This is a genomic window from Bacillus sp. X1(2014), assembly GCF_007678255.1.
Map to the genome: position 1 here is coordinate 1 of NZ_VEED01000011.1, position 115,343 is coordinate 115,343.

The 115,343-nt window shown below is 40.6% G+C and carries 112 protein-coding genes, 1 tRNA gene and 1 other RNA gene; 17 read left to right on the top strand and 97 right to left on the bottom strand.

Annotated elements, in window-relative coordinates:
* Positions 1 to 136 precede the first annotated feature (136 nt).
* The 7 genes from FS608_RS18930 to nadE form a co-directional block, all read right to left on the bottom strand.
* Positions 137 to 1,654, bottom strand: a complete 1,518-nt coding sequence (locus tag FS608_RS18930; protein ID WP_144553930.1) for a flotillin lipid rafts scaffold protein FloT — start codon at positions 1,652 to 1,654, stop codon at positions 137 to 139.
* A gap of 14 nt (positions 1,655 to 1,668) precedes the next feature.
* Complete coding sequence (locus FS608_RS18935) at positions 1,669 to 2,211, bottom strand: NfeD family protein (RefSeq protein ID WP_144554212.1); 543 nt, start codon at positions 2,209 to 2,211, stop codon at positions 1,669 to 1,671.
* Between the two features lie 242 nt (positions 2,212 to 2,453).
* Entirely contained in the window at positions 2,454 to 3,188 is a 735-nt protein-coding gene (locus FS608_RS18940) for an amino acid ABC transporter ATP-binding protein (RefSeq protein WP_144553932.1), read from the bottom strand.
* Positions 3,189 to 3,203: 15 nt separating this feature from the next.
* Entirely contained in the window at positions 3,204 to 3,902 is a 699-nt protein-coding gene (locus tag FS608_RS18945; RefSeq protein ID WP_144554214.1) for an amino acid ABC transporter permease, read from the bottom strand.
* Complete coding sequence (locus FS608_RS18950) at positions 3,889 to 4,719, bottom strand: amino acid ABC transporter substrate-binding protein (RefSeq protein ID WP_260871742.1); 831 nt, start codon at positions 4,717 to 4,719, stop codon at positions 3,889 to 3,891. The genes FS608_RS18945 and FS608_RS18950 overlap by 14 nt, the downstream gene beginning before the upstream one ends.
* Positions 4,720 to 4,811: 92 nt before the next feature.
* The gene (locus FS608_RS18955; protein ID WP_144553934.1) at positions 4,812 to 6,242 is read right to left on the bottom strand and encodes an amino acid permease; all 1,431 of its coding nucleotides are present in this window, start codon (positions 6,240 to 6,242) and stop codon (positions 4,812 to 4,814) included.
* A gap of 226 nt (positions 6,243 to 6,468) precedes the next feature.
* Positions 6,469 to 7,290 carry an ammonia-dependent NAD(+) synthetase gene (gene nadE / locus FS608_RS18960; protein ID WP_144553936.1) on the bottom strand — a complete coding sequence of 274 codons (822 nt, stop codon included), beginning with the start codon at positions 7,288 to 7,290 and terminating at the stop codon, positions 6,469 to 6,471.
* Positions 7,291 to 7,414: 124 nt separating this feature from the next.
* Here nadE and FS608_RS18965 point away from each other — a divergent pair, with 124 nt between their 5' ends.
* Positions 7,415 to 7,927, top strand: a complete 513-nt coding sequence (locus FS608_RS18965) for an acyl-CoA thioesterase (RefSeq protein WP_144553938.1) — start codon at positions 7,415 to 7,417, stop codon at positions 7,925 to 7,927.
* A gap of 89 nt (positions 7,928 to 8,016) precedes the next feature.
* On the opposite strand, the gene FS608_RS18970 is transcribed toward FS608_RS18965, so the two are convergent.
* From FS608_RS18970 to FS608_RS18980, 3 genes are all read right to left on the bottom strand, one after another.
* Positions 8,017 to 9,522, bottom strand: coding sequence for an RNA-guided endonuclease InsQ/TnpB family protein (locus tag FS608_RS18970; RefSeq protein ID WP_144553941.1), 1,506 nt, complete (start codon positions 9,520 to 9,522; stop codon positions 8,017 to 8,019).
* Between the two features lie 203 nt (positions 9,523 to 9,725).
* On the bottom strand, positions 9,726 to 10,721 hold the full coding sequence (locus FS608_RS18975; protein ID WP_144553943.1) for a DUF3231 family protein: 996 nt from the start codon (positions 10,719 to 10,721) through the stop codon (positions 9,726 to 9,728).
* Positions 10,722 to 10,831: 110 nt separating this feature from the next.
* Complete coding sequence (locus FS608_RS18980; protein ID WP_144553945.1) at positions 10,832 to 11,806, bottom strand: cation diffusion facilitator family transporter; 975 nt, start codon at positions 11,804 to 11,806, stop codon at positions 10,832 to 10,834.
* A gap of 150 nt (positions 11,807 to 11,956) precedes the next feature.
* Between FS608_RS18980 and FS608_RS18985 the strand changes: the two genes are divergently transcribed.
* Together FS608_RS18985 and FS608_RS30865 are read left to right on the top strand one after the other, a co-directional pair.
* Positions 11,957 to 12,667, top strand: a complete 711-nt coding sequence (locus FS608_RS18985) for a DNA alkylation repair protein (protein WP_144553948.1) — start codon at positions 11,957 to 11,959, stop codon at positions 12,665 to 12,667.
* Positions 12,668 to 12,708: 41 nt separating this feature from the next.
* Positions 12,709 to 12,915, top strand: a complete 207-nt coding sequence (locus FS608_RS30865) for a hypothetical protein (protein WP_222127380.1) — start codon at positions 12,709 to 12,711, stop codon at positions 12,913 to 12,915.
* Here the strand turns inward: FS608_RS30865 and FS608_RS18995 are convergent, their stop codons facing one another.
* The 3 genes from FS608_RS18995 to FS608_RS19005 all read right to left on the bottom strand — a co-directional run bounded on the left by FS608_RS18995 (position 12,916) and on the right by FS608_RS19005 (position 15,330).
* Entirely contained in the window at positions 12,916 to 13,149 is a 234-nt protein-coding gene (locus FS608_RS18995; protein WP_144553950.1) for a group-specific protein, read from the bottom strand.
* Between the two features lie 63 nt (positions 13,150 to 13,212).
* The gene (locus FS608_RS19000; RefSeq protein WP_144553952.1) at positions 13,213 to 14,217 is read right to left on the bottom strand and encodes an AI-2E family transporter; all 1,005 of its coding nucleotides are present in this window, start codon (positions 14,215 to 14,217) and stop codon (positions 13,213 to 13,215) included.
* 96 nt (positions 14,218 to 14,313) lie between these two features.
* Positions 14,314 to 15,330: a polysaccharide deacetylase family protein gene (locus FS608_RS19005; protein ID WP_144553954.1), complete on the bottom strand. Its 1,017-nt coding sequence runs from the start codon at positions 15,328 to 15,330 to the stop codon at positions 14,314 to 14,316.
* Between the two features lie 245 nt (positions 15,331 to 15,575).
* Here FS608_RS19005 and FS608_RS19010 point away from each other — a divergent pair, with 245 nt between their 5' ends.
* Positions 15,576 to 16,043, top strand: coding sequence for a hypothetical protein (locus FS608_RS19010; RefSeq protein ID WP_144553956.1), 468 nt, complete (start codon positions 15,576 to 15,578; stop codon positions 16,041 to 16,043).
* 42 nt (positions 16,044 to 16,085) lie between these two features.
* On the opposite strand, the gene FS608_RS19015 is transcribed toward FS608_RS19010, so the two are convergent.
* From FS608_RS19015 to FS608_RS19025, 3 genes are all read right to left on the bottom strand, one after another.
* Positions 16,086 to 16,481, bottom strand: a complete 396-nt coding sequence (locus FS608_RS19015; protein ID WP_186328814.1) for a 2Fe-2S iron-sulfur cluster-binding protein — start codon at positions 16,479 to 16,481, stop codon at positions 16,086 to 16,088.
* 3 nt (positions 16,482 to 16,484) lie between these two features.
* Positions 16,485 to 17,333 carry a family 1 encapsulin nanocompartment shell protein gene (locus FS608_RS19020; protein ID WP_144553960.1) on the bottom strand — a complete coding sequence of 283 codons (849 nt, stop codon included), beginning with the start codon at positions 17,331 to 17,333 and terminating at the stop codon, positions 16,485 to 16,487.
* A 319-nt stretch (positions 17,334 to 17,652) separates the two neighbouring features.
* Positions 17,653 to 18,225 (bottom strand): IMEF encapsulin system ferritin-like cargo protein, encoded by a 573-nt coding sequence (locus tag FS608_RS19025; RefSeq protein WP_144553962.1) that lies wholly within the window; start codon positions 18,223 to 18,225, stop codon positions 17,653 to 17,655.
* A gap of 197 nt (positions 18,226 to 18,422) precedes the next feature.
* On the opposite strand from FS608_RS19025, the gene FS608_RS19030 reads away from it, so the two are divergent.
* Complete coding sequence (locus FS608_RS19030) at positions 18,423 to 19,091, top strand: spore coat protein (protein WP_144554219.1); 669 nt, start codon at positions 18,423 to 18,425, stop codon at positions 19,089 to 19,091.
* A 153-nt stretch (positions 19,092 to 19,244) separates the two neighbouring features.
* Entirely contained in the window at positions 19,245 to 19,652 is a 408-nt protein-coding gene (locus tag FS608_RS19035; protein WP_144553964.1) for an LAGLIDADG family homing endonuclease, read from the top strand.
* A gap of 334 nt (positions 19,653 to 19,986) precedes the next feature.
* Here FS608_RS19035 and ssrA read toward each other — a convergent pair.
* The 5 genes from ssrA to FS608_RS19060 form a co-directional block, all read right to left on the bottom strand.
* Positions 19,987 to 20,322, bottom strand: a transfer-messenger RNA (tmRNA) gene (gene ssrA, locus FS608_RS19040).
* Positions 20,323 to 20,504: 182 nt separating this feature from the next.
* A complete protein-coding gene (smpB, locus tag FS608_RS19045; RefSeq protein ID WP_026567812.1) occupies positions 20,505 to 20,972 on the bottom strand; it encodes an SsrA-binding protein SmpB in 468 nt (155 codons plus the stop codon).
* 133 nt (positions 20,973 to 21,105) lie between these two features.
* Positions 21,106 to 21,336, bottom strand: a complete 231-nt coding sequence (locus FS608_RS19050) for a hypothetical protein (protein ID WP_313958724.1) — start codon at positions 21,334 to 21,336, stop codon at positions 21,106 to 21,108.
* 42 nt (positions 21,337 to 21,378) lie between these two features.
* On the bottom strand, positions 21,379 to 22,971 hold the full coding sequence (locus FS608_RS19055) for a spore germination protein (protein WP_144553966.1): 1,593 nt from the start codon (positions 22,969 to 22,971) through the stop codon (positions 21,379 to 21,381).
* A 36-nt stretch (positions 22,972 to 23,007) separates the two neighbouring features.
* Positions 23,008 to 24,207: a Ger(x)C family spore germination protein gene (locus FS608_RS19060; RefSeq protein WP_144553968.1), complete on the bottom strand. Its 1,200-nt coding sequence runs from the start codon at positions 24,205 to 24,207 to the stop codon at positions 23,008 to 23,010.
* Between the two features lie 199 nt (positions 24,208 to 24,406).
* On the opposite strand from FS608_RS19060, the gene FS608_RS19065 reads away from it, so the two are divergent.
* Positions 24,407 to 25,522, top strand: a complete 1,116-nt coding sequence (locus tag FS608_RS19065; protein ID WP_144553971.1) for a GerAB/ArcD/ProY family transporter — start codon at positions 24,407 to 24,409, stop codon at positions 25,520 to 25,522.
* Between the two features lie 180 nt (positions 25,523 to 25,702).
* Here FS608_RS19065 and rnr read toward each other — a convergent pair whose 3' ends face one another.
* From rnr to FS608_RS19125, 12 genes are all read right to left on the bottom strand, one after another.
* Complete coding sequence (rnr, locus tag FS608_RS19070) at positions 25,703 to 28,054, bottom strand: ribonuclease R (RefSeq protein WP_144553974.1); 2,352 nt, start codon at positions 28,052 to 28,054, stop codon at positions 25,703 to 25,705.
* Between the two features lie 26 nt (positions 28,055 to 28,080).
* Positions 28,081 to 28,827 carry an alpha/beta hydrolase gene (locus tag FS608_RS19075; protein ID WP_144553976.1) on the bottom strand — a complete coding sequence of 249 codons (747 nt, stop codon included), beginning with the start codon at positions 28,825 to 28,827 and terminating at the stop codon, positions 28,081 to 28,083.
* Positions 28,828 to 28,974: 147 nt separating this feature from the next.
* Positions 28,975 to 29,208 carry a preprotein translocase subunit SecG gene (gene secG / locus FS608_RS19080; protein ID WP_026567803.1) on the bottom strand — a complete coding sequence of 78 codons (234 nt, stop codon included), beginning with the start codon at positions 29,206 to 29,208 and terminating at the stop codon, positions 28,975 to 28,977.
* Positions 29,209 to 29,357: 149 nt separating this feature from the next.
* Positions 29,358 to 30,656, bottom strand: a complete 1,299-nt coding sequence (gene eno, locus FS608_RS19085) for a phosphopyruvate hydratase (protein ID WP_144553979.1) — start codon at positions 30,654 to 30,656, stop codon at positions 29,358 to 29,360.
* Between the two features lie 25 nt (positions 30,657 to 30,681).
* Entirely contained in the window at positions 30,682 to 32,214 is a 1,533-nt protein-coding gene (gene gpmI / locus FS608_RS19090) for a 2,3-bisphosphoglycerate-independent phosphoglycerate mutase (RefSeq protein ID WP_144553981.1), read from the bottom strand.
* Positions 32,207 to 32,968, bottom strand: a complete 762-nt coding sequence (tpiA, locus tag FS608_RS19095; RefSeq protein ID WP_144553983.1) for a triose-phosphate isomerase — start codon at positions 32,966 to 32,968, stop codon at positions 32,207 to 32,209. Before tpiA ends, gpmI begins: the two co-directional genes overlap by 8 nt.
* 105 nt (positions 32,969 to 33,073) lie before the next feature.
* On the bottom strand, positions 33,074 to 34,258 hold the full coding sequence (locus FS608_RS19100; RefSeq protein WP_144553985.1) for a phosphoglycerate kinase: 1,185 nt from the start codon (positions 34,256 to 34,258) through the stop codon (positions 33,074 to 33,076).
* Between the two features lie 142 nt (positions 34,259 to 34,400).
* A complete protein-coding gene (gap, locus tag FS608_RS19105) occupies positions 34,401 to 35,408 on the bottom strand; it encodes a type I glyceraldehyde-3-phosphate dehydrogenase (protein ID WP_098572327.1) in 1,008 nt (335 codons plus the stop codon).
* A gap of 52 nt (positions 35,409 to 35,460) precedes the next feature.
* On the bottom strand, positions 35,461 to 36,483 hold the full coding sequence (locus FS608_RS19110) for a sugar-binding transcriptional regulator (protein ID WP_144554221.1): 1,023 nt from the start codon (positions 36,481 to 36,483) through the stop codon (positions 35,461 to 35,463).
* Between the two features lie 128 nt (positions 36,484 to 36,611).
* On the bottom strand, positions 36,612 to 36,875 hold the full coding sequence (locus FS608_RS19115) for a glutaredoxin family protein (RefSeq protein ID WP_144553987.1): 264 nt from the start codon (positions 36,873 to 36,875) through the stop codon (positions 36,612 to 36,614).
* Positions 36,876 to 36,889: 14 nt separating this feature from the next.
* Positions 36,890 to 38,212, bottom strand: coding sequence for an RNA polymerase factor sigma-54 (rpoN, locus tag FS608_RS19120; protein ID WP_144553989.1), 1,323 nt, complete (start codon positions 38,210 to 38,212; stop codon positions 36,890 to 36,892).
* A gap of 135 nt (positions 38,213 to 38,347) precedes the next feature.
* Positions 38,348 to 38,419: transfer RNA gene (locus FS608_RS19125), tRNA-Arg, on the bottom strand.
* A gap of 204 nt (positions 38,420 to 38,623) precedes the next feature.
* Between FS608_RS19125 and clpP the strand changes: the two genes are divergently transcribed.
* Complete coding sequence (gene clpP, locus FS608_RS19130; protein ID WP_144553991.1) at positions 38,624 to 39,232, top strand: ATP-dependent Clp endopeptidase proteolytic subunit ClpP; 609 nt, start codon at positions 38,624 to 38,626, stop codon at positions 39,230 to 39,232.
* Positions 39,233 to 39,323: 91 nt separating this feature from the next.
* Here the strand turns inward: clpP and FS608_RS19135 are convergent, their stop codons facing one another.
* The 26 genes from FS608_RS19135 to FS608_RS19260 form a co-directional block, all read right to left on the bottom strand.
* Positions 39,324 to 39,581, bottom strand: a complete 258-nt coding sequence (locus FS608_RS19135; protein WP_144553993.1) for an HPr family phosphocarrier protein — start codon at positions 39,579 to 39,581, stop codon at positions 39,324 to 39,326.
* A gap of 112 nt (positions 39,582 to 39,693) precedes the next feature.
* Complete coding sequence (gene whiA / locus FS608_RS19140; protein WP_144553996.1) at positions 39,694 to 40,644, bottom strand: DNA-binding protein WhiA; 951 nt, start codon at positions 40,642 to 40,644, stop codon at positions 39,694 to 39,696.
* A 60-nt stretch (positions 40,645 to 40,704) separates the two neighbouring features.
* Positions 40,705 to 41,688 (bottom strand): gluconeogenesis factor YvcK family protein, encoded by a 984-nt coding sequence (locus tag FS608_RS19145; protein WP_026567791.1) that lies wholly within the window; start codon positions 41,686 to 41,688, stop codon positions 40,705 to 40,707.
* Positions 41,685 to 42,578, bottom strand: coding sequence for an RNase adapter RapZ (gene rapZ / locus FS608_RS19150; RefSeq protein ID WP_144553998.1), 894 nt, complete (start codon positions 42,576 to 42,578; stop codon positions 41,685 to 41,687). The genes FS608_RS19145 and rapZ overlap by 4 nt, the downstream gene beginning before the upstream one ends.
* Positions 42,579 to 42,597: 19 nt before the next feature.
* On the bottom strand, positions 42,598 to 43,056 hold the full coding sequence (locus FS608_RS19155) for an 8-oxo-dGTP diphosphatase (RefSeq protein WP_144554225.1): 459 nt from the start codon (positions 43,054 to 43,056) through the stop codon (positions 42,598 to 42,600).
* A 387-nt stretch (positions 43,057 to 43,443) separates the two neighbouring features.
* Positions 43,444 to 44,394: a thioredoxin-disulfide reductase gene (gene trxB / locus FS608_RS19160; RefSeq protein ID WP_144554000.1), complete on the bottom strand. Its 951-nt coding sequence runs from the start codon at positions 44,392 to 44,394 to the stop codon at positions 43,444 to 43,446.
* A gap of 95 nt (positions 44,395 to 44,489) precedes the next feature.
* Positions 44,490 to 45,983 (bottom strand): tetratricopeptide repeat protein, encoded by a 1,494-nt coding sequence (locus FS608_RS19165; RefSeq protein ID WP_144554002.1) that lies wholly within the window; start codon positions 45,981 to 45,983, stop codon positions 44,490 to 44,492.
* A 285-nt stretch (positions 45,984 to 46,268) separates the two neighbouring features.
* A complete protein-coding gene (gene hisIE / locus FS608_RS19170) occupies positions 46,269 to 46,886 on the bottom strand; it encodes a bifunctional phosphoribosyl-AMP cyclohydrolase/phosphoribosyl-ATP diphosphatase HisIE (protein ID WP_144554004.1) in 618 nt (205 codons plus the stop codon).
* Positions 46,883 to 47,644: an imidazole glycerol phosphate synthase subunit HisF gene (gene hisF / locus FS608_RS19175; RefSeq protein WP_144554006.1), complete on the bottom strand. Its 762-nt coding sequence runs from the start codon at positions 47,642 to 47,644 to the stop codon at positions 46,883 to 46,885. Before hisF ends, hisIE begins: the two co-directional genes overlap by 4 nt.
* Positions 47,641 to 48,366 carry a 1-(5-phosphoribosyl)-5-[(5-phosphoribosylamino)methylideneamino]imidazole-4-carboxamide isomerase gene (gene hisA, locus FS608_RS19180; RefSeq protein ID WP_144554008.1) on the bottom strand — a complete coding sequence of 242 codons (726 nt, stop codon included), beginning with the start codon at positions 48,364 to 48,366 and terminating at the stop codon, positions 47,641 to 47,643. Before hisA ends, hisF begins: the two co-directional genes overlap by 4 nt.
* Positions 48,363 to 48,989: an imidazole glycerol phosphate synthase subunit HisH gene (hisH, locus tag FS608_RS19185; protein WP_144554010.1), complete on the bottom strand. Its 627-nt coding sequence runs from the start codon at positions 48,987 to 48,989 to the stop codon at positions 48,363 to 48,365. The genes hisA and hisH overlap by 4 nt, the downstream gene beginning before the upstream one ends.
* Positions 48,990 to 49,089: 100 nt before the next feature.
* Positions 49,090 to 49,677, bottom strand: a complete 588-nt coding sequence (gene hisB, locus FS608_RS19190; RefSeq protein WP_144554012.1) for an imidazoleglycerol-phosphate dehydratase HisB — start codon at positions 49,675 to 49,677, stop codon at positions 49,090 to 49,092.
* A gap of 38 nt (positions 49,678 to 49,715) precedes the next feature.
* Positions 49,716 to 50,996, bottom strand: a complete 1,281-nt coding sequence (hisD, locus tag FS608_RS19195) for a histidinol dehydrogenase (RefSeq protein ID WP_144554014.1) — start codon at positions 50,994 to 50,996, stop codon at positions 49,716 to 49,718.
* Between the two features lies 1 nt (position 50,997).
* The gene (gene hisG / locus FS608_RS19200) at positions 50,998 to 51,636 is read right to left on the bottom strand and encodes an ATP phosphoribosyltransferase (protein WP_144554016.1); all 639 of its coding nucleotides are present in this window, start codon (positions 51,634 to 51,636) and stop codon (positions 50,998 to 51,000) included.
* Positions 51,629 to 52,801, bottom strand: a complete 1,173-nt coding sequence (locus FS608_RS19205) for an ATP phosphoribosyltransferase regulatory subunit (protein WP_144554018.1) — start codon at positions 52,799 to 52,801, stop codon at positions 51,629 to 51,631. The genes hisG and FS608_RS19205 overlap by 8 nt, the downstream gene beginning before the upstream one ends.
* A gap of 334 nt (positions 52,802 to 53,135) precedes the next feature.
* Positions 53,136 to 53,669, bottom strand: a complete 534-nt coding sequence (locus tag FS608_RS19210; RefSeq protein WP_144554021.1) for an acyltransferase — start codon at positions 53,667 to 53,669, stop codon at positions 53,136 to 53,138.
* A gap of 5 nt (positions 53,670 to 53,674) precedes the next feature.
* Entirely contained in the window at positions 53,675 to 54,319 is a 645-nt protein-coding gene (gene ppaX / locus FS608_RS19215; protein WP_144554023.1) for a pyrophosphatase PpaX, read from the bottom strand.
* 25 nt (positions 54,320 to 54,344) lie between these two features.
* Positions 54,345 to 55,163, bottom strand: coding sequence for a prolipoprotein diacylglyceryl transferase (gene lgt / locus FS608_RS19220; protein ID WP_144554025.1), 819 nt, complete (start codon positions 55,161 to 55,163; stop codon positions 54,345 to 54,347).
* A 20-nt stretch (positions 55,164 to 55,183) separates the two neighbouring features.
* Positions 55,184 to 56,119, bottom strand: a complete 936-nt coding sequence (hprK, locus tag FS608_RS19225) for an HPr(Ser) kinase/phosphatase (RefSeq protein ID WP_144554027.1) — start codon at positions 56,117 to 56,119, stop codon at positions 55,184 to 55,186.
* A 309-nt stretch (positions 56,120 to 56,428) separates the two neighbouring features.
* Positions 56,429 to 56,794 carry a phage holin family protein gene (locus FS608_RS19230; RefSeq protein ID WP_144554029.1) on the bottom strand — a complete coding sequence of 122 codons (366 nt, stop codon included), beginning with the start codon at positions 56,792 to 56,794 and terminating at the stop codon, positions 56,429 to 56,431.
* Between the two features lie 17 nt (positions 56,795 to 56,811).
* The gene (locus FS608_RS19235; protein ID WP_144554031.1) at positions 56,812 to 57,921 is read right to left on the bottom strand and encodes a DUF4097 family beta strand repeat-containing protein; all 1,110 of its coding nucleotides are present in this window, start codon (positions 57,919 to 57,921) and stop codon (positions 56,812 to 56,814) included.
* Between the two features lie 539 nt (positions 57,922 to 58,460).
* On the bottom strand, positions 58,461 to 61,334 hold the full coding sequence (gene uvrA, locus FS608_RS19240; RefSeq protein ID WP_144554033.1) for an excinuclease ABC subunit UvrA: 2,874 nt from the start codon (positions 61,332 to 61,334) through the stop codon (positions 58,461 to 58,463).
* A gap of 7 nt (positions 61,335 to 61,341) precedes the next feature.
* Positions 61,342 to 63,321 carry an excinuclease ABC subunit UvrB gene (gene uvrB, locus FS608_RS19245; protein ID WP_144554035.1) on the bottom strand — a complete coding sequence of 660 codons (1,980 nt, stop codon included), beginning with the start codon at positions 63,319 to 63,321 and terminating at the stop codon, positions 61,342 to 61,344.
* A gap of 207 nt (positions 63,322 to 63,528) precedes the next feature.
* The gene (locus FS608_RS19250; RefSeq protein ID WP_144554037.1) at positions 63,529 to 63,768 is read right to left on the bottom strand and encodes a DUF2198 family protein; all 240 of its coding nucleotides are present in this window, start codon (positions 63,766 to 63,768) and stop codon (positions 63,529 to 63,531) included.
* 96 nt (positions 63,769 to 63,864) lie between these two features.
* Positions 63,865 to 65,316, bottom strand: coding sequence for a sodium/pantothenate symporter (gene panF / locus FS608_RS19255; RefSeq protein WP_144554039.1), 1,452 nt, complete (start codon positions 65,314 to 65,316; stop codon positions 63,865 to 63,867).
* The gene (locus tag FS608_RS19260) at positions 65,313 to 65,597 is read right to left on the bottom strand and encodes a YhdT family protein (protein ID WP_144554041.1); all 285 of its coding nucleotides are present in this window, start codon (positions 65,595 to 65,597) and stop codon (positions 65,313 to 65,315) included. Before FS608_RS19260 ends, panF begins: the two co-directional genes overlap by 4 nt.
* Before the next feature lie 265 nt (positions 65,598 to 65,862).
* Between FS608_RS19260 and FS608_RS19265 the strand changes: the two genes are divergently transcribed.
* Together FS608_RS19265 and FS608_RS19270 are read left to right on the top strand one after the other, a co-directional pair.
* On the top strand, positions 65,863 to 66,048 hold the full coding sequence (locus tag FS608_RS19265) for a hypothetical protein (protein ID WP_144554043.1): 186 nt from the start codon (positions 65,863 to 65,865) through the stop codon (positions 66,046 to 66,048).
* 209 nt (positions 66,049 to 66,257) lie between these two features.
* On the top strand, positions 66,258 to 66,449 hold the full coding sequence (locus FS608_RS19270; protein ID WP_144554045.1) for a hypothetical protein: 192 nt from the start codon (positions 66,258 to 66,260) through the stop codon (positions 66,447 to 66,449).
* Between the two features lie 33 nt (positions 66,450 to 66,482).
* Here the strand turns inward: FS608_RS19270 and FS608_RS19275 are convergent, their stop codons facing one another.
* Positions 66,483 to 67,409, bottom strand: a complete 927-nt coding sequence (locus tag FS608_RS19275; RefSeq protein ID WP_144554047.1) for a cation diffusion facilitator family transporter — start codon at positions 67,407 to 67,409, stop codon at positions 66,483 to 66,485.
* A gap of 387 nt (positions 67,410 to 67,796) precedes the next feature.
* Here FS608_RS19275 and FS608_RS19280 point away from each other — a divergent pair, with 387 nt between their 5' ends.
* The 3 genes from FS608_RS19280 (at position 67,797) to FS608_RS19290 (ending at position 70,059) form a co-directional block, all read left to right on the top strand.
* Positions 67,797 to 68,573 (top strand): amino acid ABC transporter substrate-binding protein, encoded by a 777-nt coding sequence (locus FS608_RS19280; protein ID WP_144554050.1) that lies wholly within the window; start codon positions 67,797 to 67,799, stop codon positions 68,571 to 68,573.
* Between the two features lie 64 nt (positions 68,574 to 68,637).
* A complete protein-coding gene (locus FS608_RS19285; protein WP_144554052.1) occupies positions 68,638 to 69,297 on the top strand; it encodes an amino acid ABC transporter permease in 660 nt (219 codons plus the stop codon).
* A gap of 15 nt (positions 69,298 to 69,312) precedes the next feature.
* Positions 69,313 to 70,059 (top strand): amino acid ABC transporter ATP-binding protein, encoded by a 747-nt coding sequence (locus FS608_RS19290; RefSeq protein ID WP_144554054.1) that lies wholly within the window; start codon positions 69,313 to 69,315, stop codon positions 70,057 to 70,059.
* A gap of 38 nt (positions 70,060 to 70,097) precedes the next feature.
* On the opposite strand, the gene cydS is transcribed toward FS608_RS19290, so the two are convergent.
* The 13 genes from cydS to FS608_RS19345 form a co-directional block, all read right to left on the bottom strand.
* A complete protein-coding gene (gene cydS / locus FS608_RS31795; protein ID WP_395947793.1) occupies positions 70,098 to 70,199 on the bottom strand; it encodes a cytochrome bd oxidase small subunit CydS family protein in 102 nt (33 codons plus the stop codon).
* 12 nt (positions 70,200 to 70,211) lie between these two features.
* The gene (locus tag FS608_RS19295) at positions 70,212 to 71,240 is read right to left on the bottom strand and encodes a cytochrome d ubiquinol oxidase subunit II (RefSeq protein WP_144554057.1); all 1,029 of its coding nucleotides are present in this window, start codon (positions 71,238 to 71,240) and stop codon (positions 70,212 to 70,214) included.
* Positions 71,240 to 72,583, bottom strand: a complete 1,344-nt coding sequence (locus FS608_RS19300) for a cytochrome ubiquinol oxidase subunit I (RefSeq protein WP_144554059.1) — start codon at positions 72,581 to 72,583, stop codon at positions 71,240 to 71,242. Before FS608_RS19300 ends, FS608_RS19295 begins: the two co-directional genes overlap by 1 nt.
* Before the next feature lie 234 nt (positions 72,584 to 72,817).
* On the bottom strand, positions 72,818 to 73,657 hold the full coding sequence (locus FS608_RS19305) for a cytochrome c oxidase assembly protein (RefSeq protein ID WP_144554062.1): 840 nt from the start codon (positions 73,655 to 73,657) through the stop codon (positions 72,818 to 72,820).
* A gap of 102 nt (positions 73,658 to 73,759) precedes the next feature.
* The gene (locus FS608_RS30420; protein WP_222127381.1) at positions 73,760 to 73,948 is read right to left on the bottom strand and encodes a hypothetical protein; all 189 of its coding nucleotides are present in this window, start codon (positions 73,946 to 73,948) and stop codon (positions 73,760 to 73,762) included.
* Positions 73,924 to 74,361, bottom strand: coding sequence for an undecaprenyl-diphosphatase (locus FS608_RS19310; RefSeq protein ID WP_144554064.1), 438 nt, complete (start codon positions 74,359 to 74,361; stop codon positions 73,924 to 73,926). Before FS608_RS19310 ends, FS608_RS30420 begins: the two co-directional genes overlap by 25 nt.
* Before the next feature lie 37 nt (positions 74,362 to 74,398).
* Complete coding sequence (locus tag FS608_RS19315; protein ID WP_144554066.1) at positions 74,399 to 75,568, bottom strand: MGDG synthase family glycosyltransferase; 1,170 nt, start codon at positions 75,566 to 75,568, stop codon at positions 74,399 to 74,401.
* 368 nt (positions 75,569 to 75,936) lie between these two features.
* On the bottom strand, positions 75,937 to 76,554 hold the full coding sequence (locus tag FS608_RS19320) for a DedA family protein (protein ID WP_144554068.1): 618 nt from the start codon (positions 76,552 to 76,554) through the stop codon (positions 75,937 to 75,939).
* Positions 76,555 to 76,562: 8 nt separating this feature from the next.
* Positions 76,563 to 77,255, bottom strand: a complete 693-nt coding sequence (locus FS608_RS19325; protein WP_144554070.1) for a polysaccharide deacetylase family protein — start codon at positions 77,253 to 77,255, stop codon at positions 76,563 to 76,565.
* Between the two features lie 8 nt (positions 77,256 to 77,263).
* Positions 77,264 to 78,649, bottom strand: coding sequence for a sensor histidine kinase (locus FS608_RS19330; protein WP_144554072.1), 1,386 nt, complete (start codon positions 78,647 to 78,649; stop codon positions 77,264 to 77,266).
* A gap of 4 nt (positions 78,650 to 78,653) precedes the next feature.
* Positions 78,654 to 79,352, bottom strand: coding sequence for a response regulator transcription factor (locus FS608_RS19335; RefSeq protein ID WP_144554075.1), 699 nt, complete (start codon positions 79,350 to 79,352; stop codon positions 78,654 to 78,656).
* Positions 79,353 to 79,589: 237 nt separating this feature from the next.
* On the bottom strand, positions 79,590 to 80,183 hold the full coding sequence (locus FS608_RS19340) for a putative ABC transporter permease (RefSeq protein ID WP_144554077.1): 594 nt from the start codon (positions 80,181 to 80,183) through the stop codon (positions 79,590 to 79,592).
* A gap of 113 nt (positions 80,184 to 80,296) precedes the next feature.
* Complete coding sequence (locus FS608_RS19345) at positions 80,297 to 81,481, bottom strand: YhgE/Pip domain-containing protein (RefSeq protein ID WP_144554079.1); 1,185 nt, start codon at positions 81,479 to 81,481, stop codon at positions 80,297 to 80,299.
* Positions 81,482 to 81,659: 178 nt separating this feature from the next.
* Here FS608_RS19345 and FS608_RS19350 point away from each other — a divergent pair, with 178 nt between their 5' ends.
* The 3 genes from FS608_RS19350 (at position 81,660) to FS608_RS19360 (ending at position 84,199) form a co-directional block, all read left to right on the top strand.
* Positions 81,660 to 82,268 (top strand): TetR/AcrR family transcriptional regulator, encoded by a 609-nt coding sequence (locus tag FS608_RS19350; protein WP_144554081.1) that lies wholly within the window; start codon positions 81,660 to 81,662, stop codon positions 82,266 to 82,268.
* A gap of 153 nt (positions 82,269 to 82,421) precedes the next feature.
* Positions 82,422 to 83,147 (top strand): ABC transporter ATP-binding protein, encoded by a 726-nt coding sequence (locus FS608_RS19355; protein WP_144554083.1) that lies wholly within the window; start codon positions 82,422 to 82,424, stop codon positions 83,145 to 83,147.
* Positions 83,144 to 84,199, top strand: coding sequence for an ABC transporter permease (locus FS608_RS19360; RefSeq protein WP_144554085.1), 1,056 nt, complete (start codon positions 83,144 to 83,146; stop codon positions 84,197 to 84,199). The genes FS608_RS19355 and FS608_RS19360 overlap by 4 nt, the downstream gene beginning before the upstream one ends.
* Positions 84,200 to 84,252: 53 nt before the next feature.
* On the opposite strand, the gene FS608_RS19365 is transcribed toward FS608_RS19360, so the two are convergent.
* The 16 genes from FS608_RS19365 to FS608_RS19440 form a co-directional block, all read right to left on the bottom strand.
* Complete coding sequence (locus tag FS608_RS19365) at positions 84,253 to 84,846, bottom strand: NADPH-dependent FMN reductase (protein ID WP_144554087.1); 594 nt, start codon at positions 84,844 to 84,846, stop codon at positions 84,253 to 84,255.
* A 290-nt stretch (positions 84,847 to 85,136) separates the two neighbouring features.
* Positions 85,137 to 86,327 carry a PDZ domain-containing protein gene (locus tag FS608_RS19370; RefSeq protein WP_144554089.1) on the bottom strand — a complete coding sequence of 397 codons (1,191 nt, stop codon included), beginning with the start codon at positions 86,325 to 86,327 and terminating at the stop codon, positions 85,137 to 85,139.
* A 329-nt stretch (positions 86,328 to 86,656) separates the two neighbouring features.
* Positions 86,657 to 88,114, bottom strand: a complete 1,458-nt coding sequence (locus FS608_RS19375; RefSeq protein ID WP_144554091.1) for a S41 family peptidase — start codon at positions 88,112 to 88,114, stop codon at positions 86,657 to 86,659.
* Positions 88,115 to 88,592: 478 nt separating this feature from the next.
* Positions 88,593 to 89,873 carry a murein hydrolase activator EnvC family protein gene (locus tag FS608_RS19380; protein ID WP_144554093.1) on the bottom strand — a complete coding sequence of 427 codons (1,281 nt, stop codon included), beginning with the start codon at positions 89,871 to 89,873 and terminating at the stop codon, positions 88,593 to 88,595.
* A 166-nt stretch (positions 89,874 to 90,039) separates the two neighbouring features.
* Positions 90,040 to 90,933 carry a permease-like cell division protein FtsX gene (gene ftsX / locus FS608_RS19385; RefSeq protein ID WP_144554095.1) on the bottom strand — a complete coding sequence of 298 codons (894 nt, stop codon included), beginning with the start codon at positions 90,931 to 90,933 and terminating at the stop codon, positions 90,040 to 90,042.
* Positions 90,923 to 91,609: a cell division ATP-binding protein FtsE gene (gene ftsE, locus FS608_RS19390; RefSeq protein WP_026567745.1), complete on the bottom strand. Its 687-nt coding sequence runs from the start codon at positions 91,607 to 91,609 to the stop codon at positions 90,923 to 90,925. The genes ftsX and ftsE overlap by 11 nt, the downstream gene beginning before the upstream one ends.
* A 460-nt stretch (positions 91,610 to 92,069) precedes the next feature.
* Entirely contained in the window at positions 92,070 to 92,414 is a 345-nt protein-coding gene (cccB, locus tag FS608_RS19395; RefSeq protein ID WP_395947794.1) for a cytochrome c551, read from the bottom strand.
* Between the two features lie 51 nt (positions 92,415 to 92,465).
* Entirely contained in the window at positions 92,466 to 93,332 is an 867-nt protein-coding gene (locus tag FS608_RS19400) for a YitT family protein (protein ID WP_144554097.1), read from the bottom strand.
* A gap of 247 nt (positions 93,333 to 93,579) precedes the next feature.
* A protein-coding gene (gene prfB / locus FS608_RS19405; RefSeq protein WP_144554100.1) for a peptide chain release factor 2 occupies positions 93,580 to 94,681 on the bottom strand; the annotation gives its coding sequence in 2 pieces (ribosomal slippage) (positions 93,580 to 94,608 and positions 94,610 to 94,681; 1,101 coding nt in all).
* A 200-nt stretch (positions 94,682 to 94,881) separates the two neighbouring features.
* Complete coding sequence (locus FS608_RS19410) at positions 94,882 to 96,780, bottom strand: cytochrome c3 family protein (RefSeq protein ID WP_186328816.1); 1,899 nt, start codon at positions 96,778 to 96,780, stop codon at positions 94,882 to 94,884.
* A 184-nt stretch (positions 96,781 to 96,964) separates the two neighbouring features.
* Positions 96,965 to 98,167, bottom strand: coding sequence for a cytochrome c3 family protein (locus FS608_RS19415; protein ID WP_144554104.1), 1,203 nt, complete (start codon positions 98,165 to 98,167; stop codon positions 96,965 to 96,967).
* Between the two features lie 285 nt (positions 98,168 to 98,452).
* Positions 98,453 to 99,619: a cytochrome c3 family protein gene (locus tag FS608_RS19420; protein ID WP_144554106.1), complete on the bottom strand. Its 1,167-nt coding sequence runs from the start codon at positions 99,617 to 99,619 to the stop codon at positions 98,453 to 98,455.
* A gap of 102 nt (positions 99,620 to 99,721) precedes the next feature.
* Positions 99,722 to 100,684, bottom strand: coding sequence for a 6-bladed beta-propeller (locus tag FS608_RS19425; protein WP_144554108.1), 963 nt, complete (start codon positions 100,682 to 100,684; stop codon positions 99,722 to 99,724).
* Between the two features lie 15 nt (positions 100,685 to 100,699).
* Positions 100,700 to 101,410: a tetratricopeptide repeat protein gene (locus FS608_RS19430; protein ID WP_144554110.1), complete on the bottom strand. Its 711-nt coding sequence runs from the start codon at positions 101,408 to 101,410 to the stop codon at positions 100,700 to 100,702.
* Positions 101,411 to 101,524: 114 nt separating this feature from the next.
* The gene (locus FS608_RS19435; protein ID WP_144554112.1) at positions 101,525 to 102,679 is read right to left on the bottom strand and encodes a cytochrome c3 family protein; all 1,155 of its coding nucleotides are present in this window, start codon (positions 102,677 to 102,679) and stop codon (positions 101,525 to 101,527) included.
* Between the two features lie 28 nt (positions 102,680 to 102,707).
* Positions 102,708 to 104,087, bottom strand: coding sequence for a cytochrome c3 family protein (locus tag FS608_RS19440; RefSeq protein WP_144554114.1), 1,380 nt, complete (start codon positions 104,085 to 104,087; stop codon positions 102,708 to 102,710).
* A 538-nt stretch (positions 104,088 to 104,625) separates the two neighbouring features.
* Between FS608_RS19440 and secA the strand changes: the two genes are divergently transcribed.
* Positions 104,626 to 107,136, top strand: a complete 2,511-nt coding sequence (gene secA, locus FS608_RS19445; protein ID WP_144554115.1) for a preprotein translocase subunit SecA — start codon at positions 104,626 to 104,628, stop codon at positions 107,134 to 107,136.
* Between the two features lie 280 nt (positions 107,137 to 107,416).
* Here secA and hpf read toward each other — a convergent pair whose 3' ends face one another.
* The 8 genes from hpf to FS608_RS19485 all read right to left on the bottom strand — a co-directional run bounded on the left by hpf (position 107,417) and on the right by FS608_RS19485 (position 115,062).
* Complete coding sequence (gene hpf, locus FS608_RS19450) at positions 107,417 to 107,965, bottom strand: ribosome hibernation-promoting factor, HPF/YfiA family (RefSeq protein WP_144554116.1); 549 nt, start codon at positions 107,963 to 107,965, stop codon at positions 107,417 to 107,419.
* Between the two features lie 270 nt (positions 107,966 to 108,235).
* Complete coding sequence (locus FS608_RS19455; RefSeq protein WP_144554117.1) at positions 108,236 to 108,952, bottom strand: ComFC family protein; 717 nt, start codon at positions 108,950 to 108,952, stop codon at positions 108,236 to 108,238.
* Between the two features lie 15 nt (positions 108,953 to 108,967).
* Positions 108,968 to 110,455, bottom strand: coding sequence for an ATP-dependent helicase ComFA (locus tag FS608_RS19460; RefSeq protein WP_144554118.1), 1,488 nt, complete (start codon positions 110,453 to 110,455; stop codon positions 108,968 to 108,970).
* Positions 110,440 to 111,432, bottom strand: coding sequence for an NERD domain-containing protein (locus tag FS608_RS19465; protein WP_144554119.1), 993 nt, complete (start codon positions 111,430 to 111,432; stop codon positions 110,440 to 110,442). Before FS608_RS19465 ends, FS608_RS19460 begins: the two co-directional genes overlap by 16 nt.
* Before the next feature lie 464 nt (positions 111,433 to 111,896).
* Positions 111,897 to 112,103 (bottom strand): hypothetical protein, encoded by a 207-nt coding sequence (locus FS608_RS30870; RefSeq protein ID WP_144554120.1) that lies wholly within the window; start codon positions 112,101 to 112,103, stop codon positions 111,897 to 111,899.
* A gap of 87 nt (positions 112,104 to 112,190) precedes the next feature.
* Positions 112,191 to 113,039, bottom strand: coding sequence for a DegV family protein (locus FS608_RS19475; protein ID WP_144554122.1), 849 nt, complete (start codon positions 113,037 to 113,039; stop codon positions 112,191 to 112,193).
* A gap of 129 nt (positions 113,040 to 113,168) precedes the next feature.
* On the bottom strand, positions 113,169 to 113,855 hold the full coding sequence (locus FS608_RS19480; protein WP_144554124.1) for a response regulator: 687 nt from the start codon (positions 113,853 to 113,855) through the stop codon (positions 113,169 to 113,171).
* A 64-nt stretch (positions 113,856 to 113,919) separates the two neighbouring features.
* Positions 113,920 to 115,062, bottom strand: coding sequence for a sensor histidine kinase (locus tag FS608_RS19485; RefSeq protein WP_144554126.1), 1,143 nt, complete (start codon positions 115,060 to 115,062; stop codon positions 113,920 to 113,922).
* Between the last annotated feature and the right edge of the window lie 281 nt (positions 115,063 to 115,343).

Here is a 115,343-nt window from a genome sequence, read left to right on the forward strand (position 1 = left end):
CGAAAGCATTGTCATCACCTCAAGATTTTATTACTACTATTTTACAACAAAAAAACTGTAGGCAAGCTCGTTTTTTTTCGAGTTTGTCTACAGTCTGAAACCTTATCATCATTTTGATAAGGTTTTTTTGAAATAATTATTCAGCTTTTTTCTTAAATTCATCAGTCAATTCTTCAATGCTTTTTCTAACATTTCCTTTTCCTGAGTAGTTCTCAATCAGTTCTTTTACATCAATTCCGCTTGAGGCTTTTAGTGATTCTTGTAGACTCGCCATCAAGTTCGTTGCATAGCCTGTAATTTTATTCGCACCGCCATTTTCACCAGATCCACCGGTATCGACAACGGTAATTTTATCAATATTGGACAGAGGGCTTGCTACTTGCTTTGCATATTCTGGCATCATTTTGATAATCATGTCCAGAATTGCGGCCTGGCCGAATTGCTCGAATGCCTCGGCGATTTTTTCCTTCGCTTCGGCTTCAGCTAAACCTTTGAGGCGAATTATTTCTGCTTCGGTCGCCCCTTGTGCCTTTTCCGCTTCTGCTTTGGCTAAACCATCCAAGCGAATTCGTTCAGCTTCTGCTTTTGCCATGGCCTCGATCCGATACTTATTTGCCTCAGCAGCGGCAATTTCTTTAGCTTTATTTGCAGCGGCCGATTGTTCGACCGAGTAACGGTCCGCGTCCGCCTTTTTCTTCACTTCCGAGTCATATTGGCGTTCGCGGCGTTGAATTTCTTTTTCTTCTAATTCAATTTGTTTTTGTCTTTCAATAATCTTAATTTGCATCTCTTGTTCCATTACATCTTGTTTAGATCTTGCCGTTTCCAGATCGTAGGCCTGGTCAGCGCGTGCTCTGGCAATATCTTGTTCACGTCTAAACTCAGCCACTTTCAACTGATTGACTTTTTCCGCTTCGGCAATTTCTGTCGCCCGCTCTAATTCATTACGTTTCGCTTCTTTGGCTGCCTCTGCTTTCTTAATACGAGTTTCTTTTTCTGCTTCCGCTGTTGCGATATCGGCATCTCTTTTTACTTGGGCAATCCGCGGTTTACCGAGTGAATCCAGGTATCCATTTTTATCACGGACGTCTTTAATCGTAAATGACACAATCACCAAGCCCATTTTGGCAAGATCCTGTGAGGCAACCCTTTGGACCTCTTGGGAGAATTTATCACGATTTTTATAGATCTCTTCTACGGTCATCGAGCCAAGGATCGACCGCAGATGTCCTTCCAGAACTTCTCTTGCCTCATTCTCACGGTCTTCCTTTGGTTTGCCGAGGAACTGTTCTGCGGCCGTCGCAATTTCACTAATCGACCCGCCGATTTTAATAATCGCTACCCCATCGGCCATAACGGGCACACCCTGCTCGGTATAAACCTCGGGAGTAGTTACTTCCAGTTTACTAGATAATAAGCTTAGCGGTTTTGCCTGCTGGAAAACTGGCAAAATAAACGTACCGCCGCCACGGATAATTTTCACTTTATTCCCAGACTCATCAACGTGGACATTTCCATTGCCAAGGAAGCTGCCTGTCACGATCAAGGCTTCATCCGGTCCTGCCGTTCTGTATTTTGTAATAAAAACGCCAATTAAAGCTATAATAATAAGTGCAACAATTCCAATGATGACCCAAATAATATTGAATTCCATCTCTTAAAACCCCCCTATAAAAAACTTTCTAGTTGATGATGAACCGTCACTTGCAGGACGCCATTTTCTACCTGCACAATCAACACTTTTGTGCCAATCTCGATCAGGTCACCATCAAAACTTGATGCCGGCTTCGCTATTCTGCCACTGGTACTGTCAATCATCACTTCGCCAAAGCCATCAATAGGAATAGTCGTGATGACCTTCCCAACTCGGCCCCGCAAGTCTGATTCTTTATAGACAAGCGATTCCTCGGCAGACGAGAGCGGGATGAGCACAAAGACATTTAGTAATGTCACAACAATGAAGGCTATCACGGTGGATATGCCTAAAATCAGTAAATAGTGAATAGATGAGAGCCGTTCAAACAGATAACCGCTTGCTGACAGAATGGTCATGAAAGCAAAAATTAAGACAGGATTTAGAAAATCGAGTCCGTCTCCAGCCCCATGAAAATGAAAAACATCGGCAAACAAAACATATAAAACTGTGACTACTCCCGAGATAATTAATCCATATAAATAAATCGTTTCTAAAGGAATACTGAATGGTTCCATGCGCATCCATCCTTCTTTTTCATTTAAAGTTCTCTTTTTACGTAACACCACTCCTCATCCATATGCATCCATCCCTTCCTATGTATCTACCTTTCATACGGTTGAATAATGAAAAAGTTTCATTTTTTGTAAAATTTTCCTAATTACTATTATTTAGATATTGCTTGTCGAAAATTCTGCAAAGCAAAACAAACAATTGTTCTACAAAATAAAAAAGTGCCATAGCATTTAGCTACAACACCTTATTGAATCATATTCAAGAACTTCCTCGTTCGTTCTTCTTTTGGATTAGTGAAGATTTCTTCTGGCTTGTTCCTCTCGACAATTACCCCTTGATCCATAAAAATAACTTCATCCGCCGCTTCACGGGCAAAGCGCATTTCATGGGTCACCACAATCATCGTCATTCCTTCCCTAGCCAGGTCTTTCATGACTTTTAACACCTCACCGACAAGTTCGGGGTCAAGTGCAGAAGTAGGCTCATCAAAGAGCATCACTTCCGGTTCCATAGCCAGTGCCCGGGCAATACCCACACGTTGCTGCTGACCGCCTGAAAGTTGAGAGGGAAAGTAATCCTGCTTATCACCTAGTCCTACTTTTTCAAGGAGTGCCTGGGCTTTTTTCCGAGCATCCTCTTTACTTTCCCCTTTAACAATGATCGGCCCTTCCATAACGTTCTGAAGAGCAGTTTTGTGTGGGAACAGATTATAGCTTTGAAAAACCATTCCAGTTAAGCGCCTAAACGAAGCGATTTGTTTTTTCGGTACATTTTTCGAAAAGTCCAAGCTTTGTCCCTCTATGGAAATGACTCCTTGATTCGGGGTTTCGAGTACATTCAAACAACGCAGCATCGTGGTCTTACCTGAGCCGGATGGACCGATGACAACAACCACTTTTCCTTTTTCAACGAGAAGGTCTATTCCCTTTAAGACCTCTAATTGACCAAATTGCTTATATAATCCTTTAATTGAAATCATCATAAAACTCCCTCATTAAGACGTGTACCGGTCCATTCTCTTTTCCAAGGATCCTTGCAAGATTGAAAGGAAAAAACAAATAACCCAATAAATTAGTGCTGCTTCTACATATACCAATAAAAATTCATAGGTGGTTGAAGCAATTTCTTGGGCCCGGCGAAACATCTCTGTTACAAGGACAACTGATGCAAGAGAAGTATCTTTTACAAGACTAATAAAAGAATTCGATAATGGCGGTATAGATACCCTTGTTGCCTGTGGCAAGATGATTCTTTTCAATGCCTGGGTGTAGGTCATTCCAATCGAATAAGCTGCCTCCCATTGTCCCTTCGGAATGGAGATAATTGCAGCCCGAATAATTTCTGAAGCATAGGCCCCAACGCTTAGGGAGAAACCAATGACTGCGGAAATAAAGGGATCCAAGGTAACTCCTATATTAGGAAGTCCATAAAAAATAATGAATAACTGAACAAGTAATGGTGTGCCGCGAATGGCTGAAACATATACCCTGGCAATTCCTTGAAATAGTTTTGCTTGAGAAATTCTGGCAAGCGCGGTTAACACAGCCAAAATTATCCCAATAATAAATGAAATGATGGTTAATGGAATGGTATTCATAACAGCACCCTCCAGCAGCGGCTGGAGGGAAGTCTTTGCAATCTCAATTAACCTGTCCATTCTTTCTGGGTCAGCAAAAATACTATTTAAGTACATCTTCACCAAACCATTTCTCAGAGATTTTTTTGTAGGTGCCGTCGTCAACTATTTCTTTTAGCGCCTTGTTGACTTCGTCTACTAGTGTGTCGCTTTTCTTTCTAAACATGAACCCGCTGGAAGAAGCATCATTAGCAGTTGCCACAACCTTGATTGGTGCATCCGGCTTTTGTTTTTTATAATCTAAAAATGAAAGTTTATCGTTAATCGTCACATCCACACGTTTTTGGGCAAGGAGCTCAACTGCTTGCTGGAAACCATCCACTCCAACTATTTTAGCCCCATATTTCTTGGCCATATCCGCGTAGTTACTTGTCATAGATTGAGCAGCATTTAATCCTTTAATATCTTCAAATGATTTCACTTTATCGTTATCCTTATGAGCAATCAAGACACCTGCAGACGTAATATATGGATCAGAGAAATCATATTTTTCCTGACGGTCTGGACGAATTCCAACTTCGTTTGCAATCATATCAAAACGCTTTGCATCTAATCCTGCAAACATCGCATCCCACTGTGTTTCTTTAAATTCAGGCTTTACCCCAATGCGTTTAGCTACCTCTGTCGCAAGTTCTACATCAAATCCAGTTAGTTTACCACTTGGATCATGGTAAGTGAATGGCGGGTATGTACCTTCTGTACCAATTAACAATGTTCCATCATCTTTTATCTTTTTCAATAAATCATTATCTGCCTTTTCAGCATTCTTGTTGTCAGTCTTGTTCGTGTCCTTATCGGCATTATCCTTGCCGCAAGCTGACAGTACTAACATAAAGCTTAATAATAGTGTAAAAATGATGGTAAGTTTTTTCACTAATGTAACCCCCTAGAATGAAATTATCATTATTTTACCCTTAATTTACAAAATAAAACCTATCAGAGGCGTTCTGATAGGTTAAATAAATATTATGCCGATAAAGCTTTTTTGCGTTCGGAAATTACTTCCTTTTTTCCTCTAAACATTGGACCATAAAAGAGGAGGCCGCTCGCCAGTAAAATCATTCCGTAGGTGAAGGTTTTAATATCTGCCGTTCCAGCTATGATCACCCAAACAGAATAAATGGTGGATAAGCACGCAATCATTCCGTCTATAATTCTTGAACGATCCCCTTTATATGTCTCCCCCGTTACAACTAATTTCACCTGATAGACAGAGGAGATAAAGTAAGGTACCAAGTAAGATAATGTTGCAATAATAATGATAAATCCAAAGGCATCCGAAATCGATTTTGAAACCGTTGAAAAGATAAACAGTTGGCCTAAACCATTAGAGACAATCATCGAAAACAATGGCAGGCCCTTTTTGTTTTCTTTTTTAAATGCAGGGATAAATAATCCCTGCTTTGCGGCTTGATAAGGGACTTCCGCACTTAGCATTAACCAGCCAATCGTTGAACCAAATAAGCTGATCAACCCAATCCCAGCTAAAACTTTCCCGGCTATAGGTCCTAAGAAAGAAGAAATAGCATCAATTAGGGGCTTATCTGATTGGATAAGAGTATTTTGATCTAACATTCCCATCGTCAAGGTGCTAATACCGATGTAGATAGCAAGGGCAATAAATAATCCAAGGATGGTAGCACGTTTCACATCGGTTTGCTTTCGAGCACGAGAAGCAAATACGACCGCAGATTCTACCCCAATAAATGCCCATAATGTATTTACAGCAGCACCGTTCACTTGACTCAGCATTCCCACCACATGGCTGGCCTCGTCCATTCTAACAGCCATTAATGGAAGAATATTGCTTTTTTCAAAAGCGAATAACCCCACAAGAATAAACAGAAAAAATCCGGCAACTTTAGCCGCTGTTGCCACAAAATTCATTTTCCCGGCACTTTCCATACCCCGCAGGATGATGAAGTGAGTTCCCCAAAGCAACAGGGAACAGACAAGAAAAGTTAATCCATTACCGACCTTAAGTGTAAAGCCGCCAATCGTAAACCAGTCTGCTTGACTTGTTAGGATTGGGAAAAAGGTGGACAGGTATCCCGCAAAGGTGGTTATCATCGCAACATTCCCCGCGAGATTACCAATCCAATAACCCCAAGATGACATAAAACCTGATAAGGTGGAAGCGTGTGATCCTGGTTTAAACAGTTCCTTGGCATAAATTTGGGGACCGCCAGTTATTTCTGGTTTTCTTATCGCAAGGTTTCCAAATACAAGGGCTGTCATTAAAACACCAAGGCCTGTTACAAGCCATGCTGAGATGACACCAGCAGGACTAGCTGCTTCAGAAAGTGAGCTTGGCAGCATAAATATCCCTGAACCAACCATGTTTCCGACAACAAGAGCGGTTAATACCCAAAATCCTAATTTATTAGCGTTCCCCATGGTGTAATCCCTCTCTCTACTCTTTATTGTTTATTTTAAAAAAATGATTTTTTATTGTTTTGTTGATTACATATTAATTTGCATTATTAAATATAGAATCCATAACGGATTGTGTCAATGGGAAATTTTATTCTAATAAAGTATTAGAGTGGTGAATTAGTCAGATATCTAATAAATTTTTCGAATATAAAAAGAGACTGCTCATTTAGCAGTCCCTGTCTTTAAATTATTTCCACCACTCATCAAACATCGTTGTTGGCAGTTGCCGTTTATGTTCTGTCATTAGGTAGCGCTTTTCTATTTTATCAGCGACCTCTTTTGAAACGGATTTCCCTTCTAAATAGTCGTCGAGTTCATCATAGGTAATCCCTAATTCTGTTTCGTCGGCCTGACCAGGCTTTTGGTCGAGAAGGTCTGCCGTAGGTGTTTTTAAATATAAGCGTTCGTCGGCACCAAGTTCTTTTAATAGGACTTTCCCCTGCCGCTTTGATAAGCCGCTTAGCGGAAGAATATCTGCCCCGCCATCACCGTACTTCGTATAGAAACCTGTTACTGCCTCCGCTGCATGGTCTGTGCCAATCACAAGCAGACCCTCCATGCCGCCAATTGCATATTGAGCAATCATTCTCAGCCTTGCCTTGACATTTCCTTTTTGATAATCACTTAACGGTGCCCCATGATAGCTAGCATCATATTCTTTTTGAACTTCATCTACTGCAGATTTAATGTTAAAGACTGTCTCACGGTCAGCGCGAATAAAGGCTAACGAGCGTTTAGCATCCTCCTCATCCTGCTGGACACCGTATGGGAGACGAACAGCGATAAACAAAGAATCGGTCCCTTCTTTACGCAGCTCTTCTACTGCTAGTTGGGCGAGTCGCCCAGCCAAAGTCGAATCCTGACCCCCGCTTATTCCCAGCACATAGCCCTTGGCCTTCGTCTTTAACAGATAATTTTTTAAGAAATCGATCCGTTTCCTTATTTCCTCTTGCGGTTGAATCGTCGGACTCACATTTAAATCCTTCATAATCTGTGCTTGTAAACTCATTACTGTACCTCCTGACAAACAATCGATATATTAACTAATGTACCACAAATGTTTAGATTTCACTAAAACGGTGAGAAAATAGTAAAATGGGTAAATTAACATAGACAATTCAGGAGGGATTAGGATGGAAGCAAAAACATGTAATGAATCTCGGGTGGTAAGAACAAGCAGGATTTTTCCTAATGATGTAAATAACCATAATACTTTGTTTGGCGGGAAGTTAATCAGCGATATCGATATGATCGCCTCCATTTCTGCGGTCAGACATTCACGAGCGGAGTGTGTCACGGCTTCAATTGATTCGGTCGACTTTCTTAGTCCAATTACACCGAAGGATTCTGTTTGCATTGAAACGTATGTTTCTTCGACAGGAACCTCATCGATGGAGATCTTCGTCAAAGTAATTGCGGAGAATCTCATGTCAGGTGATAGAAAAATTGCCGCCACCGCCTTTTTAACCTTTGTCGCACTGGATGACAACGGCAAACCGACAAAGGTTCCAAGTATCATTCCGGAAACTGAAGAAGAGAAAAAGCTTTTTGAAACAGGCAAAGAACGAGCAGAAAAACGGAAAGAACACCGAAAAAGCAGCAAAGAGCTCGCTAATGTACTGACAATACATAAACCTTGGGAATGAGTATCCCATAGCTAAAGCTAGGGGTTTCGAAAGAATAGGCTATAAAGCCCATTGTCTTTACGAGGGCTACCACAAGTCCCGCTACTACATCAGGCCGAGGCCTTCAGCTTTGCTTTTCTTATCTTCATGATGATTATTTTTTTGGGGGATTGGAGGAACTGTTTTCTCTCCAGTCCTTCAAAGACATCCTTGATATGTTTACGGACAATATTAAAAGCTCCATTCACATCCGCATGAATCAAAATCTTAGAACCTTTGATTTTGTAAAATGCCCGACTGCTTCTATAACCGCTAAAATTAGTTTGGTTCTCTTCCCCGAAAGTTGGAATAGGGTCATGATTCAAGAAACTCGACTTGGAGGTATAGCTTTCTTCTCGGATAATGACTTGAATTCCATCTCGCTCCGCTTTGTATCGAATCATTCCTATGAAAGTGGCATATGGTATTTGGATGAAGGTTTGTTTGCTAGTCTTTTGCATATCAACATCTATCTTCCAACCCTCATTTTTTCCAATGATGATTGTATCAATGGTTCTTTCTTTCGCGATCTCCACCACTTTTGCACTGGCCTTATGTAAAAAATCCATGACTCGATTGTTTCTTTTTCGGTCTAAGGATATTAATCTTGTTGTGTTAAACGACCCTTCCTTTGGTCCTTTTCCATTTCGAAGGATACTCATGTATTTGGCTCTTAATTTGTTATAGTATTGATTGATCGATTTTAACCATTTGCCCTTGATAAGCAGAGGCTTTAGCCCCGTGTTATCGATGATAGTTGCTAGGTTATCAACTCCCAAATCAATCCCCATTACTCGCTTCGGCTTAAATAGCCATTCATTTAATTGTTTTTCTGAACGTTTGATCTCCTTTTCCTGTTCACTTTTAAAAACAACTTCAATAACATACCGACCATAAGACGGGACAATCCGCACTTGTTGTAGTTTGCCATCTATATGTGCAATTTTTCCCAGTTTTATTGTAAGAGGTGTTTTTGGTAATGAAAGCACAGTTCCATTTTTAATTTTGGTAATTTGATTGGTTAAATAAACTGTTGTACGTCCATTCTTCGGTTTATACTTAGGTATCTTTGGTTTTCCTGAAAAACAAGTAGGCTTGGTTTTATATTTCTTTGAGGCTTCGAAGTAACTTTTCCAATCATTATAGACTCTTTTTATGGTTTGTTGATTGGACTGAGAGGGCATAGAAAGGTAATCGGGTTGTTTCATCACTTTAAACAGTGCTTCTACAAAGTTATAGGGAAGAAAGGCATTCTCTGGATGAGGCATTTCAAATAGCTTCAGTTCCGGCTCCAAAACAAGACCATTATTATCAACTTTTTTAGTCTTAGATTTTGCTATCTCGAAACTTTTTAAACGAATTTGATTCATTTGAGGTAAATGATCTTTAATATCTGTTAGAACTTGAAGTTGATTTTCATTTTTTGTTTCTTTTTTTAAAGCGGTGTATACCTGCCTAATATAGTAGTTGGTGATATTGTACAAGTTTTTCGCTTTAAAACAAAGTGAGTCACAGTAGTCGAACAATTCATGTTTCGGCTGAATTTGTATTTTATAGGATCGATACGTTTTATTCACCCTCCCTACACAGAAACATATGTTCTATAATTTAATTATACCAAAGAACTGTATAGAATGTATAGTAATATTACTTGTATTATTCTAAAAAAATGAACAATATACAGCTTATACCCCCAAATAAATCTAGGGGTTTTACGCTACTTTTAATAAGAAAAGCGAAGTACAAAAAAGGTTCGCGAGGTTCGCGAAGTTCGCGAACCTTATAATTTCTGTAGATCCCTTCGACTTGGTGCATGCGGTGGCAGCTGGGCCCAGCCTCGATCGACCATAAGATTGAAACCTTTAGCCGAATAAACCATTATATCTATAATGTATTTTTGATAATAGGAAGCTAGATCCGTTCTCATTGCCAATGACAATGCATGCCCAATAAGGGTAATGTCTATAGCGTTCAAAGAATGGAAAAGTGTGACCACAAGCCTATCTGAAAAAGGAGAAACCGTAGAATCCGTCACTTCCATACTTGTTGACACGTTCCCCAGTAGTTCCTCTCTCATAAGGATATCATTGAAGGTTTTTATTTGCTTTTCAGATATTTTCTTGCCATCCTCAATATAATTATGAATTTCCTTGTCTGATACCACTTGAAGTAACCCCATACATAGGAGGATTGAAAAATAATTCCGCTCCGTATTAAAATGAATTTCTGTAATTTCAGAAACGTTTAACGGTCTTTTTTTCCCGAATCCACTTAAATAAGACAGATTTTCAATGTATTCCACATCATTCGGATAGGGTATCATCGGCGGGCGGTCATAGATTCCCTTCGAAAGCATAAGATTTGTGGATTCCTGGTATAACAATGATGTTTGCTGGACCATCGTAACAAAGAAATCCATCACATCTTTTCTCGCTATGTTTGCTGTTATAAACCCGGTATTTATCATACTCATGCGGCTCATCATATAAATAAAACTGAGACCAAACATATCATAAAATAATGGCGGGGCAGATAAATTTAGATCTTTTTCAGAAAATCCATCAGGAATAGGAATGCCTTCCTGATTTAAAATGGTCGTGATTTTCTGAATATGCCCCTCAGATATTTCATATGCCTGTTGGAGAATTTTTTTAATCTCTTCATCTTGATTGTGATGAAGAAAATAGATAATCAAACAAACAGACATATTCTCCTGAATATACGTAGCCCATAATCCCCCGATTTCCGCACTAGTTAACCTTATTTTTTGTTCCACCCTTTGTGCCCCCTAAATTAGCCTTACAGAATAGAATTCCACTTAAAAACTGCTTTATTCGTTCTGTTAAGATGCAAGAAGGTTCCATATAATTTAACTATAAGGCATCTCTAATTTGCGGCTGAACCACTGCGTTCCTTCCAAGTCATGACTTCATCTTCCTCATCAATTTCAATCGTCACATCGACGACACCTTTTTCTGCCATGATTTTTTCTTCTAATCGATCTTTAATATCATCAGCTGCAGCTACTGTTAATTTGGGATCCACTTCAATTTCTAATTCCACATGCAGGTCCTCACCTTCTTTAATGACGGTGATACCTTGAATATCCTTAACATCAGGATCCTCCATCACAAGCGTGCCAATTTTGTTTTCCATTTCTTCATCTGCTTGCCCAAGGACCCCTGCAGCATTATCCAAAAAGACCTTTCCGACTACAAAGAACATCATCGCTCCAATTAGCATGGAGGCAAGTCCTTCAATTTGGTGGAATGCTGTATAATGAGAAATGACGACAGCTATTATCGCTAATAAACCACCCAAGGTTGCAACTAGGTCTTCCATAAAAACAAGTTTTGTTGCAGGTTTAGCTTTTCCCAAATTGGCAAAGCTTTTTGTAAACACTTGAAGTCCACTTGCTTCAACCTCAATTTCATGTAAAATCTCTTTCATTGCTTTAAATAAAACAAAGGTCTCGAGAAGGGTTGCAACGGCTAAAACGACCAGGTTAATGATAAAACCGCCAGACTCAGTCGGATGGACGACATGATGGTACCCTTCTTTTATGGTTTCAAATGCCATAATTCCGACGATTAATACGGCACCCAAAAGAACAAGGTTGACTAAGCGGCCAAATCCATTGGGATATTTTTCGGTCGGAGCCTTCTTACTTAAGGCGGAGCCGATAAATACGAAAAACTGATTTGCAGCATCACCCAGGCTGTGCATCGTTTCTGCAAACATTGCAACATTTCCTGTAAACATGAAGGCGATTCCTTTGATTATGGAGATAATCGTATTAATGATTGCTGCCAATAAGGCAGATTTATTGCCGCGTTTTAATAATTGTAGAAGTTCGCTCATTATATCCTCTTTTCCTAAATAAACTTTGATTTTCTTAATATTTTCAAAAATAACCTATTTCATTATAACTAACTTTTTACAACAAGGAAGGGAAATTGTTCCAAACAGATGATAAAATGATACCATAAACACCCCATTGGAGGATGAGAAATGACATTAGATGAAATCATGTGGAAACTAGGTGAACTGGGGACTGAACAAACAAAAAAAACGTTTATCAATCACGGCGCAAAGGAAGGCACCCTGTTTGGGGTGAAGATAGGTGATTTAAAAAAGCTCGTTAAGTTTGTAAAAAAAGATCACCAGTTAGCTTTGGACTTATACAACACAGGTAACTCTGATGCCATGTATTTAGCAGGTCTTTCTGTGAATCCAAAGTTGATGGAAAAAGAAACACTCCAAGATTGGGTTAAACAAGCAAACTGGTATATGCTTGCTGAATATACAGTGGCAGGAGTTGCCGCTGAAAGTCCCTATGCCCTAGAGCTAGCAAGAGAATGGATGAAATCCGATGAAGAATTGATTGCTGTCTGCGGTTGGAATACGTATGCCAACTATATATCAATTACACCAGATGAAAATCTCGACATGGAGGAAATTCGCAGCCTTCTCCAGCAAATTGAAAGCTCAATTCATGAAGAAAAGAACCGTGTCCGCTATGTCATGAATGGATTTGTCATTAGTACAGGTGCCTATGTGACGGCATTGTATAACGAAGCAGTCAATGTCGCAGAAAAGATCGGTAAGGTTCATGTGAATGTCGGTCAAACAGCTTGTAAAGTCCCAGCCGCCACTGACTACATAAAAAAAATCGAACTCCGCAATAAAATTGGAGTCAAAAGAAAAACATGTATTTGTTAAATGATTAGGTGGTTGAATGACGACTTAATATTTCCGCTCTGTTGATTGGAGCGGAAGGCGCGAAGACTCCTGCGGGAGGACGGGGCAGGGGAGACCCCGCAGGAGCGCAGCGACGAGGAGGCTCCCCGGACCGCCCGCGGAAAGCGAAGCGCCTGGAGCGGAAAGCAACAGACTTGTTAATAGAACCAAGCACAAAAAAGAGGGTGCCCCTAAAAGTTATACTTTTGGGACACTCCTTCAATAATTAATTACAGATTCTTCAGCACCAAAAATAAGCGGTTATTTCTATTATCTTGTTCTTCCTTTGTAGCCAAATCGTACTTTTTAAGCAAATGAAATACCTCATTTAAGAGATCCTGGGTATGTTCTTTTTCAAAGAACTGATTAAATAATGGCTTCATCTCTTCCGGAAGAAAGGACGCTTGTGATTCATACTTACTTTTTACATCTTCCTGGCTATGGTTAAGTTTACATTCGCTCATTTGATTTCCCCCTTATCCTTTACACCTCTAGTATAGACAAAAAAGCCCTTAACATGGGCTTTTTTATTTATTCTTCTTACTCTCAGTTACTTCTAAAACATCCAATAGGAAAACAAAGACGGGAATCCCAACGATCAAACCCCATACACCAAAAAAGTGCTCAGAGAAGATCAATACAAGGAATGTATAGAAAACTGGGAGATTTGTTTTTGAGCTCATTAAATTTGGATTTAAAATATAGGCTTCGATGCCATGAATAATCATAATCGCAATACCGACGTAAAGAACAGTGGCCATGCCGCCAATACTATAGGCAATGATGGTAAGTGGAATCAATGAAATAATGACACCTGCAACTGGGATCAGTCCCAAAACAAAAATCATAATGGATAGTCCGCCAAGCTGTGGAAAGTCCAGTATCCATAAGGATATGGTGGTTAAAATACAGTTCACTACAGCAATGATCAGTTGGGCCTCAATTACTTTACCAAATGTCCCCACAAACTTCCGAGCAAAAAATTCAACTTCAGTGTAAATAGGTGCAACTTTACTAGTTCTAAATTTCTTGGTAAATTCAATCAAGCGCGGTTTTTCTAATAAGAAGAACAAACTCATTAACAGGGCTAATAAAATTTGCAAACCAATTTTACTAATATCCGTAAAGTACTTTAAAACAAAGGTAAAGCCTTGCTCTAAGTAACTTGAGATTTTAATTTCTTCCATTCGACTGACAATATAATTCAGCACCAAGTTATCGTGCTTCGCTGTATAAAAAGCGGTTAATTGCTTAATTAATGCAGTGATTTCACCTGCAATCATTGGCAGGTACATGACCAAGCCATAAGAAAGCAAACCAACAATACTTGCGTACGAAATAACAACAATCAATTTTCGGTTAACCGGTATTTTTCCTTCAATAAAATGCACTAACCGATCCATTAAAAAAGTAAAAATAAAAGTTAACAAAATTAAATTGATCATTGACTTCATGGCATAAATTAAGATAGCAATTAAAACAAAAATAGATATTCTCTTGAAACCTGTACTCTGCAATAGTTTATTGATCATAGGCTATTATCGATCCCCATTATATTCGCTATATTTACCTGAAAATTTTTATAACAATATATCGATTATACCAAATCTACAGATATATTGTCTGTTTTAAAATTGAATTGGCGTCGTTGTTTTTTCAATTGATTTTCCTTCATACCCATGTTTCTTTAAATAGTCTAGAAGCTTAGGCAAATGGGCAAGTGTTTCCTTTCGCTCATGTAAAAGGATGACAAGCGGTCCATTATGGTTTTTTTTCTGGTTTATCTGTTCAATAACACTATTAACATAGCGCTTATCCTTATAATACCAATCCTTACTATCAATATTCCAATCCCACATAATATACCCTTTTTCCTTCACAGCCTTTTTATACTCGTTCGTCATGTTTGGAGCACTGCCATATGGGGTCCTCATGATAAAAGAATTGACACCTGATATCTTCATTAAGGTGTTCCGGTTTTGATTTAGTTCATTGAGTACTGTTTTTTTAGATTTATAAAATTTCTTTTGACTGTGAGAGACACTATGTAATCCAACCGTTTCGCCTGATTTGACCATTAATTTGACCTCTTCAGGATATCTCTTAATATTCCCATCAATCATAAAGAAAGTAGCTTTAAATTGATACTTTTCCAGTTGTTTGATGATCTGATTGGAAAAGGGTGCAGGACCATCATCAAATGTTAAATACACTATTTTCTTTCCACTTTCGCTTAGTTGTGTAATGTTTGGTTTAGTCGGAGCTGCATTAGATTTCTTTGACGGTGGTTGAGAAGAAGTATTATCTTTTGTGGTGGGTTGTGCCGCCGTAACAGAAGTCCGTTTATCGGGCACCTTACTAATCTCACGTTCTTGTTCGTTTCTCTGGTGCAAAGCATCCTCTTGCTGTTTTTGCATTCTTTCTTTTTCCAACTTTAAGTCGTTTGTATTTCGCACAATTGTTTCCGGGCTTACATTTTTTTTCACAGACAGATTAGTAACTTTATTTTTTTGGTGATTATTAGATTCACCGCTTGCCGCTTTTGCTTTAAAATAATTACTAACGAAGATCCCTGCAAACAAAAAAGTAACAACAATGACGGCAATTAATGTCCCCTTCGACCAACTGCTTTTCAGATTACCCATTGATCAATCCCTCTTTGATGTTTTTTATTTACTACCTCCATTATAGACGAAGATTTGACCAAAGTGTTACCAAACTATGAAAATATTGCAAATCAATTTACAGGATAGTATTCTTATATTTGAAAACTCAGAGTTCAGTTGTTTTGTTCAAAAAAACTCCACAAATTGGTGCCTGACACCCATTGACAATGATTCTCATTATCGTTATTATTAGCAATATAGATGTTAATGGAGGGGGATTCAACATGTTCAACATGTTATATGGGTTGAAGGATATTCACACGGTTATTTCTAATCAACGGAAAATCGGCGGTGCGGCTGAAGCTGATTCGATTCGGTTATCATCGGGTGAAACCTATCTAAACCCCGTGTTTACGAATGTTGATATCTCAAAAGGTCATTATGTATCTGTTGGTTTTATTGACCAAGATGGTGCGAATGTGATTGCACATGTTGATCAGATCGCTGTTATCAAAGGTTTGCAGCACAAATTAATTTGCCAGCTGAATAATACTTATATTAAGCAATACTTAGTGCATGATACATTAAAATATTTACAAAAGCTGTGTGAAGTGAATAACGGTTTTGTCACCAACTCTTTCAAAAAAGAAGCGTTGAAACTTGTCCGTGATATTAGTGTAAAAGAATTAAAAAACCACAATATCTCACTTCCTTTTCCAGTTGAAGATAAATTAGTGCAATTATATGCCTAATAAAAACGAGGTCACACTTTCGAGTGGACCTCGTTTTTTTGTCTATAAGATGACTGCTTGGCAGGCTAGTCGATAGCCGTTGTTTACTTCATTGCCAAGTTTTTTATGTTCTTGTTCATTTGGTTTCGATAAACCTGAACCTTGCAAGACTTGTACCGTACATTGTCCGCACGTCCCTTTTTGGCATTTATATTTGATGGGCTTGCCTTGGTTGAGTGCTACATCAAGCAGTTTTCCTTTAGCAGGTGAAACTTCAAATTTATTCCCACTCTGCAAGACAATTATTTTTTCAGGAGCAGGAACTTCCTTAATTGCAGTGTGTTCCTTTTTTGGCCCTTCTTTTTCAAATAATGGTCTTTCGACTATATCGAGAGATGTCGGTACAGGCGCTATTTTTCCTGGAATAAGAGAGCCAACCGTAAAAGTTCGATTGTTCACCAGTTAATCCCCTATTGCTTCTAGTGTGCAAATAGCCCCAGGTCGCTTAATCCTTAATACCGCTGTTTCATATACACGGAACGGGTGATTCATCCCTTCCACGCCTAGGTAGGCTGTATCAAAATCCTCGGAAACAGCAAGGTCTAAGTTGTTTCTTCCAGTGTTAAGTATGACACCTGTTTTCCCTTTTAATACGGGTGATTGGAACACACCATCAGTCACTAGCTCGCGGATATGTTCAATCTCTAACACATTGGTGTCTTTATGAACTCGATGGATTAGGGAATAGAGTTCTGGTGATAGGACAAGCGCAAACGGACCATGATGATTCATTTCGAGCAATTTATTTCTAGCTTCGACTATATCCTGAAAAGCTGCTCCGGATTCATACCATTCCCCAATCAAGTGGGTCAGCCGGCCTTGCACGTTCATTAATCCCGGGATATCAAACTCTCTTGCACCATGAAAAATCATTTGATCCTCCAGGTTAGCTACGTCCCTAGCAGCATTAGCAGCCGGTGAAAAATCAATCGGAATATCAAGCGTCTTGGTCTGTTCGATATCACGCCAATAGAGGACAAAATCCTTATAAAGTAAGGGAATCGTGTGATTTACACGTTTGCTGGATTCAACAATCGTCTCAAAGGAGCCCTGGAAATCCATCTTTGCTTCCATATTTTCTAAAAAAATATCATTCGGGATGCTCTGCATACCTCGTCCAAGCGGACCGTATAGTTCGATAAAGCGCCGGCCAACTAACTGTCTGCGTGCTGACTCAATGACGGTTTGATCTAATTGGCTGAATTCTAGTTCATTTAACGGTGAATCTGGATATAAGTGCAATTTATTCATTAGTCTTTCCTCTCTTGTTCAAGTGGTTATTTTTTCGAATCGGGTATTGTGTTTGGATTTGATGGGATTCCGCCGATTGTGAGGTGGATCCCGCCAAGTTTGAGATTTATTCCGCCAAACTATGGAAAGATTCCGCCGTTTGCGGCTTCGACGGCGTGAGCTTGGCGGGATATCGCCAAGTTCAGCATGAATTTCGCCGATTTCAGCGTGGATTTCGCGAAGTCTGGGAATTATTTCGCCAAACTGTAAAGGGATTTCGCCAAATTCACCATTTATTTCGCCAAACACCAAATTAGAAAAATTCTTATGTAAAAAAATCCTAAATTAAGCTCCCCACAGTAAACCCCTTTTTATATTTAGCCGAAGACGAAACTGGGACAGCATTAGAAGATGTAACTGAACGGTCTAAGTGATCATGATCGTGATCATGATGCGCATGCGGGTCGACGTAGTCATTATCGAACCTTTTATTGATGTCGATCAACATCGCTTTAACTTGCTGATAATCCTTATAGGATACCTCACGCAATTGGTTCAGCAATGTGCTTCGTTCCTCGTCAGTAAATCGAAATAGAGCCAAATCTAGATGTTCAACAAAATTATGTAACCCGAATTTTTCAAGATTCAACTCCTGAAGAAGCCGATTAAACTCATTATTGGTCGGTGCAAAATCCTTTTCTTCCTTTTCGTTTTCAAACTTACTAATAAGCGGAATTAGCTCGACTAAACGTGAAAGCCGCTGCTCCTCTTCCTCAAAAATATGATGGTAGTAAAGTCGCTCGTGGTCATCGGTGGCGTTCTGAATGACCGGGTCGAGCATATTCATAAATTTTTCAATGGCATCTTTGGTTGTTGTAAAAATTTGATAAAAAACCTTTAATTCTTCTTTCATCGTAAGCACCCCTAATTCCTTGACTACTTGTCATTATTGACGCGAACGAGGGCTTTTAATACGTAATTATTCGTAATAAGTTTATGAATTGTAACAATCCACTCACCGTTTATTGACAGTATTTACGAGCATAACTCATCTTTCTTGAAACATAATAAATATGGTTATGCCAATACTTTTAGGAGGAGATACAAATGATGCAAAATCAACAGGGACAAATGCACCAGAATATGCATACAGGAAATATACCTCAACAATTAAATCACGGTGGCCATGAAGTATTCGATGTTCATGAGGTGCTTTCGGGGACAATAGGGACATTAGATCAATACATGATGTTACGCCAACATGTAAAAGACCCAGAATTGCTTGATATTCTGGATCGCCAATATCAATTTATACAGGATGAATATAACATTACGGTGGAATGTTTCACTACGGGACAAAATCCTTCTAAACCAACACAGAGCTATAAGATGAATCAAGGAAATGATTTTGTTTATGGGTTAAAACCATCCCAGCCTAAAAAGCCGGCGCAATCCGTTTCTGAGCTTACGGATGCGTGTGTTTCCAGCATGATGCTTGGCTGTGTAAAATCAGGTGCCTCAATGAAAACAATGGCAGCATTAGAAGTAACCAACCCAGTGGTTCGTCGTGTACTAGCAGACTCGGTCCCGAATTGCATTGAAATGGCCTATGAACTCTCGATTTATCAAAATAAACATCACTATTATCAGGTACCGCAGCTAGCCCAGCAGGATATGAATCAACTGCTTAACGCCTTCGCCCCTGCACAAGGAATGCCACAAGCAAACAATATGAACATGAATACAACTATGAATATGAACTCTAATATGAATCATTAAATACTTTGGAATATGTGAAAGAAGTATTAGCGAGCTATCCTTAAATGGGATAGCTTTTTTTATTTAAATTTGAAAAGAGCAAATGTAATTAGTAAAATAAAAATAGAACATACGTTTCTCATATAATGTAGAACGAACTTAAGGAGGAGATTAATGGAATCCTGGGAAGCTGCCTATATTGCAGGTATTATTGATGGAGAAGGGACAATCACATTAACTAGAATGCATGAAAAGGAACATCGGCGCCCATGTATAACTATTGCTTCAACCGATAAGGAATTATTAGTTTATCTTCAGAAATTAACAGAAGGAACCATCAATAATAAGAAGAACTATAATCCTGAACGGCATAAGGATTCATATACACTAAGTATAAAAAAGAAAGAAACTGTACTAGCTTTATTAAATCATGTTACACCTTATTTAAGAGTTGATAAAAAAAGAAATAGAGCATTATGGATACTTAAAAACTATGAACTGGTTACACCAAGAAATGGGAAATACACCAAAGTACTATTAGAAAAGAAAATTGCCTTTGAAAATTCTTTTTTTGAGATATAAAAAAAGACCAGCATCTCTGCTGATCTTTTTCTTTCCACTATGTAGTGGAGACGGTGGGACGTGCTCTTCCATGCTTTCGTCATGGCACTGACTATATCTTGAACCTGTCATCAAACAGGTCCTCTGGCGTCTTATGCGAATCATAAATTTGCCTCTTCAAGGCGGGATTTCGCATCCTAGTACTACCATTTCTATGGCAGCCTATAAGTCGATACACGGCTGTTGGATTACTCCACATACCGCTCGGCATTGCCCTATCACATTGAAGTGACTTAGGTTTCACCGATAAAGCCAGATTTTCACTCGTGTGTTACCACACAAGGCGACTAATAACTAATCGAACCCACGTCCAAAGATATCGCCACTTAAGCTTCTACGAGTGTAGTCGATATATTGGTGTTTCGCTGAAGCCATATGCCTATCGACCGGCGTCCGGTCAGCTAGCCTGGTTGTTCTCTTCCTTCATCCTCAGGCGGTGGAATCCGGCGTAGCCCACTTAGAGTGAGTCCCTTACCCTACCACATGGGCAATGGAGGGAGGAACCGCTATGCAGTATTAAGCTGCGAAAGCGAGGTTGTTGTTAGTTTTGCCAGTTATGGCTTTGACGTTTTAACGAGGCCGATCCCCTCGACTCGCGACCTAAGCTCAAACTACCCCTGTCGAATCCGTAGCGTCCCCATAATAAAAGGAGCTGCAATCTAATGAAAGATTAAAGCTGTAGACGTTAGGATGCTCAGACAATTGTCCTTGAGCAAAGTATCTCATCGCTAACTGAGCGACAAACTTATTATAACATACTGTCCACATATTTCAATTGTTAGTATCTGTAAAATAATTTCCAATTCACTTCGATTACATCTTCTGACGATCGCGGAAGGCTCGTTCAATTTCACGCTTTGCTTCTTTTTGCTTCAAGGATTCACGCTTATCGTAATTCTTCTTACCTTTCGCCAGCCCGATTAACACTTTACAAAAACCATTTTTCAAGTAAAGCTTTAGGGGAACAAGCGCATAACCTGCTTCTTTTGTTTCACCGATTAGTTTATTAATTTCACGCTTATGGAGTAATAGCTTTCGTGTTCGTAATGGGTCATGATTAAAAATGTTGCCTTGTTCATACGGACTGACATGCATCCCGAAAAGTATGGCTTCGCCATTTTGAATCCGTGCATATGCATCCTTAAGATTCACTTTCCCCCCACGAATTGACTTAATTTCGGTCCCCTGCAGTACAATTCCTGCTTCGTAGGTTTCCTCGATAAAATAGTCATGGTAAGCCTTTTTGTTTTGCGCAACAACTTTCCCTTCACCTTTTGGCATAAGATTCACCTCTTCTTATGGAATTAATTGTAGCAGAAATCATTTTCCATAACAATTATACTATGTGAAAATTTCTCAAAGATTAAAACCAAAAGAAAAGTGTAATACCTAAAAAAAATCACGCGCAAATCGGTCACTTTAATAAATTCTTCATCATGTCGGAAAATGGTTTATAAAGGACTGTTAACCAATCTAGTGGATTAGGAATACTAATATCCAGGGCTTGCGCAATACTTAACATGGTTCCAAATAGCAGGAGAATGGAAAATATCCATAGCTCTTTTACTAATTTTTTTCTCAACAAAGGAGGTACATCTATCACAATAATTACAGCGGAAATGACTAAGATTCCTGCAACAGCCACTATGTCGGCAACTCCTTACTCCATTATAGATTTTTAAAGACGCTATATTTTATTTTGAGAGGGTTTTGGCGCCGAATTCTGTTCGCGGCTTATGTTTTTTTGACTGATAAGACGCGGGCGGGAAAACATCCCCCACCATGGTACCCGTACAACCGTATCCTTTAAATCTTGAGGAATTAAAGGTCCAAAAGGACTCATATATGGAACCCCAAAAGAACGCAAACTGCTCATATGAAGGATAAGTGAAATTAAACCGACTATTATACCGAATAAACCAAATGAAGCAGCAAGCCCCATCATTGGAAAACGAAGCATACGGAGCGACATGGACATGGCTACGGAAGGAAGGATAAAGCTGGATATTGCCGTGATTGCCACAACGATTACCATGGCAGCTGAAACGATTCCAGCCTGAACTGCTGCAGTACCAATTACTAAAGTCCCAACGATTGATATTGCAGAGCCTATAGCCCTAGGCATTCGTAAGCCCGCTTCCCGCAAAATTTCAAATGCTACCTCCATCATTAGAGCTTCAATAAAGGCTGGAAAGGGAACACCTTCCCGTTGGGCAGCAAGATTGATTAACAGTTCAGTGGGTATCATTTCCTGATGATAGGTAGTAATAGCAATATAAAGTGAGGGTGCCAAAAGTGCAATGATAATGCTAAAAAAACGAAGCATACGAATGAGTGTACTAATATCTGCACGCTGATAATAGTCTTCTGCAACATGTAAAAACGAAACGAATAGTGCTGGAACAATCAAAACATTTGGTGAACCATCTACTAATATGGCAACCTTTCCTTCAAGGAGCTCTGCAGAAATCACATCTGGCCGCTCCGAGTTATAGATAGTTGGAAACGGGCTGTAGGTTGTATCCTGAATTAATTCTTCAATATAACCACTTTCCAATATTCCATCAATTTCAATCCGGTCAAGTCGATCATGAACTTCTTGGACAACTTTTCTATTTGCTATTCCATTGATATACATGATTGCTACATCTGTTTTAGTCACTCTACCAATGTTTTTGGTTTCTATCCATAAATTCGGGGATTTTATTTTTCTGCGAATTAAAGCCGTATTAGTACCTATGGATTCAGTGAAACCTTCCTTAGGTCCCCGAACGACTGTTTCAGATGTGGATTCATTTACACCGCGGTCTTTCCAGCCACGCATACTGATGATGAACCCTTGACTATAGCCATCCAACAAGAGAATGACATCGCCAGATAATAATGAATCGAAAAGAGAGCTGAATTCCGTAACATCCTTTATCGATCCGACCGTAAGAATTTGATCTTTTAATACTTTTAATACATTACGCGTTGAAGAAATGGTCTGATCGTCATGGAAATAGATATCTAACATGAGTGGTTCTAGGATAAAGTTTTGAATCGAATTCGTATCCACTAATCCATCCGCATAGAAAATGCCTGCTTTAACTGATTTGCCGATTTGTATTTCTCTAAACACGATATCCCGACTATTTCCAAGCATTCGAAGTACATAATGTTTGTTTTCTTCAAGGCTAAGTTTTAATAAGTCACTGGCTTCGTTAATACCTTGGTCATCTATCTCTAATTTCAACAGTTTAATTCTGTTTTTACTTCTCTGTTTCTTAAAAAAACCCATCGATTTGATCCCCCTCAGTATCGAAACAATGATGATTTAATTTATTTTATCGAGAAATGAATTACCGACAGTTCCGATACCATGGATTTCCCCATCTATTGTAATATTTACCTTCAAGTCCTGAAATTTTTCATCCCAATCTATTTTTAATTTTTCCCACGCTTTAGGATCCGCCCTATGAATCGCCTCGCCAAAGCCAAAAATGTCAACTTTATTATTTTCCTGCACTTGTTTTATTGCCTGTTGGATCATTTTTTTCGTTTCTTTTTCATAGATTTTCTCCAACTTAACGATTGATTTTGCACTTTTCAAATTGATATCGCATTCTACATCTGCTACCTTACCCTCTACCTGGACAACAACATCAATTTCAGGATTTCCATGGCGTATCTTCCCCTTTACCTTTGTTTCTGAATTCGTTATTTGATAAACGAATTTTCCGTGCTTTGGACATGAAACATTCCCAACAGAACCAAATTCATTATTTGTCACAATCGTATAAGTTTTACTTTGAAGTTCATTTAACCAGCCAATTAATTTATCTCCATCAAAAACCGCTAATTCTTGAAAATACAACCTAGCGGGTGGATTGCTCATTTCTACATTTTGTTTGCTGAAGGAAGTTTCTTTATCGCCTTCTAACTTTACATGGATACCAGTTAACACAGGCTCTTTCCCTTCACTTACCATATTGGCAATCAGTTCATCTAACGTCACATATCTAGTTGCTGACCATGCTTTTGCAGAGACTTCAAGTGTGTTAAACAATTCATTGGCAGGTATTTTTTCTAAAGAGGTTTGCACCTTTAGTATGTCTTCTGCCTTCCTTCCCTTAGCTACAGCAATATAAAAATCCGATCTCAATTCCCAATCTCTTGACAGTACATCTAATGGTTTCCCGATCCCCTCTTTCGCCAATGCCTCTCCAATCACTAGGATTCTGAGATGTGAAGGATAAATTTTCCTAGGTGCCTCTTTGGTCATTTTTCGTATTGCCTCAAGGACGGTATCCCCCTTTGCCTGAAAGATGATTACTGGTGAACTCCCTCTTGCTTTTTCGGTTATTTCGCCTGGAATTACCACTTGGGCCGTTACAAGATATTTACCATCTATGGTACGATCGATTCCCATGGCTAGAGTTATGGCAAGTTCATTTAATTCACGACGATTCCAGCAGCCTGTTGTGAGTAATAGAATTGCAATCAATAAAATAAAAATTGAAATTCTCTGTGTCATGGAATACGGCCCTTTCCAATTAATTAAATACATAGCTATACGTGAATGGAACATTATAAAGGACGATTTTCTCAACAGCTTCCTATTTTTCCTATCAAAGAATAATATCTCCATAACCCGAAGAAAATATATATTGACTTATTTTAATCAGAATAATTCTCACTGGCATTTAGATTAAATAAATGAAAAGGAAAAAACTATGCTGAAAGACGAGAAAATATCAGTAGCTCAATTTACAAAATTAGTAATATTATTTACAGTCGGGAGTACGATCCTAAGTGCACCTTTGGGTCTAATTTCTTATGCAAGACAAGATGCGTGGATTTCCGTCATTCTTGGAATTTTGATTGGATTATTGGTGATGTGGTTGTATAACATTCTTGGAATTCGTTTCCCCAATATGACGCTGGTCGAAATAAATGAAAAGCTATTAGGTAAATGGTTAGGCAAAGTCATTTCTCTATTTTTTTGTTGTAGTTTGTTCCTTGCTGCAGCAACCTTACTATTTTTTTTAGGAGAGTTTTTGACCGCACACTTTATACCCGAGACACCTATTGAAGTGATTCATATTCTCTTCGTATTAATTATTATTCAAGGTGTACGTCTTGGAATAGAAACAATCGCACGAGCTGGAGAAATACTATTTCCTTGGTTTATTATGTTTTTTATTATTTTTTTCCTTTTTCTTTCTCCTAAAGTAGAGGTTCAAAATATGCTGCCTGTATTAGAGACGGGTATAAAACCAATAAGTTTAGCTACCCTATTGTATCTAGAATTTTCTTCCCTGTCGCTAATCTGTCTGCTTATGGTTTTTCCAGCCTATATTAATCAACCTAAACGGGCTTTAAAAAGCTTTCTTGTTGGGAATTTAATTGGAGGGATTTTACTATTATCTATTACACTTTTAAGCATTTTAGTTCTTGGAGTTGACAATTCTGAAAGGCAACTGTATCCAAGTTATGCTTTAGCCAGAAAAATTAATGTAGGGGGATTTGTACAACGTTTAGAAGCAATGCTCGCCATAATATGGTTCATTTCACTTTATTTCAAAATAACCGTTTATTTTTTTGGATCCGCAGTTGGAATAGCACAAATTTTAAATTTAAAAGATTACAGACCACTGACATTACCCTTGGGCATGATTTTGGTTGTTCTTTCTTTAATCACATACCCAAATGTTACTTATTCACGGTCAGAAAGCATTGAGATATGGATACCTCTCTTACTAACAATTGGGTTTATTTTACCGCTTTCCTTATTAAGCGTAGATATAATTCGAAAAAGAATCCTCAGTAAAATAACAGCAAAAAATTAAAAAAACATAAAAACCTGTTCGAGAAGAGGAATTTGTTTAGGACCTCATTGAACAGGTTTTTTATAAAAATAAATGATTTGTCAAATAATAGGAATCGAATTAAAAGAAAAACACACGAGATTTTTCTATCTATCGTGTGTTTTTCTTTTTCGTATCAACATCAAATCAAAACGTAAAAGCTTATCTGTTTTTTCGTTTAGTACTCTTATTTTTAGGGACATTATCGTAGAATTTTCTTTTCTTTTTCGCCTTGTTACCCTGACCGCCACCCGTTTCTGACTTCTGATTGCGGTCTTGAGTACGGTCGCCTTGCTGTTTATTGCGCCGTGGTTTTTTTGTATCACTGCCCGTACTGAAAACCCTTGGCGTCTCAACACGTTCCCGGCGTGTTCCTTTCATGCCGACAATTTCAAAATCGATGGAACGTTCATCTTTATTTACCTTAACCACCCGAACGGTAATCTCATCACCAATTCGGAATACGTTCCCTGTCCGCTCGCCAATCATCGCAAAATGACGCTCGTCAAAGCGATAATAATCATCCGTCATATAGCTGACATGAACAAGGCCTTCAATTGTATTTGGCAGCTCGACAAACATTCCGAAATTCGTTACAGAGCTGATAATACCGTCATATTCAACGCCGATTTTGTCCTCCATATACTCCGCTTTCTTCAATTCATCGGTTTCCCGCTCGGCATCAACAGCACGGCGCTCCATTTTTGAAGAATGATCGGCAATCTCTGGCAAGCGCGCATTCCATTTTTCCTGTGTTGTCGAATCCAGCTTTCCTTCGATTAAATAGGTACGGATTAAGCGATGAACGATCGTATCCGGATAGCGACGGATTGGAGAAGTGAAATGAGTGTAGAACTCGGTTGATAATCCGAAATGACCAAGGCTTTCCGGATCATACTTTGCCTGTTGCATTGACCGCAGCATGACAGTGGAAATCACCATTTCCTCCGGCTTCCCTTGCACTTCTTCAATAATTTCTTGAAGGGCCCTTGGATGCACATCATTTGCAGTACCTTTTACAATATAGCCAAAGTTTGTAATGAACTCAAAAAATCTCCGCAGCTTATCTTCTTTTGGATCTTCGTGAATACGGTAGATAAAAGGAACTTCCATCCAGTGAAAATGCTCAGCTACAGTTTCGTTAGCTGCAAGCATAAACTCTTCGATTAATCTTTCGGCTACAGACCGCTCGCGAAGAACGACATCGATCGGCTTACTTTCCTCATCAACGAGCACCTTTGATTCTTTAAAATCAAAGTCGATTGCACCACGCTTCATCCGTTTGTTTCTTAGGATGGCAGCCAATTCTTCCATCATTTCAAACATTGGCACAAGCGGTTCGTACCGGGCACGGGTTTCTTCATCATGTTCAGCTAAAATGAGATTCACATCATGATAGGTCATCCGCTCTGTTGTCTTTATGACTGATTGAAAAATTTCATGCGAAACAACGGCGCCCTCTGAAGTTATTTCCATTTCGCAGGATAAAACGAGCCTGTCAACTTTTGGATTTAATGAGCAAATTCCATTTGATAAACGATGCGGAATCATCGGGATCACACGGTCAACTAAATAGACACTGGTAGCCCTTTCCTCCGCTTCAAGGTCAATCGGCGTTCCTTCTTTTACATAATAGCTGACATCCGCAATATGGACACCGAGCTTATAATTGCCATTTTCAAGCTTTGTAACAGTTACCGCATCATCAAGGTCCTTGGCATCGGCGCCGTCAATCGTAACAATCGTTTCATTCCTTAGATCGCGGCGATTGGCCAATTCACTTTCATCAATGGTGTCAGGCACCTCGTTTGCCTGTTTTAACACTTCATCCGGAAAGGACATTGGTAACCCGTGCTTATGTATGACTGAAAGAATGTCCACGCCCGGATCGTTTTTGTGGCCAAGGATGGTGATCACTTCGCCCTCAGCACTTTTCCGTCCTTCTGGATAGGTGATTAGCTTAACAACCACTTTATGGCCTTCGACTGCTCCTTTTGAGGCCGCTTTTGGTATAAAAATATCACTAGCAAACTTTTTATCATCTGGAATTACAAAGCCAAAGCTTTTGCTTTCCACATAGGTTCCGACAATTTGCTGTACTCCGCGTTCAATGATGCGGATAATACTTCCTTCCCGGCGTTGCCCCGTGCTTTCAGAGGAGACACGAGCTAAGACTATATCCCCGTGCATCGCGGTGTTTGTTTCATTTGGCGGAATGAAAATATCATCCATTCCAGGTTCATCTGGCGCGACAAAGGCAAACCCTTTGGCATGACCGATCAGCTTTCCGCGAATTAAATTCATTTTCTCCGGAAGTCCGTAACGGTTACTGCGCGTTCTGACCACTAGGCCCTTTTCTTCCATTTGGACCAGTGCTTTTACAAATTCCTTAAAGTCACTTGAGTCCTGGATACCAAAGGCTGTTTCTAGTTCTTGAACGGTTAATGGCTTGTACGCCTCATCCTTCATGTATTGTAATACCTTGTCTATATGCTTTTGTATATTATCTTCCAAACTAATCCTCCTTTGTAGTTTCCGAGTTAATCGCGCCAGTCTAGCTTTTCTAAAAAGCTATAAACATCCTCATGTAATTGCTCCCGCTCCTTGTCGAGTGTGATGACGTGACCAGATTCTTCGTACCATTTTATTTCTTTCATGACTGATTCAATTTCATTATAAATAATGTTTGCACTCTCAGTGTTAATCATTTTGTCATGACGTGCCTGAACGACAAATGTGGGTGCATAAATCATATCCACATTTTCACGCACATCGGCGATCATTTCCTGTAAGGCCTTTAATGTTTTCATTGGTGTTTTCTTAAACTCATTCATTTCCATTTCGATTTGCTCGTTTGATTTTCCTTCACGATTTTTAAATTCACGAGCATATTCAAGAATTCCTTCGTACATGACCTCTTCACTTTTTATATACATCGGCGCACACATCGGTATAATCGCTTTTATAGGTACAGTGTATCCCAATTTCAAGGAAAATACGCCACCAAGTGATAATCCAGCCACGGCAATTTCGGAGTGACCTTTATTTTTCAAAAATTCATAGCCATTGAGGACATCCTGCCACCAATCTTCTGGCCCCGTATGAACGAGCTCTTCGGGCGGTACTCCGTGGCCTTTGTAGTGCGGGGCATGACAGGTATAGCCTTTTTTCTCTAAAAAACGCCCCAGCATCCGGACATCCGCTGAGTTTCCGGTAAATCCATGTAAAAGAAGTACAGCCCTTTTTCCTCCTTCGAATGTAAATGGCTTCGGTATAGTTACTTTCATGATAAAAAACTCCCTTAATTTCAATTCACTTAGTTTAGTTTTAGCAAAGCAATGGTGAACATTCCAGAAATATGGCTCACGCTTCTGATAATAATTTTTCAACAAACAAAAAACCCGGTCACTCGGACCAGGTTTGTGTGTAAATGATTAAATTTTAAAGTAAGTCACTGCAATAGCAAGCAAGATAAACAAGATTGCTAGGACAACCGTAATACGATGTAAAATCAAATCAAGTCCGCGTGCTTTTTGTTTACCAAATAAAGATTCTGCACCACCAGAAATGGCACCAGATAATCCAGCACTTTTACCAGATTGAAGTAAAACAACACCAATAAGTCCAATGCTGACGATTACTAATAAGATTACTAAAAATGTATGCATAAAGGCCACCTCCTGTTAGTCGCACAATTCACAGTATATTAAATTTATCATATTTTACCGCTTAAGACAATAGTCCCATTGTAACATTCGAAGCCTATGAAATAAAAAAGACACACATCAGAAAATGTGCGCCTTCTTTGATAATAAAATTATTTGCTTAAGTTGTAGAAAGTTTTCTTACCTAAGTATTGAGCTGTTTCACCTAATTGGTCTTCGATGCGAAGCAATTGGTTGTACTTTGCTACACGGTCTGTACGAGATGGTGCACCAGTTTTGATTTGACCAGCGTTAGTTGCAACTGCAATATCAGCAATGGTGTTGTCTTCTGTTTCACCAGAGCGGTGAGAGATGACTGCAGTGTAACCAGCGCGTTTTGCCATTTCAATGGCATCAAATGTTTCAGTAAGCGTACCGATTTGGTTCACTTTGATAAGGATTGAGTTACCAATTCCTTTTTCAATACCTTCAGCAAGTTTACGAGTATTGGTAACGAACAAATCATCACCCACTAATTGAACTTTTTTGCCCAGGCGTTCTGTTAAAAGCTTGTGGCCTTCCCAGTCATTTTCATCTAAACCGTCTTCGATTGACACGATTGGGTATTTAGAAGAAAGTTCTTCGTACCAGTCAACCATTTCTGCAGAAGTCTTCACAACGCCTTCACCAGCAAGATGGTATTTTCCGTCTTCTTTGTTGTAGAACTCAGAAGATGCAGCATCCATTGCAAGCATAACTTCTTCACCTGGCTTGTAACCAGCTTTTTCGATTGCTTCAACAATCGTTTGTAGTGCTTCTTCGTTTGATCCAAGGTTTGGAGCAAAACCACCTTCATCACCAACTGCAGTGTTAAGGCCTTTGCCTTTAAGAACTGATTTTAAAGTATGGAAAATTTCCGCACCCATACGAAGCGCTTCTTTGAAGCTTGGAGCGCCAACAGGCATAATCATGAATTCTTGAATATCAACGTTGTTATCCGCATGTTCCCCGCCGTTAACGATGTTCATCATTGGAACTGGAAGTTGCTTAGAGTTGAAACCGCCAAGGTATTGGTATAAAGGAATATCTAAGTAGTTTGCTGCTGCATGAGCAACCGCCATTGATACGCCTAGGATTGCGTTAGCACCTAGTTTTCCTTTGTTATCTGTTCCATCAAGTTCGATTAAAGCTTGGTCAACAGACACTTGATCTAAAACGCTGAATTCTTCACCAACAAGATGTGGTGCGATAATTTCGTTTACGTTGTCGACAGCTTTTTGAACACCTTTTCCAAGGTAACGTTCTTTGTCACCGTCACGTAGTTCAACTGCTTCATATTCACCAGTAGAAGCACCACTTGGAACCATAGCGCGGCCAAAGGCACCTGATTCTGTAAAAACTTCAACTTCAACAGTAGGGTTACCGCGTGAATCTAATACTTCGCGAGCATATACGTCTGCAATAAATGGCATGTAAAATCTCTCCTTAATAATTAGGTTATTTTAATAATGATGTACCAGTCATTTCAGCTGGCTTTTCAACACCCAATAAGTCTAACATAGTTGGCGCTAAATCCCCAAGGATTCCTCCTTCACGGAGTTGAATTCCTTGTTTTGTCACAATTACCGGCACTGGGTTCGTTGTATGTGCCGTCATTGGTTCGCCTTCTAGTGTAATTACTTCATCGGCATTTCCATGGTCAGCGGTAATAATGGCAGAACCGCCTTTTTCTAAAATTAAATCAACGATTTTTCCTAAGCATTCATCGACTGTCTCAATCGCTTTAATGGTAGGCTCAAGCATACCTGAATGCCCGACCATATCAGGGTTCGCGAAATTCAGTAAAATCGCATCAAATTTATCTGCTTGAATTTCTTTTAAAAGTGCATCCGTTACTTCGTAAGCACTCATTTCAGGCTGAAGATCATACGTTGCCACTTTGGGAGAGTTGATTAAGATTCGCTCTTCGCCAGGGAACTTTTCTTCACGGCCGCCGCTCATAAAGAATGTGACATGTGGATATTTTTCTGTTTCTGCAATTCTTAATTGCTTCAAATTGTTTTGGGATAAGACTTCACCAATAGTGTTATCTAAGTTCGTTGGTTTAAAAGCAACATATCCATCAACCGATTCGCTGAAATGAGTTAAGCAGACGAAGAACAAATCCTTCGGATGCTTTGGCCCGCGGTCAAAGGAACGGAAATCATCGTTCGTAAATGTATTCGAAATCTGAATGGCACGGTCAGGACGGAAGTTATAGAAAATGACTGCATCATTGTCCTGAATTGTGGCAACAGGCTGCCCATCTTCTTTTGTAATAACAGATGGGATTACGAATTCATCGAAGATTCCATGAGAATAAGAATCTTCCACAACATCTAAAGGATTGGTGTAGGTTGGGCCGTCTCCATAGACCATCGAACGGTACGATTTTTCAACGCGCTCCCACCGCTTATCACGGTCCATCGAGTAGTATCTCCCTGAAATCGTTGCAAATTCACCTACACCGTATTCCTTCATTTTGTCCAATGTTTCTTGGATGTATTTCGTCGCTGTTTTCGGACCAACATCACGGCCGTCAAGGAAGGCATGTACATAGACCTTTTCCACGCCTTCTTCTTTTGCCAGCTTTAGTAAGGCAAACATATGTTGAATATGGCTGTGAACACCGCCATCTGACAATAAACCGAATAAATGAAGGGCTGTGCCATTTTTCTTGACGTGCTCCATTGCACCTGTAAAGGTTTCATTTTTTTCAAATTCACCTTCACGAATCGCAATGTTTACGCGAGTTAAACTTTGGTACACGATACGTCCTGCACCAATGTTTAAGTGACCTACTTCAGAGTTACCCATTTGTCCTTCAGGAAGACCCACTGCCTCCCCAGACGCTGTTAAATGGGAATGTGGATACTCGCTCCAAAAACGGTCAAAATTAGGTTTTTTTGACTGGGCAACCGCATTCCCTTTTGTTTCGCCCCTGCATCCAAAACCATCAAGGATGATTAGAGCAACGGGAGATTTACTCATAGCTGCCTGCCTCCAGTAGTTGTAAAAAGGATTGTGCTTCAAGGCTTGCTCCGCCTACTAATGCACCATCAATATCTGGTTGTGCCATGTATTCTTTAATATTTTCTGGTTTCACACTGCCCCCATACTGAATTCTTACCGCATCGGCAACGTCTTGCGAGAATTGCCCGGCAACAACTTGACGGATATGTGCACATACTTCGTTCGCATCAGCAGAAGTAGAAGATTTACCTGTACCAATCGCCCAAATTGGCTCATAAGCGATGACGGTTTGTTTTACTTGTTCAGCTGATAGACCTTGAAGGGCTTTTGCCACTTGATCGCCAACTAATTGATTGGTTTCTCCATTTTCACGCTGTTCTAATGTTTCACCGCAGCATACGATTGGAGTTAAGTTGTATTTAAAGGCTGCTAGAGCTTTTTTGTTCACTGTTTCATCTGTTTCATTGAACATTTCACGGCGTTCTGAGTGTCCGATGATTACATATTGAACGGCAAGGTCAGCAAGTGCTTTTGGGCTGATTTCGCCCGTAAAGGCTCCGCTTTCTTCAAAGTGCATGTTTTGAGCACCGATTTTGACATTCGTTCCTTCAGTTCCTTCGACAAGGCTTTGTAAAAATAATGCTGGTGCACAGATTACAGAGTCCATTTTTTCTGGGGCAGGTACTAGTCCTTTTACTTCTTCTGCAAAGCTTTTTGCTTCAGAAAGTGTTTTGTTCATTTTCCAGTTTCCTGCAATAATTGGTTTACGCATACTGGCACATCCTTTCAAAATTAAAGCGCAAGCGTCCGTGGACGCTGGAGCTAGATAGCTTTCTAAGTTCAAAAAAACTTTACTTTCTATTCTTTCAAAAGTAAATTATTTATCGTTCAATGCAACTACTCCTGGGAGTGCTTTGCCTTCCATGAATTCAAGGGAGGCGCCGCCTCCTGTGGAAATGTGGCTCATTTTATCTGCTAAATTGAATTTTTCAACGGCTGCTGCAGAGTCTCCGCCGCCAATGACTGAATATGTACCTTCTGCTTCAGCAAGTGCTTCTGCAACTGCTTTTGTTCCGCCGGCAAATTTATCAATTTCAAATACGCCCATTGGTCCATTCCAAATCACTAGTTTTGATTTTTGAATAACGTCACGGTAGATTTCAGCTGTTTTCGGTCCAATATCAAGTGCTTCCCAATCGGACGGAATTTCTTCAATTGCAACTACTTTGGTATTAGCATCAGCAGAGAAATCATCAGCAACCACAGCGTCTACAGGCATATAGAAATTAACACCCTTTGCCTTGGCTTTTTCAATAAATGATTTTGCTAAATCAATTTTGTCAGCTTCAAGCAATGATTTTCCAACTTCGTGGCCTTGTGCTTTCACGAAAGTATAAGCAAGTCCGCCGCCAATAATTAAGTTATCAACTAATTCTAGTAGATTTTCAATAACACCAATCTTGTCCTTAACCTTCGCTCCACCGATAATCGCTGTAAACGGGCGTTCTGGATTAGAAAGTGCCTTACCAAGTACATCTAATTCTTTTTCCATTAATAGTCCGGAAACCGCTGGTAAAAGATGCGCAATTCCTTCAGTTGATGCATGAGCACGGTGCGCAGCACCAAAGGCATCATTTACATAAACATCTGCTAATTCAGCAAAAGATTTGGCCAACTCTGGATCGTTCTTTTCTTCGCCAGGATAGAAACGGACATTTTCAAGAAGCAGAACATCGCCTTCGGTCATCGTTTCAATCAATTCTTTCACAGAATCACCATACGCTTCATCTGCCTTCTTCACTTCTTTACCAAGCAGTTCAGATAGTCTGACACCAACTGGAGTTAAGCGCATTTCTTCGACTACTTTTCCTTTTGGACGGCCGAAGTGGCTCGCTAGAATAACTTTAGCGCCTTGATCAACTAAGTATTGAATCGTTGGAAGTGCTGCACGAATCCGCGTTTCATCGGTAATTTTTCCATCCTGCATTGGAACATTAAAATCCACCCGGCAAAATACGCGTTTCCCTTTTACATCGACATCTTTAAGCGTTTTCTTATTCATAAGGACCTCCTAGAGTATTGAAAATTCAGCATATAAGCAGTAAAAAGGGGAGGGGGGCATATACTCCCCGCTCCCCTTTGGAAAACCTTTGTATGATTAACTTCTTATGATTGAAAAACAATCAAAAGTCCGTTCCGATATATTAAAGTCCTTTTTGAGCAAGGTAGTCACAAAGGTCAACAACGCGGTTAGAGTAACCAACTTCGTTATCGTACCAAGATAATACCTTAACCATGTTGCCTTCAAGAATCATTGTTGATAATGCATCGATTGTTGAAGATACAGGAGCTCCGTTGTAATCAGTAGAAACTAATGGAAGATCGCTGTATGCTAGAATTCCTTTTAATGGACCTTCAGCTGCTGCTTTTAATGCAGAGTTCACTTCATCAGCGGTTACATCTCTTTCTAATTCTGCAACTAGGTCAACTACAGAAACGTTCGGAGTTGGAACGCGGATAGCCATACCGTTTAATTTACCTTTAAGTTCAGGTAAAACAAGGGAAACAGCTTTTGCTGCACCAGTTGAAGTAGGAATCATGTTCTCAGCTGCTGCACGTGCACGACGGTAGTCCTTATGTGGCAAATCAAGGATTTGTTGGTCATTTGTGTAAGAGTGAATAGTTGTCATCATACCGCGTTTGATTCCAAAAGTATCATTTAATACTTTTGCAAACGGAGCAAGACAGTTTGTAGTACAAGAAGCATTAGAAATAACATGGTGGTTGTTAGCATCATATTGGTCTTCGTTAACACCCATTACGATAGTGATATCTTCGTTAGATGCTGGTGCAGAGATGATAACTTTTTTCGCACCTGCTTCAAGATGTTTCGCTGCATCTTCACGCTTTGTGAAACGGCCAGTTGATTCAACTACTACGTCTACACCAAGACCGCCCCAGCCTAATTGTGCAGGATCGCGTTCTGCAAGAACTTTCACTTTGTGTCCGCCAACTACTAAGTATTCACCATCAACAGTTACGTCTTCTGCAAGAGTTCCGTGAACAGTGTCATATTTTAAAAGATGTGCAAGCATGTTTGCATCAGTTAAATCATTAATCGCAACGATCTCAACATTGCTATTGTTTAATGCCGCACGAAATACGTTACGACCGATACGTCCAAATCCGTTAATACCAACTTTTACTGACATAATAAATTTCCTCCTTTAATTGGGTAAGGATGTTTTTTATTTTAAAAAGGATTTACCCTTTTAATAACTTTCTTGCTGCACCCTCATCTGTGATTAAGATGGTTGATTCCGGTGCTTGTTTTAAGTATGCTTTTATGGCCTTTGCCTTCGAGCCCCCGCCGGCCACAGCGATGACATTCGGAATATGGACTAAATCTTCTAACTGCAGACCAATCGTTAATACCTTATGAACGATTTCACCTTGTTCGTTAAAATAATAGCCAAATGCTTCACCCACAGCTTGTTGATTTTCTAGCTTTTGCAAAACTCCCGGATTCGTTTTGCGCCGCTCAGCCATTGTGATAGCATCTCCAATCCCATGAAGAACCATGCTTGCTGATTTAATTAGTTTTAAAACGTCATGAATGTCAGGTTCTTTGATGAGTGATTCATAAATTTCGGTACTAACCTGGTCCGGCACATAAAACACTCGATGTTTCGTATGGGTGTTTTTTGACATAATCGAGCAAATTGTGTTTGCTTGATTTTGAACATCCTCACCTACTCCGCCTCTTGCTGGGACAAATAGTAGTTCTTTCTGGGTATGCTCGGGTGCAAGTCTTTCTGCGACAGCTGCCATCGTTGAACCGCCAGTTACAGCAATGATATTTTTTCCGCTGAGCAACTTTTTCATGCACACTGCACATGCCTTGCCAAGTTCACCTTTTACCATTGGCGATTCATCACTATCGCCTGGCACAATGATCACTTTCTTAATACCGAGTCGGTGCTTTAATTCCAACTCCATCACATCAATACCTTTTAATTCACGCATAAATCCTTCTAAGTCTTCTAGCAAATTTTTCCCTTCAGGCGTTAAACTCATTCCCACATTATTAGTGTAAATTAAATTTTGCTCCCTTAGGAATTCTACTTCGCCTCGAAGGACTCTTTCCGTATATCCAAGGCTAACCGCTAAACTCCTTCTCCCTACCGGCTGCATAAAACCTATATCCCTTAGGATAGAATATCTCTTCTGAAGGACTTGAAGGAGATCGGGTAATAGTCTTTTCTGGATATCGATTAATGACTGCATGAATCTCATGCTCCTTTATTATATGTAGTTGGTCTTAAAATGTCCACCATAGACATATTATGTCCCGCTACATCCAAAAAAAATAACCCCTGCTACGTTTTTTATTGTAACAGGAGTGAAAACCTATTTCAACTGTTAAGATTGGCTTTTTTTTCATGCAAACGGTTACTTATGTCAAATTTGTTAATGACACCAAAACCTGCTTCTACTCCATCAATATGAACGACAGGAATCATTAAACCGTATTGTTCGGTCAATTCATCACTGGATTCAATATTAATTTCTTCTAAAGTGAAATCCCATTCTTTGCTGAGTTCGTGCAGTGTTGACTTAGCTTTGTCACAAAGCGGGCAGCTTTTCCTTGTGTAAAACGTGATTATTGTTTGCTCCATCATTTGGTTTCCTTTCAATCAAACCTTTTTCTTTTTGCAGAAGAAGGTATGCCCATTTGATCCCGGTACTTAGCGACGGTTCTTCGTGAAACTACCATACCTTCCTCTGTTTTTAATTGTTCCACAATATCTTGATCCGAAAGAGGCTTTTGTTTATTCTCATTTTCTATTAACGTGGAGATTTTCTTCTTTACTTGTGTGGATGAGGTATTTTCATCGTCCGACACGGTTTGAATCGTACTTGTGAAAAATGATTTTAGCGGAAAGGTCCCGTATGGTGTTTGCACATATTTTTCTCGAACCGCTCGACTAACGGTAGATTCATGGATATCCAATTCTCCAGCAATTTCCTTCATCGTCATCGGTACTAAATTGTTTGAACCTTTTTGAAAAAATGTTTCCTGCTTTTCAATTATTTTTGCAATTACCTTAGTTAGTGTCTCTTTCCGCTGCTCAATACTTTTTTGAATCCAATTATAATCTTGCAGTTTATCCTGCAGGAAGCGGCTTACCTGTTGGTCCTGGTCCTTGAATTTATGATAATACTGCTCATTTAGGCTAATCCTTGGCAGCGATTCATCCGACATCCTGACAGTTAGACCCTCGCCCGATTGCTCAACGATGGCATCTGGAATAATATATGTGGTGGTTTCTTTTCCTAGACTGGTTCCCGGCTTTGGGTTCAAGGATTGAATTTGGTCGAAAATATCTTGGATCTCTTTAAGGGTCACCTTTAGTTCTTTTGCGATAGGCTTCCACTTTTTTTCGGCGAACGGAATAAAATACTCAGAGACAATCTTTTGAGCTAATTCATTATTTGGGTCTAGATAATAGATTTGCATCAATAGGCACTCTTGCAGGTTTCTTGCACCAATCCCCGCAGGCTCGAGTGTTTGAATGATGGCCAAGCATTCCTCGACGACATCTTCCATTACTCTTAGCTTTTGGGCGATTTCGTTAAGGTTGCCTGTAAAGTAACCGTTTTCATCAAGATTCTGAATCAGATGTCGAATTACAGTTAATTGTTCCGCTGATAAGTTCGTTATTTTCAATTGTGATAATAGATACTCTTCAAGTGAGAAGGGTTTATCGGCAATTTGCTCAATCCAATCCTTTTCCACCTTTTGGTTTTTCCGGCGATTTCGGTCAATGAGTGGATTCATTGGTTTAATATTGCTATGTTCAACCTGCAACAGGGGATTTTCAAGTGCCTTATCGTCTAAGAAAGCAGTTAACTCTTGGGCAGAGTACTGCAACAATGCAATGGCCTGAGATAGCTCCTGTGTCATTGCCAATTTTAATGTCTGCTGTTGCCATAAACCAGCCTTTAAGTTCATTCGTATCCCCCCTGTTTTCTATTTTACACGATAGAGGGAGTTTCGGGAATGAAAAATGATAAACTAGGAAATTTGGTAAACTGAATTTATCCAATAAAAAGCCCCCTGTTTACAATAAACAGGGGGCTTTGGTTATGCGCTCGGCAGGAATCGAACCTGCATTTCAAGCTTCGGAGGCTTGCGTGCTATCCGTTGCACCACGAGCGCTAAATTGTAACGACTTACATATTATATGCCAGTTTCCCGTACTTTGCAAGTAAAGATTCAGTTTAAAATTCTTAAAAATGGATAAGATGGATTAGGGAAAGTTGTCGAACAATTTTATAGTCATATTGTTTGACCTTTATTGACCATCAGTGTATGATAACAATACATATTACTATTACCTTTACAATCAAAGGAGGAAGAAAAATGAATTTGATCCCTACTGTTATTGAACAAACAAACCGGGGCGAGCGTGCCTATGACATTTACTCCCGTTTGTTAAAAGACCGGATTATTATGCTGGGAAGCGCCATCGATGACCATGTAGCTAACAGCATTGTAGCACAATTATTATTCCTAGAAGCGGATAATCCTGAAAAAGATATTTCTTTATATATCAACAGCCCAGGCGGCAGCATCACAGCTGGTATGGCGATTTATGATACGATGCAATTCATCAAACCAAAAGTTCAAACAATTTGTATTGGGATGGCAGCATCCATGGGTGCATTCTTACTTGCAGCTGGTGAAAAAGGAAAGCGTTATGCCCTTCCAAATGCGGAGGTTATGATTCACCAACCACTAGGCGGTGCTCAAGGACAAGCAACTGAAATCGAGATTGCTGCGAAACGAATCCTATTCCTTCGTGAAAAATTGAATGGAATTTTATCCGAACGGACTGGCCAGCCTCTTGAAGTAATCGCCAAAGATACAGACCGCGACAACTTCATGACCGCTGAACGCGCAAAAGAATATGGTTTAATCGACCATATCATTACACGTAACCTAATTGATGATGAGAAGAACAATAAATAAGTAACATGTAAGCAATCGGTATCGACCGGTTGCTTTTTATTCTCCCAAAAAATAAATAGGCCGGTTCCATATGGAGCCGGCAGCAAATATATTACTGTTCTTTTTGAATAAAATCAGCCAATGCTTCAATCGCAGATGCTTCATCCTCTCCATCTGCCACAATATCAATCATGACACCAGAGCCAACTGCAAGGCTCATTAAGCCCATAATGCTTTTCGCATTGACTTTCTTTCCATCTTTCTCAAGAAAAATATCCGCAGAAAACCGATTTGCTTCTTGGACAAAAAGAGCTGCTGGGCGTGCTTGAAGACCTGTTTTTAATTTTACTTCTACTTGTTTGACTAACATTACAATTCCTCCTCATGTTTATTGTTTATCGTCTATATTTCTTGGAGCTTGTTCACAAAATTTACTACGAGCACATGTTATGGCTTTCACATGATTACCTATTCAAGAATTTCTATTCTTTTACCATCATATCCCCTGAACGAAGCCTTTCAGCAATTGCATCAATTTTTCTCAAACGATGATTTATTCCAGATTTACTGATTGCACCACCAGAAACCATTTCACCCAATTCCTTAAGGGTCACATCGGTATAGTTTAAGCGGAGCTCTGCAATTTCTCTTAATTTCTCAGGTAAAATTTGCAGACCGACCGTTTGATTGATGTAGCGGATATTCTCGACCTGCCGAATCGACGCACCAATTGTTTTATTAAGATTGGCTGTCTCACAGTTTACAAGTCGATTGACTGAATTGCGCATATCACGAACAATCCGAACATCCTCGAAGCGAAGAAGGGCGTTATGGGCACCAACAATATTTAAAAACTCGGTTATTTTCTCTGCTTCTTTTAAGTAGGTAATGTAACCTTTCTTGCGTTCAAGTGTTTTGCTATTTAGCCCAAATGTATTCATTAATTCGCATAAAGAATCATTGTGTTCTTTATAGAGCGAAGCAATTTCTAAATGATAAGAAGATGTTTCTGGATTATTGACGGATCCGCCAGCTAAAAATGCACCACGAAGATAAGAACGCTTACAACATTTCTTCTTTACAAGTTCTGGTGAAATATCATGAATGATCGTAAAACCTTCACCGATAATTTTGGTATCCTCGAGAATTTCCTTTGCTTGCTGGGATAAACGGACAATATAGACATTGTTTTTTTTCAAACGCATCTTTTTCCGAACAAGCAGCTCAACTTGGACATCATAACTCTTTTTTATTAATGTATATATTCTTCTGGCAATCGCAGCATTTTCGGTTTGAATATCCACAACTAACTTACGATTTGAGAATGAAAGGGAACCATTCATCCGAATGAGAGCAGATAGCTCTGCTTGAATGCAGCACGTTTTCACTTCTAAGTTAGTTAATTCTTTTTTCGTTTCCGAAGCGAAAGACATCCCTTTCCCCTCCATACTAAAAACACACTATTCTCATGCGTTTTTTAATAAGTACTATTATTACGTTTCATAACGCTTTTTGGTTTCAACTAAAAGCAAATTATATAATATTTTTGCCACTTTTTTCGGGTCATGACGTAATGCGCCATTTTCTTGATAGGCAATATCGGCATGAACCACTTCAAGCCCTAATTCAAACAGGCGCGGCAAATCGTAAACAACAGGATCGGCCAACTCTTCATTATAACGGAGCTGGATGTCCTGTGGAATTTCTTCATTGTTCACAAGGATGGTATTGATAAACGCACAGCTCATATGATCATACAAGGCCTTTACATGGTCGCTTGCTGAAAAACCATGTGTTTCCCCCGCCTGGGTCATTAAATTACAGATATAAACCTTTTTGGCGTGAGAACGGCACAGCTCATCCCCGATTTTTGGAACCAGCAAATTAGGCAGTATGCTCGTATATAAACTCCCTGGCCCAATGATAATTAAATCGGCTTGACGAATCGCTTGAATGGTCTCTGGTAAAGGACGAATATTCTCCGGCGTCATAAATACCTTTTTAATTCTTTTACCTGAATAGGGAATTTTCGATTCCCCTGAGACAATCGTTCCGTCTTCCATCTCAGCATGGAGGACAACACTTTGATTGGCTGCAGGCAGGACTTTGCCGTGAACATTTAAAATTTTACTCATTTCCTGAATGGCATGAACAAAATTACCCGTAATTGATGTCATCGCCGCTAGGATTAAATTACCAAGCGAATGTCCGGAAAGTTCATTCGATGTTTTAAATCGATGTTGAAACATTTCCTCTACGAGCGGTTCCACATCCGATAATGATGCTAACACATTGCGGATGTCGCCAGGAGGAGGAATATGCAAGTCCTCACGCAAACGTCCTGAGCTGCCGCCGTCATCTGCGACAGTCACAATGGCGGTAATATCGACAGGATACTGTTTTAATCCACGCAATAAAACTGGCAATCCTGTTCCTCCGCCAATGACGACAATTCGTGGCTGTCCGTAAATGCTCATGTAGTTTTTTCCTTTCTCCTCTCAATGTCACGATGAGAAATACATGTCTTGTAGTCCTTTTTGAAAAATTCACCAAGATACTCAGCTAGTGTTACCGAACGATGCTGACCACCTGTACAGCCAATTGCAATGACTAGCTGCGCTTTCCCTTCCCGCTTATAATGCGGAAGCATGAAGGAGAGCAGGTCGGTTACTTTTTCTAAGAACTTATGCGTCTCATTCCATTTTAATACATAGCCGGAGACATCTTCATCTAACCCCGTTTTAGGTCTCATATGCTCGATATAATGGGGATTAGGCAAGAAGCGCACATCAAACACTAGATCCGCATCAATGGGAATTCCATACTTAAAGCCGAATGACATGACATTGACAGTGAAGATTGATTGTTTATTCGCGGTAAATTCCGTTAATATTTTCTCACGAAGTTCCCTCGGTTTCATCTGGGAAGTATTGTAAATCACCTGAGCCCTGCCTTTTAGTTCTTCAAGAAGCTCGCGCTCAAGCGTGATTCCTTCTAACGGCAGACCTGTCTGTGCGAGTGGATGTGACCGCCTTGTTTCCTTATATCTGCGCACTAATGTGGAATCATCTGCATCTAAAAATAAGATCCTCGGAGCTACCCAGGATGTTTCTGCCAGCTCATCTAATGCTTTAAAGAGATGATCAAAGAATTCTCTGCCCCGCAGGTCCATCACGAGAGCAACTTTATTCATCTTATTCCCGGATTCCTTCATAAGTTCGAGGAATTTTGGAAGCAGCGTTGGAGGCAAATTATCAACACAGAAGAAGCCTAGGTCTTCAAAACTTTGAATAGCTACAGTTTTTCCTGCACCAGACATCCCTGTAATAATGACCATTTGTATGTCATTTACTGCACCGGTACTCATGATTTATTCCCCCTATAAATTAGCTTGGATCTAATCGGTAACTGATTAGTTGAAAGTCTTTTGTATAAGTAAAAGTACCGTAAATAATACCTTTTCCATGAATCATATAATCAAGAATATGATAATCACCAGCAGCCATTGGCAAATTTTTCAATTGGTCAATCATTTGCCATTCCAACTTCCCTTCCTCAGATTCGTCTAAGTCGACTCCATCCGAATCAGTTGCTACAAATGTAAACATCATCCATTCTGAAAGCAGCTGGTCATTTTCTTTCATAATCATTGTAAAAATCCCTTTTAATTGCGGATTTTTTAAATAGATTCCCGTTTCCTCACGGTATTCCCTAATACAGGAATCCCGCACAGATTCGCCTGGCTCCATTTTCCCGCCAGGAGCCACCCACCAGCCGCGGCGTGGTTTTTGCAGCAGCAATATTTTTTCGTCTCTAATCAATACACAATTGGTGACTCGTTGCACAGCATTCACCCTCTTTTACACAGCATCTGCCATTTAACAACTCTCCCTTGAAGCTTGGTCTTTTTTTATACAAGCTCTCTAGAGACATGGCTATATTTCCTACTATAACTTTGAATTCATTCTTATCATTATACTATTTTTAGGATACAGTCACAATGAATTCAAAGTTGATATTTCTGTTAATTATTTGTGCTTTGGAAAAATATAGAGGGATGAGCAGGTCTAGCTCAAAAAAATAGCACAGGCTACGGGCCTGTGCATGAAAGAAATATATTTTTAAAGGGGGTCAATTACTGTTTCTATCATACCGTAACTTTATTGCACTATTGTTACAGAAGAATTAAAACAGAGTTACGTTTTTGTAAATCCCCACTGCAATATTTCTTTTTAACTTTTTTGTTTCATTCCCTCTTTAAGTTCCTCAATATAATGCTGGGCGCTTTGGGCCGCAATACTGCCATCTCCAGTCGCTGTTACAATCTGGCGCAGTGTTTTTTCACGAATATCACCTGCAGCATAAATTCCCGGTACCCTTGTCTCCATCCGGTCATTCGTTTCAATGTATCCATTTTCATTTGTAATTCCAAGGCTTGCAAATGGTTTCGATAACGGTACCATTCCGATGTAAATGAAGACACCATCAGCCGGTAATACTTGCTCTTCGCCATTTTCGGTTGATACGAGTGTGACACTGCCTACTTTGCCCTCTTTATCATTAATGGACTTGATTGTGTGATTCCAAATAAAATCCACTTTCTCATTTGCAAAGGCACGATCTTGAAGAATTTTCTGAGCGCGTAATTCATTACGGCGATGGACGATGGTTACCTTGGAAGCAAAGCGGGTTAAGTACACACCCTCTTCAACAGCTGAATCCCCTCCGCCAATGACAAATAATTCTCTTCCTTTAAAGAAGGCTCCATCACAAACCGCACAATAGGATACACCGCGGCCGCCCAGTTCTTTTTCCCCTGGAACGCCAATTTTCTTATATTCTGCACCTGTTGTAATGATAACAGCGTAAGCTTTATATTGCTTTGAGCCTGCGACAACGATTTTATAGTCGCCATGGTCTTGGATTTCTTTGATATCACCATACGCGTATTCAGCACCAAATTTTTTCGCATGTTCGAACATTTTTGTTGATAAATCCGGCCCTAAAATACTTTCAAAACCTGGATAGTTTTCAACGTCCTCCGTATTGGCCATCTGTCCGCCCGGCATCCCGCGCTCAATCATTAATGTAGATAGGTTTGCTCTCGATGTATAAACAGCCGCAGTCATCCCCGCAGGGCCAGCACCGGCAATAATAACGTCATAAATTTTTTCTTCTGACATTTTGTGGTCACTCCTTAAAAAAAATACGATTAAGTAAGATTATTGTTCCCTTACTTAATCGTATATAACAAATGTTTTATCGTCCACCAATATGCTTAATTCAAATAGTTATTTACAATTTTCACATATTTACCAATGGTTGCGGAGGATATTCCATACCGATCGGCTACCTCTTGCTGGGAAACCTTTTCACTACGCAGTTTGTGCCAAATATACTCGACGGCGCCCGCCCAGGCACGTTTATTTTTCAATTGGAGCCTGTCTTTGGAAACCTCGACAAACACAGAAAACCACATCAAATATAAACCGGACTCTATGGTGCCAATTGGTTGAAAGGTTTCATAAAAGAGTTCGGCAACTTCCTGTGCATCGGACGTCTCAGAAGGTCTTCCCGAACGAATCAATGAAATATATTCCTTTTCCAAGGGCGTGAATTTTTGATTTTGAATCAGCCGTTTGGAGGTGATGATTTCCTCTTTTTTACTCGAAACAGTCGTGAGAAAAAGGGCAAATAAGCGCTCCTCTACATAGTCGCTGTCCAGTTTTTGAAAAATTGAACCGGAAAGGTCTTCAAAACCGTTAGCAGGTGCATTTTCCTTGTTCCATGGTTCGGAGCCTTCTTTATCAGGATTAAGATCCAGAACTTTTTTCCAAATATTTCTCGCAAACGTTTCATTGCCTGTGAAATAGGCAGAATAGGAAAGCCAATAGTAAAACGGACTATCACCATCAAAGCCGTGCTTATATAGTTTTTTCAGCCATAAATAGGCTAGGTCATATTCTCCTACTAAAGCAAATGATGCCCCAAGTTTGAATTGCTGTTCACTTAGCAGCGGTTGAATTTTCTTTAAGATGTCAATCATCCCGGCAACATCTCTCTCCTGGCCCTGATAATAGGCAAATACAAGCCTGTTACATAGGGCATGAAGATTACCCGGATTTCGCTCTAATACCTCATCTAAAATGGATTCCGCCTTTTTTGCCTTTCCTAAATAAAAATAGGCGAGCGCTAAGTTGTTATACGCAGACCAGTACTCTGGATAATCCTTGACTACATCTTTTAACAGTTCAATTGCTTTTGGAAAGTATCCTGACTCAAGCAGGTCACGAGCCTGTTCTTGTTTAACGATAAGGTCATCCTGCTGATACAGATCATCCTCAAGATCTTCTGCTTCCAATGTAAGTACATCTAGTAAATCCTCAGTGTCCTCGCTAAAGTCACCATCTGGGTCTAGCTGTAAATACAGTTTGGCGTGGTGATACGCATCTTTAAAAAATCCCATATGGGCATAATTATTGGCCAAAAAGTAATGGCATTCCACCATTTCTTGATCTAGTTCTTCAAGGATGAGGTGCAAGAGCCGGTTGGAATGTTCAAACTCGCCAAGTTCTGTTGACACAATCGCCAACTGGCATATAATCATCGGTTCACCCGGTTCAAGCTGCATCGCTCGCCCAAGATATTTTTTTGCCTTTATAAAATCACGGCGATGGTATGCCTTTAAACCCTTCGTGAAATAATATTCCCCCGTAGGAACAAATGTAAGTAATTTTCCCATATGCTTTCTTGCTTTCGCGTCTTTACCCATGAAGTCCTCCACATTTTTAACATAACTAATGTAGTATACCACACTAAGGAGTTGTTCGAGAAGGGCTAGTATTGGGGGGAATTTCGGTTTGGTTATGGGAGATATGGTGAAATGGAAGGATCTTTACAATTTTTGTTGAATTAATCTTACTTTTGTAAAATTGTTGGTGCGTTTTGTAAAATAAGTTCTCAGTTTTGTATAAATACAGCCTGTTTTGTAAAATTTGCCCTTAATTTTGTATAATTCTCTTTGCAATGTAGTTCCAAATAAATAAAACCGGTCGATTTACGACCGGTCTTTGTGTCTTTCTTCTAATGTTTTGAGTACTTCATTGAATGGAAGGCCTTGTTCTACCAGCAATACCTGCAAGTGATAAAGCAAATCAGCTGCTTCCCAACGCAGTTCCTCAGCATCGCGGTTCTTCGCCGCAATAATTACTTCGGCTGCTTCTTCCCCGACTTTTTTCAAAATCTTATCGACGCCTTTTTCAAACAGATAGGTAGTGTAAGCCCCTTCTGGACGCTCCCGTTCGCGGTCAACGATGACTTTTTCAAGCGATTGTAAGATTTGATAATCTGCCAGACTTGAAGTCCCCGTATAGCCCCTTTCAGAAAAACAACTAACCGCACCAGTATGGCAAGCAGGTCCTTTCGGATATACAAGGACTAATAATGCATCTTGGTCACAGTCATAATTCATGCTGACAACTGTCTGTGTATTACCGCTAGTTGCACCTTTATGCCATAATTCCTTGCGTGAACGGCTGTAGAACCATGTTTCGCCCGTTTCAATGGTTTTGGCGAGCGATTCCTCATTCATATAAGCGAGCGTTAATACTTCTTTTGTTCCAGCATCTTGAATAATGGCTGGCACTAACCCTTTTTCATCAAATCGTACATTCATCGAACCGTCACTCCTTTTTCCCGTAAATAGCTCTTTACTTCATGAACGGATGTCTCTTTATAGTGAAAGATGGACGCAGCTAGCGCCGCATCTGCTTTTCCGGCTAAGAACGCTTCCTCGAAATGTTCCGAATTCCCGGCCCCGCCCGAAGCAATGACAGGAATGGTTACAGCTTCGCTTACAGCCTTTGTGAGCTCCAGATCGAATCCATTCTTCTCACCGTCACTATCCATGCTCGTTAGCAAAATTTCACCCGCACCCAAACGGTCAGCTTCTCTAGCCCACTCAACAACTAATTTGTCTGTCGGTGTTCTGCCGCCGTGCGTGAATACCCGCCATGTCCCAACTTCTTCATCATACTTCGCATCAATCGCGACAACAATGCATTGCGAACCAAAGTAGCTGGCACCTTCCTTAATCAGTTCTGGGTTAAGGACCGCCGCCGTGTTCAGCGACACTTTATCCGCGCCGGCACGGAGGATTCTTTTCATATCTTCCAACGCATTAATGCCCCCGCCTACCGTAAACGGAATTGCCAACTCAGAGGCGACGGCCTTTACGACTTCAACCATTGTTTTTCGGCCTTCCACAGAGGCGGAGATATCTAGAAAAACAAGCTCATCCGCTCCCTGCTCATCGTAAAAGCGTGCAAGTTCAACAGGATCGCCGGCATCGCGCAGTTGCACAAATTGGATTCCTTTGACTACTCGGCCATCTTTTACATCTAGGCATGGGATGATTCTTTTTGTTAGAGTCATCGGGAGACCCCCACTTTCAGGGCTTCTTTTAACGTGAAGCGGTTTTCATAAAGGGCTTTGCCGACGATAGCTCCTTGAATCCCTTGGGATGCAATGGCTTGTAAGTCTGCTAAACTGCTCACCCCGCCGGAGGCAATCACATTTTTCCCCGTCACTTCGGCCATTTCACAAACAGCGGCAATATTAGGACCGGCTAGTGTTCCATCCGTAGCAATATCGGTAAAAATAAACGTCTCCGCGCCAGCTTCAGCAAAGCGCTTGCCGAGTTCGACAGCCTTTAGTTCTGAAGTATCCAGCCATCCGTGTGTCGCCACATAGCCGTTTTTGGCATCAATGCCGACCGCAATTTTCCCGCCGTATTTTTTGATCATATCGATAGCAAATTCGGGGTTAGAAACTGCAATACTTCCTATAATAACGCGGTTTACACCATTCTCGAGATAGTGGATAATATCCTCCTCCGAACGAATGCCGCCGCCTATCTGAATGTTTACATTTAACTTCTGCGCTGCTTCAATCACAAACCGGTTATTCACTCGCTTGCCATCCTTTGCCCCGTCAAGGTCCACCATGTGAATCCACTCGGAACCATCTGCGGCAAAACTTTTGGCCATATCAAATGGCGAGTCACCATAAATGGTTTCTTGATCGTAGTCCCCTTGGAGTAGTCGGACGCACTTGCCGCCGCGCATATCAATTGCTGGATAAATCGTTAAACTCATCGGATTGCCTTCCTTTCCTCCACCATTTGTAGAAAATTAGCGAGAAGGGCCATGCCTAGCTTGCTGCTTTTTTCAGGGTGAAATTGCATCCCAAATATATTATCTCTGCCCACAACCGCAGAAACTTGCTCGTTATAATTCGCTTTCGCCAGTAACACGTCCGAGTTTTCCGCATCAACAAAATAGGAATGGACGAAATAAACGTAATCCTCTTCTAAGTTTTTTAATAGAGGGGATTCTTGGACAAATTCAAGCCGATTCCAGCCCATGTGCGGAACTTTATAGGTCTGTCCTTCTGTGGTTTTTCCCGGAAAACGATAGACACTGCCTGGCAACAATCCTAACCCTTCCGTCGGTCCATTTTCTTCACTTCGTTCAAACAGAAGCTGCATTCCTAGGCAAATGCCAAGAAGCGGTTTACCTGATGATGCGAATTCCTTAATCGTCTCAACTGGCAAACGCTCCATCGCATCCCGAAAAGAGCCCACACCTGGAAGAAGTAAGGCATCCGCGGCCAACAGCTCACCCTTATCAGCCGAAATAAAATACTCAGCACCGAGCCGCTCCAACGCCTTGCTAACACTAAACAGATTACCCATTCCATAGTCAACAATGCCAATCATCTATAACATCCTTTCAAGGTGCCTATCATGGTGCCTGACACCTTAGTTATGTTTTTCACATGGTGCCTGACACCACTACACTACACTACACTGATTTCTTCTAGAGCATTCCTTTAGTCGATGGCACGCCTTTGATGCGCGGATCGATGGTTGTTGCTTCGTCGAGGGCACGCCCGAGTGCTTTAAAGACGGCTTCGATCATATGGTGTGTATTTTTTCCGTAATGGACGATGACATGAAGATTCATCCGGGCCTCGAGTGCTAGTTTCCATAAAAATTCATGAACCAGCTCGGTGTCAAATGTGCCCACTTTTTGTCCTGGGAACTCGGCACGCATTTCTAGATGTGGGCGATTACTAAGGTCAACAACAACCTGTGCTAACGCTTCATCCATCGGTACAAAGGCATTTCCATAGCGCTTAATACCGCGTTTGTCTCCCAATGCTTCGCGTAAGGCCTGTCCAAGACAAATACCAATGTCTTCTGTTGTATGGTGATCGTCGACTTCTGTATCTCCGTTGGCATTCACTGTCAGGTTGAATTGTCCGTGCTTGGTGAACAAATCAAGCATATGGGTCATGAACGGTACACCCGTTTCTAAATTGGACTGACCTTCCCCATCCACATCTAATGTTAATTGAATTTGTGTTTCATTCGTGTTCCGTTTAATACTTGCGATTCTTTCCATGAAATGGGACCCCCTATTTATTGTGCAGTACGATAATTTTATAACTTTCCGTCGTTTTTCAATCGGAATTCAACAGCCCGTGCGTGAGCCTCAAGCCCTTCCTTCCGGGCAAATTCAGCAATTTTAGCCCCATTCTCTACCATTGCCTTTTGGCTGTAGATGATCACGCTGGACTTTTTCTGGAAATCATCGACATTCAACGGGCTAGAGAAGCGGGCTGTCCCGTTGGTCGGAAGAACATGATTAGGACCAGCGAAATAGTCCCCAACCGGCTCCGAGCTATAACGGCCGATAAAAATGGCTCCTGCGTGTCGGATTTTCCCAAGCAGTTCGATCGCATTTTCTGTGATGATTTCTAAATGTTCGGGTGCTAATTGGTTGACGGTTTCGATGGCTTCTTCAATCGTATCGGTTATGTAAATAGCACCATAATCCGCAATTGAGCGGGAAGCGATGTCTTTTCGTGGCAGCAGCTCGAGCTGCTTTTCCACTTCCATGCTGACTTCCTCTGCCAGGACACTTGAAGGTGTAACCAAGACACTGCATGCCCGCGGATCATGCTCGGCCTGTGATAGCAGGTCTGCCGCAACCTCGTCCGCTCTTGCTGTTTCATCTGCCAAAATGGCAATTTCACTTGGGCCGGCAATCATATCAATGTCAACATCCCCGAAAACCTCACGTTTTGCCAATGCCACATATATATTTCCGGGGCCGGTAATTTTATCCACAGAGTTAATTGATTCGGTTCCATAGGCAAGGGCAGCAATCGCTTGGGCTCCTCCCACCTTATAAATTTCTTCAACGCCCGCTTCCTTGGCTGCAACAAGTACTGCAGCAGGTAATTGGCCTTGGTCGTCTGGCGGCGACACCATCACGATTCGCTTCACACCAGCTACTTTCGCTGGAAGGACGTTCATAAGAACGGAGGAAGGATACGCTGCTGTTCCGCCTGGCACATATACCCCGACCGAATCAAGCGGCGTAATTTTTTGGCCTAGGACGGTACCATTTTCCTCCGTTGTCATCCATGAAGGCCGGAGCTGCTTTTCATGAAACGAGCGGATATTATCCGAAGCTTCTCGGACAATCGAGAGAAAACGCTCATCTATCTGCGCGTAGGCTTCCTCTATTTCTTTCTCAGTAACGGAAAAAGAAGATAAGTGCACACGGTCGAATTTCTCGGTATATTCCCGCAACGCTTCATCACCAAGCGTGCGAATCGCTGAGATAATTTCTTTGACTACGGTTACCTGCTCGGAGGTACCGGACTCGATCGAACGCTTTAATGAAACGAGGTCATCTACTTTTACTATTTTCATTTTAATCTTCCTCCAAAGAGACGACTTTACTAAGCCTTGTTACCAGTTCGTCAATCTTCGTGTCCTTGATGCGGTAACTAACAGGATTAACGATAAGGCGGGATGTGACATCCACAATTCTCTCATATTCAACGAGACCATTTTCCCTCATCGTCCGGCCGGTGGAAACAATATCGACAATCCGGTCCGATAAACCAATGATTGGAGCTAGTTCGATCGAACCGTTTAATTTGATAATTTCCACCTGTTCTCCCTGCTCACGAAAATAGGCTTCAGCCACATTCGGGTATTTCGTTGCTACCCTTGGTGCCACATCATTCATTTTTGTTCCGGGAAGACCCGCCACTGCTAAATAGCAAGCACTTATTCTTAAATCGAGTAGCTCGTAAACATCACGCTCTTCCTCCAGCATGACATCCTTGCCTGCGATACCGATGTCGGCGACCCCATGCTCTACATAGGTAGGAACATCTGTCGGCTTTGCCAAAATAAAACGCAGACCCTCATTTTCAACCTCGATGATTAATTTACGTGAATCATCAAATTCGGGCGGAAGCTCGTAACCAGCTTTCCGAAGCAATTCAACCGCTTCTTCAAAAATACGCCCTTTCGGCATAGCAATTGTAAGTATATTATTCATCGGCACGTCCTCCGAGTAAGTAGGTAGTATCCGCAAATTTCTTTGTATAGGCATCAAGGTTTTTGACGCCATTAATATCCTGAAGCACGGTCCGTTTACCTTCTTCATGCATCTGTTTAGCTAATTGAAAGGCTTCCTTCCGGCGCTCCTGACTGAAGAAGATGCAGGTAACTGCATTTTCAAGGTCGATATTTCCAAGTGCCTCTAGAAGCCGGTCAAGGTGCACCGCGAACCCGGTGGCACTTGCATTTTTGCCAAACTTCTCGATTAAGCTGTAGCGGCCGCCATTACCTATAGGAAAGCCAACATTCCCCGCATAAACTTCAAATAATATTCCAGAATAGTAGCTCATATGGCTGACGATGGTAAAATCAAATTTCACTTGGTCCTCTACACCGTAGTCGTTCAGACAATCCCACAGTTCTTTTAACTGCAGAAGAGCCAGCTTACCTTGTTCATTTTCAATTAAATCAAATGCCTTGCCGATTACTTCGATTCCTCCCCTTAAGTCGAGGAATTGAAGTAGTCTTTGCTTATCAATCGATGATAGTGATAAGGAGTTCACATGCTCACGGTAACCGACATAATTTTTTTCATATAAAAATCTTCGTAACGAATTAGCCCGCTCGTCAGTCCCAAGGATTTGTAAAAATAATTCCTGAGCAAAACCAATATGACCAATCGATACTTGAAACTCAGATAATCCTGATTTTTTTAAAGAAGAGATAAGCAAGGCAATAACCTCGCCATCGCACGAAACAGTTTCGTCATTTAGGAATTCCACACCGATTTGTTCAAATTCGGCGGGACGGCCGCCTTCACGCTGTTGAGCGCGGAACACGTTAGCGGAGTAGGCTAACCGAAGCGGCATATCGTCCTGCAATAGTTTGGATGCGGCTACGCGGGCGATTGGTGCTGTCATATCAGGTCGTAAAACCAGTGTATGCCCTTGTTTGTCGAGCAATCGGAACAACTGGGCATCCTGAATGGCCGATGCTGATCCAACTGTTTCATAGTATTCCAGTGTGGGTGTTTCAATAAATTGGCAGCCCCAAAGTTTGATGGTATCTTCCATTAGAGTGCGAACACTGTGTTTTTTTTCATACAACTCTGGTAGCGTATCTCTCATGCCTAAAGGCTTTTCAAACATAAACAAGCGACTCATCCTGCTCATCCTTTATTTTAGATTACGTTATTTTAAAATTTTCTAAATGCTTTAGTCTGCTAATGTGATAATGAATTAAAGTAGTTTTAGTTTACCCTTAGAAAAACTATTCGTCAATGAAAAAATCTGAAACTTTTTCAGAGTGGGATTCCGCCAATCTTTGGTAGGATTCCGCCGAACCTCGGCGTGTATCCGCCAACCTAGTGAGGAATTCCGCCAAATTGAGACGGAATTCCGCCAAGTTTCTGAATTTTTCCGCGAAACGACATTTTAATAGTTAGTTTACTACAAAAAAGCCTGGTTACGAAAACCAGACTAAAAAAATTGTACTATATTATTTTTTCATCCCATAAATTGAATCATCAGCCCAGCGCTCGGCCAATTCTTCCTTTGTATAAATGACCCGCATTGGATTGCCGCCAACAAACGCACCTGGCGGAACATCTTTATGGACAAGGGTCCCAGCTGAGACGATGGCCCCATCCCCAATCGTGATCCCTGGAAGAATGGTGGAGTTCGCACCAATCATCACTTCACTGCCAATCACAACAGGACCGAGCCGATATTCTTTAATTAAATATTCATGCGCAAGGATGGTCGTGTTGTATCCAATCACCGTATTACGGCCGACACTGATCTTTTCGGGAAACATTACATCGAGCATGACCATTAATGCGAAGGATGTTTGCTCGCCGACCTTAAGCCCGAGGAACACCCGATACAGCCAATTTTTCATCCCCAAAAATGGCGTATAACGGGCTAATTGAATGACAATAAAATTTTTAACAACCTTCCAAAAAGGCACTGTTTTGTAGACGTGCCATAAAGAGTTCGCCCCTTCAACCGGGTAGCGGGTGGTATTCCTCATCTTTCTCACTCTCCGAGGATCGGTAATAGGTCAGCCATGTTCTCTAGAATATAGTCGGGTTCATATTTGGCAATATACTCTCTGCCTTTAATCGACCATGCACAACCGGCCGTTACGGTACCAGCATTTTTTCCTGCTAAAATATCGTGATAATTATCACCGACCATCATCGTCTCTTCCGGAGTAGAATCCAGCTGTTCTAGTGCCTTAAAAATGGGCTCAGGATCTGGCTTTGTCTTGCTGACATGATCGTATGCAACAATGACTTCGAAAAAAGCATCCAGGTTCATCAGATGAAGCCCCTTCATCGTCACATCATGACGTTTGGTCGTGACGATCCCCAATTTGTAGCCCTTTTCTTTTAAAGTCCGCACAGTTTCCAAGACCCCAGTAAATTCCCTCACCAAGTTATCATGGTTACTGATGTTAAAGTCACGATATTCTAAAATCATTTCTTCCACACGATCTGGATCAATGGTGCCAAAAGCTTCATGGAGCGTCGGCCCCATAAACGGCAATACATCCTCACGCTTGTACTTGTTTGGGTAATATTTTTCCAAAGTATGCAGGTAGGATGTAATAATTAATTCATTTGTATCAATTAATGTCCCATCTAAATCAAAAAGAACGGTCGTAATTTTGTTAGTCATTGGTTGCTTCCTTTCTTACTTACATTTAACTATTTTCTAGATCTAAATAATGCCTGTCTGTCAATTGTTTTGTGCGGCGATAGATAAGAATAGCCAGTGCGCCCACCACTAATGCAATCGAAATCGTTTGCGCCATTCGGAGGCTGCCCAGCATTAAACTATCGGTTCGCAGACCTTCAATGAAGAAGCGGCCAACTGAATACCATATCACATACGTAAGGAACATCTCCCCGCGGCGGAAATTGACGCGGCGAAGGAAGAGCAATAGGAAAAACCCTGCAAAGTCCCAAAGCGATTCATAAAGGAATGTTGGGTGATAGTAGGTTCCATTAATATACATTTGATTGATAATAAATTCTGGTAAATGCAAGTTTTCAAGAAATGCTCTGGTTACTTCCCCACCATGCGCTTCTTGGTTCATGAAATTTCCCCAACGGCCAATTGCTTGTCCAAGAATAATACTTGGTGCCGCAATGTCGGCAATTTTCCAAAAAGAAATCCCGCGTTTTTTAGCAAACACATAAGTAGTCAGTACGGAGCCAATCAGGGCACCATGGATAGCGATCCCGCCATTCCAAATTTGCGGGATATCCGCCGGATGATTGACATAATACTTCCATTCAAAAATCACATAATAGATACGTGCAGAAATGATTGCTATTGGAATGGCCCATAGCATTAAGTCTGCAAACGTATCTTTCTCTAATCCTCTGCGATTTCCTTCCCTGATGGCAAGGTACAAAGCAAGAGCCAAACCTGAGCCAATAATAATCCCATACCAATGCACCGATATCGGTCCAAGTGAAAAGGCAATCGGATTTAGCGGTTGAATAGTTTCGTTCATCTCTCTATCTCCTCTTCCCCTTAAATCTCGTCATGATCTCCGTCTTCGATCACATCGGACAAACGCTCAGTAAATTGCTGGGCCGCATTCACACCCATTCTTTTTAGACGGAAATTCATTGCGGCCACTTCAATAATAACAGCCAGGTTTCGTCCAGGACGAACTGGGATTGTCAGCTTTGGAACATCTGTGTCAATGATTCTCATTTTTTCTTCATCTAACCCAAGGCGGTCATATTGCTTTTTCGAGTCCCAAATTTCTAGATTCATAACAAGAGTAATACGTTTATTACTGCGAACGGCTCCGGCACCGAACAATGTCATCACATTGATTATCCCTAAGCCGCGGATTTCTAGTAAATGCTCGATTAAATCGGGGGAAGATCCGACTAATGTATCCTGGTCTTCCTGACGAATTTCAACGCAATCATCCGCAACCAGCCTGTGGCCTCGCTTGACCAATTCTAAGGCCGTTTCACTTTTTCCAACGCCACTTTTTCCGGTAATTAATACTCCAATTCCGTACACATCAACCAATACACCATGGACAGCAGTAGTTGGTGCCAGCTTACTTTCTAAGTAATTCGTCAAGCGGCTGGAGAATCGTGTTGTCTTCATGCCCACTCGTAAAACTGGAACAGATTCACGTTCGGACGCTTCAATCAGCTCTATTGGTACCTCAATATCTCGAGTGACAATAATCGCTGGAGTGATATCGGTGCATAAACGTTCCATTCTTGAAACTCGTTCAGCCTCGGTCAGCATTCCAAAAAAGGAAAGTTCGGTTTTACCTAATAGCTGAATTCGTTCAGCTGGATAAAATTCAAAATACCCGGCTATTTCAATTCCTGGACGTGAGATGTCGCTCATGGTGATGGGGCGGTTAATTCCCTCTTCGCCGCTAATTAATTCAAGTTTAAACTTCTCGACTATATCTTTGGTACGTACTTTTGGCAAGGAAACATCCTCCTCAACTAGAAAAGCGTAAGGCGCCTGCTTATCGGCGATAAGCAAAAGACGAGCCGGCAGGAAGGTTGCTCTTTAACCTTCATGACGGATTGGCTTTTGACCTCGAGCCGATGGCGCCTGGAGCTAGACAGTAATAAAATTTAAAAACATAGAAAAATTCCATTTCCACTTATTTTAGCATTTTTTATTAAATTACCATACTTTCATGTCTAAAAAATTAGAATGCTGTCACTTGGGTATTTCTACCATATAAATAAGGTGCCCACTTTTTAAAGCGAGCACCCTGGTATTCAACTATTAATCCTTGGATTTCCTTGCTGGCTGGAGCAGCGTTTTTTGAATTATCAAGTTTACGAATGACATGAGTACAGCGAAAAAGAAGGCCATCCCAAAACCAGAGATTTCAAAGGCTTCTCCCATCAAATAATCCGTCAGCTCTAGCGTTATTGCATTGATAACTAATAGGAACAACCCTAACGTTACAATTGTTACTGGCAAAGTAAACAGAATCAGGATCGGTCGTACCAAAACATTTAAGATGGACAATAAAATGCTTGCCTGAAGTGCGGCCATAAATCCTGTTAATTGAAAGCTTTCGTGAAAATAACCTGCTAGTGCCATAAACAACACCGCATTAATCAAACACCCAATCAGCCATCTCATTTTTCGGCATCTCCTAATTATTTTTCTTGTGATTTGTGAATCGTAATTGATCCCGTTTTTGTATCTGCGTAGATTTTCATCATTTTATCAGGATGATTAATGGATTTAAAGCGTAGCGACTTTAGAATCATTTCACTCTTCTCTTCAAGTACTTGAACACCGACGAGTTCTACATTAAAACCGCCGAGATTTGTCTTCAGTTCTCCATTTACTGGCAGATTATCTGGGATGAAGAGGTCAATTCCACCAGTTGTCGCTTTTACTTGAATCAACTCGGTGCGACTTCCGCTAATATTACAGCTGATATTTCCGTTAAAAGACTGCGTTCCCACCCTTTTAAAATCACCGTCGAGTTTGATCGACCCGTTAATGGTCTCCGCTTCGAGATCGTCGAACAAACTGCTGATAATTTTTACTTTCCCGTTTGCCGTTTCAATCTCTGCTTTATTGCCATGAACTCGGTCGAGGTTTATTTTTCCATTAGCGGTTTTGACCCTTAGGTCCTCGACATTGATATCTTCTCCATTGATGGCACCATTAAAGATTCTGATGCGCATACGGTCATACTGAGCTTTTGGTACAAAAATGGTTGAGTCTACCTTCATCCATTTTTGTTGCGTCAAAAAACGTAATTTTTGATTCTCCACTGAAAAAATCGTGTCTCTTAAAAAGTTCTGCCTTGCTTGGTCTGAGTTTTCAACCCTAAATACCTTTGCTTGGCATTCAATTCTCACATCCGGTTGGTCCCAGGCCGCCATTTTCACCGAACCATTCGCCACGTCAATATCGACTTCTTTCAGGTCCGCACCAGCCTGGTGGAATATATGAGAGATTTCAACGGATTGACCAAAGTTCAAATCAAAATCAAAATCTTTGATTTTTTTTAAGGCAGAATCGACAAAATCAAAAATTTTCACCTTTGTCGATTGGAACTTCGCCTGGAAGGGATCTTCCTTCTTATCCTCCTCGAAATTTACAACTGTGGAAAGCTCATTCACAATTTCCTCTTGCCTCTGCTCCATCGTTTGTTGTGCTTTTTCTAATTCATCCAGCAAGGTGACAGCTTCGTCAACGGTCAATTTTCCTTCTTCCACCATTTTTAAAATCCGTACTTTTTCCTCTTTCATTATTATCCACCCCAGCATCAAAAATTTGTGTCACTTTATGCTTATTCAGAAATGACTATCTTTATCCTTTATCTATTATTTACGAAAAAGGTAACTGATTAGTTTCGTAGTTTTTTAATTGGCGCTGTGTTAAATTGGTCTGTTGATTTCCTCTCCAGGCGCAAGCGGTTCGCGGGCGTTGTGGTGAGCCTCCTCGGCGCTTTTAGCGCCTGCGGGGTCTCACCTGCCCCGTACTCCCGCAGGAGTCTTCGCGCCTTCCGCTCCAATCAACAGTGTGCCAAAATCAACAATAACCTTTAACACAGCCTTTTAATTAAGAACAAGCAGAGCTACTTTGAAACAGGGTTTCGGGGAGATTCCGCCGATTCGAGCTGGAATTTCGCCAACTTGAAGTGGAATTCCGCCAAACTTTCAATTTATTTCGCCAAACTCGGAACGGATTCCGCCGATTAGCACAATAATTCCGCCAATGAAAAAATCACAGGCTTCCTTAACTGAAAAAGGCCATAAAAAAAGAGCCTAAGGCTCTTTTCCTCTACTTATGCTTTTATGGCACTCTTGTCTTCAATTTGCTGTTTCATTCGAAGGCGGTCACGCTCAAGTATTGGCCTTAAGTATTTACCAGTGTACGATTCAGGGACTTCTGCGACTTTTTCTGGTGTTCCAGTTGCGACGATTGTTCCGCCTTTATCTCCGCCTTCAGGTCCTAGGTCGACAAGGAAATCAGCAGCCTTAATGACATCGAGATTATGCTCAATCACAAGAACCGTGTCACCATTTTCAACTAAGCGCTGCAACACAACGAGCAAACGGGAAATATCATCGACATGAAGGCCCGTTGTCGGTTCATCAAGAATATAGAAGGATTTGCCTGACGACCGACGGTGTAGTTCTGAAGCTAATTTGACACGCTGGGCTTCCCCTCCAGATAGAGTTGTTGCAGGCTGGCCTAGTTTAATGTAACCAAGGCCGACATCCAAAATGGTTTGCAGTTTGCGGCTGATTTTTGGAATGTTTTCGAAAAATTCTACCGACGCTTCCACGGTCATATCAAGAATATCAGCAATGTTTTTTCCTTTGTACTTTACTTCGAGGGTTTCACGATTGTATCGTTTTCCATGGCAGACTTCGCATGGTACATAGACATCCGGCAAGAAGTGCATTTCAATTTTGATGATTCCATCGCCGCGGCATGCCTCACAGCGGCCGCCCTTCACATTAAAACTGAAGCGTCCCTTTTTATAACCGCGGACCTTCGCTTCGTTTGTGTTGGCAAACACATCACGAACATCGTCAAAAACACCTGTATACGTTGCTGGATTTGAGCGTGGTGTTCTGCCAATTGGCGATTGATCGATGTCGATGACTTTCTCTAAATAATCGATGCCTTTAATACTCTTATGTTCACCAGGCTTTGTTTTTGCATGATGAAGCTTTTGCGCCAATGATTTATGTAAGATCTCGTTAATGAGGGTACTCTTCCCAGAACCAGATACACCCGTAATCGCAATAAACATCCCTAACGGCAGCTTCACATTGACATTTTTTAAATTATTTTCTGACGCGCCTTTGATTTCAATAAAGCGGCCATCCGGCTTGCGGCGTTCTAAGGGCAGCGGGATAAACTTCTTCCCGGACAAGTATTGGCCCGTCAATGAATTGGGATCTGCCATGACTTCGGCTGGTGTTCCCGCAGAAACGATTTCCCCGCCATGAACCCCGGCACCCGGACCGATATCAATAAGGTAATCGGCCGCAATCATCGTGTCCTCATCATGTTCAACCACAATCAAGGTGTTGCCGATATCGCGCATGTTTTGCAGCGTTCCAATTAAGCGGTCATTATCCCGTTGATGCAATCCAATCGAAGGTTCATCCAAGATATATAAGACACCGGTTAAACGAGAACCGATTTGTGTGGCTAAGCGAATCCGCTGGGCCTCCCCACCTGACAGTGTACCAGCAGTCCGACTCAGTGTTAAATAATCGAGACCGACATTAATTAAGAAGCCAAGCCGCTCACTGATTTCATTGAAGATCAGCTTAGCAATTTGCATTTCTTTTTCAGAAAGCGTTAATCCTGCGAAAAATTGATTGGCCTCTTCAATGGAAAGGTCGGTGATTTGGGCAATATGGCGGCCATTAATAAGGACGGCCAAGGTTTCTTTTTTCAGACGATAGCCCTTACAGGTTGGACATGGCTTTTGACCCATATATTTTTCCATTTGCTCGCGGATATAATCGGAGCTCGTCTCTTTGTAGCGACGCTCCACATTGCGGATGACACCCTCAAATTCAATATTCCCCTCACGAACTTGACCAAAATCATTTTCATAGCGGAAATAGATTTTTTCACTACCGCCGCCATAAAGGACTTTTTCCAAAAGGTGTTCTGGGATATCCTTCACAGGGATATTCATATCTACTCCGAAATGATCACATACTGCCTCAAGCAGCTGTGGATAGTATTGTGAACTAGTTGGTTCCCACGGCGCAATTGCATGCCCTTTCAGTGTCAAGTCACGATTGGGGATGACAAGCTCCACATCGACTTCGAGCTTAGAACCAAGTCCGTCACATTCAGGGCAGGCACCAAATGGACTGTTGAAAGAAAACATCCGTGGTTCTAGTTCTCCAATCGAAAAGCCACAGTGCGGGCAGGCATGATTTTCACTAAACAACAATTCTTCCTGACCGATCACATCGACGATGACTTTTCCTTCGCCTAGTTTTAGTGCTGTCTCGAGAGAATCAGCAATCCGCGCTGAGACCCCTTCCTTGACGACAATCCTGTCAATAATGACTTCAATCGAATGCTTTTTATTTTTCTCTAACTCAATCTCATCACCAAGATCGAGCATTTCCCCATCGACACGAACGCGGACAAATCCTTGCTTCTTAATATCCTCGAGCACCTTCACATGCGATCCTTTCCGGCCTGACACCACCGGAGCAAGAATTTGCATTTTGGTCCGTTCCGGATATTCTAAAATACGGTCGACCATCTGCTCAATCGTTTGTGAGGAGATTTCAATCCCATGGATTGGGCATGTTGGATGCCCCACCCTTGCAAATAATAACCGCAAATAATCATAGATTTCTGTCACCGTACCGACCGTCGAACGGGGGTTACGGCTTGTTGTTTTTTGATCGATGGAGATTGCCGGGGAGAGACCCTCAATTGCATCAACATCCGGTTTATCCATCTGGCCAAGAAATTGCCGTGCGTAGGCAGAAAGGGATTCGACATAGCGTCTTTGACCCTCGGCATAAATCGTATCAAAGGCGAGTGAGGACTTCCCAGACCCGGAAAGTCCCGTTAAGACAACAAGCTTATCTCTCGGAATGGTGACATCGATATTTTTCAAATTGTGGGCTCTAGCGCCTTTCACAATCAGTTTTTCCATTGCCATTGTTACGTCATCCTTCCGCTTTCAATTCCAAAATTAAATCACGAAGCTCCGCAGCACGTTCAAAATTAAGCGCTTTGGCTTCGACTTTCATTTCTTTTTCCATTGTGGCAATTAATTTTTCTCTTTCTTTCTTGTTCATCTTGCTAAAAGATGCTGCTGGTTTGTAATCTTCCTGCTCCTCAGCAGCATGTGTAGCACGGATGACGTCACGGATATCTTTTTGAATCGTCCTTGGGACGATCCCGTGTTTTTGGTTGTACTCTTCTTGGATGGAACGGCGGCGCCTTGTTTCAGTGATCGCTAATTCCATGGAATTCGTGATCTTGTCTGCATACATGATGACATGTCCCTGAGCATTTCGGGCGGCACGGCCGATTGTTTGGATTAACGAACGTTCCGAACGAAGGAAGCCTTCTTTGTCTGCATCAAGAATCGCAATCAGAGAAACCTCAGGAATGTCCAGGCCTTCCCGAAGCAGGTTAATCCCAATGAGAACATCATATTTGCCAAGACGCAGTTCCCGAATAATTTCAATCCGTTCAAGCGTCTTAACCTCAGAATGCAGGTATTGAACTTTAATGCCGATTTCCTTCAGGTAATCCGTTAGATCTTCGGACATTTTTTTCGTCAAGGTGGTTACAAGGACACGTTCATTTCTCCGTACCCGTTCGTGAATTTCACCAATTAAGTCATCAATCTGCCCTTCAATTGGACGAACCTCAATTGTAGGGTCTAAGAGTCCTGTCGGGCGGATAATTTGTGAAACCATTTCCGGTGTATGTTCCAGCTCGTACGGTCCAGGTGTGGCCGAAACATAGATGATATTGTGGATATGCTTTTCGAACTCATCGAACATTAACGGCCGGTTATCAAGCGCTGATGGCAGACGAAAGCCGTGATCGACAAGGACCTGTTTCCGTGCTTTATCGCCATTAAACATTCCCCTGACTTGCGGCAAAGTTACATGTGACTCGTCAATTACCATCAAAAAGTCTTTTGGAAAATAATCCAGCAGGGTATATGGAGTGGAGCCCGCTTCTCTTAAGGTTAAATGGCGAGAGTAGTTTTCAATCCCTGAGCAAAAGCCCATTTCCCGCATCATTTCCAGATCATAGCGTGTCCTTTGTTCGAGCCGTTGGGCTTCGAGTAATTTATTGTCCTCGCGCAGTTCTTCGAGGCGTACTTCTAGTTCTTTTTCAATATTTTCAATGGCTATTCTCAGCTTTTCTTCCCGTGTAACGAAGTGGGAGGCTGGGAAAATGGCGACATGCTCCCGTTCACCCATAATCTCTCCTGTGAGGGCATCAACCTCGCGAATCCGATCGATCTCATCACCAAAAAACTCAACACGAAGGCAATGCTCGTCACGAGAAGCAGGAAAAATCTCGACAACATCGCCACGGACGCGAAAGGTTCCCCGCTTGAAATCGATATCATTCCTGTCATATTGGATATCCACTAACCGACGTAACAGCTGATTACGCTCAACTTCCATTCCTGTTCGGAGCGATAACACCATTTCTCGATATTCCTCAGGAGAACCCAAACCATAAATACAGGAAACCGAGGCAATCACAATTACATCTTTTCGTTCAAAGAGAGAAGATGTAGCTGAGTGGCGTAATTTATCTATTTCATCATTGATACTTGCATCTTTTTCAATGAATGTATCCGTCTGTGGTACGTAAGCCTCTGGCTGAAAGTAGTCATAGTAACTGACAAAATATTCAACCGCATTATTTGGAAAAAATTCTTTAAACTCACTGTAGAGCTGTCCAGCAAGGGTTTTGTTATGAGCGATAATAAGCGTTGGCTTATTTACCTCTTTTATTACATTTGAAATCGTAAATGTTTTACCCGTACCTGTGGCACCAAGCAATGTCTGTTCTTTTTTATTATTCTTGATCCCGTCAACTAATTGACTGATCGCCTCCGGCTGGTCACCTTGGGGCGAGTATTTTGACACTAATTCAAATTGATCCTTCACGAAAAATTCCCTCCCGTAAAATCAATTACTTTTCAGCATATGTACCTTAATAATGGACCGGGATGGTGCTGGAAAGTGTATCCTCTAAAATTCATATTAACATTCTACCACATTCCCCTAAAAACAAACCAATAATATGCGAACGAATATTCGATTTCATTAAAAAAGCCTGCCATTTTACTGACAGACTTTTAATAGTTTCAATTCTTAGGTCTTCTTCAATGCCTTCTGCTTCATTTTTTCAGCCATCCAAAAACCGGCAGTTAACGAGAATGCATCCACTACGATTAACATAAATGTGTTGGTATAACCTTTATATACCGAAGTGGCAATTAGAGCCACGGTCAAGATGAGCCCAATCACTCGGTTGTAGGTGACCCGTGTAAAAAGCAAGACGAGCAGCCCTGGAAGAATAAGCGCTGAGAAATATCGAATAACCGTTTCCAATGAGTACACCTCATTTAATTCATACTATTTATTTATTCTAGAAATTTATTCACAAAATTGCAACAAAAAGGATAGATGGAACTGCCATTCCAAAGCTTATTTTTGCATACTAACATGCATTTTGCCTTCTTTTGGCTGAGTAAATAGACTAGTTACTACAAATCCAAAAAGTGAGAGTAGGATTGGGAAGACAACGGTGTGAAAACCAAATGGATTGGGATATAGCTGATCCAATAAAATGTACGATCCCATCCCTAAAATCATCGAAGTGATGGCTCCGTATTTATTGCCCCTGCTCCAATATAAGCCTAAAACCACCGGCCAAATAAAGACCGACTCAAGTCCTCCAAAAGAAAACAGATTCAACCAAACAATCAAATCTGGCGGGCTTAAGGAGAACAATATGACAATAATTCCGATAATCGCAGTTACGCTAAAACTAACCTTTTTCACAAGATCGTTCCCTGCATCCGGCTTGATGTAATTTAAATAGACATCTTTTACTAAAGCAGAGCTAACGAGAATCAATAAAGCGTCCACAGTCGACATAATGGCAGCCATTGGTGCAGCCAGAACAATGCCTGCAGCATAGGGCGGCAGTACTTTCATCGATAACATCGGCATAACCGTATCCCCAATTTTCACACCTGGCAGAACGGGTCTGGCGAACACGCCAATAAGATGCATTCCAAGCATGATAAAACCGACGACAATGGTTCCAATAATAATTGCACTATGCATCGCCTTTGAATTTTTATATGACATAGCTCGGACGGCAATTTGCGGCAAGCCGACGACACCAATCCCTACCAAAATCCAAAAGGAGGAAACGAAGGTTGGTGTCAAACTCCGCTCTGCTCCAAAGGGACTGATTAAATTAGGATTTTCTGCGGCTAGATCTGAGATGATCCTTGGGATTCCTCCACCGGCTTTAATCGTAGCGATTAAAAGGATTAACGTTCCCCCAAACATTACGACACCTTGGATGGTATCTGTAATGGCAACCGCTCGAAAGCCGCCGACAATAACAAAGATGAGAACCGAAAAGGCAAAGATTAATAGAGCTGTCGTGTAGGGTAAGCCTGTTAAACTTTCTACCAAACGAGCTCCGCCAATCCATTGCGCGGTCATCGATGAAAATAGAAAAATGATAATGCTAGCTGCTGACATCAACACAACTGCTTTACTTTTGTACCGCTCTTTTAAAAAGTCAATCAAAGTGATTGCTTTGTATTGACGAGAAATAATCGCAAACTTTTTGCCTAGGACCATTAATGTAAAATATCCAGTGGCTAATTGGGCCATGGCCAGGAGGACCCAGCCTAATCCTTGCGTATAAGCGATACCTGGACCACCGATGAAACTGCTGGCGCTGCCATAAGTTGCTACCATCGTCATCGCCAAGATGAAACCGCCCATTTGACGTTCTCCTAGAAAGTACTCCTCTAAGAATGAATGAGATTTAATAACAAATTTGTTTGACCACATGCCAACAGCAAAAATAATGAATAAGAAAATTAAAAGCGGAGTAATGACGGCCCAATTCATTTGATTTCCCCCTCTTCCTCTTCAAAGGGAACATCCTTGAATAATACCTTTACCGAAAATATAACGAGAATAACCATTACAATAAAACCTACGATACAACTATAAAAAAACCATGCAGGTAAACCAAATATGTACGTGTAGTTTTCTACTTTGGTTGAACCGAGGCCATAAGCAAAGCCGTACCACCAAATAAAATTAATTAAAACAAGGATTATTCCAATCACAGCTTCCCTGTGAGCAATTTTGAAACGCTTGTCCTGTGGATAACCACTTTTCTTCATTGTCTTCCTCCTAGCTGAAAACTAACTCTGTCATATTCATGTTATTTTTAACTAATAAAGAAAAAATAACCAACCTAATCCTATCCGAAAAAGAAAAAATGAGCAATAAGAAAGGCGCAAGCGATAGTTTAACGACGCAGGCTGGAGGGCTCAAAAGCTATGATGGACAAAACACAGTCTAGGGACAAGTAAGTACCCTTCGGAAGGGGGCCGATGGACAGAACTCGGTCAGGAAGCAAGGAAAATGTCCTTCGGAAGGGGGCCGATGGACAGAACTCGGTCAGGAAACAAGGAAAATGTCCTTCGGAAGGGGGCCGATGGACAGAACTTTGTCGGGAAGCAAGGAAAATGTCTTTCGGAAGGGGGCCGATGGACAAAACTCGGTCAGGAAGCAAGGAAAATGTTCTTCGGAAGGGGGCCGATGGACAGAACTTTGTCGGGAAGCAAGTAAAATGTCTTTCGGAAGGGGGCCGATGGACAAAACTTAGTCGGGAAGCAAGTAAAATGTCCTTCGAAAGGGCACCGATGGACAGAACTCTGTCGGGAAGCAAGTAAAATGTCCTTCGGAAGGGCACCGATGGACAGAACTCGGTCAGGAAGCAAGGAAAATGTCCTTCGGAAGGGGGCCGATGGACAGAACTCGGTCAGGAAGCAGGTAAAATGTCTTTCGGAAGGGGGCCGATGGACAGAACTCAGTCGGGAAGCACGGAAAATGTCCTTCGGAAGGGGGCCGATGGACAGAACTCGGTCAGGAAGCAAGTAAAATGTTCTTCGGAAGGGGGCCGATGGACAGAACTCGGTCAGGAAGCAAGGAAAATGTCCTTCGGAAGGGCACCGAAGGACAAAACATGATAGAGCAACACTATTGATTGGTATCAGGGATTCTTAGTTACAAGTTCCATGCGGGCTAGGGCAGCCGTTTGCTTCTTTTTCTACTTGGATGGTGCTGTGTTCGATGTGAAATTGGTCGTGCAGGATCTTTTGGGATTGCGAGAGGATTTCATCATGAACACCGTTATCTAATATGGTAATATGGCAGCTCAAGACGGGATACCCAGAGGTAATTGTCCAAATGTGCAAATCATGGACCTCCTTCACCAATGGGATCCTTTTAAGTTCCTCTTTCACAAGGCTGATATCAATCTGTGATGGCGCACCCTCCATTAAGATATGAAATGAGTCCTTCATAACCCTGTACCCGCTTAGGAGAATCAAGGCAGCAACAATGACACTCGCGATTGGATCTGCTATTCCCCACCCGAAAAACATGATCAATAATGCGGCAACAATCGCGCCCACCGATCCCAGCATATCTCCGAGAACATGCAAGAAAGCACTTCTGACATTCAAGTTTTCGTCCTTGTCACCCTTCATTAATATCCAAGCAGCGATAATATTAACGAGCAGCCCCGTTACAGAGATCATCAGCATTCCAGTACTTTGCACCTCTGGAGGATTGAAGAAGCGTTGAAAAGCCTCAAAAAAGATATAGATGGAAATAACCACAAGAGTTAAGCCATTCAGGGCTGCAGCAATAATTTCAAATCGTTTGTAGCCATACGTTTTTTCTGGTGATACTTGTTTCTCTCCGAGCTTGATGGCAAAAAAGCTTAACCCAAGTGCGGCCGCGTCACTCAGCATATGTCCTGCATCTGACAAAAGCGCCAAACTGTTTGTTAACAGACCTCCAATTACTTCGACTATCATAAAGGCTGCAATTAATAGGAAGGAACTCAATAATGCTTTTTTATTACTCGTATGCGAATGCCCGTGTGAATGTCCATGCGAATGGCCATGATGGTGATGACCCATGTTTATCCTCCCCGTGAGCTCTCTGATTAGAGTGGCTCATTTATTTATCTCTTTCTAAACCGAAAATATTACGATTAAGGCTATTGTTTTCTATTCTTAATATTTCGATACCTGCCTCTAAAACGGCCGGTAACGCAGCCCTAAGAGGCCGTCTTCATTCAAATGTTCGTTTGATTATATGATATTCAAATGGTGGTTTGACTGTCAATCTTTTTACACATTATTCATTCAAAAAGAAAGCGTTCATTCATTTGATTAATATTTTTAATTTTCCCACTATTAATCGAACTATTGTATTCCATAATATTATAGCGTTATAATATGTTAGAGTAATAATACGGTAACGTACTAAAGTAAATTAATAATAGATAAGGTGGTAGTTTGAATATGAAACGTATATCAACAATTGTTTTAGTAATATCAGCATTATTCTCCATCCTTACGGGTTGTTCTTCTAAGACATCTGAGGCAAAAGACGACACGTTGGTGATTGGGATCGATGATAAATTTGCTCCAATGGGGTTCCGAGATGAAGATAACAAGATTGTTGGTTTTGATATTGATTATGCCAACGCAGCAGCAGAAAAAATGGGGAAAAAGGTAAAGTTCCAACCAATCGATTGGAGTACAAAAGAAGCGGAACTTAGCAGTGGAAGAATTGACCTTATTTGGAACGGATACACTATTACAGATGAACGTAAAAAGAAAGTTCTTTTCACAAAACCATATTTAAAAAATGCCCAAGTGGTTGTGACCATGGCTGATTCAAAGTTATCTAAATTAGATGATTTAGCGGGTAAAGTAGTCGGCTTGCAAACACTATCTTCTGCATCTGATGCTTTAGATGCTTCACCAATCAAAGCGAAAATAAAGACAGTAACTGAGTTTGCGGATAATGTCCAGGCTTTAACCGATCTAAAGAGCGGCCGCTTGGATGCGGTAGTTATTGATGAAGTTGTCATTGATTATTACATGTCAAAAGAAAAAGAAGCCTTCAAGATTCTTGACGAATCACTAGCCCCTGAAGAATACGGTATTGGTGTAAAAAAAGGAAACGATGATTTACTGAAAAACCTGCAAAAAGCACTCGACGAGATGAATGAGGATGGCACAGCCTCCCAAATTTCAGAAAAGTGGTTTGGCGAAAATAAGGTCTTAAACTAATAATGAATATATAGCGAACAGGATTTCCACAGGGAACCCTGTTTTGCTTTTGGAGGAACATCAAATGTCTGTTGATTATCTAATTTCCATACTAAAACCTATGCTCGAAGGGGCACAGATGACCATCCTCTTGTTTTTGATTGCCATTGTTGTGTCCATTCCCCTCGGGTTTGTTTTAACTCTAGCTGTCGGCAGCCGTTTTAAACCACTCACCTTGCTTGCAGAGGGCTATATTTATGTCATGCGTGGAACACCGCTTCTACTCCAGTTGTTATTTATCTGTTTCGGGCTGCCGATGATTCCTGTGGTTGGTGAATATTTGGTTTTGGATCGCTTTGTGGCTGCCTGTATCGGTTTCATCTTGAACTATGCGGCTTATTTTGCTGAAATCTTCCGCGGTGGGCTGCTTGCGATTGATAAGGGGCAATATGAAGCCTCACAAGTTCTCGGTTTAAATAAATGGCAGACCTTAACGAGGGTGATCCTGCCGCAAATGTTCCGGATTGCCCTTCCATCTGTTGCGAACGAATCCGTGACATTAGTGAAAGATACCGCCCTTCTTTATGCCGTTGCTGTACCGGAATTGCTGCACTTTGCGCAAACAGCGGTCAATCGTGACTTCACCATTGTCCCTTTCTTTGTGGCAGGGGTTATTTATTTGATCATGACGCTCCTGTTAACTATGGTCTTTAAAGGGCTTGAAAAACGGTTCAAATTTGAATAAGAAGGAGCGGTGAAGATGCCTGTTATTGAAATATCTAACCTAAAAAAATCATATGGCAACTTAGATGTCTTAAAAAATATTACATTTGATGTTTATAAAAATGATGTTGTTGCGGTAATCGGTCCATCTGGTTCAGGAAAAAGTACGATGCTCCGCAGTTTGGCCCAACTTGAAAAAATTGACGCCGGCAGTATTGTTGTTTCCGGAAAGCATTTAGCCAAAGATGGCCTCTACGCAAATCCACAAGAATTAAAAGAAATTAATGCAAAAATGGGGATGGTCTTTCAGCATTTCAACCTCTTTCCGCACCTTACCGTGAAAGAGAATTTGGAACTTGCCCCCAAAATGCTGAAGAAGGAATCGGCAGCTGCTATTCAAAAGAGAAGCACTGAGCTTCTTGAGAAAATTGGACTTTCTGACCGTGCCGCTGCCTATCCTGCAAAACTATCAGGCGGACAGAAACAACGAGTAGCCATCGCCCGGGCACTCATGCTAAATCCAGAAATTCTACTCTTTGATGAGCCGACTTCTGCCTTAGACCCAGAATTGACGGGTGAGGTGCTGAAAGTAATGAAGGATTTGGCGGAAGAACATATGACAATGATTGTCGTAACCCACGAGATGGGCTTTGCCAAGGAAGTAGCAAACAGAGTTGTTTTTATGGACAACGGGGAGATTGTTGAATCCGGTTCCCCAGTCGAATTGTTTACGAACCCTAAGAATGAACGAACGAAAGCCTTTTTAAAACGTAGTTTAAAGTGATTAGAGCACAAAAAACGGCTGATTTCTCAGCCGTTTTCTTATTTTTCCACTGAATCATCCTTTAGTGCCACCCAAAATGCCACGCCAATCGATGCAAACATGACCAGAAACGGGGCATAAAACAGCAAAAAATCATCCATCACATTCCCCCCTTAAGCATGTTCATCATTCCGATTTCCTTGGACATAATCTTTATTGAATAAAAATAATTTTAACAACAGGTACAAAGACGGGAGAAGTAATCCCAGTCCTGCAATAAAGGCCACAATCAAGGCAATCGCCATTGATTGATTGGTAAAGCTGTCATACAGGGTGAGATACGGATACAGTAAATACGGATAATGGGATGCGCCGTAGGCTAGAAAGGCAAGGGCAAATTGCCCGACTAGCAACCAAAATGCAAGGCCATAGGAACGACGCTTCCAAATGAAATACACGGTTCCCGCAAAGAATACGACCGACAACCCGAACAACCACCAGAGATCGAGTAAACGCTGATAATGTTCTGGATTATGTGTTCTCATTTCAAAAATAATTCCTGCAGCGGTGATAATTGCTGGTCCGGCCCAGCTAAGCGCATATTTCCGCAATAGGTTCGTTGCTGCCTCATCCTTAGCATGATGGGCATACCAAGTCAAAAATACTGCGGATATATATAACACCGCTGTCAGACTAAGGACCACAATGCTCCATGATAATGGGCTCGTAAACAATGCCCAATAATCAAGGACCGGTGCCGAGTTTTCAATTTTCACGAAGCCGCCTTCCGAAATGGACAAGACACTCGACAACGACGCAGGAATGAATAATCCCGTTAACCCGTACAAAATGGTGTACCGCTTATGTTTAAGACCTCCGTATGTGGTAAATGCATAATATGCCCCTCGAATCGCCAGTAGAATAAGCGCGATACTTGCCGGTACAAGAAGCGTGGTCCCAAAGTAATAGGCTGTTTTTGGAAAAAAACCAACCATGCCGACGAAGAAAAACACTAAAAACACATTGGTAACTTCCCAGACAGGCGATAAATAGCGTTGAATGATCTTCGTCAAAATATGCTGTTTTCCAGTTAAGGTACTAAATGCGTTAAAAAATCCTGCCCCAAAGTCAATTGATGCAATGATAATATATCCAAACAGAAACAGACCCAGAGCTGATATACCGATGATTTCAAGTGTCATTACGCATCACCTGCTTTCTCGGATGCTCTGTCGGCCAATTCCTGTTCGACCGTATTCTTCCGGAACATCCGCCACAGGACAACCACACTGCCTACTCCAAGAACAAGATAAAGCCCAGCAAATAACACCAGCATCAGATCGACTTGATTACTTGTAGTTGCAGCATTTTCTGTCCGTAATATTCCCCGTAAAACCCACGGCTGGCGGCCGACCTCATCCAGCCACCATCCTGCTTCAATCGCAAGGATAGAAAGAGGACCACCCAGTACAATCAGCCAGCGAAACCACCGGGATAAAACAAATCGCCATTGACGCCATACACCTATGACATACAAGAATGATAGCAGGGTCATCCACATACCGATGGTTACCATCGTATCAAATAAATAATGAATATAGAGCGGCGGCACTTCATCCTTCGGAAAATCATCAAGCCCAACTACTTCTGCACTTGGAACTTCATGGGCCAAGATGCTGAGTGCAAAGGGAATTTTCAGCGCATATTTTACTTCCCCATCATCAAGAACACCATAAAGAATGAGCGGCACACCTTTTCCCGTTTCAAAATGCCACTCAGCCGCAGCTAGTTTTTCCGGCTGGTATTCGGCTAAATACTTTCCGGAGAAATCTCCTAAGAGAGCGGTGGCTACTGAAAAGACGAATCCAAGTTTCATGGTTAAAAATAACGCCTTTTTATGGTACGTAGAGTTAGAACCTCTCAGTAACCGGAAGGCACCAATCGCAGCAAGGACAAAGGCGGATGTCATATATGCGGTGACAACCACATGGGCAACTTTTGTTGGCATAGCCGGGTTAAACATTGCCAGAATCGGACTCACATCTACGAGTTGTCCATTCACTACATCAAAGCCCCGCGGCGCATTCATGAACGCATTAACAATCGTAATAAATACAGCTGAAAATGAGGCACCTAATGCCACCGGGATGAGCAGGAGCAAATGTTTTTTCTGATTTTCAAACCGATCCCATGTGTATATGTATATACCTAAAAAAATGGCTTCAAAAAAGAAAGCAAAGGTCTCCATAAATAACGGCAGGGCGATCACATTACCTGCTAGCTGCATAAAGTTAGGCCAAAGGAGTGAAAGCTGCAACCCGATTGCAGTCCCAGTTACAACACCAACAGCTACGGTAATCACAAATCCCCTTGTCCATCTTCGCGCTAATAAAATATAGTGTTCATCCTGCTTCTTGATCCCGACCCATTGAGCAATCATAATCAGCAGCGGAATCCCGACGCCGATGGTTGCGTATATAATGTGAAAGGACAGGGTTAATTCTGTCAGCACTCGGCTAAAAAATACGGCCTCTTCATTTCCCATTCACTTACCACCCTCCTTATCCTGAAAACAGCCGTCCAATGATCGATAGTCCCATAATAGAGGCCACAATAAAGGCCAGCCAAATAAGCTTCCGCTCTTGTTTTTTATAAATAAAAATCCCCCCTGCCGTCCTCCTAAAAAATGAATTCTCTTCTTACATACCTTTCCCAAAATTATCACGGAATATATTGAACACTTTTGGAAAGTATCCTCAATAAATAGAGGCTATGGAGTTCAGTCCACAACCCCCGCTACAGCCCCGCTTTTTGCTTTTTTTCCAAGACTAACAGTCAGGATTACTCCAAATTTATGCATTCCGAGCATAAGAATTCCCGCAAACATTTGATCAAGTCTTGTATTAAATGAAGAAGGTAGAATATCAAGAGAGCTTAATTGGCTAAGTTGGGAAGGTGAGATACAGAGATTTGCGGTGAGTTGAGTAAGAAGAGGATTATTCATTCCACCTATGAAGGCAGTGATAATAAATAGCAAACAGGCAGGCATAATGACTAGACCGCTAAGAAATAGATAACGTTTTTTCTGTTCTTGTGATTGATCCTTCTTCGGGTCAGGGACGGTTATCGGCTGCCACATCCGAAAAGATAGGAGCAGCAGTACAAATAGATATCCATTGTGAACAAAGGCGGTTTGGGCTAGCGATGTTAACACGATTGGAAAATGGTACATTAAGAACATGGCCCCAAACGCATATAAGGCGCCTTTCGGGGGTAAGGCGTACTTGCTGACTCGTTTTGTTAGGGAATGTTCTCGAATGGACTGGATTAAAGCATCTGGGATACCTAATACAAATAAGGGGGAGATAATAAAATATAAAATACTCATTTGAAGCATGTGCAAGCTAAACGACAGATGACTAATTGTTTCAAATGGACTGCCAAAGGTTAAGTACATGATGCCTAAACTGAGGAAATATAGCAGGGGCTGCTTTTGATAAAATTTGATATTTGTATAAGACGCTACTACATATACATATATGGCGGCTAGGCAAATTAGGCAGGCTAATAATGGCATATTCCACAACAATTGACCTTCCAGCCACATCGCATAGAACATGAAATCCCCTCCCCACACTATTTAAAGCGAACAGATAACTTTAGATTTTATGATTTTTTTACTGATTTATGACAAAAAGAAGAACCATGTGGCTCTTCCTTTCTATCGTTTTCTTGCAAGGTTTGTCTTTTTTAAAAGATTACTTTCAATTTTCTCATAGAACTCAATTAACCAAATGATACCCTTGTTTAATTCCTTAAATCGAATTAATAAGAAATGGATGGCAAATGCCACGCCTGCACCTATCAACATTCCTGCTACCACATCTAAAGGTAATATACTCCTGTCCAAACGCGGGACAAAGCAATTCCTGCAGCTAAAACTAACCACATCCAGCCGTCACGTTTTTTCCAAATCCAAATCGCAGTTGCAATCACGAAGGCTGCTGTCGCGTGGTCACTCGGAAATGAGGCATTTTTCACATGAGGAATTAGCCAGTTTACATGATGGGTGACAAAAGGACGATTACGATAGAAGAAGTGACCAATCTCTCCATTTATACTAAGTGCAACACAAGCGGCCAAAATTGCTTCAACGACCATTTTCCGATTTTGTGATTTATGATAAAACCAATAAAAAATGATTCCTGCGAAAAATAAATACTCTGCTTTTTCTGCTAAAAATATCATCAATGGATTTAAAAATCGTTCACTAATTGCAAGGTGATTGATGATCTGAAAGATTCCATAGTCTAAATTAGACAATTTAACTTAACCCCCTGATTCAAGTTTTCCAACAATCTTATATTCGTACCGGCGAAGAATAATTAACGAATCCCAACTGCCTGACACTCTTCTTTTGGTCAAGGATGTTTCCGAACAACTCCACGATATTTTCTGGCTTGTCTAGCTTTATTTCCTGCAGGTAAGAATCGATCGCATGCTCCCAGTAATTCATTCTATTCTTATCGGTTAATACATTTAGCAACTGATTTTCTATTGAAGCTTGATGGTCAAGCTCAAATACGAGCTTTTTACGTTTTAAATATTGGAGATTTATTTCCTCTTGTCCTGGAAGTGCGGAATGAACAAAGATCGGCAGTCTTTTTCGGATGGCTTCACTTATCGTGACCCCACCTGGTTTTGAGACAATCGCATCAACTTCTTCATAAAGTAAATTCATTTCTGATCTGGAAGAAAGATAGGTTAATGGTTTGATATGATCTAAATCCCACGAAAGGATTTCATCATAAAGCTTCTTGTTCTTCCCACACAGAACCAAGAAATCTAAGTTTGAGGAGCATTTTAACTCCTCAGCTAGCTTTAATAGCCCGCCTAAACCACAATTCCCGCCAGATAATAAGATTTTGGGACGACCCTCCTTGTGTTGTTTCCGCTTAACGGTTTTTGAAATTTCTTCATGGACAGGAATACCTGTGACAATCATCTGTTGGTCTGGGATTTGATATTTTGTGCTGAGTTTTTCTTTGATCTCTTGACTAGGGAGGAAATGGAGGTCGATTCCCTCTTTTCCCCAAACACTATTAATAAAGAAATCGGTATAGACATTAATAATCGGTATGTCACATTTCCCATTCATTTTTAACTTACTGAGTAGAAACGAAGGGAAGCCATGCGTACAAACAAGTAAATCTGGTTTTTCCTCTGCTAGTAATTGCTCCATTTTCTTCAAAAAGAGCGGTTGATACCATTTAAAGGACTGTTTTTTTGTTGAAGGTACGTAAAAAAAGCTCTTGTAGGCGAGATTATAGGTGTCTGGCGCGTATCGAATCCAATTAAGATAGCCCTTTGTAATCACTTTTTCTAACGATTTATTCGTATAACTTAATAAGTCTATTTTTTTCAAAGTAAGGTCGTCTGAATGATTTTTTAAAAGGTCCATTAATGCCTCAGCAACCTGATGATGGCCCGACTGCATTTGTAAGAGTGGTAAAAACAAAATCTTCTTCACTTATTCCATCTCCTGTTCTACTAGAAATCGATCCATGAAAAATAATGATTTCTAAACTACCCTTTCAATGTATCACTCATTTCTAGAAAAACTGGTTTTTTAATGGATTTTTAATCTTCCCTTCAGCTTTTTTTTAGTTTGGCTGTTAAATCAGGCTGTGTTAAAGGTTAAGGTTTATTTCGGCACTCTGGTGACCTTCGTTCCAGGCACGAAGACTCCTGCGGGAGTACGGGGCAGGGGGAGACCCCGCAGGAGCAAAGCGACGAGGAGGCTCCCCGGCACGCCCGCGGAAAGCGAAGTGCCTGGAACGGAAATCAACAGACAAGTTTAACACAGCCAAATATTAAAAAACCCGAAAAGATGTCTTTTCAGGTTTTTTTAGTGTGCCTATTTAGGTAATTCCTTCTTTTCCCTTTTAAATACTTAAAGATAATATAAAGCGAAAAAAGAAGGAAAAATGCAACTCCTACATATGGAACATAGTCTGGATTTATATGGAATACTTTCCCTGCAAAATAGCCTCCTACAATAAAAGGAATGGTCCAGAGGAAAGTGCCTATCATGGAAAAAACCAAAAACCTCCGAAATGGAATGTTGTTAATCCCGGCAAAATATGGACTTATTTGCCTGATACCTGGCAGATAAAAACCTAACAGGATTGTTTTACGAACATTTTTCGTATATTTACCACTTACCTTTTCCCAACGTTCATCGGTAATCCCTACATACTTGCCGTATTTTTTTATAAATGGAGACCCTACAAATTTTCCGGCTGAATAGGCAGTCAGCATCCCAATAAACGCACCAAGAATGGAACACAGCATCGCTAGGCCCAATGAGAGCTGATGATGAAAACTCAGCACTCCGATTAAAAAGAGCAGCGATTCTTCCGGAGCAGGAATACCAACAATCCCAAAAAATAAAAAAAGAAAAATGACAAAGTAACCATATATATTAATATAATTTAGTATTGTCTCTACATTCATAGCAGCCTCTAAAAGTTAACTTCTTCTAATGCGATAAATTTTGTTCCCTTTTTAACGTTTTCCTGTAAGTAAATATCTAAACACTTTAGCATATAATAGGGCGCTTGCTTATCTGCACCCCATGTTTCCCCACAATCATGAAGCAACAACACGGAACCCGATTCCGTCGCTTGCAGCAATTGGTTAAGCAGACCGTTTTTGCCTTTCGCTGCTTTCCAATCACCGAAAATATGTGACCACATAATCACTTTAAATCGCTTGCTCAAAAATAAGCTAAAAAGATTAAAACTCCCCCACGGTGGTCGATAGAAGGTTACTTTTTCATTTGTGAGTTGATGGATGGCCTGTTCTGTCATTTCTAGTTGTCTCTTTAAGTGAAAGGGCGTGAGAATCCAGCTTGAAATATGGTTATAATGATGAATGCCAATTGTATGTCCCTCCTGACTCATCCGCTTGATTATGTCAGGATAGGCTTCCACTTTACTGCCCACAACAAAAAAGGAGGCCTTAACATCATATTTTTTCAAAAGATCAAGCAATTGGGGTGTGTATTCAGGATTAGGACCATCATCAAACGTTAAGGCAATAGCCGGGTCATGTATCCTTTTAACGATTTCCCGTCCGCTCATACGAATGAGTATGGTGGGTAATATCGCATAGATAAGAAACAAAATGAATAAAAGTATGAAACTCAGAATCATTATATTAATCACTCAAAAACATTTCCTTTCCATCTTTCCTTGGGTAGGAACAACTCCACTTCTGTCCCCACTCCCTCCGTACTTTTTACAATGATTTCGCCTTGGTGCTGTTTCATGATATTTTTTGCAATCGACAACCCTAGACCGGTCCCGCCTGTCTCCCTACTTCGGGCCTTGTCCACCCGGTAAAAACGTTCAAAAACATTTTCTATTTCACACTCAGGTATGCCGATTCCGTAATCCTTTACGGTAATGATCGTCCATTGTTCCTTTTCGTTTAAATACACATCAATTTTATCTTTACTGTATTTGATGGCATTATCGATCAAGATAATAATTGCTTGTTTTAATTTAACTTCATCGGCTACAACAGAGATGTCAGGTTCTTGACAATGGAGGATGATTTCTCTTTTATAGGCACTTTTAAGTTGCTTAAAAATAAGCTCACACAAGGCTGCTACATTAATTGATTTTGCTTCTAAACGATTTCCTGATTCTGTATCAGCTAAATCCAGAAACCGTTCAGTCATCTTTTGAATTCTTGTTGCTTCTAAATGAATCGATTCAATCGCATCATGGGCAACCTCTTCATTTTGTAATCCACGTCTAAGAAGGAGGTCTGCATAGCTTTTGATTACCGTGAGCGGGGTTTTTAATTCATGCGAGGCATCAGAGATAAATTGCCTCTGTTTTTCGAGATTTTCCTCTAATCTGCCAATCATCCGATTAAAGGTTACCGCCAATTTTTGTAATTCATCCTTTGTCTCATGTTGGATGATGATTTTTTTCGGAATCCCACTTTTTTCAATATCCTCCATGGTGTTAATCATATTAGAAATCGGCCTCATAATTAGATTGGATAACCATCTGCCGCCCAATAGCGATAATACCGCACCGAGTATCGTACAAAAAGTAAGAATAGAAAGTAATAAGTCTTTTCCAGTTTCCAATCCTACTAATTTCTCCCCGAACTCCAGTGTTCCAACAACCTGTCCATGTGCATGAATCGGCACCCTGACAATCGCAAATTGTTCTTCTTGATGATTCAGTCGAATCGTACGCCTTTGAGTACCCTTTTCGCTGGTGAATTTCGGTTTTATTATAGCAGCCAGTTGCTGATCGTTTGTTACTTGATTAATAATTTTCGCATCCGGTTGAACGATTCTTATAAAAGATTGATTCGTTAGGTAGGGGGTTAATTTTTCTTTAATAACAGACCGGGAATCTTCCTTGTTTATTTCATTTATCAAGTAATCAGCCTTTTGAAACAGTTCACCATCTTCCATATTGACAGTAATCTTCATAAATGAAAAAAAGACCACCGCATTCACAGCAAGTAACACACAGATTATCCAAGCCGTTGTAATTAGATTAATTTTTGTGGTAATCTTCATTTCTTTAATTCTCCCTTACGGTATAACCGACTCCCCTTACCGTTTGAATAATCGTCGGGTCAGAAAAACCTTCTTCAATCTTCTTTCGTAAATGTCTTATAAATACATCAATGACATTTGTTTCCCCTTCATATTCATAGCCCCAAACATGAAGAAGGATGCTTTCCCGCGTGACAATTCTATTTTTTTGGGATAGCAAATATACGAGTAAATCAAATTCCTTTGGCGTTAACGTGATAGAAGTCTCCCCTCTTATGACTTCTCTCGTATCAAGATTCACGGTTAAATCCCTTATTTCTAATAAGGAATCATCGGTATGTGAAGCCTTTATTGCAATGGAACTTTGACGAAGACATGATCGAATTCTTGCTAATAATTCCTCAATCTCAAATGGCTTTGTAATATAATCGTTGGCCCCTTGATCGAGTCCTGCTACCTTATCGATTGTCATATTACGAGCTGTTAATAAAATAACAGGTATTAGGTTATTCTCTTTTCGGATTCTTCTTAACACCTCAATACCATTGATTTCGGGTAACATAACATCTAATAAAATTAAATCCAATTTTTCACTTAAGGCTGCCTGCAAACCTGATTTCCCGTCATAAGCCACCATTACTTCATATCCCTCATAGTCGAGTTCAATCTTTAATATCTTCGCGATCTGTTTTTCATCCTCAACAACCAAAATTCGCTGTTTCATCGTTCTCCCTCCTTTTTTAATTATTAGCCTTGGTTGCAATTTGAAATTTTTATATAACGAACTTTATCTCTTTAGGAACTATCTCATTCAATTTAGCACGTTTTTTGCTTAGTTTTCTTTTTTTCATTGAATTTTAATCTTTCGTTCAAACGCTAGGCGTGTCATGTTACCACTTTAACGACAAAAACTCCTTCTATTTTGTGGAAGGAGTTTTTTATAAGATTTTGGTGTCAGCACCTATTGAATTTGATTATTGGCTTTTTCCGGCAAAAGTTCTTGCAGTGAATGCTTACGGATAGCTAAGACTAGGTCAGCTAGGAAATAAAGCCCTACGGCTGACCAGACCCATGCCCAAAGTGGTTCTACTGCTCCGTACATTGAGACAATCGCAGGATGGATCCATTTAAAACATAGAAGCGACAAGACCATCCAGGATAAAGAAAAGGGCAGACAAATATGACCATGAAGCTGCAGGGGTGTGTCGGTGTAATCCCACCATTTCCGGTTAAAAAGCTTTTGTAAAAGCGCACCTGTTACATATTCCACCAAAGTGGGAATCAATAAGCAAAGAAGAATGATTAGTCCTCCCTTGGTTTCTGGTGAAATCAAATAGACCAAGAGCACAGGGGTAATGCCGTACATCGGTTTAAATGGCCCAAATAGAAAATTCGGCTTAAAGAATTCCCGTCTCGTCAACAAGTTATAGCTGTTTTCAAGGAGCCAGCCTAAAAACGAATAAACGGTGAAATAAAAAATCAGCGCGGCTGCTTCTTCTAGATTAAAAAGATTAGGATTTTGAAACTCAATTCCATTCAGCAAATTAATAATCATGGCTGAACCACCTTTCATGGATAAGAATTTCCCACTTTAGGTTTAACAGCCATGCTTCCAAATATACAATAAAATTCCTGTTTTGTGCTTTTCAAATTTGTGAAAGTGCTCATTTACATTGCAGCAGACTTTTCCTCCTGTTTTGACCGGAATTTTCCCACCGAGGTAAATATCACAACCATGCTTCCAACTCCAATCCATGCTAAAACTAACGTCGAATGATTCCAACTGAAATTCTTCCCAAAAAAGAACAAGTCTCTGAGTCCTTCGACTAAAAACCGAATCGGGAGCCACGGATAGATCCAATCACGGTAAAAGGGTGACATGAACTCAGGTGCCATCGCCAATAGGGGCGCACCAAAGAATAGCATGATCACAAAAATGGGAACTCCCTTGATTCCAGTCCAGGAAAGCACAGCTGAAATCATTAAGAAAAAACTGTAACACGACAGGGATAAGAACAGTGCCGTATCTCCAAATTGAGAAATATGAACTCCGATTGCATCGGCCATCCATGTTAATCCAAATCCTGCTACAAGGGCAATCACCGCTCCCATTAATACTTGAGCGATTAGAGCACTAAACTTTTCCTTTCGAGTTGCAAACGATACTTTAGACACGGTTAAAAAAAGGATCACCGCTCCAGCAATACTTGCCATCCAAAGCGGCTGGAATAAGGAAACAGGCGCGTTTCCATTCATGCTATTTGTACCAATTTCATTGACATTGGTTACTTTTTTCGTGATTGGTGTTACAAGGGACGCAGCCTGAGTGGTAGTCACTGTCCCCCCATGTACTTCAAATTCTTTTAATAGCTGAGTTCGGACATTCGCATTGATTTGATCGACCATTCCATTTAGGGCCGTACCTGCCATTGTCGAGCCAGCCGTATTTATCCCTTGATTCACCACTATTTCGATTTCAGGGGATATAGGTTTAGGACCGCGAAGCGAGGCTTGCTTCCTAGAGAAATCCTTAGGAATGACTAATGCTGCATAATAGGCACGGTTATCTAACCCCTTCTTCGCTTCCTGATAACTTGAGACGGAGATAAATTTAACTGCCGGCTCTTCACCTGAAGATTGGGCTGTTTTCTGAATCATGTCAGCAATTGTTTTCCCCATATTCACTTTTCCCTGGTTAGGAATATCGACTCCTTGGTCTTCATTAACAAACACAATCGGTAAATTCTTTGGAGTAGGTTGTACGGATGGAATGAGCGTTAATCCAAAAACAAGCACCACAACTAAGACAATGATCGGTGATAAAAAAGCCAATTTACTTTTGAATAATTTCATAGAATTCTCCTCTTATTTTCCTGAAATAATTAAACACAATGTTGATTAATGTTCATGGTGTATATTATAATTCGTTTATTAATAAAGGCAATCAACAATAAAAAGCGATCTGTCTATTACTTGACACAAATGACTCAAACGTTTATTTTTACTAAGAAATTTTTTCGGAGGAATAGAAATGTCGGAAAAACCAACTGATAAACGAATTGTACGGACAAAGCGATTGATTCGTGATGCTCTTACAGAGTTAATGGAGGAAAAAGGGTTTGAAGGGATTACGGTCCGAGATTTAACAGAAAAGGCGGAGATTAACCGGGGAACATTTTATCTACATTACCATGATAAATATGATTTATTGGAGCAGAGCGAAGCGGAGATATTAATTGAAATTCAGAAAATAGCGCAAGAAATAAACCCCCTTGATTTCATGAACTTTAATAGTGCAGATGAGCCCTTTCCTTTCATTATTAACTTATTTGAACTTTTCCAAGAAAATTCAAGTTTCATGAAAGTAATCCTGGGTCCAAATGGAGACGCATCATTCCAAGGAAAATTGAAAGATTTCATTAAACAGACCTTTTATCAAAATATCATGTCAAAAATAAACACAGATAATTTGCTTGTCCCGGTGGACTATCTTTTTGCCTATGTCAGTTCCGCCCACCTCGGTGTAATTCAGCATTGGTTAGAAAGCGGGATGGAAAAAGCTCCCCGCGAAATAGCAATGATCCTATCGCGAATCACATTTTTAGGACCGAGGCATGCTCTTGGTTTTAAACAAAGTTAGATTGCCATATTAAGTGAAGCCTTTTCCAAAAATAAATAAACACTTTGGTGAGCTGTGGCTGATAATCAACACATTGTTGCTTTTTGTTTATTGCTTATATCCACCTAGGTTGTAAAATGAAATCATAACAGCCATCTCTAGGAGGCATGATTGATGAAGTCAACCATTAATGTAGAAGACGTCAGTAAAAGTTTTGGAAAAAAAACCGTCTTAAATGAGGTCAACTTATCCATCGAGAAAGGTCAGTTATTTGGATTGATTGGACCTTCTGGTGCTGGAAAAACCACCCTTGTAAAAATGATTGTTGGCATGGAAAAAGCGGATAAAGGTTCCATTCATGTGTTAAATAAAAAAATGCCAAACCTTTCTTTACTTCAAGACATTGGCTATATGGCCCAAGCAGATGCCTTGTATGGTGAGTTAACGGGTGAAGAGAATCTAAAGTTTTTTGCTTCCCTATTTGGGTTGAATAAGGAAGAACAGAAAAAACGGTTATTGTATGTCGCTAACTTAGTCAACCTCACCAATGACCTAAACAAAAGGGTAGGAGCATATTCTGGAGGAATGAAACGGCGCTTATCCTTGGCAATCGCATTAATTCAAGACCCGCAAATCTTAATCCTGGATGAGCCAACCGTCGGCATTGACCCCGAATTAAAATTGTCGATTTGGAAAGAATTCCTGCGCTTGAAAAATGAAGAGCAAAAAACGATCATAGTCACTACCCATGTCATGGATGAAGCAGTGAAATGCGATTATGTCGCCATGGTTCGCGATGGCCGGATTTTAACAAGCGGCACGCCTAATGAATTAAAGGCGTTATACGGAACCGACGATTTCGATGAGGTATTCTTGAAAGCTGGGGTGAAACAATCATGAGAGTTTTCGCGTTAGTTAAACGAATCTTCCGGCAGATGTTTCGAGATAAACGCACCTTAGCGCTGTTATTTTTGGCACCACTGCTTATCCTGACCCTGATGTACTTTTTATTTAACGGCAGTTCCGTAGAACCGAAATTAGGTGTAAATGGTGTAGATAATAATCTTGTCAGCGTATTAAAAAAGGCAGACATTCAAGTGAAACAATACGAAAACGTCAATTCTGAAACGGTAGTAGATGACGACCTTGATGGATTATTAGAACAAGAGAATGGACGTTTGAAATTAACATTGCAAAATAACGACCCATCAAAAGCGAAAGGCTTGCAGATGAAAGTCAGCCAAGCGGTCGCGGCCCAGAGTCAAGCTAAGTTAATTCAGCAAAATCCGGCTGCCGCAGGTCTGGCCCAGCAAAGCATCGATATAGATTATGTGTATGGAGATGCTGACACCGTCTTTTTTGATGTATTAAGCCCCATATTAGTTGGCTTCTTCGTTTTCTTTTTCGTCTTTATTATTTCAGGAATTGGATTATTGCGTGAACGGACAACAGGGACTTTGGAACGGTTGATGTCGACGCCGATTCGCAGATGGGAAATCGTTACAGCGTACTTGGTAGGCTATGGTATTTTTGCAGTCATCCAAACCATGATCGTGGTATTCTATTCTATTAATGTATTAGATATCGTTTTGGCCGGGTCGATTGGGAATGTGCTTCTCATCAATTTAATTCTCGCGTTGGTAGCCCTCTCCCTTGGAATTCTTTTATCAACCTTCGCTGCTTCAGAGTTTCAAATGATTCAATTTATCCCAATCGCGGTCATTCCGCAAATCTTTTTCGCAGGAATTTTCCCGCTTGAAGGGATGGCCAACTGGTTACAGGCGGTCGCAAAGGTTATACCGATGTACTATGCGGGTGATGCTCTAAAAGCTGTCATGTATAAAGGGTTAGGTTTTAGTGAAATTAGCGGCGACCTCTTGGCCTTACTTATCTTTGCAGTGATTTTCATTGTGTTGAATATTTTCTCATTGAAAAAGTATCGAAAGTTATAAATACAAAAATAAGGGGAGAGATGATCAAGTAATCATCTCGCCCCTTTTCATTTTTAGCGGATTGTTTTTAATGCGCCGCTCCATTGGTTAACTTCATCAAGCATAGCATTTACATTTGTAAGGTGTAATTCAGCTGGTTTGAAAACACTGCCGTTTTCAAAGTCTGTGAATAATGACAAGGTTGGATGTGTACGAACATCCGCCACTTTTAATTCACCTAAGATTCCACGTAAATGTTCAGCAGCACGTGCTCCGCCTGTTGAACCATAGCTTACGATTCCGGCAGCTTTGTTATTCCATGCTTCACGTGCAAAATCAAGCGCATTTTTTAATGCTCCAGTGATACTGTGGTTATATTCTTGAACAATGAATACGAAACCGTCTAAGTTTCCAAGTTTAGTATTCCATTCTGCGATTCCTGGTTCTGAACCGTCAGTTGTACCTAAGAATGGTAAATTAAAGTCCGCGATATCGACGATTTCATAGTTTGCATCGCCGCGTTTGTCAGCGATTCCTTTCACCCATTCCCCAACTTGTGGGCTTACACGTCCTTGACGTGTGCTCCCTAAAATAATCCCAATGTTTAATTTTGTCATTGTTTTTTCCTCCTTCGTTGATTCACCAAATAGTCTACCTAGAAAACCCAACTTCAACACCACCTATAAAAATTTTTTATATAAAAATTACGTAGTGTTCATGAATAAACAAAACGTTTCTTTGCAGGATTTTTTCCTACAAACATACTCACCGAGATATTCTCAATTAAAATATTAATAAATTAAATATTATTAATTAATATATCTCTAATTCAAAGTAATTTTATAATATTTATGTTTTCTTGTCAATCGATTTAACTTTAGATTTTACAAAGATATTATTAGTTATTCTAAAAAAACCTAAAAAACCACTTAGCACAATGGCTAAGTGGTTTTGGGTGTCAGGCACCAACATCATATTTACGATCGTCCTGTACAAAGAGGATGCCTAGTTCGTGGTGGTCGCCTTCGTATAGGGCGCGTTGAACGAAACGGATTTCTCCATTTGTGTCGAGGACCTCTAGTTTGCAGTGGGCGCGATTTTTTTGCAGTGCTTCGTAAAACACCTTTTCATCACGAACCAAGACGCCATTCGCTTTCGTGATTACTTCACCCACCTTCAACTCCATTTTACTTGCAGGTGACTCGGGAATAACCCCGATAATCATCAGGCCTTGATTCTTTTTGGAAAAATAAAACGGGAGATTATCATCTTTCATGCCAGCGAGTAAAATAATAAACTCACGGCCGAGAACGGCCAGTGCAGCAGTTACAATCGAACTAAGCGGGAACCAATAGCCTAGAACAGAAAGAAGTGTAACAAACACCCCAAGGACGATTACCCGTCGGCCATGAAGCTGAATTGCTACTTTGGGCAGCATTCCTTTGACTTGCTGATGAAAACCAATCGCAAATGGAACAAAAATCAGCGAGTACTCTTTCGCACCCAAATGGAAAACAGGCCACCAATCAAAGGGAAGCTGCAGCGCATTGCCTGGAATAAGTAAGAAGATCGGCAGCATCCAGAGACGCTTTCCTTCATGTAACCCTACATTTTGACCACGTTTGCTTTTAGCAAGTTTAGGGGAGGTCCCAAAACTGCCATTTTTAAAGATGAGCATACCTTCTGCAATGAGCATCAACCCTAGCAAAACGACAATAGAAGGATAGATTTTGTCACTCAATGCATGGAATGTCTTCGAGAAAAGCGGGATCGACCAATGATTTTCCGCGATCAATATAATCGAGAAAAAGGCTGCCCCCATCGTATAAGCGGGCGAGATCCAGCGAACATTTGTCGTTAATGACCACAAAAATGTAAATCCAGCAATTAGCAGAATCGTTGCGAATGGAACCGTAATCCCTGCTGCTATTACAATTACCGAAAGCACAAGTCCGATCAAAATGCCGGGCGGAAATAACTGTCGAAGTTCGAAATAGGCGTCATGCGCCCTAACATGAAAATTTTTCCGTTCACGTTTCACCCTCATTACGCCTAAAATCCCTGCAAGGAAAACGAGATAGTATAAAACAGGATGAAGAAATAACCTGCCTGTCCCTTTAAGAAGTTCTACAAGCCATATTTGCACCAATTCCTGCCACCTGCCTCTATTAAAAATTTCTAGTAGTCTATTATAGAAAAGTCTCCTAAAGAGTATTTTACCAAATTGCCGCCATAAAACATATTGCTAGTTTTTAGAAAATGGTAAAAATATTGTACCACTACAAAAAGCGGAAGCGCCTTGCACAGGGGCGACAGGCATAAGACGAGCCGACATGAAGGTTGCTTTTTAACCTTCAGGACGGATTGGCTTATGACCCCCCTAGGCGCTGGAGCTGGATTCTGAGAACTAATCAAATTTATCCAAAATTAATTATATAATTAGATATACAAAGAAAAACAGAGGCATAAGCCCCTGCTTTACTCTTTAGTTATTAATCGCAATGCGGTTTGTAACTGCAGATCGTTTTTCTCTTTTTTCATTTCCGCGATGGCTGCTTCTTCAAGTTTGGCTGCAGTCTCCGGGCCAATTTTTCCAGTTGGCTCCAAGTTCGCTTGGAGTTGGAACCCTTTAACGGCCATGGCGGTTTCCTTACTAAAATAACCATCCGTCCGGCCTGGTGCAAATCCTAAGCCAGCTAACACCTCTTGGGCGTTCTTTACTTGCTCATTATTCATATCCTCTTCCAATGTCTCTTCGACCTGAATCGGATGGGTGGCGAAAATCGCTGGTTGATTAATGGCCACATCCGGCTCAATCCCTTTTTTATGAATCCAATTGCCATCTGGGGTCAGCCATTTAAATAATGTCAGCTTGATGTTGCTTCCATCCCCCATCGGAACAGCCTGTTGAACGGTACCTTTTCCGAAGGTAGTTTCTCCAACAAGTTGGTAACCATCCGCTTCTTGAAGTGAACCGGCGAGAATTTCAGACGCGGAGGCACTGCCTTTGTTTACAAGGACAACCACGGGATAATCCTTTTTCTCCGAAAGATTGGAGAAGTATCGCTTTTTCTCACCATTCCGCTGCTCGATTTGGACATATGGCTTATTTTCTGGGACAAATTCCTTTAATATCTCACCGACACTGTCGAGCAGGCCGCCAGGGTTTCCACGCACATCAATAATCAACCCTTTAATATGATCGTTTTCTAAGGCAGATAATTCTTTTTCAAAATCAGCAGCTGTATCCTCTGAAAAAGAAGTTAGTTCGATATAGCCAATCTTTTTGCCATCATGTTCCTTAATAGAAGCATGGACCGTTTCAAGAGGGATTTCATCGCGGGTGACGTTAATCGCCAGCGGATCTTTTAACCCTTTTCTCGCAATTAATAATTGAACCTTCGTCCCTTTTTTACCGCGAATCTTGAGTGTTGCCTTATTCAAATCCAGCCCTTCTACACTTTTCCCATCAACCTTTAGAATTTGATCATTTGGCTTAATGCCTGCTTTTTCAGCAGGAGAATCTTTAAACGGAGAGACGATTACAATTTTCCCATCGACCATGCCGACTTCGGCTCCAATTCCTTCAAATGAGGATTCCAAAGTTTGTGTAAATTGTTTGGCGGTTTCCTTGTCCATGTAGACAGAGTACGGATCTTTTAGAACAGATAACATCCCTTGAATCGCGCCTTCTACCAACTTTTCCTGATCTACCTTTTCAACATATCTGCTTAAAATAAGATCATAGGCATTCTCTACTTTTTCTAAATCTACAGCATTTTCCGCCGAACTGAATCCATTATTATCTGAGGGTTTCACAAGTTCGTGTTTATTACTGCCATTTTTATGATTTAATAGCTGCATGCCTGCATATGTGCCCCCCGCCCCAGTTAGGAGCGAACCCGTCATCAAAAGGGCAATCCATCTACGATTCATCTCAGGTCCTCCTCAAGTTAAATATGCCTGTCCTATCTATTTTTCTAAAAAGGCGCCAAATTCCTGCCCGATTATTAACATATATGTAAAGAGTGGACGAGATATGATGATTGATAGAATAAAAAGAGCAAGCGCCCGTTTAGCGGCGTATGGACTGGAGCGCTCCAACCGAGATAAAGGAAAACGAAAAGCGGAAGCGCCTTACACAGGGGCGACAGGCATAAGACGAGCCGACATGAAGGTTGCTTTTTAACCTTCAGGACGGATTGGCTTATGACCCCGAGCCCCTAGGCGCTGGAGCTAGACAACACGAAGAGCGTTAGCGCATTCGTGCTTGACTTATCGTAGGGCGGAGAGCGAAGTACACTAGCCTCTGGGCGCTGGAGCTGGATTCAGAGATCTACTTCAATTTAGCTACAATTATTTATTTTATAATTTCCTGTACAAAAAAAGAAGAAGCACGAGGCTTCTCCAATTATTATGGTAATGGAACAATGCCGACAGGATTGATGGCATAACGTTTATCCTGTGTCCATGGTCCTTTATGAAGTTCAAAATGCAAATGCTGTCCTCTTGAGGCACCAGTATTCCCCATCAGACCAATTTTTTGACCTTTTTTCACGCTTGCCCCGCTGCCAACATAACGTTGGGTCATATGAGCATAAACAGTTGTATACACTTGTCCATTAATCGAGTGAGAAACAAAAATACAATTTCCATACGTGCTAGAATAATAGGATCTAATCACCACGCCATTGGCCGCCGCAACGATTGGCACCTTATTTCCGTTGGCAATATCGACACCATAGTGATTCCCATCACCACGACCGCCAAAACCAGAACTAAGATATCCCGCTGCCGGCTGGGTCCAAGATCCGCTTGTAACATTAGGTGTGGTATCAGATTTAGGACCACTATCATTTCCATTGTTTGAGTTTGTGGTTCTGCTTCTTTTCGCTTCTTCCACTGCTCTAGCTTGTGCTTCTTTTTCCATTTGAATAGCTTGTTTTATCGCCGCCTCTTGACCAGCAAGGATTTGCTCCTCTTCTTTCAAATCCATCATACCTTCATGGACTTCTTCTTCCTGGTCTTTAAGGCTTGCTAACATTTTATCTTTTTCTTTCTTTTGTACATTTAATTGCTGATTCATAGTTTTTAAGTCTGCTAGCATCTTCTCAAGACTAGCAAGATCTTTTTCTACTTTTGCTTGTTTCTGCGCAAGCTCCTGTTTATCGGCCTCATGCTGCTTAATAATATCTTGGTCCGCTTGCATGATTGTGGTAACCGCAGTGGCCCGGTCAATGAAATCGCTAAAGCTGGTTGATCCCATTAACACATCTAAATAATTGACCATGCCGCCATTTTCCTGATAACTGCGGGCCCTATCCTTCAAAAGCACATTTCGCTTATTAATTCGCTCTTTGATCACCTTTGTTTCAGCTTGAAGTTTCGTAACCTCTGCTTTTGTATCTTTTATCTTTTTGGATTTATCGTCTATTTTTTTTGTTGTATCTTCAATCGCAAAGTCAAGTCGTTTCATTTCACTCTTTACGTCAGCCTGCTGATTTTTTAAGGTGTTGATCTTATCATTTGCTTGATTGATATCTGATTGTAAATTAGAACGTTTGTCGTGGATTTTATTTTGTTCACCTTTTAGACTAGAGAGTGATGCAGCTTCTGTTTTAACAGAAACTCCACCAAGTATTGTTCCTAGTCCGACCGCTAGTGCAACGGCACTGGTGATTACTGATTTCTTCATTTCCGATTTCTCCTCCTATCTCTCTATGTACAGGTAAATCAATGTTACCTGATTGTGACGAATGCTGTTGTACGTAACATTCTGAAGGACACATGCGTCTATCCTAGTTATAGGTCGGATAACAGTAAATCAGGAAGGACACGGGTACCATCCTTCCTGATCTGGACTATACTTTTAAGAATTTTCGAACGGACATTAAGCTTCCCCAAATTCCTATCAGAGCACCCATTAGAATAAGAATTCCGGAAACCTGATACATAAACGGGTCAAATGGAAGTACCTTAATGAAAGTTCCTTCAAGTCGAGGACCAATATAATCATAAGCACGATAGTAGGCAATGGAAATCAGGATAATTGGCAAAATTGATCCAATTACCCCCAGCCATAGACCTTCTAAGAAAAAAGGCCAACGGATAAACGTATTTGTGGCACCTACTAACCTCATAATCTTAATTTCTCTACGTCTAGCAATAATCGTAATTTTAATTGTATTCGAGATTAAGAAAATAGCCGTAAAGAATAAACCGATAATTAATACAATACCGACGTTGCGGCTTGCTTTAATGAACTTAAATAATTTTTCTACCTTGCCCTGGCCATATTTGACCTTGGCAACATAAGTGGATTTTTCAAGTCGTTTAGCTACTTGCATCGTATCTGTCGGTTTTTTCGTTTTGACAATATAAACATCATTTAAAGGATTATCCTGTTCAAAAAGTTTAAAGGACTTTCCTTCTTCCCCAAGACTATTTACTAAATTTTCTAGTTCCTGCTGTTTTGAGGAGAATGTGACACTTTTTACCTCAGGAATACTTTCAATCTCAGTTTTAAGCTTTTGCTGATCTTGAGCGTTTGCAGCTACATCAATATGAACACGAATTTGCACATCATCTTCTATTGTTTCTGCAACTCTATTAAGATTCATCATAATAACAAAAAAGACACCAACTAAAATTAAGGTAACGGTAACAGCACTTACCGACGCAAAAGTCATCCAGCCATTTCTGCTGATATTCTTTAAGCTGTCTCGGGAATGGCGGCCAATAGTTCTAATTTTCATAACCGTATTCACCTCTTTCATCATCACGCACGATTTTACCGCCTTCAATGGCAATTACGCGATGCTGTAATGTATTAACAATCTCTCGGTTATGGGTTGCCATAACAATCGTCGTCCCTCTTGAATTAATCTCTTCAAATATTTTCATAATTTCCCAAGAAGTTTCAGGATCAAGGTTTCCGGTAGGCTCATCCGCAATGACAACTTTCGGCGAATTGACAATCGAGCGGGCAATAGAAACACGCTGCTGCTCCCCGCCTGAAAGCTCGGACGGCAGCATTTTTATCTTATGCTTTAAGTTAACAAGATCAAGAACTTCCATCACTCGTTTTTTTATTACTTTTGGCTGAGCTTCAATAACCTCTAAGGCAAAAGCTACATTTTCATAAACAGTTAATCTCGGAAGCAGCTTAAAATCCTGGAAAACAACACCAAGATTCCGTCTGAATATAGGAACCTTTTTCATTTTTAATTTGGCTAAGTTTACACCGTTCATAGTGATGGTCCCAGAAGTCGGAACTTCCTCACGATACATCATTTTTATAAATGTCGATTTTCCGGCACCACTTGGTCCGACGACATAGACAAATTCGCCCTGGTTAATTCGGACGTCTATCCCATTAATGGCCGAAACTCCATTTGGGTATTTTTTATAAACATCTTGTAGTTCTATCATTTTTTATCACCTTTTATTTAAAGACATCTCGAATTAAATTCGACAAATATCTTTTTTTATTTGCAAAATGGACTAGGATAACAAAAAAAATATGTGCATAATTTCGCATAATCCTATTATAACATCATAAATTGTTAAAAAAAGCGGTAAAAATATTACAGTTTCTTTTCAAAGAATTACAAAACCCGACAAATTTCTTATTTCGAAGGAAGAACAAAAAGCGCAAGCGCCCGTTTAGCGGCGTATGGACTGGAACGCTCCAACCGAGATAAAGGAAACACGAAGAGGGTAGCGCATTCGTGCTTGACTTATCGTAGGGCGGAGAGCGAAGTACACTAGCCGCTGGGCGCTGGAGCTGGATTCAGAGGACTATTTCAATTTATCTACAATTAATTATTTTATAATTTCCTATACAATAAAAAACGCCCTGTTATTCCAAACAGAACGCTTCCTGAGTCTTTTATTTTTTGGCTGCAAGCCACTCAGCAACTTGATTTGCATCATCGCCAGTTACAACGTTGGCAGGCATTTGCCCTTTACCATTTTTAAGGATATTCAATATTTCGTCCTTAGAGTACTTTGAACCGACCTTGGTTAGATTTGGACCCATACCACCTGTTAAATCGCCGCCATGACAGCTGGAGCATTTTTGATCAAAGATCTTCGCCGCCGTATCACTGCTTGTTGTTTCCGTTCCTGTGTCAGTGCCTGTGTCTTTACTTGTGTCTTTATCCCCGCCTCCGCAGGCAGCCAGACCCATTACTAATGCAGTTCCCATCAACATTGTAAGCCATTTCTTTTTCACGTTGTTACCCCCTTCAGAAAATATTACCATCAATGCCCTATTATACCAATCCTATGCCCGTTTGAAACCCTCACCTAACACTTCAGCTGCATCCATAACAACAACAAATGCAGATGGATCAAGGGCTTTAACCAATTGTTTCAATTTTGTGAACTCTGATTGATCTACAACGCACATAAGAACTGGCCGTTCATGGTCAGTAAATCCACCATATGCTGATAGTTTTGTCACACCACGGTCTATTTTATTCAAAATTCCCGCACGAACTTCTTCTTGTTTACCAGTAATGATCATTGCCATTTTTGATCGGCCGAAACCAACCTGAATCAGGTCGATTGTTTTGCTTGTTACATAAAGAGCAATTAATGCATACAAACCTTTTTCAATATCAAATACAATCGCAGCAGCAAGCACGATTAAACCATCGATTATGACGACGCATCGTCCCAGAGAAAAACCTGTATATTTATGAATAATTTGGGCTGCCAGGTCCGTCCCGCCTGTCGATGCTCTTCCCCTAAAAACTATGCCCAGTCCAAGTCCGACACCAATTCCCCCAAACAAAGCCCCAAGAAGGGCGTCATTTGTCCAAGGATCTAAATTCCTTGTAAAAAAAACTACTAATGGTAAAAAAATCGTTCCCGCAAGGGTTTTTACACCAAACTGCTTTCCTAATAAAACTACACCAGCTACAAATAAGGGTATATTGAAAGCCCATTGAACATAGGCTGGTTCCCACCCTAACACTGATTTTAAAATTGTACTAATACCACTTACTCCACCAGAGGCCACTTGGTTCGGAAGTAAGAAAACATTAAAGGTTAAAGCAATGATTGCCGCACCAATTAATACAAAAAGATAATCGATTGCTATTCTCGTTTTAGGATAGGTTAGTGTTAAATTACTTAAGATATTCATAAAGCTATTCTCCTCAAATTTTAAATACTTTCTATTAACCGAAAGTGAGTATAGCATGGGTAAATATTGGTGTAAACGGCAGTAAGTTGACGTGGTAAAGGATTAAAATTTTTCTTAGCATTTACTAGTTAAGCGGTTTTTATAAGGCTCTCAGAGAGGTAAGCAATGGTTGAGTATAGAAGGCAAAGGATTTCAAAAAAATAAGCCTCTGCCGAATTGGTCGGCAAAGGCTATAAATAGGTTCAATTTATGAAATTCTCGATCTAAGATATGCGTTAATAAACTGGTCTAAATCCCCGTCCATAACAGCCTGAACGTTCCCGCTTTCTGTGCTAGTCCTGTGATCTTTCACCATCGAATAGGGATGGAAAACGTAAGAACGGATTTGACTTCCCCAGCCGATTTCCTTCTGCTCGCCGCGAATTTCTAGAAGTTCTTGTTCCTGACGCTCAATTTCAAGTTGATACAGTTTGGCTTTGAGCATTTTCAGGGCTGCCTCACGGTTTTTAATTTGCGAACGTTCTGCTTGACATGTAACAACTACACCAGTAGGCAAGTGGGTAATTCGGATGGCCGAATCGGTAGTGTTAATATGCTGTCCGCCCGCACCTGTTGCACGATAGGTATCAATTTTTAAATCCTCTGTCCGGACTTCTATTTGAATGTCATCATTGAGTTCGGGCATGACTTCACAGGAAACGAAAGAAGTATGCCGACGGCCTGAGGAATCAAATGGGGAAATCCGAACCAGACGGTGAACCCCTTTTTCCGCTTTCAAATAGCCATAGGCATTATGCCCCTTAATCGCTAGTGTAACACTCTTAATACCCGCTTCATCACCAGGTAAGTAATCGAGGGTCTCAACCTTAAAGCCCTTTTTCTCCGCCCAGCGGGTATACATCCTTAGCAGCATCGAGCCCCAGTCCTGTGACTCTGTTCCGCCCGCGCCTGGGTGAAGCTCCAAAATCGCATTATTTTTATCGTACTCTTCACTAAGAAGAAGCTGCAGTTCAAATTGACTCAAACGCGCTATTAACTGCTGAAGTTCCTCTTCCAACTCCGCACGTAATTCTTCATCATTTTCTTCTTTGACAAGTTCATAGGTTAATTCCAAATTTTCAAAGCTGCTATTCAAATCATAAAATTCATTGACTTGATCCTTTAATCCATTTGCTTCACTAATGACGGTCTGCGCTGCTTGCTGATCGTTCCAGAAATCAGGATGAAGCATCTCATCGTCTAATTCAGCAATTCTTGCTTCCTTATTCTCAAGGTCAAAGAGACCCCCTAAAGTCCGCTAATTTCTTAGCTGTTTTTTCAAGTTCATTACGAATTTCTGCTAATTCCATTATCTTCACCTCTATAAAAATTACCTATATCGTATTTTATTCCGAATTCATCGTTCAGTACCTAAACCATTATAGCGTGATTAGCGACTAAATTTCAAAGTTTGATCGTTAAAAAGTTTATGCCTTGAAGGTTTCGCTGGTTTGTCGGGATGGTTGAAGATTCAAAAGTAAAAAAACGAGCGGAGTGTCCGCTCGTTTTTTTATGGAGTTATCCTTTTTGGTGCATGTGCTGTATCCATAAAGGATTTACTATCACTATGACATTCTGCGCAAGTTTTTTTGCTTTCTCGATCATGACCGTCGTTTGCGGAATTAATTGGATTACCAGTTTCTTTATCGTAAATGGCTTTTCCTTGTTTACCATAAAGATCTGTTTTCCCATTATGGCAGGATAGACAGAATTTACGTTGAGCTTCCGCATCCCAATCAGACGTGGTTTTATTAAACCAATTATCATCAAGCTGATCGTTTTCAGGCTTTTGAGCTTCTTGCTTAATATTTCCAAGTTCTGGCCTTAACATCTTAATATTAGTTGCCCCGTGTGTCTCGTGACATTCAGCACATGGAAGCTGTCCATTTAACGAAATACCACTTTCGGTTTGAGCCTGAAAATTATGCCCTGATTGGCTTTTAAGGGTTCCATCACTATAATACTTTTCAATATTTGTCTTTTTTCCATTACCATGGCAGCTAAAGCATAAGGAATAGTCACTTAAAGAACCGGTAGCGGTACCTGCCTTTTTATAATTATAAAAAGAGTCTGTTCCTGCCTTAGGGTGCATGCTGTTTGGATTTTGTTTGGTCCCTGGGTTATGTGGATCATGACAACTAGAGCAACTTACAGGAGAACCTGTATAGTGTTTACTATGGCTGTTATTGTCCTCTATTTTTGGTGAACCAGTTCCATCATGACAAGCCATACACATATCATTTTCAGTAGAACCCTTTTCTCCCTTTAGAAGGAACTCATCCGTTCCATTATGGGTGCTATGGCAAAAAGAACATGCACTTGTTACCACCGAAAACGGTCCATGTATAGAGTCATTATCACTTGGTTCATCTGCCACTCGGTCGACCTTAAATCCGGTATCCTTATAATCACTAACAGTAGTGAATTTAAGGAATCGAGGAATAATTAACTTCTCTGTTTCAGTTGAGAATTTCGGATTGAGATAAACATAATAGCTAGTTCCAGGCTTAAAGTTTTGATCAGGTTTAAATGTATAAACATAGGATTTGAGATTTTCTGTAAATGCAGTTGTAGCAATTAAATCCTCGTTTCCTTTAATATCTCCAAAAGATGTTAACAAAGGTTGTGTTTTGGTTAATGGTTCCGTACTCCTTACATCTACTAATATCACATAATTCAAGGGTACTCGAGTCATATCCTCTACAGGAAGGAAACTGCTGGGAACATCCTTTCCAGGTTCATATTGATCAGCTGCATCTTTTGGAATAAGATACATTTTGTCCATATATGGTCTTGTCCCTGCCTCATCAATAGCTTCTTGGGATGTAATTATTTTTTCATTGGGTGTAGGACTCTCATCAGTTGTTGACGCCGTTTCTTCAGTAGAAGTTACAGGATTGTCTGTGACATTATCTGTTGTTACAGGAGTATCTTCCGTTGTCACTGTTGCAAGAATATCTTCCGTTGTCACTGCCCCTTCTGACTTAACGGAAAAGGTACGGTCTGCCTTAGCGCTTACCCCATCCTCATCAGTGACGACGAATGTAACGGCATGGACTCCTTCATTAAAATCTTTTGAGTATATGAAGTCTGCAACGTTACCCTTGGGGGTCATCAATAGCTTTCCTTCACCCGTAATATCAATAGGCTGCTGTGAAGCCTCCTGCTGTTCAAAAACCTTGACAGTTAGTTTATCTGCAGTCGTTAGATCGTCCGAAATGGTTCCAGTAAATTCAACCATTGGAGCATTAAACATAAACTCATCATCCGGTGATAATATCTGAATTTCGGGAACAGCAGATGCTGATACAACAATGTTATCAGGAGAACTAAAAAGGAGGGAACTAAGAACAACGCTCCAAATAACAAAGTATGAGATAAGCTTTCGTTTGTAGTTCTTCCTTTTCATACTATTCATCCTTTACTTTTCGTAAATTAGAGATAAAACTCATACAAATTATATCAACTGAATTAACAATAATTTTCGTCGTTAAGTTAAATATTTTTGACAGTTTCTACACTCGGGTGCAATAATAAAACTTTGAAATTTAGTGGGGCTAACAAATAGATGGGCTATTTGTTAGCTTTTTTTATTATTTAATTAAGCTTTTACCTGAATAATCTCCACCAGGAACTAAGTAATTTTTATAATCTGTAGTATTGGGATAGTTTGTTGTTCCAGGTGTATTGGCGATTTGGTGTGTAGATTGGTGACAAGCCCAACATACAGACATGTTTGTAAATCTTTTTAAAGATGAGCCTTTTGGACTTACTTCTTTCATGTAAGCTTTAGCTGTTGCTTCAGTCCAGCCTTTTCCGCCATCTGTAACTGGTTTTTGTAAATCTGCAATTGTTTTACCTGCTGTGTCTCTTAATGTTGTAATGTCAGTACCATGCGCAAAGTGACAAGCTGTACAGCTGCGACCTTGCTTCGTGCTGTTTGTTGTATGTGTGAATAGCTCGTGACCTTGAACTGTTTTCATTTCTCTTGGTCCGTTTTCTCTATTCTTTAAGTAGTCATCATGACAGCTTGCACAGAATTCTGAGTAATTTAATTTGTAATCATAAACCTGTGCTTGCGTTAATCCATCAGCTGGTTTATTATAAATTCCGTTTGATTTGTAAATTTTTAATCCAGACATTGTACTGCTATTGTTGATGTCAGCATATGCAGGATCTTCTACTAAATTTAGTTTAATTGCTTTTTGTCCTACTGGAACTTTATTTAATTTAGTAATAGTTTCCGTATATCCAACGATAGTAACATTATAGTTGTTACCATATTGCTTTCCTGCTACAGTTTCATTTAATAAACGGTCGTTAGCAGATCCATGTGGATTATGACAGCTTGAGCATTCAAAAGTAGCAGTAGATTTATTAGCTAATGCACCAGGAGCTGCTTTTACTTCTAAATCTGAATCAACATTGTGCATTGAAGCATTCATTTCGTGAGAATCAATTACACCTGCTTCACTAGCTACTTTTACGTTATAAAAGCCCATTGTACCATCATGGCATGACATACAAAGTTCTTTTTCACCACTCTTCATTAACAGCATTTCGTCTTCCCCATTATGGGTACTGTGGCAGTTTGCACAAGAGTTTGTGTTGTTTTGGAAATTACCATGTGTTTTGTGTGTATTGGTATTTCCGGCGTTATCAACATCCCCAACATGAATCCCAGGTGCTGGGTTTGTTGAAGTTGGTGTAAATTCTGCTGCAGAAGCAAAAGCACCAAACATGCTCACTAAAACAAGCACTAATAATGCAGACAAACTAATTTTTAACTTACTCATTCTAAAAAACCTCCCATAAAACTTCTGTCTTCTCTCTTTTTCTCTCTTTTTCTCAATTTTTCATAGGTTAATAATTTTCTTTTTTCTATATCACCCCCTTAAAACACTTGAATTATTGAGTTTAATAGTCATTTATAAAAAAGCTTATATTATCAGAAGACCAACCATCTGGGAGGAAAATTGGCAGTTTTCTGTCATGGTCGATTTATAAAACAAGGTAACAATTGAATATTGCTACCTTGTTTAAAATATTTTCTCTATTTAAAGATATTTGTCATCAAGACATTATTTAATTTTTGCTTTACCCTTAAGAGCGCCAGCTCCATCAAGATATTGCGGGTCAATTTGTCCTTTTGCAATGTTAGGTCCATGGCAAGCAAAACATACTGCGTTGTTTGTGAATTTCTTTAAAGAAGAACCTTTAACACTTACATCTTTCATATATGATTCTGCTTTTTCTTGAGACCAGCCTTTTCCTCCGTCTGCAACTGCCTTCGTATAATCTGCAACTTTATTTCCTACTGCATCCATCATAACTGTAGCATCGGTACCGTGTGCATAGTGACAAGCAGCACAGCTTCTACCCTGGCTAGCGCTATTAGTGGTATGTGTGTATGTGTCATGTGTATGTGTTGCAGTGATTGGTGAACCTGTACTTGGTTTTCCAGGCATTGGGTTTGCAGATGAACCTACATTTCTCTTAGCAAAATAATCATCGTGACATGCTCCACAGAATTGAGAATAGTAGATTTTATCATTCACACCATTGTAACTAGCTAATCCCTTAGGACCATTAGATTTTGTAATTTTTAATCCGCCAGTACCTGTTATAGCGTTAAGTTCCGCGTATGCAGGATCTTCTTGTAAATCAAGAACGATAGTTTTGGTTCCTATTGGAGCAGGTGTTTGTACACCATTAACTAAAGAAGTAGCAAATGCTTTTCCAGCAACCGTTTCATTTAATAGTCTGTCATTAGCTGAACCGTGAGGATTATGACAGCTAGAACATTCTAACTCAGCTGTAGAATTATTCAGATATTTACCAGGGGCACTTCCTACTTGGATAGATGAATCCACATTGTGCATAGAAGAGCTTAAGTGTGAATCATCAAAAGTACCTGCACCGCTTCCTTTTGTTACATCATAGAAGCCCATTGTGCCATCATGGCAAGACATACAAAGATCGTATTCGCCTTCCTTCATTAATAACATTTCGTCTTCCCCGTTGTGTGTACTGTGACAGTTTGCACAAGAGTTGGTATTGTTTTGGAAGTTACCATGTGTTTTATGTGTACTTTGGTTACCGTTGTTATCAATTTGACCAACATGGATTCCAGGTGCTGGGTTCGTTGAGGTTGGAGGAACTCCATCCTCTGCAAAGGCCACAGCACTGAATATGCCTAATAAAATAAGCATAAATACAGTTGATAAACCCAATCTTATCTTACTCATTCTTAAAACCTCCCAAATTTCTCTCTTTTTCTCTAATTTAATATCGAACTATAAGGTTAAGCTGCGATTTTTTTAGTATCACCTCCTTATTAGAAAAGGGAATTAATAGAAAACGGATACCCTTTGATTAACTGTATCTGTTACAAATAAAGTATCTCGATCGTCAATATACAGACCATTCGGGAGATAAAGCTTATCATTTTCGGTTCCCATTCCACCTAATTCAAATAAATGTTTCCCATCTTTATCGAAAGCTGAGATATTGTGGGCAAGGTTATTTACGACATACACATTTCCTTTAGAGTCGACAGCCACTCCTCTCGGATTAAGGAAGGTCGGATCCCCTTTGCCATCTTCAGAACCGTTAATAATTTTGATAAATTTACCGTCTTTATCGAAAATTTGAACTCTATTATTCCCGGAATCTGTTACATATATTTGTTGATCACTATCAACTGTGACAGCATTTGGTGCGATGAATTTTCCTTCTTCGGCACCAGCTCCACCTATTTCCATTACTTTCTTTCCATCTAAATTAAAAACAAATAATTTATTTGCCTTAATATCGGTAACATAGAGCTTACTATCGATTATTCGAAGTCCGCCAGGTGATTGAAGAACTTTCTTTTGATCATCAAAGTATTTAATGAACTTACCTTTTGAATCAAAAATAGAAATATTGCCATTGTACAAATCGGCAACATAAATGTTGTTATCCTTATCTCCAGCGATTCCATAAGGAAATTTAAATTCGCCTTTATTTGTTCCTTCTTTACCAAAGTTGAATACAGAAGTACCGGACTGATCAAATACTTGGACCTGTTTGTTATTTGTATCACTCACATAAACGAATTCCCCAATTTTTACAACATCCATTGGTTTGTTAAGTGGTTTGTTAAACTCACCATATAATGAATTCGTATACACTGGCGGTCCGCTCGGATCCACTTTTGCAACAATCGGTTTTATTGACGACTCTAAATTTAAGAAATAGACTGCTGCAAAAAAGGCAACAGAAAGTGCGACAATACTACTCATCAATATATAAACGGTTCTCTTTTTCAAAGTGGTCAGCTCCTTCTATTTGTTGTCTTTGTCCTTCACAGCGATTCTCTCCAAGCCTTCAGATGCAGGTTTATAAAGCGGGTCATAGTTTAAAGCCTCTTTGAAAAATTTCTCTGCTTCTTTTTTATTACCTTGATCTTCTTCCACTCTGCCAATTTCGGTAATGATATCTGTGTTGGTTGGCATTAACTTTAGGGCTTCTTTTAGTGATTTAGCAGCTTCGTCATACATCTTTAAATCACGGTATACCATACCTGACAATAAATGCGCCTTAAAATTACGTGGTCCTAACTCCACTGCTTTTTGGGCCTGCTTTAATGCATCGTTGTATCTTTCTTCATCTATATACACAAGTCCGAGATTGAAATAAGCTCCAAAGTATTTGCTGTCAAGGTCGGTTGCAACTTTCATCTGCTTTATCGCATTATCGTTATCACCTTTTATAAAGTAGGTGTAGCCTAAGTTTACTCGGTGTTCTGGATTATTCGGTTCAGAATCTACTAATCCTTTATAATAATCTAACTGCTCATCAATCCTTTCTTGACTTGCATTAGACCATATATATTTGTCACTTATATAATAGCCTCCACCCACACTAACTAATAAAGTTGCAGTTAGAAGCAATGTAGCTTGTAATTTTGTAAAATACTTTTTCTTCTCTTTCTTCAATTTCGTTCTTTCATTCTTTTCCGGTTCTGGATTGATCGGCAGCTCTCTAGCTTCCATTAATATCCACCTCGAATTTCCTTTGTTTTTTCGAATGACCTCTGATAGACTTGTTCGAAATGTTAAGAACCCTATTAAACTCCTAATCAAAGGTAATGATAAAATAGTAAACAACTACTTATGACACTTTTCACAACTGACTTTAGCGTGGCAGGTGTAGCATCTCGCAGATGGCTTCTTTACTCCTTCTAACGAAATCGGATGGTTAACCTTCCAACTTGTCTTTTGACTATGTTTGCTTGGATGACAGGATGAGCAGGTAACTTGGTTTCCACCTGTTGCATTCGACCTTTTCACTTCATGGCATGCTTGACATGATTCTTGGTTTTTATTAGCGATTTCCCCATGGCTATTAAAGAAATTACTATTATGGCTTGCTGGTCGTTTGCTATGGCAATCCTTACAAAAAGTATTCTCTTTTGCATAGTTATAATGATTCTTTTGTTTTACTTGATCATTATTAAGAAAACTATCAATAACTGATACATCTTCATACCCTTTTAGCGGTTCCTTTGACATGTCACTATGACACTGGTTACACTTCATTAGATTCTCTGCAGCTTGTTTGCCATGTGTTTTGGTTTTAAAATCCTCTGCTTTATGGCTTTTTGGAACCATTCCAGTTTTGTGACACGCTGAACATTCAATCGTAACTTTACGAGCCTTATGACAATCTATACACGTGTCCATATCCGGGCGGGTGAATTTTAAATCCGCCATGGCGGAGGTGCCTGTTTTACTGTCCCATTTTTCATAATCCGTTTGGAAAGTCATTTTTCGATCAGCTATTTTGCCGTGAGCTATCCCGTTATGACACTGAATACATTCAATCTCTTTGTTTTGATGTTTATCATGAGGGATGATAATGTCCCCAGATGCTGTGACATCACGTTTTGAAACATCATGACAGGACTCACACGCACTATCAGGTATTTCCTTTGGCATTCTAATAGGAGCTGTGTAGGTTTGTGTCGCTTTTTTATACACCTGCATAAGTCCGTTTGCTTTCGCTTTTGCATATTCTTCCGTACCTGAGCCTATATGACACTTAACGCAATCCACTTCACTATGTGTGGACGCCTTCCACGTATAATACTCCGGCTTCATCTCATGGCAGGAGGAGCAGAAACTCGAACTCGAGGTAGTTTCTACTCCTATTAGTCCCAGTGAGAAAAAGACGACGATAAATAGCAGTGCTACTGTTAAATATTTATATACTTTGTAGCGAGTCCGTGGAGGGGAGGTCTTGTCCTTTTGTTCTTCTTCCATTATTTCCCTCCTCTTGAACATTTTCTTCTTATTTCTTATCATCTTTAAAGCCAGTTCTATGGCAGTATTGGCAGTAAACATCAGTTGGTGCATTTGCATTGGTTGTGTCTGCTTTTGGTTTTTCACGGTCATGACAGACGAAACATTCCGCTTTCTGATCACTGGTTTTCGCTTTGGATGCATGAGAAGTTAACCATTGATTACTTTCACCATGTCCATCAGGACGATCTGAGTGACAGGCACTACAGAATTTGTTAGTACGTGCTTGTTCTTTTGCAAGTGTAACGTTTGGTGTGTACTTCACATTTTGATTTCCCATTTTAAGAAGAGATACGATATCTTCTTTTGGTATTTCCCTAACCCATTTTGAATCTTGATGGCAGTTCATACACTTTTCAAGTTGTTGAACAGCAGTACTGCCATGATTATTGCCCCAATCCATATTTTTGTGTGTTTTAGGAATTTCAGTTTGTTTGTGGCAAGTTTCACATTCCATCGAAACCTTAACATCTTTCTTTTGCTTTCCGATTGCTTGTAAAATAATATCTTGTGTCTTTGTATCATGTGTTGCAGCTGCTGCCTCCGCTGTTTCTCCTTCAGAAGTTGATTCTGCAGCAGTTTCTTTGGTGGCTTCTTTATCTTTTTCTTCGAGTTTTTTCTCTACTTCTTCAGGATTAACCGGAACGTTATAAGCTGGATCTTTCCAAGGCTTTTCCCCGTTATTTACTTTGTCATGGCAGTCAATACAAGTACCCATATTTGGACTCAAGTATTTCTTTTCCATTAATTTTTCAGCACTTTCCTTCGTCCATTCGCCGCGTACTTCTTCAACGTTGATTCCTCGGGTTGCCATCTTCGCGTGAACCACACCGGCATGACAAGTAATACAAGGGATATCTTCTTCGATATGACCTTTATGGTTTACTTTTAGGTCTCCGGATGCTGTAACTAGGCGGTTCTTCGAGTGACATTGTAAACAGTTCTCATTGGAAACCGCTTCTTCCTCGGTTTGAACGATTTGTTCAGGTACACCAGTAACATGGTAGTATACTTCTTTCATAGACTTCATTTTATGAGTAATCATGTTGGTGAAACCTGGCTTGATATGACACTGTACACAAGAAATCTGATTGTGGGCACTTGCAGTAAACGTTGAATATTCAGGTGCCATTTCATGACAGCTTGCACAGAAAGTAGGTGAGTTGGTCATGGTGAGAACTCCATATCCTCCACCAAATACAACGATACATCCTACAAGTGAAACAAATAATAATTTCCATCTGTTCACCGGGTTGCTCCAATCAATTCCTCGAAACTTTCTCCATAAGCCACGAATCAGGCCTGCATTTTTTCTATCTTCTCTACTTTCGGGATCTTTATCTTTATTTTTTTCCCCCCAAATGGCCACTTAACTCACCCTTCCCATTTTGGATTCTCTCTCTATTTATTTTCCATTTTAACCTCTCTAAAGGTAGTATCTAACATTGTAAGAGTATATTCCAATGTACAATTTGTGAATAATTTTTCAAACAAACCATATGAGTATTTATCACTAAAAACAACAAATAAATGTTGTTATCTCAATGATATTTAATACTATAGCAATGTTGTTTACTCTGTATACATTTGTATAATTATTAATTTTATAGACTCTTTATACATCTTTCAGCCTTTATTAGAATTTGAATTTTTAGTTGAAATACATTCTCAAAATCACGTCATATATCTGACATATTTGACGAAAAATCGAACTTATGGAAGTCCAAGCTGAAGTGATTGACTTGGAAGAAAATATAATAGATGATTGTACGAATCTTGTATCCTTCTATCATTGTTGTCACTGTATTGTGGAAATGGTAAGATAAAAAAGGAAAATAGCGAATATTCTTGAATGGATTTTTAAAAAATAGTGTATTAGTCTCGATAAAAAGGAGCGTTCATCAGATATGGGGATTTTAGATAAAGTGTTTGACTTGAACAAGCGTGAGCTGAAGCGCCTAGACAAGCTTGCGGTGAAAATTGACGCAATGGCTGCGGAAACAGAAAGGTTAACCGATGACCAGCTGCGCGAGAAAACGGAAGAGTTCAAGTCCCGCTATCAAAACGGGGAATCATTAGATGATCTCCTGGTTGAAGCATTTGCCGTTGTCCGTGAAGGTGCCAAGCGTGTACTCGGTTTATATCCGTACCATGTTCAGTTAATGGGGGGTATTTCTCTTCATGAGGGGAACATATCGGAGATGAAAACAGGGGAAGGTAAAACGTTAACTGCGACCATGCCAGTTTATTTGAACGCACTTTCTGGTCGAGGTGTTCACGTTGTTACGGTCAACGAATACTTAGCAAGTCGTGACGCCGCCGAAATGGGTGAATTGTATCAATTCCTTGGTTTAACGGTTGGCTTAAATTTAAATAGTATGGATAAGGAAGAAAAACAAGCAGCCTATGCTGCTGATATTACGTATGGAACGAACAACGAGTTTGGTTTCGATTATTTACGTGATAACATGGTCCTATATAAGGAACAAAAAGTACAGCGGCCACTTTTCTTCGGAGTGATTGACGAGGTTGACTCGATTTTAATTGATGAAGCACGTACACCGTTAATTATCTCAGGGTCAGCACAAAAATCGGCTGTCCTCTATATTCAAGCCAATGGCTTTGTAAAGATGCTTTCAAAAGAAACAGATTATACGTACGATGAAAAAACGAAGGGCGTAATGTTGACCGAAGAAGGAATTAGTAAAGCTGAGAAAGCTTTTGGCATTGATAACCTATTCGACATGTCCCACGTAACCTTAAACCATCATATTAACCAAGCCTTAAAAGCAAATGTCAGCATGCATCTTGACGTTGACTATGTGGTCCAAGACGGCGAAATTGTCATTGTTGACCAGTTCACCGGGCGTTTAATGAAAGGCCGTCGATATAGCGAGGGATTACACCAAGCTATTGAGGCGAAAGAAGGCCTTGAAGTTCAAAACGAAAGCATGACCATGGCAACAATTACGTTCCAAAACTACTTCCGGATGTATGAAAAATTAGCAGGGATGACCGGTACTGCAAAAACGGAAGAAGAAGAATTCCGTAATATTTATAACATGAATGTTATTGTTATTCCTACGAATCGCCCTATTGCCCGTGATGACCGTCCAGATTTAATTTACTCTTCTATGAATGGTAAATTCCGTGCCGTTGTTGAGGATATCGCGGTGCGTCACCAGCAAGGACAGCCTGTACTTGTGGGTACGGTGGCGATTGAAACGTCTGAGCTTATCTCCAATTATTTAGTGAAAAAAGGGATTCGCCATAATGTGCTAAACGCAAAAAACCATGAACGTGAAGCTGAGATTATTGCCGAAGCTGGACACAAAGGGGCCGTCACCATCGCAACGAACATGGCTGGACGCGGGACGGACATTAAGCTCGGTGAAGGGGTATTAGAATTAGGAGGACTTGCCGTCATCGGAACGGAGCGTCATGAAAGCCGACGGATTGATAATCAGCTGCGTGGACGTTCTGGACGTCAAGGGGACCCAGGTATTACTCAGTTTTATTTATCCATGGAAGATGAACTGATGCGCCGCTTTGGGTCAGATAATATGAAAGCAATGATGGAACGACTTGGCATGGATGATACACAGCCAATCCAGAGTAAAATGGTATCAAGAGCGGTTGAATCGGCACAAAAACGTGTTGAGGGCAACAACTTTGATGCTCGTAAACAACTCTTGCAATATGATGATGTTCTTCGTCAGCAGCGTGAAATTATCTACAACCAGCGTGATGAAGTACTAGAGTCTGAAAATCTCCGTGACATCGTTCAAAAGATGATTTTAAACTCCATCGAGCGAAATGTCGATGCTCATGCATCACGTCATGAGGATGAAGAAGAATGGAATCTTGAAGCCATCATCGATTTTGTGAATGCCTCCCTTCTCAATGAAGGTGACATTACCGTGGATGACTTGAAAGGAAAAGAACCTGACGAAATCCGCGATACGATTTTTGCAAAAGTCAAGGAACGTTACGATGAAAAAGAGGAGATTCTCTTCCCTGAGCAGATGCGCGAATTTGAAAAGGTTGTAACGCTTCGTGCGGTGGATTCCAAATGGATTGATCATATTGATGCAATGGATCAGCTTCGTCAAGGAATTCATTTACGTGCCTATGGTCAGATTGATCCGCTTCGTGAGTACCAGCATGAAGGATTTGCGATGTTTGAAGCGATGGTTCAATCGATTGAAGATGAAGCGGCTATGTACATCATGAAGGCTGAAATCCGCAACAATCTTGAGCGCCAAGAAGTTGCAAAAGGTCAAGCGGTGAACCCAAAAGAAGACGGTGAAGCCGTTAAGAAAAAGCCAAAAGTAAAGCAAATTGATGTAGGCCGTAATGATCCATGTATTTGTGGCAGCGGCAAGAAATACAAGAACTGCTGCGGGGCAGGAAAATAAGATTTTGTTTTGATAGGCCGGCGATCATATATCGCTGGCTTTTTTGTTTTTGATTGTGAGAATTGTAGATATGCGGCAACTATTTGTGGGTATATTCTGAAAATTGCGGATACCATTCACGGGATTGTGAGTAAATTTCAGTAATTTCCGGTTATCCACATGGGGATAACTTTCATATGGACTCTGGATGAGAGCGGTTAGTTTATTGGAATAATTGAAATTTATGCCCACTCAAAAAAACGCCGCTCCGTTTAAGAGCAGCGTTCAACTTTATATATGTTTAGTGTGCCTCGATTAAACCATAACGGCCGTCACGGCGCTTATAAACAACGTTTGTTCGGTTTGTATCTGAATTGGTAAATACATAGAAACTATGGCCCAACATATTCATCTGCAAAATAGCTTCTTCACTATCCATTGGCTTAAGGTCAAAGCGCTTTGTACGAACTAATTCTAAATCATCCTCATCTAAATCATGCACTTCTGTGTTTTCAGTTGTTGCAAATGTAATTGGAAAGTCGCCTTTTTCTCGGAATTTACGGTTTACCTTTGTTTTGTGCTTGCGAATTTGGCGCTCTAATTTGTCAGTTATCAAGTCAATCCCAGCATACATATCAACATTTGTTTCTTCTGCACGAAGAACAAGTTGTGGCAGCGGAATCGTTACCTCTACTTTAGAAGTTTTATCTTGATTGAATCTTAGATTCACATTTACCTTTGCATCAGGTGCTTCTGTAAAATAGCGTTCCAATTTTGCGATCTTCTTTTCTACATACTCTCTAATTGCTGGAGTTACCTCAATGTTTTCACCACGAACGTTATAATTCATTTGTGGATTCCTCCTTTAGTTAAGGCTATGTATTAACATTTCTATTTTACCCTATGATTATCCTGCTAAATCAGAACAAAAATTTTGTCGATTTATTGACAAAAACAAAGGGAATATAGTGACAAGGATTTACATGACCTTTGACATCAACAGGTGATTTTTACTAAAATGAATGTTTATTCAATATTATTTTAATCCTTATTGGGACAACTATCCAGTCAGAAGCTCGCTACAAAGTAAAATGAACATTCAACCGAATTGATGGATTAACTATCGAGCAAGTGTCAGAGACTGAATGCTGTCTGCGCCTGCCTCCTTCAATAGTTTGGCAGCATGCCTTAGTGTGGAGCCGGTTGTGTAAATATCATCGATTAGGACCACTTTTTTCCCTATTACATTGACATCCGGTTGAACCTGAAAGACTTGCGGAAGATGGATTCGCTCCGCCCGGGATTTTTTCGATTGCTTTTCAGAGTGGACACGGCTGAGGAGCCGTGCAGGGGAAAAGCCTGCTTCAATGAGAAGGGCCTCTGCTTGATTAAATCCCCGCTCATATTGCCGTTCGTCACTTAATGGGATAGGTACCAGCTGGTCTGGGGATAACTCGCCTAGCTTCCCCTTGAAAAGTTCCGAAAATATCTTTGCTAATACATAATCACCGCGAAATTTAAACGTTGCAATAACTTCTTTTAAAAAATCATTATAGAGGAAAAAGGAATGATTTTTTAAAAGGCTTCCTTGCCATTTCGGATCTTCCTCCCATCTAAAGCAATCATGACACATATCCCCATTGCGAAGGTGATCATTTATTTTGGAAAACGGCCGGCAGCATATTCGACATTGGTCCCCTTGAATTGGTTCTAATTTTCCTTCACAGACAGGGCAAATATGATGTTCCTTATCAATGGAGAAAATAGCTTGCCATCCGATGCTTGGCACAATCATTTCATGGCAGATTAGACAGCGGTTTTGATGGAATAAATTCATTTTTAAAACTCCTTTTTACTTGTTGAGTAATTCCCTTTTAATCCCTTCCCGGTTCATTCTGACGATTTGCTCTCGTGCCCTCACCATCTCCTCGGTTTTTCCATAATGAAAATAAGTCACTACCCCCTCTGGATAATCCTTGCTCCTCCCTGCTCTTCCAGCAATTTGGACAAGGGCGCTTTCTGAAAAAACAGCATCTTCAGCCCCTACCACGGCAACATCAATGTTGGGAAAAGTTACCCCTCTTTCAAGAATAGTCGTCGTCAAAAGCAATGGGATTTCTTTGGAACGCATTCTTTGCACCTTCTCTTTACGGTCAGGGTCTTCGGCATGGACTGCTTCTATGGATATAGCCAATTGGCGTAAGTGAGGAAGGGCTTTTTCCATTAAAGGGATATGTGGAAAAAACACTAAGGCTTGCTTGTTTGCATGAATCCGCTCAGTAATCCAGCGGAGGACGTTGTTCGGAAGCTTATTTTTTTGGAGCTTCTTTTGCCAATTACCACACCATTCAAATTCGGGGACTGGGAGTGGATGGCGATGGAAACGCGCTGGAATTGTGGTAAATGCTCGTTTTCCTGTCCGGCATTCTCTTTGCCATTTTTGATTGGGTGTAGCAGTAAGGTAAATCATGGCGGAGGACGACTTTCGAGCCTGGATAGCGGCATACTGAAGCGATTCCTCGACTGTATACGGAAAAGCATCGACCTCATCTAATATAATGGCATCAAATGCCTGGTAAAAGCGGAGCAGCTGGTGTGTGGTTGCAATAGTGAGGGGTGCATAGACATGGCGGTCCTCACTTCCACCATAAAGGGAGGCAACTTTTATTTCCGGAAAGGCGGCTTTCAATCTGGGTGTAAGTTCTAAGACGACATCAGTCCGTGGCGTGGCAATGCAGATTCTCTTTTTAGCAGCAAGTGCGGCCTCAATTCCGGCGAAAAGGACCTCAGTTTTTCCTGCCCCGCATACCGCCCAGACTAAGTGTTCTTGATTTTGTTGAATAGCGCTGGTCACATGGTCAGATGCCACCTGTTGCCCCTTAGAGAGCGTCCCCTGCCAGTGTTTAATGGTTGCTGGAAGTTGGGTGTCAGGCACCGGACCATTCCAGCCAATGAGCACAGTGCATGCGCTGATCCTTCCCATCATAATGCAATGGCGGCAATAGAGGCAGGTGTCTCCACATCTTGAGCATGGGTAGGAGGCAAACCAGTGCGGCTCTTTATTGCCGCAACGGGCACAAACAGGCTTTTTCGCTTCATAGTAGATTCCTTTCCGGTAGGTGATATAGCCATTTTCGTAGTGGGTTTGGATTTCAGCGAAGGGGATTGGGATATCATCTGGGAGGAGCTGTTTGCCAGAGAGAAGCTGCTGCAGATCAGGATTGTAGGAGAAGGTTGGATTGAGCGGCGGCTGAGGGATACTGGGCAGTTTAGAAATTGGAAATGAGTCTTCTTGTGTGGTGGTTCGTATTAATAGGTTATTTTTTATTTTAAAGCGCACTGGGTCACCTTCTCTGGATTGAGATAATAAATACGATCTTTTGTTTTTCCTGTTGTTTTCAGGTCTAGTTTATGAAGTTGTTTTTGTGTGGTATGAATGGTTGAGAGATGCAGGAAGGCTCTTGCCTCTTGGTTGGTGATCGTTGCCTTGTAGAGGTAGAAATAGTGACTGAGGTTTTTTAGAATGACATCATCCGAGATAATATGACAAGCGGGGCAGCTCCATCTCCCTCTTTTGTAATTCATCGGAATATAGTTGCATTGTTCATTGGGACAGCAAACACCACTGCGTATATCCTTTTCTGTTAGATTGTATTCTTTTAAGATGTTAATAGGCTTTGGGCTGTGTTGATTCAAGAGTAAGTTTCCAATTTTAGTCATTGTCTCATTATCAATCCTTTCGTGATTATATCGTTGTCCCATGCCCTCAATCTTATTAAAGAGGTCTCTTCCTTTGCATATTTTGGAGAAATCCGTTTTGTCTCCGGAATTAGTTTTTAGAATTGTACTAGTACTTTTGAAAAAAATTAAGGTATCAACAGGGAGTAGATTGCAATGGTTTTTGATTAACCAATTGCGCACGAGGGATTGAAGTCGTTGACATTGGACTCGCGGGTCCTCGAAGGATTCCTCTGTTCCATCTTCATGTGTTCGGATCAGTTGTTTGAAGGTATTATCAAATGTTAACGTACCCAGGATGTTTTTGGCTTCGATGATAAGGATGTAGCTTTGAGAAAGTAGAAGGGTGTCTATTTGGAAGTGGATACCATTATATTGGAGTTGAAGGTCATGGAAGATGTGGTATTTATCTTGTGGAAGTTCTTTAACATAATTTGCTAAGGCAACTTCGCCCCAGTATCCAGCCCATCGTTTCGCTAGGTCTTTTTCAATTTCTTGAAATTTTCTGTGGCCAATAATGAGACGTAATTTTAGGATTTCTGTTAAAAACAGTCTTTGGGGTGGGGTTAGCTTTTTCATGATCAAAGTATTGGTCAGCTCCTTTATAGTTTTTGAAAAATTTCTACAAAATTTGTTTGATTTCCTGCTTAACAGTGGGAATTTTTTATGGATATGTGTCAGTTTGATGACTTTGCTAATATGGTTGGGAGGATTTCGCCGACTTGGCCTGGGATTTCGCCGACTATTGGCGTTATTTCGCCTAACTGGGGATGGATTTCGCCGATCTCGGAACTTATTTCGCCGAATCTCATAATGATATCGCCAAACCCTTATTTGATTACCTATCTTAGATATCTCGAGTCATATTTTTCGGCTTGAACTCGTACCAAAGGATTTCGCCGACTTGGCCTGGGATTTCGCCTGCTATTGGCATTATTTCGCCTAACTGGGGAGGGATTTCGCTGATCTCGAAACTTATTTCGCCGAATCTCATAATGATTTCGCCAAACCCCTATTTGATTACCTATTTTAGAGATTTCGAGTCATATTTTCCGGCTAATTTTTCGGCTTGAACTCGCTGGGAGGATTTCGCCGACTTGGCCTGGGATTTCGCCGACTATTGGTGTTATTTCGCCTAACTGGGGATGGATTTCGCCGACTATTGGTGTTATTTCGCCTAACTGGGGATGGATTTCGCCGATCTCGGAAATTATTTCGCCGAATCCCAAAATGATTTCGCCAAACTCCATTTTAATGGCTCACAACACCCATCCTTCCACCACCCCCAAAAATAAAAAACCATTCCGGCCCAAATGACGGAATGGCATCTAACTTATTTACTTATCTAATTTTTTCATCCAGCCCAGGCCCATGGCTCCTTCGCCGAGATGGGTACCGATGACGGCGCCGAAGTAACTGATTGTAAATTCGACATTAGGATACATGGCTGCCAGCTCATCTCGCCACTCCTTGGCTTCTTCCTCACGATTGGCGTGGATAATGACAGCTTGATAGCTATTGCCGCTAGAGGCATCCTCATCAAGAAGGTCAACGATTCGCTTCATCGCTTTCTTACGGGTGCGGATTTTTTCAAATGGGACAATGACTTTGTTTTCGAAATGGAGCAGTGGTTTCACCTGAAGGAGGCTGCCGATAAAGGCTTGAGCACTTGAGAGGCGTCCCCCTCGTTGCAGGTGAGCTAAATCGTCCACCATGAAATAGGCCCGGGCCGTCATTTTTAAAGCTTCTAAATGAGCCATAATCGTTCCAGGATCCTCACCCTCAGATGCCAATTTTGCTGCCTCTATAGCGTAAAAACCTTGCACCATGCAGCTGATTTCTGAATCAAAAGGGTGCACTTCAATGCCCTCAATCATTGAACTAGCAGTGACCGCCCCCTGAAACGTACCGCTGATTCCACTGGAAAGATGAACGCTAATGACTGCATCATGCTCCTTCGCAAGGCTCTCAAAAAGCTCAACAAACTGGCCAATGGGTGGCTGAGAAGTGGTTGGCAGCTCTTTCGACTTAACCTCTTCGTAAAACTGACCCCATGTAATATCCACTTCTTCGTGGTAAACCTCGTTTCCAAAGATGACATGTAACGGGATCATATGTATATTCCATTTATCACGTAGATCCTTTGGGATGTACGCAGTACTATCCGTGACGACAGCTGTCTTCATAACAAAATACCTTCCTTATCTTTTTACCTACTATATGGTATTTTATCTGAAACAAAGTTAAATTGCATTAATTGGTCAAACAAAAAGAGCATACTTTTAAAATGCAAAAGCATGCTCTTAAAAACCCGATTACTTTACTTCGACCCAGCCATTTTTAATAGCGACAACAACGGCTTGGGTGCGGTCATTGACGTTCATTTTTTGTAAAATGTTGGAGACGTGATTTTTAACTGTTTTTTCGCTAATGAATAAAGCTTCGCCAATACCACGGTTGCTTTTTCCATCGGCAAGCATTTGAAGAACTTCGCATTCGCGGCGTGTCAATAAATGCAACGGTCGGCGAATTTCCATCGTTTGCAGGTAAGCCCCGCCACTGCGAGCGACGCCCGCTGCCAGTTTACGGTACTCGTTTACTAAATTATGAGTAACCTTCGGATGCAAATATGATCCGCCGTCAGCGACCACTTTGACCGCTTCTATTAAGGCATCCGCATCCATTTCTTTTAATAAGTAACCAATGGCACCGGTTTGTAAAGCATGGGTCACATAGTTTTCATCATCGTGAATGGATAAGATAATGATCTTTGTGTCAGGATATTTGTCGACTAATTCCCGCGTAGCCTCGACACCATTCACTTGTGGCATATTGATATCCATGATCACCACATCAGGTTGGAATTCTTCTACTAATCTTAAAGCTTCGCTTCCATCATCACCCTCAGCGACAACTTGGAACGATTTTTCAAACTCTAGTATTCTTTTAACGCCTTCTCTAAATAGTTGGTGATCGTCTATAATGACAATTTTCGTAGTCAATTGTAACGCCTCCTAATCCTTCTAATTTCGAAATTTTCTCCATTAACGGTAGGTTCATCGTTTTCTAGTTAATTAATGGTACTCGAATCAGTACAGCGGTCCCCTTACCTATTTTTGAGTCAAAAGTAAGTTCACCTTCAAGCAGGTCAACCCGCTCACGCATTCCAATCATGCCAAATGACTCAGGTTTCTTTTCTGTGATATCAAAACCGATACCATTGTCCTTAATTAAGACGGTAACAGATGCATTGGTTATTTCTAACCTTACTTTGATTTCACAGGCATTGGCATGTTTTAATGCATTTTGCACTGATTCCTGTATCATCCGAAAAAGCGCGACTTCGTACTTAGTTGGAAGCCGGCGCTCTAGTCCGATATTCACAAAATCAATTTTCGATTGGTTATGATATTCTTCGATGGTTCGCAGGTATTTTCTGAGGGTAGGGACAAGACCTAAATCATCTAATGCCATCGGACGAAGGTCATAAATAATTCTTCGGACTTCATAAAGTGCCGAACGGACCATTTTTTTAAAGCTGCTGACTTCAGAAAAAGCCTCATCCGCGCCCTTTTCCTTATAGACACGTTCAATTAAATCAGAACGCATAATGACATTAGCAAGCATTTGAGCGGGGCCATCGTGGATATCCCGTGAAAGCCGCTTACGCTCCTCTTCTTGTGCTTCAATGATTTTTAATCCAAAATCCTGTTTAGCTTTTGCATGTTCGAGTACTTTGCCAACCTGCTTTAGATCACTGGTCAAGTAATTCATCACAACAGAAATTTGCGATATCAATTGGTCGGCACGATCAATCGTTTCGTCCAACCCTATCAGACGATTTTCAAGGTCTGCTCTTTTATCCAATAGCTGCTTTTTATATTGCCAATTAATAGAAAGATCCATTTGCAATTGATGGGCCTTTTCATAGGCATCACGGACCTCTTCTTCCGAGTAATTTTTAAAATTCATACTGACTTCTGACAGCATGCTCCGTGCTTCAAGGACTTGCTTTTCAAGTTCCTCGCCTTCAGTAGTGAGTTTTACCATCATCTGCTTAATATTGTCTAATTCATTGATCATGTTTTCATAATCTTGACGGCATTGCTCACCTATCTGGAAGATGTCACTTTTTGAGCAAGTAACGGTTTCAATCATTTCTTCACGAATTTCATCAATTGATTTCATATTGATTTGCTTAATCTTCATACACATTCCTCCGATAAGAAAAGCAATAAGCGTTTGAACGCTATGGCTAAACAATATTCTAATTTCAAACAAATGATTTCATTATCTTTGGATTTTACCTCAATGTCTTGTAACATATTTTACATTGGATTGAATCAATTTGCTAATCTTATCATACACGTTACCATTAATTTAAGTAAAAAGTAGTAGTATAATAGAAATGCCACTATCTGCCCATAAAACAGATTTCCACTACTTTTATCTGTTTTATTATAACATGGATATTTTACTGCCATATTAAA

Coding starts and splice junctions, on each gene's coding strand:
- FS608_RS18930 (WP_144553930.1), bottom strand. CDS start 1,654: ATGGAATTCAATATTATTTGGGTCATCATTGGAATTGTTGCACTTATT.
- FS608_RS18935 (WP_144554212.1), bottom strand. CDS start 2,211: ATGGAACCATTCAGTATTCCTTTAGAAACGATTTATTTATATGGATTA.
- FS608_RS18940 (WP_144553932.1), bottom strand. CDS start 3,188: ATGATTTCAATTAAAGGATTATATAAGCAATTTGGTCAATTAGAGGTC.
- FS608_RS18945 (WP_144554214.1), bottom strand. CDS start 3,902: ATGTACTTAAATAGTATTTTTGCTGACCCAGAAAGAATGGACAGGTTA.
- FS608_RS18955 (WP_144553934.1), bottom strand. CDS start 6,242: ATGGGGAACGCTAATAAATTAGGATTTTGGGTATTAACCGCTCTTGTT.
- nadE (WP_144553936.1), bottom strand. CDS start 7,290: ATGAGTTTACAAGCACAGATTATGAAGGATTTAAATGTGAGTCCGACG.
- FS608_RS18965 (WP_144553938.1), top strand. CDS start 7,415: ATGGAAGCAAAAACATGTAATGAATCTCGGGTGGTAAGAACAAGCAGG.
- FS608_RS18980 (WP_144553945.1), bottom strand. CDS start 11,806: ATGAGCGAACTTCTACAATTATTAAAACGCGGCAATAAATCTGCCTTA.
- FS608_RS18985 (WP_144553948.1), top strand. CDS start 11,957: ATGACATTAGATGAAATCATGTGGAAACTAGGTGAACTGGGGACTGAA.
- FS608_RS18995 (WP_144553950.1), bottom strand. CDS start 13,149: ATGAGCGAATGTAAACTTAACCATAGCCAGGAAGATGTAAAAAGTAAG.
- FS608_RS19000 (WP_144553952.1), bottom strand. CDS start 14,217: ATGATCAATAAACTATTGCAGAGTACAGGTTTCAAGAGAATATCTATT.
- FS608_RS19005 (WP_144553954.1), bottom strand. CDS start 15,330: ATGGGTAATCTGAAAAGCAGTTGGTCGAAGGGGACATTAATTGCCGTC.
- FS608_RS19010 (WP_144553956.1), top strand. CDS start 15,576: ATGTTCAACATGTTATATGGGTTGAAGGATATTCACACGGTTATTTCT.
- FS608_RS19020 (WP_144553960.1), bottom strand. CDS start 17,333: ATGAATAAATTGCACTTATATCCAGATTCACCGTTAAATGAACTAGAA.
- FS608_RS19025 (WP_144553962.1), bottom strand. CDS start 18,225: ATGAAAGAAGAATTAAAGGTTTTTTATCAAATTTTTACAACAACCAAA.
- FS608_RS19030 (WP_144554219.1), top strand. CDS start 18,423: ATGCAAAATCAACAGGGACAAATGCACCAGAATATGCATACAGGAAAT.
- FS608_RS19035 (WP_144553964.1), top strand. CDS start 19,245: ATGGAATCCTGGGAAGCTGCCTATATTGCAGGTATTATTGATGGAGAA.
- smpB (WP_026567812.1), bottom strand. CDS start 20,972: ATGCCAAAAGGTGAAGGGAAAGTTGTTGCGCAAAACAAAAAGGCTTAC.
- FS608_RS19055 (WP_144553966.1), bottom strand. CDS start 22,971: ATGGGTTTTTTTAAGAAACAGAGAAGTAAAAACAGAATTAAACTGTTG.
- FS608_RS19060 (WP_144553968.1), bottom strand. CDS start 24,207: ATGACACAGAGAATTTCAATTTTTATTTTATTGATTGCAATTCTATTA.
- FS608_RS19065 (WP_144553971.1), top strand. CDS start 24,407: ATGCTGAAAGACGAGAAAATATCAGTAGCTCAATTTACAAAATTAGTA.
- FS608_RS19075 (WP_144553976.1), bottom strand. CDS start 28,827: ATGAAAGTAACTATACCGAAGCCATTTACATTCGAAGGAGGAAAAAGG.
- secG (WP_026567803.1), bottom strand. CDS start 29,208: ATGCATACATTTTTAGTAATCTTATTAGTAATCGTCAGCATTGGACTT.
- eno (WP_144553979.1), bottom strand. CDS start 30,656: ATGCCATTTATTGCAGACGTATATGCTCGCGAAGTATTAGATTCACGC.
- gpmI (WP_144553981.1), bottom strand. CDS start 32,214: ATGAGTAAATCTCCCGTTGCTCTAATCATCCTTGATGGTTTTGGATGC.
- tpiA (WP_144553983.1), bottom strand. CDS start 32,968: ATGCGTAAACCAATTATTGCAGGAAACTGGAAAATGAACAAAACACTT.
- FS608_RS19100 (WP_144553985.1), bottom strand. CDS start 34,258: ATGAATAAGAAAACGCTTAAAGATGTCGATGTAAAAGGGAAACGCGTA.
- gap (WP_098572327.1), bottom strand. CDS start 35,408: ATGTCAGTAAAAGTTGGTATTAACGGATTTGGACGTATCGGTCGTAAC.
- FS608_RS19110 (WP_144554221.1), bottom strand. CDS start 36,483: ATGCAGTCATTAATCGATATCCAGAAAAGACTATTACCCGATCTCCTT.
- FS608_RS19115 (WP_144553987.1), bottom strand. CDS start 36,875: ATGGAGCAAACAATAATCACGTTTTACACAAGGAAAAGCTGCCCGCTT.
- rpoN (WP_144553989.1), bottom strand. CDS start 38,212: ATGAACTTAAAGGCTGGTTTATGGCAACAGCAGACATTAAAATTGGCA.
- clpP (WP_144553991.1), top strand. CDS start 38,624: ATGAATTTGATCCCTACTGTTATTGAACAAACAAACCGGGGCGAGCGT.
- FS608_RS19135 (WP_144553993.1), bottom strand. CDS start 39,581: ATGTTAGTCAAACAAGTAGAAGTAAAATTAAAAACAGGTCTTCAAGCA.
- whiA (WP_144553996.1), bottom strand. CDS start 40,644: ATGTCTTTCGCTTCGGAAACGAAAAAAGAATTAACTAACTTAGAAGTG.
- FS608_RS19145 (WP_026567791.1), bottom strand. CDS start 41,688: ATGAGCATTTACGGACAGCCACGAATTGTCGTCATTGGCGGAGGAACA.
- rapZ (WP_144553998.1), bottom strand. CDS start 42,578: ATGAGTACCGGTGCAGTAAATGACATACAAATGGTCATTATTACAGGG.
- trxB (WP_144554000.1), bottom strand. CDS start 44,394: ATGTCAGAAGAAAAAATTTATGACGTTATTATTGCCGGTGCTGGCCCT.
- FS608_RS19165 (WP_144554002.1), bottom strand. CDS start 45,983: ATGGGTAAAGACGCGAAAGCAAGAAAGCATATGGGAAAATTACTTACA.
- hisIE (WP_144554004.1), bottom strand. CDS start 46,886: ATGAATGTACGATTTGATGAAAAAGGGTTAGTGCCAGCCATTATTCAA.
- hisF (WP_144554006.1), bottom strand. CDS start 47,644: ATGACTCTAACAAAAAGAATCATCCCATGCCTAGATGTAAAAGATGGC.
- hisA (WP_144554008.1), bottom strand. CDS start 48,366: ATGAGTTTAACGATTTATCCAGCAATTGATATGCGCGGCGGCAAGTGC.
- hisH (WP_144554010.1), bottom strand. CDS start 48,989: ATGATTGGCATTGTTGACTATGGAATGGGTAATCTGTTTAGTGTTAGC.
- hisB (WP_144554012.1), bottom strand. CDS start 49,677: ATGGAAAGAATCGCAAGTATTAAACGGAACACGAATGAAACACAAATT.
- hisD (WP_144554014.1), bottom strand. CDS start 50,996: ATGAAAATAGTAAAAGTAGATGACCTCGTTTCATTAAAGCGTTCGATC.
- hisG (WP_144554016.1), bottom strand. CDS start 51,636: ATGAATAATATACTTACAATTGCTATGCCGAAAGGGCGTATTTTTGAA.
- FS608_RS19205 (WP_144554018.1), bottom strand. CDS start 52,801: ATGAGTCGCTTGTTTATGTTTGAAAAGCCTTTAGGCATGAGAGATACG.
- FS608_RS19210 (WP_144554021.1), bottom strand. CDS start 53,669: ATGAGGAATACCACCCGCTACCCGGTTGAAGGGGCGAACTCTTTATGG.
- ppaX (WP_144554023.1), bottom strand. CDS start 54,319: ATGACTAACAAAATTACGACCGTTCTTTTTGATTTAGATGGGACATTA.
- lgt (WP_144554025.1), bottom strand. CDS start 55,163: ATGAACGAAACTATTCAACCGCTAAATCCGATTGCCTTTTCACTTGGA.
- FS608_RS19230 (WP_144554029.1), bottom strand. CDS start 56,794: ATGAGATGGCTGATTGGGTGTTTGATTAATGCGGTGTTGTTTATGGCA.
- FS608_RS19235 (WP_144554031.1), bottom strand. CDS start 57,921: ATGAAAGAGGAAAAAGTACGGATTTTAAAAATGGTGGAAGAAGGAAAA.
- uvrA (WP_144554033.1), bottom strand. CDS start 61,334: ATGGCAATGGAAAAACTGATTGTGAAAGGCGCTAGAGCCCACAATTTG.
- panF (WP_144554039.1), bottom strand. CDS start 65,316: ATGAATTGGGCCGTCATTACTCCGCTTTTAATTTTCTTATTCATTATT.
- FS608_RS19260 (WP_144554041.1), bottom strand. CDS start 65,597: ATGAAGAAAAGTGGTTATCCACAGGACAAGCGTTTCAAAATTGCTCAC.
- FS608_RS19265 (WP_144554043.1), top strand. CDS start 65,863: ATGGACAGAACTCGGTCAGGAAACAAGGAAAATGTCCTTCGGAAGGGG.
- FS608_RS19270 (WP_144554045.1), top strand. CDS start 66,258: ATGTCTTTCGGAAGGGGGCCGATGGACAGAACTCAGTCGGGAAGCACG.
- FS608_RS19275 (WP_144554047.1), bottom strand. CDS start 67,409: ATGGGTCATCACCATCATGGCCATTCGCATGGACATTCACACGGGCAT.
- FS608_RS19280 (WP_144554050.1), top strand. CDS start 67,797: ATGAAACGTATATCAACAATTGTTTTAGTAATATCAGCATTATTCTCC.
- FS608_RS19285 (WP_144554052.1), top strand. CDS start 68,638: ATGTCTGTTGATTATCTAATTTCCATACTAAAACCTATGCTCGAAGGG.
- FS608_RS19290 (WP_144554054.1), top strand. CDS start 69,313: ATGCCTGTTATTGAAATATCTAACCTAAAAAAATCATATGGCAACTTA.
- cydS (WP_395947793.1), bottom strand. CDS start 70,199: ATGGATGATTTTTTGCTGTTTTATGCCCCGTTTCTGGTCATGTTTGCA.
- FS608_RS19295 (WP_144554057.1), bottom strand. CDS start 71,240: ATGACACTTGAAATCATCGGTATATCAGCTCTGGGTCTGTTTCTGTTT.
- FS608_RS19300 (WP_144554059.1), bottom strand. CDS start 72,583: ATGGGAAATGAAGAGGCCGTATTTTTTAGCCGAGTGCTGACAGAATTA.
- FS608_RS19305 (WP_144554062.1), bottom strand. CDS start 73,657: ATGTTCTATGCGATGTGGCTGGAAGGTCAATTGTTGTGGAATATGCCA.
- FS608_RS19320 (WP_144554068.1), bottom strand. CDS start 76,554: ATGAATGTAGAGACAATACTAAATTATATTAATATATATGGTTACTTT.
- FS608_RS19325 (WP_144554070.1), bottom strand. CDS start 77,255: ATGATTCTGAGTTTCATACTTTTATTCATTTTGTTTCTTATCTATGCG.
- FS608_RS19330 (WP_144554072.1), bottom strand. CDS start 78,649: ATGAAGATTACCACAAAAATTAATCTAATTACAACGGCTTGGATAATC.
- FS608_RS19335 (WP_144554075.1), bottom strand. CDS start 79,352: ATGAAACAGCGAATTTTGGTTGTTGAGGATGAAAAACAGATCGCGAAG.
- FS608_RS19340 (WP_144554077.1), bottom strand. CDS start 80,183: ATGATTATTAATTTGCTGAATGGAATTGAGTTTCAAAATCCTAATCTT.
- FS608_RS19345 (WP_144554079.1), bottom strand. CDS start 81,481: ATGAAATTATTCAAAAGTAAATTGGCTTTTTTATCACCGATCATTGTC.
- FS608_RS19350 (WP_144554081.1), top strand. CDS start 81,660: ATGTCGGAAAAACCAACTGATAAACGAATTGTACGGACAAAGCGATTG.
- FS608_RS19355 (WP_144554083.1), top strand. CDS start 82,422: ATGAAGTCAACCATTAATGTAGAAGACGTCAGTAAAAGTTTTGGAAAA.
- FS608_RS19360 (WP_144554085.1), top strand. CDS start 83,144: ATGAGAGTTTTCGCGTTAGTTAAACGAATCTTCCGGCAGATGTTTCGA.
- FS608_RS19375 (WP_144554091.1), bottom strand. CDS start 88,114: ATGAATCGTAGATGGATTGCCCTTTTGATGACGGGTTCGCTCCTAACT.
- FS608_RS19380 (WP_144554093.1), bottom strand. CDS start 89,873: ATGAAGAAATCAGTAATCACCAGTGCCGTTGCACTAGCGGTCGGACTA.
- ftsX (WP_144554095.1), bottom strand. CDS start 90,933: ATGAAAATTAGAACTATTGGCCGCCATTCCCGAGACAGCTTAAAGAAT.
- ftsE (WP_026567745.1), bottom strand. CDS start 91,609: ATGATAGAACTACAAGATGTTTATAAAAAATACCCAAATGGAGTTTCG.
- FS608_RS19400 (WP_144554097.1), bottom strand. CDS start 93,332: ATGAATATCTTAAGTAATTTAACACTAACCTATCCTAAAACGAGAATA.
- FS608_RS19410 (WP_186328816.1), bottom strand. CDS start 96,780: ATGAAAAGGAAGAACTACAAACGAAAGCTTATCTCATACTTTGTTATT.
- FS608_RS19415 (WP_144554104.1), bottom strand. CDS start 98,167: ATGAGTAAGTTAAAAATTAGTTTGTCTGCATTATTAGTGCTTGTTTTA.
- FS608_RS19420 (WP_144554106.1), bottom strand. CDS start 99,619: ATGAGTAAGATAAGATTGGGTTTATCAACTGTATTTATGCTTATTTTA.
- FS608_RS19430 (WP_144554110.1), bottom strand. CDS start 101,410: ATGGAAGCTAGAGAGCTGCCGATCAATCCAGAACCGGAAAAGAATGAA.
- FS608_RS19435 (WP_144554112.1), bottom strand. CDS start 102,679: ATGGAAGAAGAACAAAAGGACAAGACCTCCCCTCCACGGACTCGCTAC.
- secA (WP_144554115.1), top strand. CDS start 104,626: ATGGGGATTTTAGATAAAGTGTTTGACTTGAACAAGCGTGAGCTGAAG.
- hpf (WP_144554116.1), bottom strand. CDS start 107,965: ATGAATTATAACGTTCGTGGTGAAAACATTGAGGTAACTCCAGCAATT.
- FS608_RS19455 (WP_144554117.1), bottom strand. CDS start 108,952: ATGAATTTATTCCATCAAAACCGCTGTCTAATCTGCCATGAAATGATT.
- FS608_RS19465 (WP_144554119.1), bottom strand. CDS start 111,432: ATGAAAAAGCTAACCCCACCCCAAAGACTGTTTTTAACAGAAATCCTA.
- FS608_RS30870 (WP_144554120.1), bottom strand. CDS start 112,103: ATGGAGTTTGGCGAAATCATTTTGGGATTCGGCGAAATAATTTCCGAG.
- FS608_RS19475 (WP_144554122.1), bottom strand. CDS start 113,039: ATGAAGACAGCTGTCGTCACGGATAGTACTGCGTACATCCCAAAGGAT.
- FS608_RS19485 (WP_144554126.1), bottom strand. CDS start 115,062: ATGAAGATTAAGCAAATCAATATGAAATCAATTGATGAAATTCGTGAA.